This is a genomic window from Stutzerimonas stutzeri, from assembly GCF_024448695.1.
Classification (GTDB): Bacteria; Pseudomonadota; Gammaproteobacteria; order Pseudomonadales; family Pseudomonadaceae; genus Stutzerimonas; species Stutzerimonas stutzeri_T.
The window spans coordinates 167885-256171 of sequence record NZ_JAMOHY010000003.1 but is presented as its reverse complement, the minus strand read 5'-3'; the positions used below and the strand labels follow the sequence as shown (position 1 = coordinate 256171).

Below are 88287 nucleotides of genomic sequence, written 5' to 3'. Positions count from 1 at the left end.
CTAGCCCGGCGTTTTCTTAGGGGTTACCGCTCAGTCTTCCCGTGGCGCGTAGGCAAACACGTCGGCACGCATCTGGTGTGGGTCCATGCCTGCCTCCACCAGCGCATCCAGAGTGCCGTAGACCATCGCAGGAGAGCCGCTGGCGTATACGTGTAGCGGCTTCAAATCGGCAAAGTCCTCACGAACGGCCTCGTGCAGCATGCCGCAGCGCCCTTCCCAGCCGCACACCTCACTGACCACACGGTGCAGGTACAGGTTGGGCATGCCCAACCATTCATCCCAGTGCGGCAACTGATAGAAATCTTCCGGGTGACGTACGCCCCAGTACAGATGCACCGGATGTGAGAAGCCGGCAGATCGGCAATATTCGATCAGGCTATGCATTTGCGCCATGCCGGTGCCCGCCGCGATTAGCACCAACGGGCCGTCTGGCAGTTCGGCGAGATGGGTATCACCGAACGGCAACTGGACGCGGGCAAAGCCCTGCTGCCGAATGAAGGACAGCAGTTCGATGGCCGACGCCTCGCGTGCCAGTACGTGCAGCTCCAGCTCACGCCCACAATCCGGTGCCGAAGCCAGGGAGAAGGCCGACCATTCGCCATCCCCACGCTGCAATAACAGATATTGCCCAGCGTGATAGCGCGGCTGCCGTCCTGCCGGCAGCCGCAGGACCAGACGCACCACGTCACCACCCAGTTCCTGATAGTCCGCCAGCTGACAACTCAGCTCCCGCACCGGCAACTGGCCGGGCGACAGCACGCCATCCCAGAGCACTACACAGTCGCTCAGCGGCTCGGCCACACAGGCCAGCAGCTCGCCATGGTCGCGGATTTCCCCGCCCTGTCTGACGCTGCCTTCCACCAGCAGCGCCGCGCAGATGTGGCAATTGCCATTGCGACAGCTCTTCGGGCATTCATAGCCAAGGCGCTGCGCTGCATCGAGGATGCATTCGCCCGGCCGGACATCGAGCACGGTGCCGGCGGGCTGCAAGGTAACTTTCATATGCACGTCATCATTGAACGGGACAAGCCCGCCAAGGCTCCGGGCAGGCTCAGGCCCACCTCTTCAGTTATGTCAGTCGATACCCAGTTGCGACCAGAGTTCATCGACCCTTTGCTTTACCGCCGGGTCCTGAACAATGGCCCGACCCCATTCGCGGCTGGTCTCACCCGGCCACTTATGGGTCGCATCCAGGCCCATCTTCGAACCCAGACCGGAAATCGGCGAGGCGAAGTCCAGGTAGTCGATCGGTGTATTGTCGATCAGCACCGTGTCGCGCTTGGGATCCATGCGCGTGGTGATGGCCCAGATCACGTCGTTCCAGTCACGGGCGTTGATGTCGTCGTCGGTGACGATGACGAACTTGGTGTACATGAACTGGCGCAGGAAGCTCCATACACCCAGCATCACCCGCTTGGCATGACCCGGGTACTGCTTCTTGATGGTCACCACCGCCATGCGGTAGGAGCAGCCCTCGGGCGGCAGGTAGAAGTCGACGATCTCCGGAAACTGCTTTTGCAGGATCGGCACGAAGACCTCATTGAGCGCCACACCCAAGATTGCCGGCTCATCCGGTGGACGTCCGGTGTATGTGCTGTGGTAGATGGCATCGCGACGCATGGTGATGCGCTCGACGGTAAACACCGGAAAGCTGTCCACCTCGTTGTAGTAACCGGTGTGGTCGCCATAGGGACCTTCGTCCGCCATCTCGCCGGGATGGATATGCCCTTCGAGGATGATTTCTGCGCCGGCCGGCACCTGCAGGTCACTACCGCGGCACTTCACCAGCTCGGTGCGGCTACCGCGCAACAGGCCGGCGAAGGCGTACTCGGACAGCGAATCGGGCACTGGCGTGACCGCGCCGAGAATGGTCGCCGGGTCCGCGCCGAGCGCCACCGCCACCGGATAGGGCCGGTCCGGGTACTTCTCGCACCATTCGCGATAGTCCAGCGCGCCGCCACGGTGGCTGAGCCAGCGCATGATCACCTTGTTGCGGCCAATCACCTGCTGGCGATAAATGCCGAGGTTCTGCCGCTCCTTGTTAGGGCCCTTGGTGATGGTCAGCCCCCAGGTGATCAGCGGTGCGGCATCACCTGGCCAGCAGGTCTGCACCGGCAGCTTCGACAGATCAACGTCATCGCCCTCAATCACCACTTCCTGGCAGGCCGCATCCTTGAGCACCTTGGGCGCCATACTGATGACCTTGCGAAAGATCGGCAGCTTGTTCCAGGCGTCTTTCAGCCCCTTCGGCGGCTCCGGCTCCTTGAGATAGGCCAGCAGCTTGCCGATCTCGCGCAACTCGCTCACCGACTCGGCACCCATACCCAGCGCCACGCGCTCGGGTGTGCCAAACAGATTGCCCAGCACCGGCATGTCGAAGCCGGTTGGTTTTTCAAACAGCAGCGCCGGCCCCTGCTTGCGCAGGGTACGGTCGCAGATCTCGGTCATTTCCAGCACAGGGGAAACCGGCGTTTGGATGCGCTTGAGTTCGCCGCGCGTCTCCAGACCGCGAATAAAATCGCGCAGGTCGCGATACTGCATGTTCGTGCCTCGTGTTGGGCGAACCGGAATAGGGGGACAAAGTTTAGCGCTGAAGTCAGGCTTTCAGAAGGCTTGAAACAATAGTCTCAGCACACGCCACCTTACGTAACGCCTAAAGCACAAGTCGATTGCCCTCTGCGCCCCAACACCCCAGCGCCTGACAAGCAGGTTGCCGGGACCGCAGAACCTATAGCCCTCCGCCGACTCCTTTGAATTTCTCCACGAATGTAGCGACTTTCTGGAAGACGCTGTGCTTCTTGGTCAGATATTGCGGATTTAACGGGCTCATCTTAGGCAGGATGGCGTTCAGCTCGGTTCCGGCATCGCTGGCATACTCTCGCTTCAACGAGATGGTGATATAGCGCCTGGCAGCTTCCGCATTCAGGCTCTCAGCATTAATCAACTCCTCGGCCTCTTGCTGCTGCACGACTTGGGCATACGCATAGAAAGCTTCAATCACACTGGCCGCATCATCAATCTGATCAAGGTCGGTTTGATTGATAAAGTCGACCACCAGACTTTCTTTAGCGCGGTTACCCAAGCTGGCGCGAATTATCCGGCGCATTTCCTCGACCAACTCAGCTTTGCTCTTGGTTTTCTTGTTGTGCTCGAAGAGCAGCTCCAGGATGTAATCCAGATTGATCTCCTGGGATTTGAGCAGATCCACCTCAAAGACCACGTCATCCCAATCGATGGTGGATTGTTCTTTTTCTGCGCCCGTTTTTTCCCGGCGCAACCAATCGCGTACATCGTTATAGGTCGAGCGGTAATCCTGGATTTTCCGCTCCGCCGGCATCTTGATCGTTTGCAGGGCGGCGAGGTCTTCATCATTTAAATAATGCTGGGCCTTGAACGCTTCAACCGCAGCCGAATCGTTCATGTCCACGCTTTGCAAAGCCTTCAGACTGGCGAATTCATCGTAGTTTTGCAGCACGTTCTCCACACGCAGATACTCGCCAAACAGCTTGGCAAAGGCCTTTTTGTCAGACTCTTTTTCAATCGCCGCAGGGTTGGGGAAACGCTGCTCCAGCTCGGTAACGACCTCAACGAAACCACGCCGCGCCTCACCCGTTAGCACATCGGTAAAGCCCTCCATGTACTCCTTGTAACTCTTCTCCAGCACCACGTTTCGGGTATTGCTGTTGCCGAACAAGGTGATGGCATCGATGGTCGCCTGTTCCAGATCGCGGAAGGTCACGATGTTGCCGAAGGTCTTGGTCGCGTCAAAAATCCGGTTGGTACGCGAATAGGCCTGTATCAGGCCGTGGTAACGCAGATTCTTGTCGACGAACAGCGTGTTGAGCGTAGGGACATCGAAGCCGGTGAGGAACATGCCCACCACGATCAACAGGTCGATTTCTCTGGCTTTGACTTGCTTGGCCAGGTCGCGGTAATAGTTCTGAAAGCCATTGCTGTCCACGCTGAAGTTGGTTTTGAACAGCGCGTTGTAGTCTTCAATGGCCGAGTTCAAGAACTCTTTGGCGGTACCGTGTAGGGGTGAAACATCGAAGCTTTCGTCCTCGATCTCGCCAATCGAATCCTGCTCTTCGTTGGCCGCAAACGAAAAGATAGTGGCCACCCGCAGCGGCTTGTCACTGCCCTTCTGCTGTACCCTGAACGACTCGTAGTACAGCTTGGCGGCGTCCACGCTGCTGACCGCGAACATGGCGTTAAAGCCCTTGTTGCCCGCTTGCAGGCGATGGGTTTTTTGCCGGAAGGTGTTGAGGATGTACTGCGTGATCTCGCGGATACGCTCAGGGTGCAGCAAGGCCTGCCTGTTTTCCGCTGCGCTCAGTTTTGCTTCATCCTGCTCGGTTTCAAGGGCCTTGAACTGCGGCCGCACATCGTTGTAATCGACCTTGAACTTGAGCACCTTCTCATCGCGAATCGCATCGGTGATCACATACGAGTGCAATTCACGGCCAAACACGCTGGCAGTGTCTTCTGCGCCTGAAGCGTTAAGACCTGCAAAGATAGGCGTGCCGGTAAAGCCAAACTGATAGAACTTCTTGAATTTCCTCTTCAGGTTTTTCTGCGCTTCACCGAACTGACTGCGGTGGCACTCATCGAAAATAAACACCACCTGCTTGCCGTAGATGGGCAGGTCAGGCTCGCTCTTCATCAGGTTATTGAGCTTCTGGATGGTAGTGACGACGATCTTGTTGTCGTCCTTGTCCAGGTTACGCTTAAGGCCCGCCGTGCTGTCCGAACCGTTCACGCTTTCCGGCGAGAAGCGCTGGTATTCCTTCATGGTTTGGTAATCCAGATCCTTGCGGTCCACCACAAAGAACACCTTGTCGATAAACGGCAACTCAGTGGCCAGGCGAGCCGCCTTGAAGCTGGTCAGCGTCTTGCCGGAGCCGGTGGTGTGCCAGATAAAGCCGCCGCCTTCGCGCTTGCTCCAGTTTTTGGCCTGATGCGCGCAGTTGATCGTCCACAGAATGCGTTCCGTGGCGGCAATCTGGTACGGACGCATTACCAGCAGCGTATTGCTGACATCAAACACCGAGTAGCGCAGCAACACCTTCAGCAAGGTGTCTCTCTGGAAAAAGGTGGCGGTAAAGTCTTTCAGGTCCTTGATCAGGCTGTTATCCGCCTTCGCCCAGTTCATGGTGAAGTCGAAGCTGTTCTTGTTGCGCTGGGCCGTGTTGGCAAAGTAACGGCTGTCTGTGCCATTGGAGATCACGAACAATTGCAGGTATTTGAACAAGGAATACGCGCTATTGAAGCTTTCCTTGCTGTAGCGGTGCACCTGATTAAAGGCCTCGCGAATCGCCACGCCCCGCTTCTTCAACTCCACCTGCACAAGCGGCAAGCCATTGACCAGAATCGTCACGTCATAGCGATTGGCGTGGCTGCCCTTTTGCTCAAACTGCTTGATCACCTGCACCTTGTTGCGCAGGATGTTTTTCTTGTCCAGCAGGTAGATGTTCTGGATACGGCCATCGTCAAAGACGAAGTCGTGAATATAGTCGTCGTGGATCTTACGGGTTTTCTCGACAATGCCATCGCTGGGCTTGTCCAGCCAGGTCTCGACAAAGCGCAGCCACTCGCCATCGGCAAACTGCACATTATTGAGCGTTTGCAACTGCACACGCACATTGGCCAGCAAGGCTTCGGGCGTATTCAGGCCGGCAGGGTATTCATAGCCCTGATTGACCAGATCCTGAATAAACTCACTCTCCAAATCGCCTTCGCTCTGGTAGCTCTCGGCCACTTGCCAGTCCTTTGTGTACTGCTCCAGAACGATGAAGTTTTTCGATTCGGCAATGGTCGTGTAGTCACTCATTCTTGCGCGTCCCTTTTCTGCAACAGCTTTTTCACCTCGCGGTCGAAATCGGATTCGATGCGCTGCTGCTTGTTGAACTTTTCATATTCGGCAACGGCTTTCTGTTCCGCCTGCTGGCGCGACACGGTGCCGTAGCCTTCCAGAATTCGGTACTCATTAAACGCAAGAAACTTGTTCACGCTTTCAGCAAAGCTTTCCATCGTGAACGTATTCTGCCGCTCGATGATGCCTTCGATATAGTCAAAAAATGCTGATACAGCGCGTTCCAGCTTTTTGATATCTGCCTCGCTCAAGTAATTTTTCGCCACGATGGCATCCGACTTCAGCACGCGGCCATCTGGCGCATTCTTGTAGGTGCTCATGCCCATCAAGGGTTTGTTTGCGTCGGCATGCAAGGCAATGATTTCTGCCGCCGTATGGCCGGTAATGGCAAAGTGAAACTTGTCTTGCACATGGGCATAGAACAACCGGGTGGTTTCAGATTTGGGGGCGTAATCGATGCTGCACTCGGCAAAAATATCGGTGATTTGCTGATAGATGCGCCGCTCGCTGGCGCGAATGGAGCGCACGCGCTCCAGCAATTCACGGAAATAGTCTTTGCCAAAGTAACGGCCATTTTTCAGCCGCTCATCATCCATGGCAAAGCCCTTGATGATGTATTCCTTGATCAAGGCCGTCGCCCAGATACGGAATTGCGTCGCCTGTGCCGAATTGACCCGGTAGCCCACCGAAATCACCGCATCCAGATTGTAGTACTTCACCTGCTGGGTTTGGGTCAGGCCTGCCACTGCGCCATGTTCAGTGGTTGTTTCCAAAATGGAAACAACCACTTCTTCCACCAGCTCGCCGCTATCAAAAATATTCTTCAGATGCTTGGAAATGGCAGGCACGCCCACACAAAACAGCTCGGCCATGCGCTTCTGCGTCAGCCAAATATTCTCATTGCTGAGCAACACCTCCACTTTGATCGCACCATTGGGCGCGGTGTAGAGCAGAAACTCAGTGGTTTGATCGCGCAGTGTGATGTTGTTCTTGGCCATGTTTTTCCTCATGGATCATGCCGCTAGGGCAGTTGTCCCACAGGCTGTGGGACAACTTCATTCACCGCCAGCACGCCAAGGGTTTGGCGAGGCTTGATGTGCTGTTTGATAACTGCCAGCGCCTGGCAGCAATCGCTGGGGTGATCCTCACCAAGGCAAACCGCTACCCGCCAAAAAATATGCTCATCAACCGTTTTCTTTCTGCTGCCAGTAACCATAGGTATTCAGCTTTTCAAGCAATAGACCAACCATCTCTTTTTCGGGCGGTGTCGGCTCAGCGATCTCTTCGTTGGACAAGGTGTTGTGGGGATAAAAATTCATAACCCGACTGGCGTAAGCCTTCTTATCCTCTGGCAACAATTCAGACCATCGCCGATACCCGAGGAAATTGGCGGTCTTTTCATACAGGTTACGCAGTAGAGCAAAATGGTAGCGCTGTACACTATTGGTAGCGACTGCTTGCTCGATAAGCGATTTAATATGCAGATGGTAAGAAAAGCTCTTGTTCGAGTCGCCTTCCTTTTCCTCATGCACATAGGTGCCATCGTCCAAACGGCTGAGAATATAACCGCTCTTGGCGCCTACTTCGTTATAAAGCACGTTATAAAAAAGCGCGCTGTGCGTGGACACAATGAATTTTACGCCTGACTCGCTCGACTTTATCAACTGGCCCAAATTTACCGCTAGCTGAATCAGGTGATCCTCATCCAAAGAGCTGACTGGATCGTCAATGAATACATATTCCAACTGATTGAATTGGTCAGTTTCACGATCAGTCGGCTCAGCGACATTGAGCACGCCAATTACCTGTTCAAGTAGCGTATAGAAAATACTCCAGATAAAATTGCTTTCTTCGCCCTTGGATATTTTCAAATTGCCCGAACGTTCATCATCATTTCCACGTTCGAGAGAAAAAGTGACCTCGGAAAAGGCTTTGAGATTGACCTCGCCTGTCTGCTCGTCTTTTTGCTCTGCATTGAACCGTGGCGTGAGCTTGTCGTTGGTATAACGCTGAAAGGTAGTGATGACATTCTGATCTTGCCCTTGATCCATCAATATCCAATCCGTAAAGGTATTAGGTTGGATTTTCAGCCTGGGTTCGGCGTCGCCGCTAAGGTCGTTATCCCAATAGAACAAGTCTTCAGTGAAAGCGCTGTAATAGAGAATTTTGTTACGCGACAGCCCTGGTTGATCCGCCATATCGCCATCTTCATTAGCATCCACTTTTGGGGCGATGAGTTGCTTGAACTCTCGTGACAGGCGCGTTTTGCCCGTGCCGTTGAAGGCGTAGATCAACTGCACCTTCTTCTTGATGCCTTTTATTTCTTCGGCTATTTCCTTTAGCGTTTTACCCATATTACGGCGCTACCTCTTCAGGCCTGGGGAAACTTAACAGCAAGTCGCGGTAGTGCGCGTATTGTTGCTGGCGTAACTTAATTTCGCGCGGCAAGCCTTCGCTGATGGAATTGGTAAGCGTGTCGAATTTATCGAGAATCGAAACGATACGAGCCTGTTCGGCAAGAGATTTATCAGGATCACCTGGATAAGGAACAGGGATTTTAATCTTTGAAAACCCATTAATCAGCAATGTATTAACCTTGGTTCTGGCTATATATTTTGCCTTCTCGGCGACGAACGATGTCGCCTGCATACAATAGGAAATAAACTTCGGATTCATTGAATGCCGAAAAGCATAGCAATGGTCGTGAATAGCGACCTTTTCATCGCCGAGCCATGCCACTGCCTTACCAACATCTTCAACCGTCTCACCCACGTCGGTTATCACTACATCGCCTGGTTCTGCATAGCGAAGTGACCCAGCCATATCGCTTCTGACCTGTGACAAAGCTTGCGTCGTAAAAACGCCGTAACGCGTGTATATCTCACCGTAATGGATAACGCTGATTCCGTCTTCCACATAGTCAGCCTTGGTAAAACGCTTGCCACGAATAAATGCACCAACTTCGCTCAGCGCCTTCCACTCCACATTACCTTCTTTAAAGCTCAATAACTGGTCGCGGTAGTAGTTGTATTGTTTTTTGCGCGCGGTCAGCTCGGCGGTCAGCTCGGCGGTCAGCTCGGTGAAGCGATCTAGTATGCGAACGATTTCAGCTTGGATTTCAAGCGATTTCTTAGGGTTTTCTGGGCAAGGGATGGGAATTTTTTTGCATGTGTAGCTACCGATCCACTGGCGCTTATGGTCGCCATCAACCAATTCGCTTGGCAATGTGCTCAACCAATAATAAATATATTTAATTAGTGCCTTATTTTCGTCACTTGACGTAATCATCTTCATGGCCGATGACTTAGCCTTGAAGTCAAAATCCACCCACTTATTAGCGGTAGTAAAATCATCAAAGATGATTACAGGATTTTCAGAAGCTTTATAGATACCGTGAACCTCGTCCGTATAGCCAAGAACAAAGGTTTTCCCAGCGGGAAGAACGGGAGTTTCAAATTCATCACTGTAGTTTTTTGCTGCCACTAGATATTTGGTTGGCTGTTCGTATTTCGTTACGACTCCAAGTGGCAGCCACTCCACCGCAACCCCATCCAGCAGCTTTTCCAAAAAGCTCATGCCCCCAACTCCTCACCCTCGATCTCCGCGACGATCACATCAATGTCTTTGCGTAGCTGGTCGATCCTGGCAACCGTGGTTTTCAGGTCGGCATTGAGCTGGGCAATATTCACAACATCGCGGGTGTCCTTGGCATCGATATAGCTGCTGACCGACAGGTTGTAGTCGTTGGCAGCCACCTTATCCAGAGGGACGGACCGGGCAAAGTGCTCCACGTTCGCCTTGCTGTCGAACACCTGCATGATGCGTTCGATATGCGTGTCTTCCAGCAAGTTGTTGTTGGTGCCTTTTTTGAACAGACCGCTGGCGTCGATAAATTGGGTGGTGGTGTCGGTCTTGTGCTTGGACAGCACCAGAATATTCACGGCGATGGTGGTGCCGTAGAACAGGTTGGAGGCGAGCGAAATCACGCTTTCCACGTAGTTGTTGTCAACCAAGTATTGGCGGATCTTCTGCTCGGCACCGCTGCGGTAAAAAATGCCGGGGAAGCAAACAATGGCAGCGCGGCCTTTGGCTGAGAGGTAACTGAGCGCGTGCAGCACAAAGGCAAAGTCGGCCTTGGATTTAGGTGCCAGCACGCCGGCCGGGGCAAAGCGGTCGTCGCTGATAAGAGTAGGGTCGTCTGCCCCCTTCCACTTCACCGAGTACGGCGGGTTGGAGACGATGGCATCGAAGGGTTTATCGTCGCCAAAGTGTGGCTCGGTGAGGGTGTCACCGAGCTGGATATTGAATTTGTCGTAGTTGACGTTGTGCAGAAACATGTTCATGCGCGCCAGGTTATAGGTGGTGTGGTTGAGTTCCTGACCGAAAAAACCGTCTTCGATGATATGAGCATCAAAATGCTTTTTGGCTTGCAGCAACAGCGAGCCCGAGCCGCACGCGGGGTCGTAGATCTTGTTGACCTTGGTTTGCTTGTGCATGGCGAGCTGGGCAATCAGCTTGGAGACATGCTGCGGGGTGAAGAACTCCCCGCCCGATTTGCCGGCGTTGGCGGCGTAGTTGGAGATGAGAAATTCGTAAGCATCACCAAACAAGTCGATATGGCTTTCGTCAAAGGTGCCAAAATCCAGTCCGGCTACGCCTTTAAGCACTTTCGCCAGTCGTTCGTTTTTGTCTTTGACCGTGTTGCCCAGACGGTTGCTGGTGGTGTCGAAGTCGGCGAACAAGCCCCTGATATCACGCTCGGAGGGGTAGCCGCTGGCAGATGCTTCGATGTCTTTGAAGATAGTGTTCAGGTCGGTGTTCAGGCTGGCGTTGCTGTAGGCATTGGCCGCCACATTGGCGAATAGCTGGCTGGGGTAGATGAAGTAGCCCTTGGTCCTTATGGCATCGTCCTTGACTGCTGCGAGACTCTTGTCACCATCATCCATGGCGGCGTAATCGACTGACTCATCACCGCCGGTCATGTAATCAGCGAAATTCTCGCTGATAAAGCGGTAGAACAAGGTGCCTAGCACGTATTGCTTAAAGTCCCAGCCGTCGACTGCGCCACGCACATCGTTGGCGATTTTCCAGATTTGGTTTCGCAGTGCGTCACTTTGTTGGGCGCTGGTCATGCTGTGGTTCCTACTTCAATACGGTTTGCTGGGTCACGCCATCGCGAATAAGCGTGACACGGATAATCTTGGGTGTTTAGTGGGTGGTTGCCGGCATGCCTTGGCCCCTCCAGTGTGCGGGCTGTCGCGCTAATCGCATCATGGCCATCGATGATATGCACTCGACAGCGTTTTCGATAAGCAGGGCAGTAAGACTGCGCGCTGCCTAGCCTATAGGGGCCGTTTGAATCGCCCGAAGTCTACCAGTCCGGCCCTCGCCCTCGGCAGGGGCTTTCTAGCTTCCACTACGCGCAGAAACGACGAGGCCGGGTTTCCCCGGCCTCGTGGCAAGACGCAATGCCTTACTTTCGCTTCATGGACATGAAGAATTCTTCGTTGGTCTTGGTGTCCTTGAGCTTGTCGAGCAGGAACTCGATGGCCGCACTTTCATCCATCGGGTGCAGCAGCTTGCGCAGAATCCAGATGCGCTGCAGCTCTTCCTCGCTGGTCAGCAACTCCTCGCGGCGAGTGCCGGACTTGTTGATGTTGATGGCCGGGAACACGCGCTTCTCGGCGATGCGGCGATCCAGATGCAGCTCGAGGTTACCGGTGCCCTTGAATTCCTCGTAGATCACCTCGTCCATCTTCGAGCCGGTTTCTACCAGCGCCGTGGCGATGATGGTCAGCGAACCGCCTTCCTCGATATTGCGCGCAGCACCGAAGAAACGCTTGGGCTTTTCCAGGGCATGGGCGTCGACACCACCGGTAAGCACCTTGCCGGAGCTCGGGATCACGGTGTTGTAGGCACGCGCCAGGCGCGTGATTGAGTCCAGCAGGATGACCACATCCTTCTTGTGCTCGACCAGGCGCTTGGCCTTCTCGATCACCATTTCGGCAACCTGCACGTGGCGGGTCGGCGGCTCGTCGAAGGTGGAGGCAACCACTTCGCCGCGCACGGTGCGCTGCATCTCGGTCACTTCTTCCGGGCGCTCGTCGATCAGCAGGACGATCAGGTGGCACTCGGGATTGTTGCGGGTAATGTTGCTGGCGATGTTCTGCAGCATGATCGTCTTGCCCGCTTTCGGCGGTGCAACGATCAGGCCGCGCTGGCCCTTGCCGATCGGGGCGCAGAGATCGATCACGCGACCAGTGAGGTCTTCAGTGGAACCGTTGCCGGCCTCCATCTTCAGGCGCTGATTGGCGAACAGTGGCGTGAGGTTCTCGAAGAGAATCTTGTTCTTCGCGTTCTCCGGTCGATCGTAGTTGATCGAGTCGACCTTGAGCAGGGCGAAATAGCGCTCACCTTCCTTCGGCGGGCGGATCTTGCCAATGATGGTGTCGCCGGTACGCAGATTGAAGCGACGAATCTGGCTGGGCGAAACGTAGATGTCGTCCGGACCGGCCAGATAGGAAGAATCCGCGGAGCGCAGAAAGCCGAAACCGTCCTGGAGGATCTCCAGCACGCCATCACCGGATATCTCCTCGCCGCTTTTCGCGTGTTTCTTGAGCAGGGAAAAAATCACGTCCTGCTTGCGCGAACGGGCCATGTTGTCGATGCCCATCTGTTCGGCCATTTCCAGCAGATCGGTGATGGACTTTTGCTTGAGTTCGGTCAGATTCATAGGAAGAGATCAGGAAGGATATAGAAAGCGATTAGCTTGAGAAGCCGCGCAGCAGAATACGAACGGGTTCGTTGTGCGATGTGGGCTGAAGTGCGTCGGCGACGAATGCAGAAGGCGACGAAAGAAGCGTCGCGAGGCCGAATTTAGCACCGCTCAGGCGAGGCGTCCACCCTGTAGCAGCAAAAAGCCCCCGCATTTGCAGGGGCCTTGGCGGAGCGAGACTCAGATGTTGCTGTCGAGGAACGCTGCCAGCTGGGACTTGGAAAGCGCCCCCACCTTGGTGGCTTCGACGTTGCCGTTCTTGAACAGCATCAGGGTCGGGATACCACGCACGCCATACTTGGGCGGTGTTTCCTGGTTCTCGTCAATGTTCAGCTTGCATACCTTGAGCTTGCCTTCGTACTCCTTGGCAATCTCGTCGAGTACCGGCGCGATCATCTTGCACGGACCACACCACTCCGCCCAGTAATCGACCAGCACAGGACCGTCCGCCTGGAGCACATCCTGCTCGAAGCTGCTGTCGCTGACATTGTTGATGTGCTCGCTCATGGAATGTCTCCAGGGTGAAAACCGAAAGTGACGCCATGATAGCCCGGCTTGATAAGGACCGAAAGTCGCAGTCCATCGCCCAGGCTTTCGCCGCATGGCGGCCCAGCAGACCAATCCACAGGCTGCAACAGGGAATATTGCAGGGTGTTGCGCGTTGGCGTAAGCCGATGATCGTGTCAGGATGTCACGATTTTCACAGAGATCAGCCCATGCGCCAATCAGCCGCCGAACCCTTTCCACTGATCGCCGGCCTCGACCTGGGGTCGAACAGCTTCCACATGGTGCTGGCACGCATCAGCAACGGTGAAGTGCGCATCCTCGAACGGCTCGGGGAAAAGGTCCAGCTGGCCGCCGGCATCAACGAGCAGCGCATGCTCGACGAGGACGCCATGGAGCGCGGCCTCGACTGCCTGCGCCGCTTCGCCCAGCTGGTCAATCACCTGCCTCAGGGCGCGGTGCGCGTGGTCGGCACCAACGCCCTGCGCGAAGCCCGCAACCGGGCTTTGTTCATTCGCCAGGCGGAAGCCATCATCAATCATCAGGTGGAAGTCATTTCCGGTCGCGAGGAAGCACGCCTGATCTACTTGGGCGTCGCCCACACCTTCCCCAGCGCAACCGGTAAGCGGCTGGTAGTGGATATCGGCGGGGGCAGTACCGAATTCATCATTGGTGAAGGCTTCGATTCACAGCTGCGCGAAAGCCTGCAGATGGGCTGCGTGAGTTATACCCAGCGTTATTTCCGTGACGGCAAGATCACCCCGGCACGTTACGCCCAGGCTTACACGGCGGCACGCCTGGAACTGATGAGTATCGAACATGGCCTGCGCCGGCTCGGCTGGCAGGACGCAGTCGGCGCATCCGGCACCATCCGTGCGGTCGGCCTGGGCATCAAGGGCGCCGGCCTGGGCAATGGCGAAGTCACGCGCGAGGGCATCGGCTGGCTCAAGCGCAAGCTGTTCAAACTAGGGGACGTGGAAAAGATCGATGTTGAAGGCGTCAAGCCGGATCGGCGTGGCGTCTTCCCCGCTGGCCTTGCGATCCTCGAAGCCCTCTTCGATGCCCTGGAACTGAACTGCATGGCCCATTCCGAAGGCGCCCTGCGCGAAGGCGTGCTCTACGACCTGATTGGCCGTCATCACCATGAAGACATCCGCGACCGCACCCTGAGCTTCCTCATGGAGCGCTATCACGTGGATACCGAGCAGGCCGCGCGCGTCGAGCGCAAGGCGTTGGAAGCCTTCGATCAGGTTTCCAGCGACTGGAACCTGAATGAGGAATGGCATCGCGAGCTACTGGCCTGGGCCGCTCGTGTACACGAGGTGGGCCTGGACATTGCCCACTACCACTACCACAAGCACGGCGCGTACCTGATCGAGCACTCCGACCTGCCGGGCTTTTCACGCCAGGATCAGCTCATGCTGGCCTTGCTGGTGCGCGGCCATCGCCGCAACATCCCGCAGGACAAGTTCAGCGAAACCGGTGCCGACGCCGATACCCTGGTACGCCTGTGCATCCTCTTGCGCTTCGCCATCCTGTTCCACCATATCCGCTGCCACACCGCTTCCGAAGTGCTGCTCAAGCCGGCTGAGCGCAGCCTGGAGCTGGTCTTCCCTGATGGCTGGCTGGACGACAACCCGCTAACCCGCGCCGACTTCGAAGCCGAAGCCGCCTGGCTGACACGGGTCGGTTACGAACTGCGGATGAAATAGGGTTGCAGTTGGCGCGGCGCTGGAAAACCAGCGCCGCATCAGAACATCTCAGCGCCCGCCAGCCAGCGGGCCGGCCAGCCGCTCCAGCAGGGTGCTCTGCACGTTGCGTGAGAGCTGGTTGCCGCTGGGGGTGTTGCGTATGTAGCTGCCGTCGGGCTGTAGCAGCCAGCTCAGCGTGTTGTCGGTGATGAAGGCATCCAGTTCTTTCTTCACCCGCATCACCAGCTTCTTCCCTTCCACGGGGAAGCAGGTCTCGACACGCCGGTCGAGATTGCGCTCCATCCAGTCGGCGCTGGACAGGTAGAGCTTCTCGTCGCCGCCGTTGAAGAAATAGAACACCCGGCTGTGTTCGAGGAAGCGGCCAATGATCGAGCGCACCTGAATATTGTGCGAGACCCCGGCAATACCCGGACGCAGACAGCACATGCCGCGCACGATCAGGTCGATACGCACCCCCGTCTGACTGGCCTTGTACAGCGCCCTGATCATCTTCGGGTCGGTCAGCGAATTGACCTTGAGCATGATGTGCGCGGGTTTGCCTTCAGCCGCATTCTGGGTTTCCTGAGCGATCAGGTCGAGCAGCGTCTTTTTCAGGGTAAAGGGCGCATGCAGGAGCTTCTTCATGCGCATGGTCTTGCCCATGCCGATCAACTGGCTGAACAGCTTGGACACGTCTTCGCAGAGCGCTTCATCCGAGGTCAGCAAGCTGTAGTCGGTGTACAGCCGCGCATTGCCGGCGTGGTAGTTGCCGGTACCCAGGTGCGCATAGCGGCGCAGTTCGCCGTTCTCGCGACGCAGGATAAGCATCATCTTGGCGTGGGTCTTGTAGCCCACCACGCCATAGATAACCACCGCGCCTGCCTGCTGCAGACGTCCGGCCAGTTGCAGGTTGGATTCCTCGTCGAAGCGTGCGCGCAGCTCGATCACCGCAGTGACTTCCTTGCCATTGCGCGCCGCCTCGACCAGGGCATCGACGATTTCAGAGTTGGCCCCGGAGCGGTACAGCGTTTGTTTGACCGCCAGCACGCTGGGGTCCTTGGCGGCTTCGCGCAGAAGATCGACCACCGGGGTGAAGGACTCATAAGGGTGCAGCAGCAGAATGTCCTGCTTGCCGACCACGTTGAAGATGTTCTCGCTGTTCTGCAGCATCTTCGGAATCGCCGGGGTGAACGGCGTGTATTGCAGCTCCGGATGGCTGTCCAGGCCAGTGACGCTGAACAGCCGGGTCAGGTTGACCGGACCATTGACACGGTAGAGCTCGCTCTCGCTCAGGCCGAACTGTTTGAGCAGAAACTCGGCCAGGTGCGCCGGGCAAGTATCGACCACCTCAAGGCGTACCGCATCGCCATAACGCCGTGACATCAGCTCACCACGCAATGCGCGGGCCAGGTCCTCGACATCCTCGGTATCCACCGAGAGGTCGGCGTTGCGGGTCAGGCGGAACTGGTAACAACCCTTGACCTTCATGCCGTGAAACAGGTCATCGGCGTGGGCGTGAATCATTGATGAGAGGAATACATGGTTGGCGCCCGGCCCGCCGACTTCCTCGGGCACACGGATGATACGCGGCAGCAGCCGTGGCGCCGGAATGATCGCCAGCCCGGAGTCGCGGCCAAAGGCATCGATACCTTCCAGCTCGACGATGAAGTTGAGGCTCTTGTTCACCAGAAGCGGGAACGGGTGGGTCGGATCAAGGCCGATGGGGGTGATGATCGGCGCGATTTCCTCGCGAAAATAGCGTCGCACCCAGGTTTTGATCTTGGCCGTCCAATGCCGACGCCGGATAAAGCGCACCTGCTGCTTGGCCAGCTCGGGCAGCAGTATCTCGTTGAGGATGCTGTACTGGCGGTCGACCTGCACGTGCACCAGCTCGGAAATGCGCGCCAGCGCCTGGTGCGGCTGCAACCCATCGGCACCCGCCTGCTCACGGGCATAGGTGACCTGTTTCTTCAGGCCGGCAACACGGATTTCGAAGAACTCGTCGAGGTTGCTGGAAAAGATCAGCAGAAACTTCAGCCGCTCCAGCAGCGGACAGGACTCGTCCAGCGCCTGTTCCAGCACGCGAATATTGAACTGCAGCTGCGACAGCTCGCGGTGGATATACAGGCTGCTGTCGTCCAGGTTCGGCAGCGGAATCACCACTGCTGGGGCTTCTGCTGACTGCACCTCGGGCACCGCCTGCTCCAGCACTTCGCTGCTGACGATTTCCTGCAGGCCCTGTTCGCTGAGTTCTTGACTGTTCATCGCTCTGCCTCGTGAGGGCTCACTGCCCCCGTTTCAACTGTTGTGCCGCCTGCTTGGCGAAGTAGGTGAGAATGCCATCGGCCCCGGCGCGCTTGAAGCCGACCAAAGATTCAAGAATCACCGCTTCGCTCAGCCAGCCGTTCTGGATCGCCGCCATATGCATGGCGTACTCACCACTGACCTGATAGACGAACGTTGGCGCCTTGAAGGCATCTTTGACTCGCCAGACGATGTCCAGGTAAGCCTGGCCCGGCTTGACCATCACCATGTCAGCGCCCTCGGCCAGATCGGCTGCGACTTCGTGCAGCGCCTCGTCACCGTTGGCCGGGTCCATCTGGTAGGTGTTCTTGCTGCCCTTGCCCAGGTTCGCCGCCGAGCCCACGGCATCACGGAACGGCCCGTAGTAAGCGCTGGCGTACTTGGCCGAGTAGGCCATGATGCGCACGTTGTGGTGTTCGGCCACTTCCAACGCCTCGCGAATCGCCTGGATACGACCATCCATCATGTCCGACGGCGCAACCACCTGAGCGCCTGCTTCTGCATGGGACAGTGCCTGACGAACCAGCGCGTCGACCGTGACATCGTTCTGCACGTAGCCGTTTTCATCAAGGATGCCGTCCTGACCGTGAGTGGTGAACGGATCGAGTGCGACGTCGGTGATGATCCCCAATTCGGGGAATCGCGCACGCAGCGCGCGAGTGGCGCGCTGGGCGATGCCGTCGGGGTTCCAGGCTTCGGCAGCGTCGAGGGATTTTTTCTCCAGCGGTGTCACCGGAAACAGCGCCAGTGCCGGAATGCCCAGTGCAACCAGTTCCTCCGCTTCCTCAAGCAACAGATCAATGGACAGACGCTCCACGCCCGGCATGGAGGGCACCTGCTCACGGCGGTTTTCTCCATCGAGCACGAACACCGGCAGGATCAGGTCATCGACCGTCAGCACATTCTCGCGCACCAGACGGCGGGAGAAATCATCACGGCGATTACGACGCAGACGAGTGGCGGGGAACAGCCGGCTGGCGGGAACGAGACTCACGATGGACTCCTGGCCCGCAGAACGGGCGAACATGACAGTTATAGGCCGCCCGCATGACGAGATCATGACAACCTCCGGGCACGACACCAAAGCCCGGCCATTGTCGCCAGCCATGCCACCGACTGCCAGTGCTTTGAGCATTTGCAGGGTGCAATGAACGCGCGCACCCGCGGCCTATCCAAGACTACGAGAGCGGGATTTACCTTGATCCGCCCCAGGCAGTAGCATCGAACACATTCTGCAGCGCCCCATCAGGCCGTTGGAACGTAGGCGAGGCAGGCAAGACAAGGCAAAAGCAGACGAGAAACGTAGCGCAGCGGAGTAACAACCGCAGGGTGAGCACAGCGAATCACACGGAGTTTAGGTGTTCTAAATGAGCAGTACTCACTTCGTTCACCCTTCGGGCCGCGCTGAAGCGCGTTAGCCGCAAGCTACTTTCCGAGCCTGTTTTTAACGCAGTATTGCCAACGCAGGTAGTTTTCAACGGCCTGATACCGGGCGCTTGAACTTGACCAGGAGTACCACCATGAACAAGAAAGTCGCCGTGATTCTTTCCGGCTGTGGCGTCTACGACGGCTCGGAAATCTACGAGAGCGTGATTACCCTGCTGCGGCTGGACCAGCGTGGCGCCAAGGTGCAGTGCTTCGCACCGAACATTGCTCAGCTGCACGTGATCAATCACCTCACCGGCGAGGAAATGCCCGAGTCACGCAACGTGCTGACAGAGTCGGCGCGCCTGGCCCGTGGCGAGATCAAGGACCTGCGCGAGCTGGATGCCGAGCAGTTCGACGCACTGATCATGCCCGGCGGTTTCGGCGCGGCGAAGAACCTGTCCGATTTCGCCAGCCAGGGAGCCGACTGCAAGGTCCTGCCGGATGTGCTTTCCGCCGCTCAGGCTTTTGCCCAGGCCGGCAAACCCGTCGGCATGATGTGTATCGCACCGACCATGGCCGCGCAGATCTTTGGCCCCGGCGTGGTCTGCACGTTGGGCCATGATGATGATCCGGCAGCCGCTGCAGCACGCAGCATGGGAGCTGAGCATCAGCCCTGCGAGGTCAGCGAGATCACCGAGGACACCAAGCACAAACTCGTCACCACACCCGCCTACATGCTGGCGCAATCGATCAGCGAAGCGGCCTCGGGCATCTACAAGCTGGTGGATCGGGTGCTCGAACTGACGGTCAGCAAGCACTGAAGTACGGTCGTTGGGTCGGTAAAGCGTACCCAACCTACGCCGCCGCTTTTCGCACCGTCGCCAAAAACGCCGCAGCTGCAGCGAACATCGTCGCGAAGCTGCGGTTGACCACACGTTGCTGGCGTGGCGTGCGCAGCAGGCGCAGGACTTTCGCGGCCAGGCCGGTATAGCCGGCCATCACCACCAGATCGACGGCCACCATGGTCGCCGCCATCTCGACATACTGCAGAACCAGCGCCCGCTGCGGATCGAGAAACTGCGGCAGCACCGCCAGGATGAAGACGATGGCCTTGGGGTTGCTGGCATTGATCAGAAAACCCCGGAATACCAGCGCCAGGGGACGTCCGATGGGCCGCGGCATGGCCGAGTCGTCCAGCGCTTCGGGAATCGCCTGCCATTGCTTGAAGGCGAGCCAGAGCAGATAGGCAACGCCGAACCACTTGATCAGACTGAATGCCAGCGACGAGGTCGCCAGCACCGCACCCACGCCCGCCGCCACCACGGCAATCTGCAGCACCAGCGCCAGCTGCAGGCCGATGGCGTTCCAGTAACCGCGCCAGAAGCCATAGCGCAACCCGCAGGACATCGATGCAATGGCGCCAGCGCCCGGCGACAGGCTGATCACCCAACAGGCGACGAAGAAGGCAAGCCAGGTTTCAAGCGACATTCATCCACCTCCTGCCGGCAAGCGTCTTGCCGGCCTGTGTCAATCGGGCATGCCCTTGCCCAGCTTCACCGGCTCCTTGAGCGGACGCTTCATGGCCTTGCGCATGCGAATATTCAACGCCTCGACGCCCAGCGAGAAGGCCATGGCGAAGTAGACGTAGCCCTTGGGCACGTGAACGTCGAAGGCTTCGGCCACCAGCAGGGTGCCGACTACGATCAGGAACGACAGCGCCAGAATCTTCAGGGTCGGATGCTTGTCGATGAACTCGCTGATGGTGCCGGCCGCCAGCATCATCACCACAACCGCGATGATGATCGCCGCTACCATCACCGGCACGTTATCCACCAGACCAACCGCGGTGATGACCGAGTCCAGCGAGAAGATGATATCGATGACGGCGATCTGCAGGATGATGCTGACGAAACCGGCCTTCACCGCCCCGCCGGCAGCTGATTGCTCTTCCTCTTCGCCTTCCACGCTGTGCCAGATTTCCATGGTGCTCTTGAACAGCAGGAACAGCCCGCCAAAGAACAAGATCAGGTCTCGACCGGAGACACCTTCACCCAAGACGGTAAACAGATCATTGGTCAGGCGCATGACCCAGGTGATCGAAAGCAGCAGCAGGATGCGCGTGCCCATGGCCAGCGCCAAGCCGAAGAACCGCGCCTTGGGCTGCTGTTCCCTGGGCAGTCGGCTGACCAGAATGGAGATGAAGATGATGTTGTCGATGCCCAGGACGATTTCCAGAGCGGTCAGGGTCAGGAACGCGACCCAGATTTCAGGGCTACTTAACCATTCCATTAACGGTTACTCGAGTGATATCTGTTTGATGGTCTGAATGTCGGTCCCGCGCCAGCGACGCACGACCTTCTGGAAGAACAGGCTGTTAGGCACCTGCACGGTCGCGCCGGTTCCGTCTTCAGCCACCTCTTCGAGGGTAGTGTAGAGCAGGTTGATGTCGGTGACGCGGCCCTTGACGATGGGCTTTTCAAAGCTCTCGACCAACTCCACCAGGTCGCCGATGCGAAAGGGGCCGACGGTCATGATCAGTACGGCGCAGAGCAGGTTCGACAGCACACTCCAAATGGCGAAGAAGGCGATTGCCGCCACCGCGACAAAGCCGGAGAAAGCCGTCCAGAGCACGGTCGCTGAAACGCCGAAACGCTCCAGCACCATGATCAGCGCACCGCCGATGATGAACCAGCGAACGCCGCCACGCAGCGGCAGCAGCAGCTCGGGAGGCAGCGGATAGCGATTGCCGAGACGCGTCAGGCCACGGACCACCAGACGCTGCAGAACATAGGCAATCAGTAGGATCAGTATGATCTGCAGGCCAAGCAGCAGCTGGTCGCCCCACTCCTGGACAAGCATCAGCCATTGTTCGTTCATGTGCTGGCCTCGAGCTGGCCCTGCAAGTTTTCCAGCGCCTCAAGCGCCTCCATCCAGGATTCTTCCAGCGTGTTTTCGCGTGCCTTCAGCTCTGCCTGGCTGGCCAGCAGGTCACGCAGCTCATCCTTGCGCGCCGCTTCGTAAATCGCGGCATCGGCGAGACGCGCCTCGACAAGCGCAAGTTTTTCATGCACGCCGGCCAGATCCTTCTCATGCTTTTCCGCCTGCCGTTTCAGGGGCGCCAGTTGCTGGCGCAACGCTGCAGCCGCCTGACGCTGCGTGCGTTTGTCGGTTTTATCGCCTGCCGGATCAGTCGCAGCGACCGGTTGCTGACGCACACGGTAGTCGGCCAGCCAACGGGCATAGTCTTCAAGGTCGCCTTCGAACTCGACGACCCGCCCCTCCGCCACCAGCAGAAATTCATCCGTGGTGCTTTTGAGCAGGTGCCGGTCGTGAGACACCACCAGTACGGCACCCTCGAAATCCTGCAAGGCCAGCGTCAGCGCCAGGCGCATTTCCAGATCCAGGTGGTTGGTCGGCTCATCCAGCAGCAACAAATTGGGCTTGCCCCAGGCGATCAGCGCCAGCGCCAGACGTGCCTTCTCACCACCGGAAAAATTCAGCACCGGCTCGTCACAGCGATTGCCGCGAAAATCGAACCCACCGAGAAAGTCGCGCAGGACCTGCTCTCGCTCACCCGGCGCAATGCGCTGCAGGTGCAGCAGCGGGCTCGCTTTGGCATCCAGAGCATCCAGCTGGTGCTGGGCAAAATAGCCGATGACCAGATTCTCGCCACGTTGCAGCCGTCCACCCAGAGGCTGCAGCTCGTTGGCAAGCGTCTTGATCAGCGTCGACTTGCCCGCACCATTGGGGCCGAGCAGGCCGATGCGCGCGCCAGGCACCAGCTGCAGCTTGACCTTCTCCAGTACTCTTTTTTCAGGGTAGCCGAGCGTTGCCTCGCTCATATCCAGCAAGGGACTGGAGACCTTGTCCGCTTCGCGGAAGACAAAATCAAACGGCGAATCGATATGCGCCGGCGCCAGCTCCTCAAGCTTTTCCAGCGCCTTGATCCGGCTCTGTGCCTGGCGTGCCTTGCTCGCCTTGGCCTTGAAGCGGCGGATGAAATCCTCCATGTGCTCGCGCTGCGCCTGCTGCTTTTCGAAAGCCTGCTGCTGTTGCGCCAGCCGCTCGGCACGGGCCCGCTCGAAGGCCGAATAGCCGCCGCGATAGAGGGTCAGCTTGCGCTGATCGACATGCACCACGTTGCCGACCACCTCGTCGAGGAAGTCGCGGTCATGGGAAATCAGCATCAGGGTGCCGGGATAGCTCTTCAGCCAGGCCTCCAGCCAGAGAATCGCATCGAGATCCAGGTGGTTGGTCGGCTCATCAAGCAACAGCAGGTCGGAGGGGCACATCAGCGCCTGCGCCAGGTTCAGGCGCATGCGCCAGCCGCCAGAAAAACTGCTCACTGGCAGCAGCATCTGCTCGTTGGCAAAACCAAGCCCGGCAAGGAGTTTGCGCGCACGTGCATCGGCACTGTAACCGTCGGCGTTGTCCAGCTCGGTATGCAGCCGCGCCAGTGCGCTGCCGTCATGGGCAGCTTCGGCGACCACCAGCTCGGCCTGAATTCGCCGCAGCGGCACATCGCCATCGAGCACATAGTCCACGGCCAGGCGGTCGAGCGTATCGACCTCTTGCCGCATATGGGCAATGCGCCAGTCCGGGGGCAACTGGCAGTCGCCACCATCGGGGGTGAATTCACCGCGCAGCAGAGCAAACAGGCTGGACTTTCCGGCGCCATTGGCACCGACCAGCCCGACTTTCTGGCCGGGATGCAGGGTCAGCTCGGCGCCTTCCAGCAAACGCTGGGGCCCACGCTGTAGAGTCAGGTTCTGAAGTCGGATCATAATGGCGGCGGAGTTTATCAGTTCGCCTGGAATCCATCCGCGCGGCCAGGAAAAAAATCACGACCCATGCCCCATGACGATCTGCGCCGTTTCGCCCTGACCTGCTATGCACAACCCGGCGTGGAAAGCGCCTGCCTTGAGCTGCAGGCAGCGGGTGCGGATGTCTGCCTGATGCTCGCGGGCGCATGGCTGGAGCTGCGCACCGTCGCCTGCACGCCAGAGCGCCTGCAGCAATTGAGACGTGTCAGTCATGACTGGCAGACCCAGGTGGTCACGCCACTACGCAGCCTGCGTCAGGCCTGGCGCAAGCAAGCGGCGACGGATAGCGCATTGGGCGCTCTACGTGATGAGGTGAAGCGACTGGAACTGGACGCCGAATATATTCTGCTCGAACGGCTGCAACAGGCAGCGCAACAATGGCCGGCGGGGCAGGAATCAGTCGACTGGCTGAGCGCGCTGTGCAGCGCGCTCACTGGCGATACGCGCGCGCCGCAGGAAAAACTGCGGCGCGCGGCAATGGTTTTGGCGAGAAGCCTAAACAGCTGATGTCAGGAGTCAGTCGCCGTTGCGGCAGCCGGCTTGCGGGTGGCAGGTTTCTTCACCGCTGCGGGCTTGGCGGCGGGCTTAGGCGCAGTCGCGGGCTTGGCGCGGCTGGCGGCTGGACGGACAGCAGGTGCCCTGGTAGCCACTGCCTTGCCTTCGGGGGACTGAGCAGCTGTAGCCGGCTTTGGGGCTGCAGCGGTCTTGACTGCAGGCTTGACCGCGCGAGCCCGCGCAGGCGCTTTCGTTGATGCAGAAACCTTGTCACGGGTAGCCAGTGCCTGCGCTGCAGCCTGTCCGACCTTGGTAACACCCTGCGCCAGGGTAAGGCTCTTTTCAGCATCACGCTTGAGATCGGCCAGATAACTCAGGGTCTCGCTTTGGCGTGCCTGCAGCAGCGCCAGCATGTCGTCGAGCTCAGCCAGCTTCGAACGAGCCTTGGCCTGTGCCTTGGACTTGCCTGCGTTACCGGCCTCGTCGAGCCTGGCCCTCGCCTTGACCAGCTTTTCCTGAGTCTTGCCACGCTGCTTTTCGAGCTTGGCAAGCAGCTGCTCCGGCTCTTTCTGCGCGTCGGCGCAGGCTTTCTGCAAATGCTCCACCAGACTGTGTGAAAGCTGCTCAAGCAGATGCAACGGGGTGGTAACCGACTTTTTCTTCGCGGGCATGAAGACGCCTCCTGGCGATATGGGTGCGGCCATATTAGACGGACTGCCGCATTCAGCAAACACCGGCACCGCCTGCATGGCGTCTAGCCGGCATGCGACTAGACCGTAGCGGCAGCCTGCTTGTGCGCCATATGCAGGACCTCGATCAGGCAGTCCTCAAGCTCGAATCGCTCATGCAGCAGCTGTCCGAGGCATTTCAGCTCTTCATGCAGGCCGGGGCTGTCCAGGCAATCACCCTTGTCGCAGCGATCATTGAATGCCACGGCAACATCGGTAATGGCTTCGATGCGCGGGTATATCTGGCGAGCCAGTTCAAGGCCACGCGCGTCTCCGAAGGCCTCGGCCTCCTGGAGCAGTTGTTCGTATATCTCGAAATGCCCTGCTGACACATAGTCCAGCAGAATCTGGCAGAAGCGCTGCAAAGCCGGTCGGCTCAGCGCAGCCTCGCCGCCATTCAGTCCGTCAAATACCTTGATCAGTTCATGGCGTTCCTGCAGCCAGCGGTCGATCAGCAGGTGCACACCTCCCCAGCGTTCCTGGGCGTTCCGACAGCTCTCGAGCATGATGACCTCACTTCCCTAATCGATGTTGTCTGTTGCGCCTTCCGAGACTTTTTTGTCTGGGGATATCGGCCTTGGGTGAGTGGCAACGCAATGACGAAATCCAACGCTGCCCGAGCAGACTAAGCCCCGGCGATCGAAGCTTCAAGCCGTGCGAATCATTTGTTCGACACCCGCCCAAAACCCGCAAAACGCGCTGATCCGATATCGGACACCCAAGCGCAGCGATCATTCAATCGCGCCGCAGCATCTGCCAGAAACAGAACAGCGACATGCCGACAAACGACAACAGGGTCCATTCGGGAATACTCATGCCAAGCAAGGTCCAGCTGACCTCGGCACACTCGGCCGTACCATGCAGCACCAGCCGGGCAATCTCCTGGAACGGCAATGCATCCATCATGTATTCGAGGCTGGGCAGGCAACTGGGCAGTTGGTCGGCAGGCACGCTTTGCAGCCAGATTTGCCGAATGGCCGTCGCACCGCCCGCCAGCGCAAACAAAAGGGCCAGAACCGAATAACCACGACGACCGGCCTTGCGCGGCCCGTGTAGCGCGGCCACCAGGCAAACCAGGCCGAAGCCGATCACGCAGATACGCTGAACGATGCACAGCGGGCACGGCGCCAGCCCGACCACATGTTCCAGGTAGAGTGCGGCGACCATCATCAGCACGCAGCCGATGAACGCCAGTAGAAAGAGAGAACGAGGGCTGGCCAGGTTCATGGAGGCTCCGCAGGCAGGAAAAGCTCGCTACGGTATTAGCCTGCGCGGCAAGCTGCAAGCCTGACAGCAGGCGCCCGCAAGCGCCTGCGCCCATTGCTAACTGTTGCCGATCACCTGCAATCGGCTGTCGCCCGAACTGTCTACCAGCCCAAGCCCTTCCTGAAACAGTCGATTGCTGCGCTCCTTGTCACCCAGCCGCGCCAGCAGCCGTGCCAATTCGGCACAGGTTTGCGGACGGTGCTCCAGTCGCAGACTGGCTTCGAAATAGTCGCGTGCCTTGCCCCAAAGTTCGTTGCGCAGGCTCAGCCGGGCCAGCGCCAGCAGCAACTCGGCATTGCCCGGGTGATCCTTCAGCCAGCCTTCGGCATGACTCAGCTGACGCGCCGGCTCGCGCCCCTGCACACGCCCATAGCGCTCGACCAGGCGATCATCGAACTGGCGCTTGAGCGCTGCGTACAGGACGTCCTCCGCCTTGGCTTCGTCCCCAAGGCGTGCGAGACCGTCGGCATAGGCGCGCACCAGCGCCGGCTCGTTGCGCAAGCTGCTCGGCGCATTCTGCCAGCGCTGTCCGAGCGCCTGCCGCGCCTCTTCAGCAGTTGCTTCGGGGAGTTGGCCAGCTTGTTCGATGGCCGCCGTCCAGGCCAGCAATTCAAGCTCGCTCAGCCGTGCCGGTGGCAGTACACGATGCTTGCGCAGCTCAGGAAGCAGGCGGCACAGGGCAGGCCAGTCCTGCAGCTGCACATAGAGCTGTTGCAGCAATGTCAGCACATAGTGATGGCGCGGATGCTGGTCATGCAGCCCGTTCAGCGTTTCTCGCGCCTCGGCATACTGACCTCTGGCGATCTGTAACTGCGCCTGGGTCAGGCCGATGGCCAGACCAGCTTGCGGCTCACGCTCACGCGCACGCTGCAGTAGCTCGTCGCTCTGTTCATGTTCGCCCAGCTCATTGGCTGCACGGGCAGCGCCCAGATAATGCACCAGAGGCTGGCGGTCATGCTCGGCGGCAACTCGCAGGTGGACAAGCGCGTTGCTCCACTGCCCTTCAGCCAGCTCACGCAATCCGCTGCGCGATGCTTTGGCAATGCGCCGCTCGCGGTGACGACGCGACCAGGGATTGACCAGTGCGCCAGACAGCTGCAGCACGCCAAGGACCCAGCGCACCAGCACAGTCAGCAGCCAGAGGCAGAGCATCAGCCCGAGCAAAACCCAGAGACTCGACTCATAGCGAAAGCGGTCGTAACTGATCAGGACATAACCTGCGTCCTTGGAGATGGCCCAGCCAACAGCACCAACAATGGCCAGCAGAACGATGAGGAAAATGGCCAGCCGCTTCATGTGCGCACATCCTCTTCACTCGCCTGTTCAGCCTCGCCAGCAGGCTCTTCGTCCACCTCGACCGGCTCGCCGCTCTTGCCGGTCTGACGTTTTTGCACATAGGCCTGCAGGGTCTGCAGTGCAGGAGCAAGATCCGGCAGGGTGACCGAGACCTGGCGTCCGGAAAGTGCCGCGATACGATCCCGCAGCCCGCGACTCTGACCGTTGTCTTCGTTGAAATGATCTTCGATCAGGCGGACAGCCTGCGCCAGGGACTGCCGATAAACTTCGGCGTTGCCGTTGAGTACGGCCCATTGCGCCTGCTCGATGGCCAGCGAAAGGGCCAGCCGTACCTGTGCCAGACTTTGCCCGGCCAACAGCGGCTTGACGTCAGTGCCCGCATTGAAATCGATCCGTACATAACGGGTCATTTCGTCCAGCCACTGCCGCCAGCGACTGCCGCCCTGGCTCTCGGGCTGGGCCTGGCCAAGCTCGAACTCGGGTGCCAGGGTGCTCAGCTGGTTGGCCTGGCCACCCAGCGCGCCCAGTTGCAGAAACAGACCCGTTCGGTCCAGCTCCGGCAGGCTGCGCAAGGCCTCCAGGCCCTCCAGCAGCTTCTGTCTTGCGGCGTAGGCACCCGGATCATCCTGCCGACGCAGGATCAGGTCCGCCTCTTCGACCAGCGAAACGGCACTGTTCACGTCCTGCATGGCTGACAGACGCAGCATTGCCATGCGCAGCAGGTGTTCGGCCTCGGCCAGCTGCCATTGCTCACGGCTGGCGCCCAGCACCTGTTCGACACGCCCGGAAAGCCGCTGCTGGTCGCTCTGCAGTTCCGCCAGCAAACGTCGCTGCTCGCCCAGCTGCTCCGCAGTCGGCAATTGTTCCAGTCGTGTCAGGCGCGTGGCCAGTTGCTGACTGCGCTCGTTCAACTGGGCTGCCTGCTGACCTGTAGCCTGCAGAGCTTCGATCTGTTGCTGCTCCTGACCGGTCAGTTGCTGTACTTGCCAGACGCTGTAACCGCCAGCCGCCAGACCGGCCAGGCCAACCAGCAGGGCCAGACCGACCAAGGCGCCGCGACCACTCTTCTGCGTGGTGGCAGCCGCTTTGTTCGGCGGGTTTTCCCTGACGGGGATGGCGGGCTCCTGGTCCGAGGATTGCCGAGGTGTCTTATCGGAATCTACTTCGCTCACATTTCCATCCTTTGCATCGTTAAGCAGGCTCGGGAGTTTCCCGCAATGCCGCCAGCAACGCCGCGATTCCGGCACCGCGGCAGTCCACTATTCTTTTGGCGCCCAGTGCTGCAGCCATTTGCGCAACGCGGGGACTGGGTACGAACAAGGGTAGCTCACAAAGTTCGGGCCAGTCGGAAGCCGCCAGACCATGCAATGACTCCAGCCCCTGCCCGCTGCTGACCAGCAGGGCATTGAGGCGCTGCGCACGCAGGGTTTCAATCAGCGTTCCGGGTGGATACTCGGGCAGATAGCGGCGATAGAGTTCCAGCTTGTCTACCTGAACGCCTCGACTACACAGGGTATCGGCCAGATGCTCGCGCCCGCCTTGCCCCCTCAGAATCAGCACCCTGGGGTCCGTCGCGGCACCCAGTACCTCATTGAAACGCGGCAAGGCCAGCAGCGCTTCGCTATCGTCGCCGCGGAGCGGCCAGCTTGCATCCAGACCGAAGTCTTCCAGCAGCGCACCCGTGGCGCCGCCGACACTGAACCAGACCTGTCCATGCGGCGGCTGTGGCCAGTAGCGATCCAGCAGCTCGAGCCCCAGCCTGGCCGCCGGCTTGCTCACTACCACGACCGCGCAGTAGCGATCGAGTTCGAGCATGGTCGCGCGCTGCTCGGGCGTTTCCGGTAGTGGTTCGATGGCGAGCAGCGGCAGACTGCTGCTCTGGATGCCTTCTGCCGACAGTGCAGCCGACAGTGCGATGCACTCCTCGGTCGGGCGCGTCAGCAGCAGACGCCAACTGCTCACGCCTTGCCGGCCTCGCCGTAAATATCCTGAAGAATTTTTCCGGCGCCCTGCGCCAGCAGTTCTTCAGCGACCCGTACCCCGAGCGCTTCGGCTTCCGTGGCTGGCGCCCGGCCTTCGGACCGCAGCAGCACTTCGCCATCCGGCTGACCGACCAGACCGCGCAACCAGAGCTGATCGTCTTCAAGCACGGCATAACACGCGATGGGCACCTGGCAGCCGCCATTCAGATGACGGTTCAGCGCACGTTCGGCGGTCACGCGCAGCGCGGTTTCAGGATGATTCAGGCACTCCAGCAACTGATGCAGTTCGCCGTCGCCGGTACGGCATTCGATACCGACCGCGCCCTGGCCGCCTGCCGGCAGGCTGTCCTCGACACTGATGCTGGAGCGGATGCGCTCACCAAAGCCGAGGCGGATAAGCCCGGCGGCGGCGAGAATGATGGCGTCGTACTCACCGGCATCCAGCTTGGCCAGGCGGGTATTGACGTTGCCGCGCAGAAACTGGATTTTCAGGTCTGGACGCCGTGCCAACAGCTGGGCCTGACGGCGCAGGCTCGACGTGCCGACCACCGCGCCCGCCGGCAGTGCAGCGAAGTCATCAAAATGGTTGGAAACAAAGGCATCGCGCGGATCTTCCCGCTCGCAGATGCAGTACAGGCCGAGCCCCTCGGGGAACTCCATCGGTACGTCCTTCATCGAGTGCACGGCAATGTCCGCCTCGTTCTCCAGCAGGGCGGTTTCCAGCTCCTTGACGAACAGACCCTTGCCGCCGATTTTCGCCAGCGGCGCGTCAAGCAGCTTATCGCCCCGGCTGACCATGGGCACCAGGCTGACGCTCACATGGGGATGTGCGGCTTCAAGGCGCGCCTTGACGTATTCGGCCTGCCACAGGGCCAGGGCACTCTTGCGGGTAGCGATGCGAATTTCGCGAGACATGGACAATTCCAGAACAATGAATTGCCGGCGATGATAACAGGCCCGATCCTGTCACTGGGTTGGCAGGAATCAAGGAAGCGGTTCAAGCAATGAGCTGTGGCTATAGCGTGCTCATCAATTTACGCACACCTGCAACATGCCGTCGGCTGACGGTCAGCGGCTCGCCTTCGAGCCCCTTGAGAAACAGCTGAAAATGGCCCAGCGGGGTGCGCTGCAGGCGCTCGATGCGGTCACGGTAGACCAGCGCGTTGCGATGGACACGCACGAAACGCTCGCCAAACTCGTCTTCCAGCGCTTTCAGCGGTTCATCCAGCAGCACCTCTCCGTTTTCGTGCCGCAAGGTGACGTACTTGTGATCAGCTATGAAGTAAATCACCTGGGCCAGCGGAATCAGCTCGATGCCCTTGCGCGTGCGCGCACTGATATGGCTGCGTGGCCCGTTGCCGGCAATCGCCGCGGGTCGGGTGAGTGCCGCGAGCTGGACGCGGTTCGGACGCTCGGCCTTTTGCAGCGCTTCGGCCAGATGCTCCGGACGTACCGGCTTGACCAGATAGCCAACCGCACTGACCTGGAATGCCTCAACAGCAAATTCGTCATGGGCGGTGCAGAAAATCACCGCAGGAGGCGCATCGCGTTCGCACAGCTTGGCGGCCACCTGCAGCCCGTCGAGGCCCGGCATGCGGATATCCAGCAGGACGATATCAGGCCGCAATTCCTCGATCAGGGTGAGGGCCTCTTCGCCATTGCTGGCGGAAGGTTCCAGGACACGATAGCCGTCAAGTTCACCTACCAGGCGGCCGAGGCGCTCGCGGGCCAGAGGTTCGTCATCGACAATCAGCACATTCATATGGATCAGGCTTCCTGCTTTTGTGTCGCACATGGATAGCGTAGACAAGTGTAGTAACGGGCGTTACGCCGCTCCACGCTGAGACTCGCCGCAGGACCGAAAAGTGCCGTTAGTCGAGCGTCTATATTGTGCAGCGCCTGCCGGGTGCCTCGGGACGGCTGCGCTTGAGCGGTCTCGTCGAAGGGGTTGCTGACCTGCAAGTGAAATACGCCATCGGCATAATAGGCCGCCACACCGACCGTGCCGCCCTCGATGCGCGGCTGGATTCCATGTATCAGCGCATTTTCCAGCAACGGCTGCAGGGTCAGTTGTGGAATGGGCAGATCTTCAGGAACGCCGTCCACCTGCCACTCCACCTGCAGCCGGTCACCGAGACGATAGTGTTCGATGGACAGATAGCGCCGCGACAGCTCCAGCTCTTCGCGCCAGGGCACCAGCGTACCGGGGCGGGCCAGGCTGGCGCGAAACAGATCGGCCAGGTCCAGCACGGCCTGTTCGGCCTGCGGCGGATCGGTCGCGATCAGGCTGGCAATGCTGTTCAGGCTGTTGAACAGGAAGTGCGGCCGAATGCGCGCCTGCAGCGACTCGATGCGCGCACGCAGCTCGGCCTGTTCCTGACGCCTCCACTGGCTTTGCAGGTAGAAATAACGCAGCAGAAGGCCTGACATGATCAGGCTGATCAGCGCATGACGCAGGTAGAGGTTTACTTCACCCTCACGCGACAGCGGCCCGCCCAACTGATAGATGTCCGCCACGGCTGTGCACGCCAGCGTCAGGCCCACCACCAACGCACAACAGACGAGCCCGGCCAACCACGGCGACAACCTGGCCAGCAGCGGTCGCAGCCGGCAGGTCAGCCCGACCGACAGCAGCATGACCCATTGCACGAACAGTGACGCCAGCGCCAGCCGCACCCAATCGAAGCCCGGCTGCATCGGCTGGGCCAGCACCAGCACCAGTACGAGCAGCTCGGCCAGCAGTACCAGGCCAAGCAGCGCCTCGGGCTGGCACAGCTCGGGCACGAAGAAATCATCCGTCGGGGGCGCGGTTTTTTGCGGGATTGTCTGCATGGCAGCAGTGTCGGCGTGCCTCGGCATGACCGCAAGGAGCTGCTGCACGGAGTTGCAGGCAAAGTTCGGAAATGCTGTCCAGCGCACTGTTCGCCATGCCTCCGAGACGACGGCCAACCCTGTTATCATCCGCGCCTTTACAGTTCCCGATTTCAGCGAGCGCATTCATGAGCACCGACAAGACCAACCAGTCCTGGGGCGGCCGTTTCAGCGAGCCCGTCGACGCCTTCGTCGCCCGATTCACCGCCTCCGTCGAGTTCGACAAGCGCCTCTACCGCCACGACATCATGGGCTCCATCGCCCACGCCACCATGCTGGAAAAGGCCGGCGTGCTGACCGATGCCGAACGCGACGAGATCATCGCCAATCTGAAAGACATACAGAGCGAGATTGAAGCCGGCACCTTCGAATGGCGCGTCGATCTGGAAGACGTGCACATGAACATCGAGGCGCGCCTGACCGACCGCATCGGCGTCACCGGAAAGAAGCTGCACACCGGCCGCTCGCGCAACGACCAGGTCGCCACCGACATCCGCCTGTGGCTGCGTGACGAAATCGACCTGATCCTCGGCGAAATCACCCGCCTTCAAGAAGGCCTGCTGGGCCTGGCGGAAGCCGAAGCGGGCACCATCATGCCCGGCTTCACCCACCTGCAGACCGCGCAACCAGTGACTTTCGGCCACCATTTGCTGGCCTGGTTCGAGATGCTGTCGCGCGATTACGAGCGTCTGGTCGACTGCCGCAAGCGCACCAACCGCATGCCCTTGGGCAGCGCCGCGCTGGCCGGCACCACCTACCCGATCCAGCGCGAGATCACCTGCGAGCTGCTGGGCTTCGAGGCCATCTCCGGCAACTCGCTGGACGGCGTCTCGGACCGCGACTTCGCCATCGAATTCTGCGCCGCCGCCTCGGTCGCCATGATGCACCTGTCGCGCTTCTCCGAAGAGCTGGTGCTCTGGACCAGCGCGCAGTTCCAGTTCATCGACCTGCCCGACCGCTTCTGCACCGGCTCCTCGATCATGCCGCAGAAGAAGAACCCGGACGTGCCGGAGCTGGTGCGTGGCAAGACCGGTCGCGTGTTCGGCGCACTGGCCGGCCTGCTGGTGCTGATGAAGGGCCAGCCGCTGGCGTATAACAAGGACAACCAGGAAGACAAGGAGCCGCTGTTCGACGCCGCCGACACCCTGCGCGACAGCCTGCGTGCCTTCGCCGACATGGTTCCGGCGATCAAGCCCCGACGCGAAATCATGCGTGAAGCGGCCCTGCGCGGCTTCTCCACCGCCACGGATCTTGCCGACTACCTCGTACGCAAGGGTCTGCCGTTCCGTGACTGCCACGAGATCGTCGGCCATGCCGTGAAGTACGGCGTGCAGACCGGCAAGGACCTGGCCGAGATGAGCCTCGACGAGCTGCGCCAGTTCAGCGACCAGATCGACGACGACGTGTTCGCCGTGCTGACGCTGGAAGGCTCGGTCAACGCCCGTGACCATATCGGCGGCACCGCACCGAATCAGGTACGCACCGCCGTGCAGCGCGGCAGGGACCTGCTCGCCAGCCGCTGACCCACGCCCGTAGCGGGCGCCTGCCCGCTCCGAACCGGAGGCGCCCATGCACCCGCGCAAACCGCGCCTTCCTTTCGCCAACGCCTGGTTCTTCCCTGCCGCCGCGCTGTATGCGGCCCTGCTGCTGCCGGTCTCGGTACTGACAATCCTCGGCCTGATCCCTGCCCTGCCGGGGCTGGCCACGCCCGCCGGACATGCTCAGGAAATGCTCTTCGGCTTCGCCCTGGCGGTGATTGCCGGCTACCTGCTCGGCCCGCAACCCTTGCGGGTGACACTTGCGCTGCTGGCCTGCTGGCTGCTGGCGCGGTTCGGCTCGCTGTTCTGGCCCGGCTCCTGGCTGGCGCTCGGCGCTACGCTGCTGTTCGCCAGCGGGCTCGCCTGGAAGGTGCTGCCGCGCTTTATCGGTGCCGCTAAAAAGTGGCGCAACCAGTCCGTCGCGCCGGTGGTCGGCGGGCTTGCCCTGCTCAGTGCCGTCACCGCCAGCGGCCTCGATCAGGGCCTGGTTCGTCTGTTGCAGCACGAGGCGCTGCTGCTGCTCGCCGCCCTGCTGTTCTTCATGGGCGGGCGCATCATCGCACCGGCACTCGCCGGCCATGCGCAAAATGAAGGGCGACGGCTGGACGCTCGCGTACAGCCGCACCTGGAAGGCGCAGTGCTGATCCTGCTCGCTTTCGCGCTGCTGCTCGCGCCCATGCCCTGGATACTGCTCCAACGCCTGGCCGGAGCCACTCTGATTGCCGCCAGCGTGCTTACCGCCATCCGCCTGCTGCGCTGGCAGCCCTGGCATTGCCGGACACGGATGGACCTGCTGGTGCTGCTGCTCGGCTATGCCTGGCTTGCCCTCGGCCTGCTGCTGCTCGGTCTGAGCGCGATCATCCCGACGCTCCCCGCGACCGCCACCCTGCACGCCCTGAGCGTCGGTGCGCTGGGCAGCCTGACCTTTGGCGTGATGGCGCGCACGCGACTGGTCCAACGCTTTCGTGATCCTGCCGCGCGGCGCTGGATTCATCCGCTGGCGTTGCTGATAAGCCTGGCGGCACTGGCGCGTATCGCCCCGGCACTGCTGGGCTGGCAACACACGGGCTGGCTGCTGCTCGCCGCCGGCTGCTGGACGCTGGCCTATCTGGCATTGGCCTTGCTGCTCTGGCAGTGCCGCGATGCTCATCCCGACAAAGGTCGCCATTTACCGGTGGAACGCTGAGCCCGCGACCGGAACTCCGCGGCGGCAGACATGACCTACAAGCATCGGCTGGCAAAAAGTCGCAGCCCTTGACCTTACCGGGACCGGCATGACTGACCTTCGTACACTGCTGCTGAACCAGGACACTCAGGGCGGCGAGCTTTTCGAGTCACCCAGGGAACGCCTGATGTTCTACCGCTCGGAAATTCACTTCGAATCCTCATTGCTGGCAGAACGAACCAGTGCCTATTTGTCCTCGCAGTCCTTCCTGATGATCGCGTTCGCCTCGACGATGGCCAACAGCAATCCAGACTGGGGGAACCTGTTTCGCCTGGTGGTTCCGGCAGTACTGGCATTGCTGGGCCTGATTACATCCCTGCATGCGATGCCAGGTATCAAATCCAATTTCGAGGTCATCGAGCGCTGGCACCAGAAGCAGGCCGAACTGCTGCAACGCGAGGGCCGCGTCGGCATACTGCCAAACAACGAGTCGGCACTGTTCGGCGAAGGCGACAGCCCCGCAGGCGGCAGGCGCTACAAGCGCACTTTGTTGTTCTCGCTGCGTACACCACTCATCTTCTCGCTGGTATGGTCGGTATTCGGCATGCTGTGTCTGGCGCTGAGCTTCATCGACTAAAACACCGCGCGAGCTGCCGGACACCATCAGCGGAGGGACGTTGCCATGCCGAAATCAGACCGCCCACGTTTTCGCGTCGATGCCGATCGCCAGAGCGGCAGCCGCCGGGTACGCTACATCGAAACCAGCCGCCCGGATGACGGTGGCTGCACCCTTTGCCAGTTGGACGAAGAAAATCCACTGCCACCCGAGAACCGCGCCATGTCCGAACCGCACGACGACGAAGCCTTCGCCGAATCCACCCTGATACAGGCCATCGAAAACCAGCTGGAAGCCGGCGAGCCGGCGGCGACCCAGGCCACGCTGAACAAGCTGACGCTGGTTGGTTACGAACGCGATGAGAGCCTGCACATGATGGCGCTGGTGCTGGCGCAGGAAATTCGCCAGATGCTCGACGAAGATCGAGCGTTCGACACCGAGGCCTACGAAACCATGCTGCGCAACCTGCCTGAGCTACCGGAATAGCCTGAGGTTTCACCAGCCTGCAAGACATGGATCAAGCCAGGGATGCGTTCTCCCATTACACTCAGCACACGGGGCGCCAGCGCCCACCATCCGAGGAACGAGCATGTCGTATACCCCCGAGCAAATCGCCGAACTGGACGTACTGTGCCAGTTCAACCTGGAAAACCTTCAGGAAGGCCTCAAGGTTCATCACAACGCCAGCCCATCCACCATCGCCGCCTTCGAGCGCCTGCACCAGAAGGGGTTGACCAGCCAGCCAGACGGCGGCTATCTCACCAGCCTTGGCCGCGATGCGGCGGAGCAGGCACAGACACTGCTGACCATCCTCACAGAGACCGCTGAGGCCTGAGTCGATTCGTAGTGGTGCGACACTATCACGAGAGCCGCTGACACCCTCTGAGCGCCAGTCGTCGCCGCCTGCTCAAGCCCGGCGTTGACTGGCCGATGATGGGTGCAGGCAGGCCATTGAAACTGCGTCAGCCAAGTGAGTTGCCGAGCCTGTTTTGAGGCTCTGTGACCAGCCCAGAGAGTTTTCAACAGCCTGCCAGCCCCGCGATCTGTACGAAAATATCCATGACCCGCATTCATGAAATCCGCCCCGTTCTCGAAGACGGCATCGACCGCAAGGTGCTGGCGTCGCTGCGCACGCGCTTTCTGACGATCAACAAAGGGCGCCTGGAGCGGGCACTGGAAACGCTGTCGCCACGCCAACAGCCGGTGCTCAAACTGTTGCCGCTGCTGTTTCACGTCAACCATCCGATCCTTCCGGGCTATGTTTCCGCCACCGTGCCAGCCGGCCTGGCCGAGTTCGAGCCGGACGCCGAGATACTGGCCGAGGCGCAGCGCCTGAGCCGATCGTTCTCCCACAAGCCCCAGCGTGGAAAACCCTCCCAGCCGATTCAGGGCCTGTTCCTCATGGGCAGCCTGGGGACCATCGCCCAGGAAGAGCAGAGTGATGTGGATGTCTGGGTTTGCCACGACCCGCAACTGTCGCCGCAGCAGCTCGGCGAGCTGCGCAAGAAATGCGACATGCTGCAGGCCTGGGCAGCAAGCCTGGGCAGCGAGGCACATTTCTTTCTGGTCAACCCGGAACGTTTTGTCCAGGGCCAGCGCGAAACCAGGCTGACCTCCGAAGATTGCGGCACCACCCAGCATTATCTGCTCCTGGATGAGTTCTACCGCACGGCCATCTGGCTCGGCGGCCGCACGCCGCTCTGGTGGATGGTCCCCGACTACGAAGAACATCGCTACGGCGAGTACGTCAGTGCCTTGCTCAGCAAGCGTTTCGTGCGCAGCGAAGAAGTGCTGGACCTGGGCAACCTCGGCAGCATTCCGGCAGGCGAATACCTCGGCGCAGGCCTGTGGCAGCTGTACAAGGCGCTTGAAGCCCCCTACAAGTCACTGTTCAAGCTGCTGCTGATCGAGGTCTACGCCAGCGAGCACCCGCAACTGCGCTGCCTCAGTCTGGATTTCAAGCGCGCCGTCTATGGCGGGCATATGGATCTGAACGAGCTCGACCCCTACATCGCCGCCTACCGCCGGATCGAGGGCTATCTTGCCGAGCGCGACGACCATGAGCGCCTGGCGCTGCTGCGCCGCTGCCTGTATCTGAAGGTCAACAAGCCCCTGAGCCGGCCCCCGACCCGGCACAAGAAAAGCTGGCAGCGCTGCCTGCTCGAACGCCTGAGCCGCGACTGGGGCTGGGACGAGCGCCAGTTCATCCAGCTTGATCGGCGCGGGCGCTGGAAAACCCGGCAGGTCGAACAGGAGCGACGGGCGCTGGTCAACGAACTGACCTATGCCTACCGCTTTCTCAGCGAATTCGCCCGTCGCCAGCAAATTACCAGCAGCATCGACGAGCGTGACCTGGGCGTGATCGGCAGACGCCTGCAAGCGGCCATCGAGCGCAAGGCCGGCAAGATCGAGGCGATCAACCTGGGCATTTCGCCGGACATGGCCGAGGACCAGCTCACACTGGTACAGAGTTACGACGCCGCTGGCGATCTGTCCTGGGCGCTCTACGAGGGCAGCCTGCATGCCAGGGAAATCGCCAACTTCTCACCCTTGAAACGCACCCGTGAGCTGATCCCCCTGCTGGGCTGGTGCCATCTCAACGGCATCATCGGCAGCGCCACCCATATCGCCCTCCATCCGGGTGACAGCGGCATGACCGAAGCTGAGCTGTTCGCACTGCTGAGCGGCCTGCGCCAGACGATTGCGATGCCGCCGCCCGTCGTCAGCGAAGAGACACTGCTCACCGCAGCCGTACCGACTCAGGTGCTGATGCTGATCAACGCCGGCTTCGATCCGTTCAAGCCTGAACAGGCGCCGGCATCGAGAGGCACAAGCCTGCCTGGCTATGACACGCCGCGGGAAAACCTGGTGCTGAGCATCGACCAGCTCACGCTCAACAGCTGGAACGAACTGATCGTCAGCCGCTACACCGGCCCGCTGGCGCTGGCCAGCTGCCTGAGCAGCTATCTCGCCAGCCTGTCGAGCGGCAACCGTCCAGGGCTACAGGTTCGCTGCTTTACCCCGCAAACCGGACCGGCCATTGCGCGGCGGGTGGAAGACATCATCCGCGACGGCCAACAGGCGCTTGGTGAGAATGGCGACAACCGCTACCTGCTGCAGATCAGGCAGCAGTTCCACGTATTCGAACTGCTGTCGGAGCAGATCAGCCATACCCAGCTCAACGACCATGGCGCGCTGCTCGAGTATCTGGGTGAGGCCCATCACCGCCACCGCCCACTGCATCTGGATCGTAACCTGCTGGCCGGCCATGATCTGCCCCTGATACTGGCGCAGGGCAAGGAGGATTGCCTGCAGATCTTCTACCGCATCGAGGGTGATCAGGCCGAACTGAGCGTACTGGACGAATTCAACGCCCTGTGGCGCCAGCGCTTGCCTTATCGCGACGAGCAAAGCCTGCTGACTCCGCTACGGCGATTCCTGCAATCCCTGGAACACCGCCGCAGCGCACAGGAGGCGCTGGATGAAACAGGTATCGCCAGCATGGAGATCCTGTTCTATCGGATCATGCCGGCCCTTGGCGAGCGTCCGGCCTGGGTGGAACGCCGCAATCCGCCGCGCATCGAGGTCAATGCACCCCTGCATGACGTGCAGGCAATCATCGAACCCGGTGAACGGAGTCGCTCGCAGGTCACCCTGTATTGCAACCAGCAGGAATTTTCCAGCCTGGAATACGGCAGCGGCCTGTTCGCTGCCGTAGCCCGTTACATTCTGGCTCAGCGCCGACTGGGCGAGCGCTATCCCTGCTACATCACCGACCTGGATCTTTCCGCACTGCATGGCAGCGGGCGCTCACAGACCGTGCAATACCTGCGCTACAAGGCCCATCTGGAAGCGGCTCTCAATCAGGCCACCAGCCAGATATGAGAAAAATTGCCTTTGGATAATCGAAGAACAATGCATTGACGAGGTGGTGAAGTCGGGAACCCGCACAGAAAGCCCATCCGCGGTTTCCGAGCACTTCTCTACGTCTCAAGCCTACTGTTTGACAGGGCATCGCGCCACGATGCCCCTTGCACAGCGCTGGCCAGAGTCAGGCCAGCGAACAGCGGTTTACAGATTGAAATCGCCCGCAGCTTCTGGCTGATATTCCACTTCCAGCAGGGTCAGCTTGAGCACCTTGCCGCTGGGTGTCGGCCAGTCGATATGCTGGCCGACAGTCATGCCCAGCAGCGCAGTGCCGACCGGTGCGAGCACCGATACGGTGCCGTCCTTGCCAGCATCCTGGGGGAAGACCAGCGTCAGGTGGTAATCCTTGCCGCCGCTTTCCTCACGGCAGTGGACACGCGAGTTCATCGAGACGACACCGGCTGGCAGCTCGCTGCGCTCGACCACTTGGGCACGGGACAACTCCTGCTCAAGCGCCTCGGCGGCCGGACCGTAATCATCCAGGCTATCGAGCAGCCGCTCCAGCCGCTGAAGATCGGGTTTGGTGATTATGATTGACGGTGCAGTGGTCATGGGTCCTGGTCAGCTCCAGCAAAAAGTCTAAAGGGGAAAAAGCAAAAACCCCGCCCTAAGGCGGGGTTTTTAAACCTGAACAGACCCTATCACAGCCTATTAAATAAGCAAGTGGGTCGGCTCGCGGCGCCAGCGCAGAAGCTTCAGAGATCCTCGAACTCAAGCGCCTCGCCGCCCTGCTCCAGTACCACCCGGGTCAGCAGCTCGCCCAGACGCTCATCGTTGGCGTCGCAGATCCACAACGCAGCGGCATCATCATAGTCGAAATGGAAACCACCCGAGCGGGCGGCAACCCAGAGTTGGCGCAGTGAGGGCTGGCGACTGAAGATCAGCTGGCTGCCGCTTTCAAAACGCACGGTCAGCACGCCTCCCGAATTCTCCAGATCGACATCCATACCGCTGTGGTCGAACACATCCTCGATTTCTTCCTGCACCGCATCGACAAGGTCATGGAAGCGCGCTTCGCTAAGGCTCATGGGTCGTTTTCCTGCTGAATAAATGGCGGTCCTAAGCCGCGATACGCCGGCGAGCTTATCAGGCCTGCTGCGCGACTGCCCGCTCACATAGGCAATCCACCGAGCGCTGGGTATACTCGCCGCATTCGTTTTTTCAAGGATTTCTTCCCATGAAGCGTCTGCTGCTTCCTCTTGTCGCCCTTGCCATGCTGGGCTCCGTGCTCGCCGGCTGCGGGCAGAAAGGCCCGCTGTATCTGCCGGATGACGAAGCCACCGTCAAAGAACGCTCCAAAGACCGATTCGAACTGTAAGGAGGCATCACCATGGAGGCCTTCTCGTACCGCGACGGTCAACTCTTCGCGGAGGGCGTGGCACTGCCTGCTCTCGCGCAGCGCTTCGGCACCCCTACCTACGTCTATTCCCGCGCGCATATCGAGGCGCAGTACCGGGCCTATGCCGATGCCCTCGCGGGCATGCCGCATCTGGTCTGCTTCGCAGTGAAAGCCAACTCCAACCTCGGCGTGCTCAACGTACTGGCGCGCCTGGGTGCCGGCTTTGACATCGTTTCGCGCGGCGAACTTGAGCGCGTCCTGGCGGCTGGTGGCAAACCGGAGCGCATCGTCTTCTCCGGCGTCGGCAAGACCCGTGACGACATGCGCCGCGCGCTGGAAGTCGGCGTGCACTGCTTCAACGTCGAGTCCACCGATGAGCTCGAGCGCCTGCAGCAGGTCGCCGCCGAGCTCGATCTCGTCGCGCCTGTATCGCTGCGGGTCAACCCGGACGTCGACGCCGGTACCCATCCGTACATTTCCACCGGGCTCAAGGAAAACAAGTTCGGCATCGCCATCGCAGATGCCGAGGCCGTCTATGCCCGCGCCAATGAGCTGAGCAACCTGGAAGTGGTCGGCGTCGATTGCCATATCGGCTCGCAGCTCACCACCCTGCCGCCCTTCCTCGATGCACTGGACCGGCTGCTGGGCCTGATCGATCGCCTTGCCGAGCGTGGCATCCATATTCGCCACCTGGATCTGGGCGGCGGCCTCGGCGTGCGCTACCGCGACGAGCAGCCACCGCTGGCCGGCGACTACATCAAGGCCGTGCGCCAGCGCGTAGAAGGCCGCGAGCTGGCACTGGTATTCGAGCCGGGTCGCTCCATCGTGGCCAACGCCGGCGTGCTGCTGACACGCGTGGAATACCTCAAGCACACCGAACACAAGGATTTCGCCATCGTCGATGCGGCGATGAACGACCTGATCCGCCCGGCGCTGTACCAGGCCTGGATGGACGTGGTGCCGGTGCAGCCACGCGAAGGCAAGAGCCGTCCGTACGACATCGTCGGGCCGATCTGCGAAACCGGGGATTTCCTCGCCAAGGACCGCGAGCTGGCCCTGGCCGAAGGCGATCTGCTGGCCGTGCGCTCAGCTGGCGCCTATGGCTTTGTCATGAGTTCCAACTACAACACCCGCGGCCGTGCCGCCGAGGTGCTGGTGGACGGTGATCAGGCTTTTGAAGTGCGCCGCCGCGAAAGCGTGCAGGAGCTCTATGCTGGCGAAAGCCTGCTGCCCGCCTGAGGCCGACACGATGCTTTTGCGCTTCACCAAGATGCACGGGCTGGGCAATGACTTCATGGTCATCGACCTGATCAGCCAGCACGCGCACATTCAGCCCAAGCATGCCCGGCAATGGGGTGACCGGCACACTGGCGTGGGCTTCGACCAGCTGCTGTTGGTCGAGCCACCGCACAACCCCGATGTCGACTTCCGCTACCGCATCTTCAATGCCGACGGCTCGGAAGTGGAGCAATGCGGCAACGGCGCGCGCTGTTTCGCCCGCTTCGTGCTGGACAAGCGGCTGACGGCCAAGCGCCGGATACGCGTCGAGACGAAGGCCGGCATCATCGAGCTGAACCTGCGTGCCGACGGCCAGATCAGTGTCGACATGGGGCCGCCGCGACTGGTCCCAGGTGAGATTCCGTTTCAGGCCGATACAGAGGCGCACAGCTACCCGCTGAACGTCGATGGCGAGCAACTGGAAATCGCTGCGATTTCCATGGGCAATCCTCACGCTGTACTGCGCGTGAGCGATATCGACAACGCACCGGTACATGCGCTGGGGCCGAAGATCGAGCACCATCCGCGCTTTCCGCAGCGGGTCAACGCCGGCTTCCTGCAGGTCGTCGACCGCCAGCATGCCCGACTGCGCGTCTGGGAACGCGGCGCGGGCGAAACCCAGGCCTGCGGTACCGGCGCCTGCGCCGCGGCCGTCGCCGCGATTCGCCAGGGCTGGATGGATTCACCCGTGCAGATCGATCTTCCCGGTGGCCGTTTGTCCATCGAATGGGCAGGTTCCGGACAGCCCGTTATCATGACCGGCCCCGCCGTACGCGTTTTTGAAGGACAGGTTCGCCTATGACCGAGCAGAACCAGAACAAGCCGCCGCTGCCCGATGCCGAAGCCGTCGCAGCCTATTTGAGCGCTCATCCGGAGTTCTTCGTCGATCACGACGAGCTGATTCCCGAGCTGCGCATTCCGCATCTGCCGGGAGGCGCCGTCTCCCTGGTGGAGCGCCAGGTGAAGCTGCTGCGCGAGCGCAACATCGAGATGCGCCATCGTCTGTCGCAACTGATGGACGTGGCACGCGACAACGACCGGCTGTTCGACAAGACCCGTCGCCTGGTGCTCGACCTGCTCGACGCTGGCAGCCTGGAAGATGTCATCGGCGCGGTGGACGAAAGTCTGCGCCATGAGTTCCAGGTGCCTTTCGTCAGCCTGATCCTGTTCAGTGAAACTCCGCTGTCGGTTGGCCGCAGCGTCAGTCAGGCTGAAGCGCAACAGGCCATTGGCGGCCTGCTGGCCGGCGGCAAGACGATCTGCGGCGTACTGCGCCCGCATGAACTGGCTTTTCTCTTCGGTGAAGAAGCCAGCAAGGAGATCGGTTCCGCGGCAGTGGTCACGCTCAATCAGCAGCAGGGCATTCTGGCCATCGGTAGCCGCGACCCGCAGCATTACAAGAGCTCGCTCGGCACCCTGTTTCTGGGGTATATCGCAGAGATACTGACCCGCGTTCTGCCCCGTTTCTCCTCACCACTGCGGTCGGTACGCTAGAACGGCTGCAAGCAAACGTAGGGCGGGGTGTCGTTTTTTACATTCACCACGACCCTGCCCGCCGGGTCGGTGAAGCATGACCCGACCTACGGAAGCCCGATGCAAACCGACCTCGACGCCTATTTCCAGCATCTGCGCAGCGAACGTCAAGTATCACCGCACACGCTGGACGGCTACCGCCGCGATCTGCTCAAGGTGGTCGACTACTGCGAGCGGCAGCAAGTGCAGCAGTGGACCGAACTCAAGCCCCACCATGTCCGCCAGTTGATTGCCGATCAGCATCGACAGGGGCTGTCCAGCCGCAGCCTGGCGCGGCTGTTGTCATCGCTGCGCGGGCTGTTTCGCTATCTGAATCAGGAAGGTCGCTGCAGCCACGACCCGGCAGCGGGTATCTCCGCGCCGAAGGGCGAAAGGCGTCTACCCCGGCTGCTGGATACCGACCGGGCGATGCAGTTGCTCGATGGCGGCATCGAAGACGACTTCATCGGCCATCGTGACCAAGCCATGCTGGAACTGTTTTATTCCTCAGGCTTGCGCCTGTCGGAACTGGTCGGCCTGAACCTTGATCAGCTCGACCTGCCGGCGGGCCTGGTGCAAGTTCACGGCAAGGGCAACAAGGCGCGTGTGCTGCCCGTAGGACGCAAGGCGCGTGAGGCGCTGCAGGTCTGGTTGCCGCTGCGCGCCCTGAGCAATCCTGTCGATGGTGCCGTGTTCGTCAGCCAGCAGGGTCGCCGCCTTGGCGCGCGTGCAGTGCAGTTGCGGGTGCGTCAGGCCGGTGTGCGCGAGCTGGGCCAGCACCTGCATCCGCACATGCTCAGGCACAGTTTCGCCAGCCATATGCTGGAATCCTCACAAGACCTACGCTCGGTGCAGGATCTGCTCGGACATGCCGATATCGGTACGACACAGATCTACACCCACCTGGATTTTCAGCACCTGGCCAAGGTCTACGATCAGGCGCACCCCCGCGCCAAGCGCAAGCAGGACAGTGAACCATGAGCATCCGGCTGATCACCTTCGATCTGGACGACACACTCTGGGACGTGCGCCCCGTACTGCACAGCGCCGAACTCACTCTGCGCGAGTGGCTGGCCCGGCACACACCCGAACTCAACGATTATTCCATCGAGGCGCTGAGCGCCATCCGCCACACATTGCTGGACGCGCAGCCGGAATTGCGCCACCGCATCAGCGAGCTGCGCCGGCGCGTGCTCTGCAACGCTCTGGAAGGCGCCGGCTATCCGCACGGCGAAGCGCGCGAGCTTGCCGAGCAGGCCTTTGAGGTGTTTCTCGAAGCACGGCATGCAGTGCAGCTGTTTCCCGAGGTGCATCCGACTCTGGAGCAGCTGGCCAACCATTACACCCTCGGCGTACTGACCAACGGTAACGCCGACGTGCGCCGCCTGGGGCTGGCCGATTATTTCGATTTTACGCTCTGCGCCGAGGAGCTGGGCGTCGGCAAACCCGATCCGCGCCCCTTCTGCGAAGCGCTCAAACGGGCCGGCGTCGCAGCCGAACATGCCGTGCATATCGGCGATCACCCGAGCGACGACATCGGCGGCGCACAACGGGCCGGCATGCGCGCGATCTGGTTCAATCCCGGCGGCGGACCGTGGCAGCAGGCTGGCGGACAACCGGATGCAGTCATCACCAATCTGGCGGAACTGCCGGCGCTGCTCGACAACTGGCGCAAGCCGTAAGGCCGAATTCATTCGGACTTTGCGCCCTTGTCCACCGGGTGAGACAAGACGGGAGCAACCGGCTAATCGCACACGAAAAAGCCCAGCAACTGATTGAAGCTGGGCTCCATGGGATGAAGCCTGGAGCGCTACTGGCGAAGCGTCCAGTTGCCCCGCCCGTCATCCGCGTTTCACCGCTCCGATCAGATAGGCCGGCTGCCGTACTTGCTGTCCGGCTTCTTCGGAGGGTCGGCTACCACATTGGGCTCGACCTCCTGCACCCGACCACCACGCGCCAGGTATTCTTCCATGGCCCGCGCCAGCTCATCGCGTTCGCGCTGTTTGGCTTCCAGACTGGGCAATTCCTCGGGGTCTGCTGCCTTGGCCTTGGCCTTTTTCGGCGTTGGCGTGGCGCGCTCGCTGTCGGTGCCTTCGTGGTCGTCGCTGTCGTCACCGTCTTCGGCTGCGCCCAGCTCTTCTCCGTCATCCTCCTCGCCCACGTCCAGATCGTCTTGTTCTAATTCTTCTTCGCTCATGTTCCAACCTCATGCCTAGCCAGCGATAAGTTATAGCCCAGCGATGCGCGCCCTTGGCCACCGCAAGAAAAAATTCAACTCGCCATCCCGTGCAACGTTGCGATCACCTGCCGCGGGCCGCCCTGGTCCCGGTGCTCACCGAGATAGATGCCCTGCCAGGTGCCCAGCGCCAATCTTCCTTGTGCCACCGGCACACTCAACTGGCAGCCCAGCAGGCTGGCCTTGAAGTGTGCAGGCAAATCGTCCGGCCCTTCGTAATCATGCTCGTAACCACCCGTCCCCTGCGGCACCAGCTGATTGAAGAAGCGCTCGAAATCACGCGGGACTGCAGCGTCGGCATTCTCGTTGACGGTCAACGAAGCCGAGGTGTGCCGCAGCCACAGGTGTAACAGACCAACCCGGCATTGCTGCAGTTCCGGCAGCGCCGCGAGCAGCTCATCGGTGATCAGATGAAAGCCCCGTGGTCGCGAGCGCAACGTGATGGTCGTCTGTTGCCACATGTCGAAAGCGCCCTTGCAACTGAACGCGCGCATTCTAGCGCGGCGCCAGAAAAAACAAAGGGCGCCGAAAGGCGCCCTTGTCGGTGACTCGAGAATCACTTCTTGTTAGTGAACTCCGGGTAGGCTTCAAGACCGCACTCGACGATATCCACGCCCTCGTATTCTTCTTCTGCGCTAACCCGCAGCCCCATGACGGCCTTGATGATGCTCCAGACAATCAGGCTGGCGATGAACACCCAGGCAAAGATGCAGGCCACGCCCAGCAGCTGCGCCGCGAAACTGGCATCGGCATTGGTCGCCGGAACGATCAGGACACCCCAGATACCGGCCACCCCGTGCACCGAAATGGCACCGACAGGGTCATCAAGCTTGAGCTTGTCCATGCCGAGGATGCTGAACACCACCAGCACGCCACCCACGCCACCGATCAGCACGGCCTGCAGCGCCGTCGGGGTCAGGGGCTCAGCGGTGATGGCCACCAGGCCGGCCAGGGCGCCGTTGAGAATCATGGTCAGGTCGGACTTGCCGAACAGCAGACGCGAGGTGATCAGCGCCGCAACCAGGCCACCGGCAGCCGCCATGTTGGTGTTGGTAAAGACCTGGGCGACGGCGTTGGCGTCCTCGATGGTGCTCATGCGCAGCTGCGAGCCACCGTTGAAGCCGAACCAGCCCATCCACAAGATGAAAGTACCGAGGGTCGCCAGCGGCATGTTGGCACCGGGGATGGCGTTGATCTGGCCATTCGGACCGTACTTGCCCTTGCGTGCGCCAAGCAGCAGGACACCGGCCAAAGCAGCGGTAGCGCCGGCCATGTGCACGATGCCTGAGCCTGCGAAATCGAGGAAGCCTGCAGCATCAAGGAAGCCGCCGCCCCATTTCCAGAAGCCCTGAACCGGATAGATGAAGCCGGTCATCACCACCGCGAAGGCGATAAAGGCCCAGAGCTTCATGCGTTCGGCCACCGCGCCGGAGACTACCGACATGCAGGTCGCGGCGAACACGATCTGGAAGAAGAAGTCGGCACGTGCGGAGTAGTAAGGTGCATCCTCACCGCCAGCGGCCACGACATCCACCGCATGCTCGTCGCCGATCAGAAAGCCCAGGCTCGGCAGGATGCCTCCCTCGGGGCTCGAGTACATGATGTAGTAGCCGATCAGCAGATACATGATCGACGCCACCGAATACAGCACGATGTTCTTGGTGAGAATTTCAGCGGTGTTCTTCGCCCGTACCAGGCCGGATTCGAGCATGGCAAAACCAGCCGCCATCCACATCACCAGGGCGCCGCATATCACGAAGTAGAAAGTATCGAGTCCATACTGGACGGGTATCAAAGCTGTGCTGTCCATGTGTCACCTCTTGCTGTCGCGCATCTCGCGCCGTTCGGTCGCCGCTCAGCCGCTTTCTGCGGCAAGCCGGCCCCAGACCCCGGTGCTGACTCCGGGGGTTCGTACTCTTGAAAATCGGATTTGCTGCGCTCGCCAGTGCGCCTGGCGTAGCTGCGCTACGTCGAACCGCGGATGGGAATGCCGGCGCGAATGAAGGAAAAGAGGACATCAGCCAGGCGGCTGCGGCAACCGGCAGAGGCACCTACGCCATCTGAGGCGACCGTGCAGAGGGCGCTCGTCAGGCCGGGGATGGCCACGAACGGCAGCGGACCGATGGCCGAGTGCATCCGTGGCATGTCGCCTGAGTCGAGCGTTGTCTCCTGCGTCAGGCGCGAGCCTGGGGTTTGCAGGGACAAAAGGGCTCCTAGCCCTGCGATCTTTCGCAGAGTCATAGTGTTCACTCCTGGGGCGTGGGGTTCGGTGGGCTTGGCTCAGATCGCGTCGGTATCGGTCTCGCCGGTACGGATGCGGATGGCCTGCTCCAGGTTGACGACGAATATCTTGCCGTCACCAATCTTGCCGGTGTTGGCAGCCTTGGTAATTGCCTCGATGACTCGGTCGAGCTGATCGTCGGCAATCGCCACATCGATCTTCACCTTAGGCAGAAAATCGACAACATATTCCGCACCGCGATACAGCTCGGTGTGTCCCTTTTGCCGACCGAAGCCTTTGACTTCGGTAACAGTGATGCCCTGTACGCCGATTTCCGACAGCGACTCGCGGACATCGTCCAGCTTGAACGGCTTGATGATGGCAGTGACTAGTTTCATGAAAACTTCTCCCGTTTAGGTGGACTTGCCCCAGAAGTACGAACCCGAGGACAAGTCTAAGCTCAGTGTCTGGCTCTTGTAACGCGCCGCTGTAATCCGGCAACGTCCCGACACTTTTCGCCGCTCTGGCAAAACATCCCGAATCACCTGTGCACCATCCCGTTGATGCGTGCGCCACAACAAGCCAAGCAGAATCAATGCCAACTCCTCGAAAGCCCTATTGCTCGGGCCTCAAGGCTGAATGAATGCCTGCCAAGCGCACCCGTGCACCAGATCGAACCGCGTGCACGCAGCCGTGCCCGCTAATCGTGCATGACCGCAAAAAGCAGCTACGGGCGGGCGTGTTACACTGCCTGCCGCTCAGAAACAGGTGATGCCATGTTCCCGCCCAAAACTCTTCTCGACGCCATCGGCTCCCAGGCCTCGCGCCTGCTCAATGGCGCAACGCCCTTGCCGAACGCTGAAATCGAAGCCCGCTTCAAGGCCATCCTGCAGGGTGCCCTGAGCAAGCTCGACGTGGTCAGCCGCGATGAATTTGATGGCCAGATGCTGGTTCTGGCACGCACGCGCGCGCGCCTCGAAGCACTTGAGGCCAAGGTTGCCGAACTGGAAGAAAAACTTACGCCGCCTACCGCCGGGTAGTTGCAGCGGCGACACGATCAAGGAGTGATCGAATGTCCCTGGCCATCGTCCACAGCCGCGCCCAGGTGGGTGTGGAAGCACCATCCGTTACGCTCGAGGCGCATCTTGCCAACGGCCTGCCTTCGTTGACCCTGGTCGGCCTGCCGGAAACAGCCGTGAAGGAAAGCAAGGACCGCGTGCGCAGTGCCATCCTGACCTCCGGCTTCGACTTTCCCGCGCGACGCATCACCCTCAACCTCGCCCCTGCCGACCTGCCCAAGGACGGTGGTCGTTTCGACCTATCCATCGCTCTGGGCATTCTTGCTGCCAGCGCACAAATCCCGGCTAACGGCCTGGACGGCATCGAATGCCTGGGTGAGCTGGCGCTTTCTGGTGCATTGCGCCCGGTACAAGGCGTGCTGCCTGCCGCTCTCGCAGCACGCGCAGCGGGTCGGGCCCTGTTGGTACCACGGGCCAATGCCGAAGAAGCCAGCCTCGCTTCGGGGCTTACGGTCTACGCGGCAGAGCATCTGCTGGAAGTCGCCGCACATTTCAGTGGCCAGACGCCCATCGCTGCCTATCAGGCCCAGGGGCTGCTGCGACAGATACTGCCATATCCCGATCTTGCCGATGTCCAGGGGCAGCTGTCCGCCAAGCGTGGCCTGTTGATCGCCGCAGCAGGCGCTCACAACCTGCTGTTCAGTGGCCCACCCGGTACCGGCAAGACGCTGCTGGCCAGTCGCCTGCCCGGCCTGCTGCCACCGCTGGAGGAGCAGGAAGCGCTGGAAGTGGCGGCCATCCAGTCGGTAGCCAGCCAGTCACCGCTCGAACACTGGCCACAACGACCTTTTCGCCAGCCCCATCACAGTGCATCCGGGCCGGCGCTGGTGGGTGGCGGCAGCCGCCCACAACCGGGCGAGATTACCCTTGCGCATCAGGGCGTACTGTTTCTCGATGAACTGCCGGAGTTCGACCGCAAGGTACTCGAGGTCCTGCGCGAACCGCTGGAAAGCGGCCATATCGTGATCGCCCGCGCCCGCGACCGGGTGCGCTTTCCGGCACGTTTCCAACTGGTAGCGGCAATGAACCCTTGCCCTTGCGGCTACCTTGGCGACCCCAGCGGTCGCGGTCGCTGTCGCTGCACGCCAGACCAGATCCAGCGCTACCGCGGCAAGCTCTCCGGGCCCCTGCTCGACCGCATCGACCTGCACCTGACCGTGGCCCGTGAAGCCACCTCGCTCAACGCCACGCCGCCAACGAGCGAAAGCAGCGCAACGGTCGCGGCCGTCGTGGCGCGCGCCAGGCGCATTCAGCAGGATCGCCAGGGCTGCGCCAATGCCTTCCTCGATCTGGCCGGGCTGCGACTTCATTGCGTACTGGACGGCGAAGACCAGCAATGGCTGGAGCGCGCCTGCGAACGTCTGGGGCTGTCCTTGCGAGCCGCGCACCGAATCCTCAAGGTTTCGCGCACGCTGGCCGACCTCGAGGCAACCGCCGCCATCGGCCGCCAGCATCTGGCGGAAGCGCTGCAGTACCGACCGGGAAGCCAGGCCGGCTGAGCCAGGAGAAGGCACGATTCAGAGCGGCGGCCAAGGAACGTCTACGCTGTGGATAGGTAGCCTGAGCCCTTCGATGCGGCCCCTGCGCCTCAGTGATGTTAAATTGCGCCCCTTCGCCACAGGCGGCCACTCCCCTCAGTCATACAAGGAGCGCAGCATGGAGGCCAAAAAGTCTTCCCCCACCACCATCAATCCACCCGTCTTTTTCGGCTCGGCGATCATCATTCTGGCCTTGGTGATCTACAGCGTCGCCTTCTCCGATCACGCACAAACACTGTTCGGTCAAGTTCAGGCGTGGATCATCGCCAACCTCAGTTGGCTCTATATTCTGGCGGTCGCGATCATCCTGCTGATGGTGGTGCTGCTTGCCTTCAGCCGTTACGGCGACATCAAGCTCGGGCCCGATCACAGCCAGCCCGATTACAGCAGCCTGAGCTGGTTCGCCATGCTGTTTTCCGCGGGCATGGGTATCGGCCTGATGTTCTTCGGTGTCGCCGAGCCGGTGATGCACTTCCTTTCACCGCCGGTTGGTGAAGGCGGTACGGTGACTGCTGCGCGCGACGCCATGCGGATCACCTTCTTCCACTGGGGCCTGCATGCTTGGGCGATCTACGCCATCGTCGCGATGATCCTCGCGTACTTCAGCTACCGACACGGCCTGCCGCTGACCCTGCGCTCGGCGCTGTATCCGCTGATCGGCGAACGCATCTACGGTCCCATCGGCCATGCCGTGGACATCTTTGCCATCATCGGCACGGTACTGGGCGTCGCCACCTCGCTGGGGCTGGGCGTCACCCAGATCAATACCGGCCTGAATCACCTTTACGGCCTGCCAATCTCGGTACCGGTGCAGATCGGCCTGATCATCGCCACCACGGTGCTGGCGACCATTTCGGTAGTCACCGGACTGGACAAGGGCGTGCGCCGGCTTTCGGAGTTGAACCTGACCCTCGCCGCGCTGCTGATGCTGCTGGTGCTGATCGCCGGCCCCACGGTGTTCATCCTGCAGACCTTCGTGCAGAACACTGGCAACTACTTCTCGCAGATCGTCACCGCCACCTTCAACCTCTACGCCTACGAGCCGAACGACTGGATTGGCGGCTGGACACTGTTCTACTGGGGTTGGTGGCTGGCCTGGTCGCCCTTCGTCGGGCTGTTCATCGCGCGCATTTCCCGGGGCCGCACGATCCGCGAATTCGTCACTGGCGTGCTACTGGTACCAACCGCCTTCACCCTGCTGTGGATGACCGTGTTCGGAGACACTGCGATTCACATGATCCTCTGGGAACACGTGACCAGCCTTGGCGAAGCGATCGAGCGCGACAGCTCCCTTGCCCTGTTCGCCTTCCTCGAACACTTCCCCTTCTCCTCGCTGCTGTCGCTGGTGGCCATCATCATGGTGGTGGTGTTCTTTGTCACCTCGGCCGACTCCGGCGCGCTGGTGGTCGACATGCTGGCCTCCGGCGGGCAGTCGGGTACGCCTGTCTGGCAGCGCGTGTTCTGGGCCGGCTCCATGGGCGCAGTGGCCATCGCCCTGCTGCTGGCGGACGGCCTGACTGCCCTGCAGACGGCCACCATTGCAAGCGCCCTGCCATTCACCATTGCGCTGCTCCTGTCGATGTGGGGCCTGCTCAAGGCCTTGCGCCTGGACGCTACCAAGCAGGGATTGCGCTATCAGGCGATTACCACTTCACCGACCACCCGTCGGGCCGATAATGACTGGCAACGCCGCCTGCGCAACCTGATGATGTTCCCGCGCCGCGCCCATGTGGCGCGCTTCATCACCGACGTGGTCCGCCCGGCCTGCGAAGAAGTAGCCGTGGAAATGCGCAAGCAGGGCTACGACGTAACGGTTAGCGAAGGCGAGGATCGCCGTACCCGTATCGAGATCGTTCACGAAGGCGAGCCCGACTTCATCTACGAAGTACGCCCGCGCGCCTATGCGATGCCCAGCTTCGTACCCGGCAGCGAAGAGGACGAGCCCGGCGAGCGCAAATACTTCCGCGCCGAAGTTCATCTCAAGGAAGGCGGCCAGGACTACGACGTGATGGGCTGGAGCCGCGAAGGTGTGATCGGAGACATTCTCGATCAGTACGAGAAACACATGCATTACCTGCACATGGTGAGGTAAGGCCAGGCGTAGGGTGGATCACGCCTCACCGATCCACCGGCTGCGTGGTGGTGGACGTAAAAAGCGACGTCCACCCTACGGGCTCCGCCGTGCGCCTCGGCCGTCCCATCCTGCTAAACTCCCGCCCCGCCCTCAGACACGCCAAACGACCATGTCCCGACTCAATCCCCGGCAGCAGGAAGCCGTGAACTACGTCGGCGGCCCCATGCTGGTGCTCGCCGGCGCCGGTTCCGGCAAGACCAGCGTGATCACCCGCAAGATCGCCTACCTGATCCAGCAGTGCGGCATCCGTGCGCAGTACATCGTCGCGGTGACCTTCACCAACAAGGCCGCGCGCGAGATGAAAGAGCGCGTCAGCAGCCTGCTGCGCGGCGGCGAAGGACGCGGGCTGACGGTGTCGACCTTCCACAATCTGGGCCTGAACATCATCCGCAAGGAATACGCCCGGCTCGGCTACAAACCCGGTTTCTCGATCTTCGACGAAGGCGATATCAAGACCCTGCTCACCGACATCATGCAGAAGGAATATGCCGGCGATGACGGGGTCGATGAGATCAAGCACTACATCGGCAGCTGGAAGAACGACCTGATCACGCCCGAAGAGGCGCTGGCCAGCTCGCGCAACCCCAAGGAGCAGACCGCCGCCATCGTCTACACCCACTACCAGCGCACGCTCAAGGCTTACAACGCGGTGGATTTCGACGACCTGATCATGCAGCCGGTGAAGCTGTTCCAGGACCACCCCGAAGTGTTGGAGAAGTGGCGCAACAAGGTCCGCTACATGCTGGTGGACGAATACCAGGACACCAATGCCAGCCAGTACCTGTTGGTGAAATTGCTGGTGCAGGAGCGCGCGCACTTCACCGTGGTGGGCGACGATGACCAGTCGATCTACGCCTGGCGCGGTGCGCGGCCGGAAAACCTCATGCAGCTGAAGGACGATTTTCCCTCGCTGAAGGTGGTGATGCTAGAGCAGAACTATCGCTCCACCAGCCGCATCTTGAAGTGCGCCAACGTGCTGATTTCCAACAACCCGCACGCCTTCGAGAAGCAGCTGTGGTCGGAAATGGGGCACGGCGACCCGATCCGCGTGATCCGCTGCCGCAATGAGGAAGCCGAGGCCGAGCGCGTGGCGATGGAAATCCTCACCCTCCATCTCAAGACCGAGCGGCCCTACAGCGATTTCGCCATCCTCTACCGGGGCAACTACCAGGCCAAGCTGATCGAGCTGAAGCTGCAGCATCACCAGATTCCCTATCGCCTGTCCGGTGGCACCAGCTTCTTCGGGCGCCAGGAAGTGAAGGACCTGATGAGCTACTTCCGCCTGCTGGTCAACCCGGACGACGACAACGCCTTCCTGCGGGTGATCAACGTGCCGCGCCGTGAAATCGGTTCGACCACGCTGGAAAAGCTCGGCAACTACGCCACCACACGCAAGATATCGATGTACAACGCCTGCGATGAAATCGGCCTCGGCGAGCTGATGGACAGCCGCTTCACTGATCGTCTGTCACGCTTCAAGCGCTACATGGACAACCTGCGCCAGCAATGCGCGCAGAACGACCCCATCGCCGCGTTGCGCAGCATGGTCATGGACATCGACTACGAGACCTGGGTGCGCCAGCAGACCTCCAGCGACAAGGCCGCTGATTTCCGCATGGGCAACGTCTGGTTCCTCATCGACGCGCTGAAGAACACCCTCGAGCGCGACGAAGAAGGCGGCATGACCATCGAGGAAGCCATCGCCAAGCTGGTACTGCGCGACATGCTCGAACGCCAGCAGGAAGAGGAAGACGGCGCCGAAGGCGTGCAGATGATGACGCTGCATGCCTCCAAGGGACTGGAGTTTCCTTATGTATTCATCCTCGGCATGGAGGAGGAAATCCTCCCACACCGCTCCAGCATCGAGGCCGACACCATCGAGGAAGAACGCCGCCTGGCCTACGTCGGCATCACCCGCGCCCGGCAGAACCTGGCCATGACCTTTGCCGCCAAGCGCAAGCAGTACGGCGAAATCATCGAATGCATGCCCAGCCGCTTCCTCGACGAGTTGCCTCAGGAAGACCTGGAGTGGGAAGGCCAGGAGGATGCACCGGTGGAGGTCAAAGCCGCACGCGGCAACGATGCCCTGGCGGCAATGCGGGCGATGTTGAAGCGCTGAAGACAGCGGAAAACTTCAAGCAGGCGTAGGGTGGATCACGCTTCATCGATCCACCGGGTGGCGATCCATCGAGCGGAACCACGGTGGATGTGAAAAGCGACATCCACCCTACGATCAGCTACCCACCGATGATCCCCTCCAGCTCTTTCGCCGCCGCACGCAGGCGCGGCACGAACTCCAGCAGCTGCGCCATGGAACAGCGAATCACCGGAGCATGGCTGAACAGGCAGGCGCTCAGTTCGCCACGCGCATCGCGGACCGGTACGGCGCAGGCGACCATGCCGTCGATAAACTCTTCCGAGTCGGTCGCCAGATCTTCTTCGCGAATACGCGCCAGGTCGTCACGCAGGGCGCTGAGATCGGTGAGGGTATTGCGCGCCAGTTGCCGGATCGGCAGGCGCGGCAGCACCCGCTCCAACTGCTCGGGTGCCAGCGAGGCGAGGTAGAGTTTGCCACTGGCGGTGCACCAGAGCGGCGTATGGCTGCCAATCGGCAGATTGATCTGTAACGGCCAGTTGGTTTGCACACGGTCGAAATAGAGCATGTCCAGCCCATCCGGCACGGACAGCCCGCAGGTTTCACCGATTTCTTCCGACAACTGTCGCAGAATCGCCTGGCGCAGCGCCTTGTGCCGGCCACAGTTGAGGATATTCACCGCCATGGCGTGCAGCCGCTCGCCCGGCAACAGTCCACCGCGCAGACCGAATTGCAGAAAGCCTTCTTTCTCCAGCGTCTGCACCAGCCGGTGGGCGCTGGCCTTGGGGATATTCAGCTTCTCTGCCAGAGCCGTGGGATTGAGCGGCTCTTTCGCAGCGGCCACAGCCTCGATGATCTCCAGCACACGAGTGATGGAAGAGCCTTTCTCACGGGGTGTACTGCGCATGAATCGGGTCCGGTTGCGATTGGGGATGAAAGGAGCCGCCCCGAAGGGCGGCCAAGCTTACTCAATTCACCGCTGATGCGAGATGAAAGTCATCGCTACTTCATCGTCGGCATGGCGAAGTCGGCTCCGGCGCGAATGCCGGTGGGCCAGCGGCGGGTGACGGTCTTCATCCGGGTGAAGAAACGCACGCCATCGGGGCCGTGCATGTTCAGCGGGCCGAAGATCGAGCGCTTCCAGCCGCCAAAGCAATGGAACGCCATCGGCACCGGGATCGGCACGTTGACGCCGACCATGCCGACCTGGACGTTCTCCTCGAACTGCCGCGCGGTGTCACCGTCGCGGGTGAAGATCGAAGTGCCGTTGCCATATTCGTGGTCATTGACCAGTTTCAGCGCCGCGTCGAACGAATCAACCCGCACCACCACCAGTACCGGGCCGAAGATTTCTTCCTGATAGATGCGCATGTCCGGCGTGACGTTATCGAACAGCGTCGGGCCGAGATAAAACCCGTTCTCATGGCCCTCGACCTTGATCCCGCGGCCGTCGCAGACCAGCGTTGCGCTCTCTTCCACGCCCAGATCGATATAGCCGCTGACCTTCTGCTGGTGCTCGCGGGTCACCAGCGGGCCCATGTGCGGCTCGGGTTCGACGCCAAGGCCTGGGCCGGTGCGCATCTGGCCGATTTCATCCTTGAGCATGCCGACCAGCTTGTCCGCCACCTCATCCCCGACGCACACCGCCACGGAGATCGCCATGCAGCGCTCGCCAGCGGAGCCGTAGGCCGCGCCCATCAGCGAGCTGACCACCTGCTGCGGATCGGCGTCGGGCATCACCACCATGTGGTTCTTCGCACCGCCCAGCGCCTGGCAGCGCTTGCCGTGAGCCGAGGCGGTCTTGTAGATGTACTCGGCAATCGGCGTCGAGCCGACGAAACTTACCGACTGCACGCGCTCGTCGGTCAGCAGCACGTCCACCGCTTCCTTGTCGCCGTTGACGATGTTCAGCACCCCGGCCGGCAGCCCGGCTTCGGCCAACAGCTCGCCGAGCAGCATGGTCGCGCTGGGGTCCTTCTCCGAGGGCTTGAGGACGAAGGTATTCCCGCAGGCGATGGCCACCGGCAGCATCCACAGCGGCACCATGGCCGGGAAGTTGAACGGCGTGATGCCGACGCAGACGCCCAGCGGCTGCATCAGCGAGTTGGAGTCGATGTCGCGACCAACATTGGAGGAGAACTCGCCCTTGAGCAGGTGCGGGATGCCGCAGGCAAACTCGACCACTTCCAGCCCGCGGGTGACTTCACCCTGGGCGTCGGAGAAGACCTTGCCGTGCTCACTGGTGATCAGCCGGGCGACGTCGTCGCGGCGACGTTCGAGCAGCTCCTTGAAGCGGAACATCACCCGCGCGCGCACCAGCGGTGGCGTCTTCGACCAGCCTTCGAAGGCGGCTTGGGCGGCGGCGATGGCCTCGCGGGTTTCATCCGCCGAGGACAGCGAGACATACAGGCGCGGCTCGCCAGTGGCCGGGTTGAATACCGTCGCGTGGCGTTCGGAACGGCCAGCGACGGCCTCGTTGTTGATCAGGTTGCCGAGGGTCTGCATGGGGTCACTCCTGGTTCCAGACGGTTTCGTAGAGGTCGATGATTTCCGCTTCCGTGGGCACGCGCGGGTTGTTGCCCGGCGAACCCGAGGCCAGCGCCTGGCGGGCCATGGTTTCGCGCAATTCGAAGAAGCGTTCGCGGGTGATGCCGAACTGCGCGGGGCTCGGGACCTGCAGCTCCCTGTTCAGCGCGTGCAGCTCGGTCAACAGCTTGTCATTGGCCACGTCGGCGCTGTCAGTCTGCGCGGCGACACCCATGGCGCGCGCGCAATCGGCATAACGTTCGGGTGCAGCGGGGATCGAAAAGGCGGTAATCACCGGCAGCAGCATGGCGTTGGACAACCCGTGCGGCACATGGAAAAAGGCGCCGATGGGGCGGCTCATGCCGTGCACCAGCGCCACCGAGGCGTTGGAGAAGGCAATCCCGGCCAGGGTCGCACCAAGCATCATCGCTTCCCGGGCCTGGCGATTGCCCGGTTCGTGATAGGCGGCGCGAAGGTTGGGCGCCAACAAGCGCATGGCTTCAAGGGCTTGCGAGTCGCTGTAGAGGCTGGCCTTGCGGCTGACATAGGCCTCGATGGCGTGGGTCAGCGCATCGATGCCGGTGTCGGCGGTGACCCGCGGCGGCAGCGAGAGGGTCAGTTCGTAGTCGATCAGCGCGGCGACCGGCATGAAACCGAGCCCCGCACAGAGCATTTTCTCGTCGCTGGTCTCGTCGGTGATGATGGTGAAACGCGTGGCTTCCGAGCCGGTGCCGGCGGTGGTGGGAATGGCGATCAGCGGCAAACCGGCTTCGCTGACATCACGGGGAAAGCGGTAGTCGCGCATCTCGCCGCCGAACTTGCCGAGAATGCCAATGGCCTTGGCCGAATCGATGGGGCTGCCGCCACCCAGGGCAACGATGGAATCGAAGTCGCCCTGGCGGACCATCTCGACGCCCGCGCGAATCGACGCGGCGGTGGGCTCGGGTTCGGTATCGGCAAAGCACTGGCTGGCAATACCGTCTCGCTCCAGCTGCTCGGACAGCCGCGCCACATAGCCCAGCTCGACCATCATTCGATCGGTAACGATCAGCGGGCGGCTGCAGCCAAGACTGCGCAGCACGCCGGCGAGCTGCTGGCTGGCGCCGGCGCCTACTTCCATCAGGCGCGGCAGAACAATGCGATGACTCATGCAATCTCTCCAAAAACGGGCCGCCTGACGAATCGACAGCTTCTTGTTTTGAGACTTTATATCTCACTATCGGTTTAGAGAGTAGGAACAGCCACAAACCTCGTCAAGGAAAAACGAGACCTTTTGTCTCATTAATGAAGAATGGAAGACCAGCCATCGCTGGTCAGCGCCTATCCGCCGGTTACGCTCAATCAGTCGCCCGCAGATCGCTCCAGCTCAGCAGCACATCAAGCATGCGGTTGGAAAAAGCCCACTCATTGTCGTACCAGGCCAGCACCTTGATCAGATCGCCCTGCACCCGGGTGTGACTGAGATCGGCAATACACGAGGCCGGATAACCATTGAAGTCGCTCGATACCAGCGGTCGGTCATTGCACTCCATTACACCCAGCGGCATCTTGCGCGCCCCTTCAACCAGTATCTGATTGACTGCCTCGACACTGGCTGGCGGACGCTCTGCGGTAAAGGTCAGATCCACCAGTGAGACATTCGGCGTCGGCACCCGCACCGACAGGCCATCCAGCCTTCCCGCCAGTTCCGGCAGTACCAGACCGATGGCCTTGGCCGCGCCAGTGGTCGAGGGAATCATCGACAGCGCCGCAGCGCGAGCGCGGTAGAGATCCTTGTGCGCCTTGTCCAGCAGGTTCTGGTCGTTGGTGTAGGCGTGCACGGTATTGAGCAACCCCTGGCGAATGCCGACCGACTCATGCAGCACCTTGGCCAGCGGTGCCAGACAGTTGGTGGTGCAGGAGGCGTTGGAGACCACCCGCTGACTGCCCAGCAGCTCATGGTTGACGCCGTAGACCACGGTCAGATCGGCACCATCCAGCGGATGTGAGGCGAACACCCGACCGGCGCCGGCCTGCAGGTGCTGCTCGGCCAGCGCACGGGTCTTGAACTTGCCCGAGCACTCCAGCACCACGTCGACGCCGAGCTGTTTCCAGGGTAGCTGCGAAGGATCACGCTCCTGCAGCAGCCGGATCGACTGGCCGCGAATCTGCAGCATGTCCTCGTGCAGATCAACCTGGCCGTGAAAGCGTCCGAAGGTGCTGTCGAAGCGGGTCAGGTGAGCCATGGCGCCCTGGTCACTGAGATCGTTGATCGCCTCGATACGAATCTGGTTCTCCAGATTGCGCTCGAACAGGGCACGCAATACGGCTCGGCCGATACGGCCATAACCATTGATGGCGATACGTAACATGACGGTCTCCTGGGGTTGCTGATGCTTGGTGGGGATTCGGTACAGGTAATGGTGTGACAGCTCGATGCGTTGAGTGATACCTGAATCAAGCCAAAAGACCAATAGCCCGGCCAGAGTATCCGCACCGCCTGTCGTGCAGGTCGCCGGAGCGAAGGCTGCGCTTGGATCATCGGACCGAATTGAGCGAGAATGCGCGGCTTTTCCAGGCTGCGGAAAGCGGTGGCGAGAAAGGCGGGATCGAAACGAGCCGGCGCGCGCCATCAGGGTGCAGCGTCCAGCCGGTTTCAGACCCGCCCATCGTCAGCGGTACCGGGCCGTCCAGCTTGAGGTAGCGCGTTTGTGGAACAGCTGAAACAGAAGATCCGTAATGAAGGCACTGTCCTCTCCGACCGGGTACTCAAGGTCGACACTTTTCTGAACCATCAGATCGACCCCGTACTGATGCAGCAGATTGGCCGTGAGTTTGCCCGGCTGTTCCGTGACGAGGGCATCACCCGGATCGTGACCATTGAGGCCTCGGGAATCGCTCCGGCAATCATGGCTGGTCTGGAACTTGGCGTGCCGGTGATCTTCGCGCGCAAGCATCAGTCGCTGACACTCACCGAGAACCTGCTCACCGCGTCAGTGTATTCCTTCACCAAGCAGGTCGAGAGCACCATCGCGATCTCCACCCGGCATCTGTCGCCCAGCGACCGTGTACTGATCATCGACGACTTCCTGGCCAACGGCAAAGCCGCCAAGGGGCTGATTTCGATCATTCAGCAAGCTGGCGCAAGCATCGCCGGACTGGGCATCGTCATCGAAAAGTCCTTCCAGGCCGGACGCCAGGAGCTCGAAGATGCCGGCTTTCGTGTCGAATCATTGGCCCGCATCGCCGAACTCAGGGACGGCGAAGTCATCTTTATCGACTGACAGTCGCGCAGACTGCCGTGCAGACTGCCGTGCAGAAACGACAAAGCCGCCCGAAGGCGGCTTTGTCATTTCAACACCTGACTTACAGGCCGGACATGTGCTGGATCGCAGCCTTGAGCTCATCGTCCGAGCAATCGCCGCAGGTGCCTTTCGGCGGCATGGCGTTGATGCCGCTGATGGCGTTCTTCAGCAGGCCGTCCAGACCGCCGGAAGCATCAGCCTTGGCAGTCCAGGCTGCCGAATCGCCGGTTTTCGGCGCATTAAGCAGGCCCGTCGAGTGGCAAGCCGTACAGAACTTGCCATAGACATCTGCACCGCTGCGGGCAGCGCCGCCAGCGGCAACAGCAGCACCGGCACCCGCCGCTGCGCACTCTTCGCCTTGAATACAGACTTCACCCACCGGCTTGAGACGCTCGGCGATGGCTTCATCGGTCGCAGCCTGAGCGCTCATTGCCCACAGGGCCAATACGGCAGTCTGTGCTACCAGGATCTTCTTAATCAGCTTCACCTTACACCCTCATAGTGGCTAGACACGCCCGCGGCCACGGTTACGCAGGCGGGCCGTAGTATAGCGGCAAGCCGTGCCTGCCGAAACACCGACTATGGCACTAGCATCCGCAGCGACCCTGTGTCGCATTCCAACCATCCTGCACCGGCACCTGGTGGAGACGGACGCATGGGCGGTACAACAGCGTTTCCTCAGAAATTGGCCGGTGTCGTGGCGCTGATCAGCCGGGCCGGTTCATCGAACGGATTGCGGAAACGGTGCGGCTTGCTGCTGTCGAAGTAGTAGCTGTCGCCAGCTGCCAGCACATGGATCTGACCGCTCACCGTCAGCTCCAGACGCCCTGCGACCAGCATGCCGGCCTCCTCGCCCTGATGCGCAAGCATCTCCTCACCCGTGTCGCTACCCGGCGGATAGGTCTCGTCAAGAAAGGCGATGGCCCGGCTCGGGTGCGCCTTGCCCACCAGTTTCATACTGACGGCGCCGTCGGAAATATCAATCAGCTCGCCGGCCCGGTAGACCACCTGGGTATCGCTGTCCTGCTCGAAATCCGGTGAGAAGAACTCCACTAGCGACATGGGAATGCCGCCCAGCACCTTCTTCAGCGAACTGATCGAGGGGCTCACGCTATTCTTCTCGATCATGGAAATGGTGCTGTTGGTGACCCCTGCGCGCTTGGCGAGTTCGCGCTGGGACAGCCCCTTGAGCTTGCGGATGGTTTGCAGTCGAACGCCGACGTCCAATACGGGAGCCCCTCAAATCGAGCACGATAAGTAGCCGCTATGATGGCGAGGGCGTTCAGTATTTTCAACACGCCGGGCCATATATGGGTCGCCCGGCCTGGGAGGGTTAGATGTCAGGCCCCGAAAGGTCTGGCAGTGCGGCGACCACGGTAATCTCCACACGCACCTGCGGCGCATACATCAGCGCCTGAACAGTGGTGCGGGCCGGCGCGGTGCCCGACGGCAGCCAGTCGTCCCAGACCTCGTTCATCCCGCCATAATCGGCGGCATCACGCAAATGGATCAGCGCCGAAAGCAGGCGTGACCTGTCAGTGCCGGCCTCGACCAGCAGCCGGTCGATATTGGCCAGCGTTTCGCGCGTCTGCTGGCGGATATCACCCGCGAGATCATCGGCCAACTGACCGGACAGATAAACGGTGCTGCGGTTGATCACCACGTCGCTGTAACGGACCTCGGTATGCAAACGCTTGATAGGCATTGCCTTCTCCTGGAAACGAATGGCGCCGGGCCGCCTTTCGAGCAACCCGACGCCTGCAAAAAATCAGATCAGGGAGTTCAACTTGCCCTTCTGCACCTCGACGGTCGCACCGGAGCGGCTGCGTATCCAGCTGTAAGCGATCGCGAGGATCAGCGCGAAGCCGACATAGCCCAGCAGCGGATAGACGGTCCCGACCAGCTTGCTGAAGCCACCCATGCTCAGCCCCAGGCCGATGCACACGGACACTGTACTAAAGGCCTTGAAGCGTTTCGACTCCGGCTTGGCAAAGCGCGCGCTGAAAGCGAAGAACATGCCCACCGCGGTGCTGTAGACCATGCAGATCAACGCCACCGACATCACCACAGAGAGCAGCGGCGAGATCCGCGTCGCCAGCGCCAGTGTCGGCATTTCGACGCCTTGCAACTGGTTGACGTTGGCAAACAGGCCGATGTTAAGCAGCAGAATCAGCACACCCAGGCCGAGGCCACCGAACACGCCGCCCAGTGCCGCCGCCTTGGGCTGCTTGGTCAGGCCACCGATCACTGCCAGCATCGGGAAGCCTACGGCGATGTTGAACGAGGCGTACAGCAGCGCGCCGACGAACCAGTTGGCGCTGACCGTTTCGTTGTTTTCGCGAGCGACCGCATCGAGGACCTCAACTGGCGCGTTGTAGCTGAAGATCGAGTAGGTGGTAATAATCACCACCATGGCCAGCAGGAAGGGCATGACCATGCTGATCAGGTCGATGATGCGCCTGACGTTCAGGCACAGGGTAGCGATCACCAGCACCGTCATCAGCACGCCGCCGAACAGCGGCGGCAGGCCGTACTGCTGGGCAAAGATCGAGCCGCAGCCGGCCAGCATCACCACGCCTACGCCATAAAGGAAGAACGACAGCACCAGATCAACCACCAGGCCGATACGGGCACCGAACAGGCTGTAGAGAACTTCCTTGTGCGAGTTCGATTGCATCTTCGAACTCATCCGGGCGATCTGCATGCCGAGAAAGGCGAACAGCAGGCCGCTGACCAACGTACCGGCAATGCCGATCAGCCCGTAGCCGGTAAAGAACTGAAGCACTTCCTGACCAGAAGCGAAGCCGCCCCCGATAACCACGGACATATACGCAAGCGCAATCTGGATCGATTGTTTGTTCATTACATTCATCTCGTTCTTAGATTTGTAGGTACGAGGAATGACTGCAGATTCAGCACATTCCGGTAAAGCAGCTACCCCCATGCCGAGGGCAATGAGCAACTCCGGCTCGCTGAATTTTCCTTATTTTATTTCGGACAAATGCACGCAACGCAGGCGCCTGCCCGAATGGCAACTTCATGGGGTCAAAGAGGACGATCAGTGAGCGGACGCAGGCTGGCCGTGGCCATGTGCCTCGCTGCTGCTGTCGTAGCGGGAAATATCCAGGCCCAGGGCGCTGATCTGCGGACGCTTCTTGGCGATCAGATCGGCAAGCAAGCTACCGGAGCCACAGGCCATGGTCCAACCGAGGGTGCCGTGGCCGGTGTTGAGGAACAGGTTGCGGTAGCGGGTGGCGCCGATGATCGGTGTACCGTCCGGCGTGGCTGGCCGCAGACCGGTCCAGAACTCGGCCCCCACCGGATCACCGCCCTGCGGATAGAGGTCGCTGACGACCATCTCCAGCGTTTCACGGCGTCGCGGATTGAGCGACAGGTCATGTCCGGCGACCTCGGCCATGCCACCGACACGGATGCGGTTGTCAAAGCGGGTGATGGCCACCTTGTAGGTTTCGTCGAGAATCGTCGAGCTGGGTGCCATCGCCGCATCGACGATCGGCACGGTCAGCGAATAGCCTTTCAGCGGATAAACCGGCGCCTTGATGCCCAGCGGCTTGAGCAACTCTGGTGAATAGCTGCCAAGCGCCAGCACGTATTGATCGGCGCGCTCCAGTTGCCCGTCGATCCACACCCCGGCGATACGCTCGCCGTCGCTTTCCAAGCGTTCGATGTTCTGTCCGAAACGGAATTCGACGCCCAGTTCGCGGGCCATTTCCGCCAGACGACTGGTGAACAGGAAGCAGTCGCCGGTCTGGTCGTTGGGCAGGTGCAGAGCGCCGGCCAGCTTGTGCTTCACGCCAGCCAGGGCCGGTTCGACCCGGGCGATGCCCTCGCGATCAAGCAACTCGAACGGCACACCGGAGGCTTGCAGTACGGCCATGTCCTTGGCGGCGGCATCCACCTGCGCCTGGGTACGGAACAGTTGCGTGGTACCGAGCTGGCGGCCCTCGTAGCTGATACCGGTTTCCGCGCGCAACTCGTCGAGGCAATCGCGGCTGTACTCGGACAGGCGCACCATGCGCTCCTTGTTCACCGCATAACGGTTGGCGGGCAGTTGCGCAGCATCTGTGCCATCCACAGGTACTGATCAATATTGCCGGTGAGCTTGATGGCCAGCGGTGCGTGGCGCTGTAGCAGCCACTTCATCGCCTTCAGCGGAATGCCGGGCGCCGCCCAGGGCGATGCGTAGCCCGGAGACACCTGACCGGCGTTGGCGAAGCTGGTTTCCATGGCCACGGCAGGCTGGCGATCGACCACCACCACCTCGAAGCCGGCCCGGGCCAGATAATAAGCACTGACGGTGCCAATCACACCACTGCCCAGGATCAGAACTCGCATGACTCTTTGACCTCCACCGGTACGCCCGGATGTATTCGTTGTTGTTGAGCCGAGTGTAGGTCGCTGGCGCTAGCGATAAACCCTGTTTATCCAGCTATGCTTGGCGGAAATTCTCGGCAGAACCGGTATTTCCCGAGGTATATCCGCCATGGCCATCCCGCAAAAAACCCGTCGTGACCTCGACCGCATCGACCGCAGCATCCTGCGGATCCTGCAACAGGACGGGCGAATTTCCTTCACAGAGCTGGGCGAACGGGTCAACCTGTCGACCACGCCATGCACCGAGCGGGTTCGCCGCCTGGAGCGCGACGGCGTCATCCTCGGCTATCACGCGCGACTCAACCCACAGATGCTTCGCGCGAGCCTGTTGGTGTTCGTGGAAATCAGCCTGAACAACAAATCCGGCGACGCCTTCGACGATTTCCGGCGGGCGGTACTCAAACTGCCGCATGTGCTGGAATGCCACCTGGTGTCCGGTGACTTCGACTATCTGGTGAAGGCGCGCATCTCGGAAATGGCTTCGTATCGCAAGTTGCTCGGCGACATCCTGCTCAAGCTGCCGCATGTGCGTGAGTCAAAGAGCTATATCGTCATGGAGGAGGTGAAGGAATCATTGACGCTACCGGTACCGGAATAGCCGCGAAGCTGGCGACGAGCCGTGTGGGCCGCGCCGGATCGCCTCCCCCCTTTGCTCGCTGACAAGCGCCCATCTACCCTGTTGCCTCGCCCTTCATTCGGAGCACTCCATGCGCGCCTGCAACGCCGCCTTCCATGACGAAGACCACCCAGCCTCCTATTACGCAGCCAGCGCCAATCGACCACTCGATCTGCCTCGCCTGGAAGGCGAGCAGGCTGCCGATATCTGCATCATCGGCGGTGGCTTCACCGGACTCAACACGGCCATCGAACTGGCCGAACAGGGCTTCTCGGTGGTGCTGCTCGAAGCGCACCGGATTGGCTGGGGTGCCAGCGGACGCAACGGTGGCCAACTGATCCGAGGCGTGGGGCACGACGTCGAGCAGTTCGCTGCGGTGATCGGTGAAGACGGTGTCGATGCGCTCAAGCGCATGGGCTTCGAGGCCGTCGATATCGTCCGCGAGCGAATCGCTCGCCACGCCATCGACTGCGATCTCACCTGGGGTTACTGCGATCTGGCCACCAAAGCGCGTCATCTGGAAAATTTCGAGCGCGATTACGCCGATCTTCAGCGCCTTGGCTACCCGCATCCGCTGCGCCGACTCGACCAGGCAGGCCTGGGCGAGGTGATTGGCTCGGAACGTTATCTGGGTGGCCTGCTGGACATGGGTTCGGGTCACCTGCACCCGCTCAATCTGGCGCTGGGCGAAGCCGAGGCGGCGCGGACGCTGGGTGTGCGGCTATTCGAGCACTCCCGCGCCGAGCGTATCGACTACGGTGCCGAGATACGCATACACACGGCTACCGGCACGGTACGTGCCAAACAGCTGGTGCTGGCCTGCAACGCCTACCTGGGGCAGTTGCATCCGCAGCTGGCCGGCAAGGTATTGCCCGCCGGCAGCTACATCATCGCCACCGAGCCCCTGCCCGAAGCACGCTGCCGGGAACTGCTGCCGCAAAACAGCGCCGTCTGCGATCAGCGTGTAGCCCTGGACTATTTCCGCCTTTCTGCAGACGGTCGGTTGCTGTTCGGCGGTGCCTGCCATTACTCGGGCCGCGATCCGCGCGACATTGCCGCCTACATGCAGCCGAAGATGCTCGATGTGTTCCCGCAGCTGCGTGGTATCGGCATCGACTATCAATGGGGCGGGATGATCGGTATCGGCGCCAACCGCCTGCCGCAGATCGGTCGCCTGCCCGAACAGCCCAACGTCTATTACGCTCAGGCTTACGCCGGCCATGGCCTGAACGCCACGCATCTGGCCGGTCGCCTGCTCGGTGAAGCCATCAGCGGCCAGCTCGAAGGGCGTTTCGACCTGTTCGCCCGCGTACCGCATCCGACCTTCCCCGGCGGCCGCCTGCTGCGCTCGCCGTTACTGGCGCTGGGCATGCTCTGGCATCGGCTCAGGGACCTGTTCTGAATTCCGCCGTCTCGCTGGCGTCCAAGCATGCAGGAAACAACACAACAGAAAGGAGTTAGCGTGCGCCTGCATCTGCTGCTGGCGATACTGTTCCTGACCGGCTGTGCCGGACAGATCGCCCCACTTGCTCCAACCTACGCACTGTCCAACCAGACTGCCGAGCTGACACAACGGGTTGAGGCCATCGCCGCCAGCCAGCCTGCGGGGCATTCGGGCTTTCGCCTGCTGTCCTCCAGCACCGAAGCTTTCGCCGCGCGGATGAAGATGATTCGCCATGCCGAAGTCAGCCTCGACGTGCAGTACTACATTGTCCACGACGGCCTCAGCACCCGGGCACTGGTCGGTGAACTCCTGCATGCCGCCGACCGCGGCGTACGCGTGCGCGTATTGCTGGACGACACCACCAGCGATGGCAATGACTACCAGATCGCCACCCTGGCTGCGCATCCGAACATCGTCATCCACGTCTTCAATCCGCTGCATATGGGCCGCAGCAATTTCGTCACCCGCTCCCTGGGCCGCCTGCTGCACCTGTCCCGCCAGCATCGGCGCATGCACAACAAGCTGATAGTGGCCGATAGCAGCCTGGCGATTGTCGGCGGACGCAATCTGGGCGACGAGTATTTCGAGATCGACAAGGGCCTGAACTTCACGGATCTGGATCTGCTCAGTGCCGGCCCGGTCGCCAGACAACTGGCGAGCAGTTTCGACCAGTACTGGAACCACCCGCTCAGCGTGCCCATCCAGCAGTTTCTCCGCAGCCCGCCCACAACCGCCGAGCTGAGCGAGGCCCGTCAGCAGATCGCCCTCTACCTGCAGACCGAACGCCTGAAAGGTACGCCACGCTACCAGCGCCTGATGAGCGACCTGCAGGAGCCACAGCTGGCGCAATGGCTCGATGAGCTGATCTGGGCCCCTGGCGCGGCGCTTTGGGACCACCCCGAGAAGATCAATGCAGCGGGAATTCCCGACGCTCACCTGCTGCTGACCACCCAGTTGCAACCCAGTCTGGATTCGGTGAGCACGGAAATGACTCTGATCTCGGCCTATTTCGTGCCGACCGCAGACGGCGTCACCTACCTCAGCCGGCACGCCGAACAGGGGGTGACCATCCGCATCCTCACCAACTCCCTGGAAGCCACCGACGTACCTGTCGTACATGGTGGCTATGCACCCTACCGCGCCCAGCTACTGGAAGCCGGCGTGCAGTTGTTCGAACTGCGCCGTCAGCCGGACCAGGACACCTCCATCAATCTGTTCGGCGAATCCGAATCCAGCCTGCACAGCAAGGCAGTCGTGATCGACCAACGTGAAGTTTTCCTCGGCTCGCTGAACCTCGACCCGCGCTCGGTGCTGTGGAATACCGAGGTCGGCGTGCTGATCGACAGCCCCGAACTGGCCAGCGAAGTTCACCGGCTGACGCTCGAAGGGACCTCACCGGCGCTGAGCTATGAGGTTCGTCTGATTGATCACCAAGGCGAAAGACGCATGGTCTGGATCGCTGAAGACGAGGGCCGGCAACAGGTCCTCACTCGCGAGCCCGGCGGCACCTGGCGACGCATCAATGCCTGGCTGAGCAGGGTGATCGGCCTGGAGCGCATGCTCTAGCACGCACCCATCAGGGTGCCACAGCCAGCCTTCACGACATTTCGGCCAATTTTGCGCCTCAACATGACGTTCCCGCTTAAATCACTCCCTGGTGTGACACCAGAGTGCCAGTTGCCCGACTAGGCTAGCGCGCTGAGGCCGCAGAGACGGCACCTGCCTAATAACAATAAAAAAGGAGCACAACATGCACCCACGTAGATGGATATGGCTGGTTGTTCTGTTGATTGGCTGGCTGCCGAGCCTGCTCAATCCCGTCCATGCTCAAACCTTCACGGCTCTGGAAAGCATGCAGGTCCATGCCAATCGGGCGACCAGCAGCCTGCTGCTCTATCGCGGCGAGGGCTTCCAGCAGGCTCATCTGAAACGGCTGGAGAGCGATCTGTCCGCGTTGAACACCGCCCTGGGAAACCATCCCGGCACGAACGACGAGCTGCGCGCGCTGCATCAGATCCTGCAGGACACGCTGCGCGAAGGCGCCGGATTCGGCCGTGAGGAGGAGGACGTGCCCTGGGGCTGGACACTCCAGATGAGCAAGGCGCTACGCGACTTCCTGAGTGCCGTGCGCAACCAGCAGGGCGCCGATGCCCAGGCCGAACTGCCCGCCAAGGTGGAATACCTGACGGTGCAGTACCTGAGTCGTGCCTATATCGGCTCCTTCGAGATCGCTCGCGAGCAGCCGGAAACCTATCTGGGGCAGGACGAACGCCGGCTGGTGCCCTCCATCGACGAGCAGTTGGCCGTACTGGACGGCAAGGCCAACCCCGCCGTGGCCAGGCTGAAAACCCGCTGGAGCTTTCTCAAGACCGCGCTCGCCGACATGAACAGCGGCAGCAACAGCTTCAATACCGCCTCGGGACGCGCGTTCGCACCGATCATGGTTGACCGTCACGCGCGCAGCCTCAGCGACCAGTGGATGACGCTCACCCACTGAGGCGCTGCGGCTGCCTCGCTCCAGGCCCTACGGCTCTGGGCGATACCCCAGACGCAAGCCGCCCCAGTGACGGCCGCGCACCATGATCGGCACTGACAGATCGTGCATCAGTTCGCCGGTATCGCGGCTGTAGGTCTGTAGCAGCACCTTGCGCTGATGGCTGCCGCAACGCCCGCCGGTACGGTCATTGAACAGGCGCTTGCTGCGGCTCCTGACCCTGTCCACCACCGGATCACCTACCGGCGGCTGACTGAACGCCCGGTTGTGGGTCGGCACATAGCCATCCGGCGTAATGGCGATGGCATACACCAGCGCATCGTTACGGTCGAGCAGCGGCTCCTGGATTGCCGGCAGCACTTCATCGGCATAGCGATCGAACCGGGTGTGGTAACGCGTCGGATCGGTACCCGGCTGCGCCTTGTAATCACGGTCGAAGAGATCCTCGACGCTCAGCCGCCCGGCCTCGAGGTCCGCCTCGAAGCGCGCACTGATGGTCGCCGCTCCTTCGCGCGCCAGATCGAAGATGCGCTGGTGATAGTCATCCAGCTGCACTTCGGCCAGCTGTTCGCTGACCGCCTCGGCTTGGCCAACCAGCTTTTCCGCCGACTGTTCCAGCTGGCTGGTCTGTTTCTCGCTGTCGAGCGCATCGGCACGTAGCTGATCCACGGCGGTAAACAGGTGCGCAAGCCGCTCATGGTTGCTGCTGGTCCCGGCGGTGATTTCGGCCACCTGGGCTTCAACGCTGGCGGCCAGCTGGGCGATATCCGTCAGTTGCACGCCCGTGCCGGCCACCTGTGCAGCGGCCCCATCGAGCTCGCTGGCCTGTTTCTGGATATGGCTGACCACCGCCTCGCTCTGGGCGCGGATATCACCGACCATCCGCCCGACTTCTTCGGTAGCGCTACTGGTGCGCCCGGCCAGGTTGCGCACCTCGTCGGCCACCACCGCGAAGCCACGACCGGTCTCGCCCGCACGCGCGGCCTCGATGGCGGCATTGAGTGCGAGCAGGTTGGTCTGACTGGCGATGGACTGGATCACCTCGGTGATCTGTCTGATTTCTTCGGTGCGCGTCGAAAGCCCGTCGAGCAGCTCGCGACTGGCCTCGGTCTGCGCACTGAGTCGCTGCATGCGTTCGATGGCCTGCTGCAGCTCGTTGCGCCCGGTGTCACTGCTGCGCCGTACGGCTTCGGCGGCCTCCAGTGCCTGCTGGGCACGGGCGGCGCTGTCCTGTTCGGTAACGGTCATCGCCTCGGCGCCATTGGCGATCTCGCTGATCGCTGCCAGCTGGGAGTGCAGGCGTGCGGCCAGTTGCTCGGCACTGAAGGACACCTGGGCCGCCGACAAGGCGTTGTGGCAGGTATGCCGCGAGAGGTTCTTGCTCAGCTCGGCAAAATCCTGGCTCTCGGTGGCGGCCTGCCCTTCGCCGGTCGGGGCACGCCAGGGCACAAACCACGGCCAGAGGCCGAGCAGCAACAGCAAAGGGGCCAGCAGCTGGAGCGGCAGCTCCCTCCAGCCATGAAGGATCAGCAACCCCAGCAATGTCGTTGCATGCAACAGGCAGGCCTTGGGGTGAAGGCGTAAGGCAGGGCTCATGAACGGCCTCTTTTTCTGTTTGGTGTCATTCCTTGTACTCACCTCCGTCGTCAATCGGCAATCGTCCCTTGGTCGCAAATGGCCAGTATAAAACTGGCTTTTCCGCCCCAGCCTTACATCCAGCCGTATTCGGCCATCGACAGTGGCTCGCCATCACCCACGATGAAATGATCAAGCACCCGCACATCGATCAACGCCAGCGCATCCGTCAACTTGCGCGTCAGCTGCCGGTCGGCCTGACTCGGCTCGGCCACGCCCGAGGGATGATTGTGGGTGAGAATCACCGCTGCCGCGTTCTGCGCAAGCGCGCGCTTGACCACTTGCCTTGGGTAAACGCTGGCACCGTCGACAGTGCCGTGAAAAAGCACCTCAAATGCCAGTACCCGGTGCTTGGAGTCGAGAAACAGGCAGGCAAAAAGCTCATGCGGTTCGTGGCGCAGGCGCGCCTTGAGGTAATCACGCACCGCCTGCGGGCTCTCCAGTGCCGAGTCGCGGCGGATGCGCTCGGCCAGATGCCGCCTGGCCATCTCCAGCACCGCCTGCAGCTGGGCAAACTTGGCAGGGCCAAGACCCAGATGGCTACTGAACTGCTCCAGATCGCTTTCCAGCAGCGCGCGCAGGCTGCCGAACTCATTGAGCAGATAGCGCGCCAGATCCACCGCACTCTTGCCGGCTACGCCGGTACGCAAAAAGATCGCCAGCAACTCCGCATCGGACAAGGCCGTCGCGCCTTGTTGCAGAAGCTTTTCCCGTGGTCGTTCCGCCGCTGGCCAGTCACGAATACTCATGTCACCTCCCTGTCGAGTGAACGCCTACTCCCCTGTGGGCGCTGTGATATCGTATCGACCTTTTATCGGCTGTATCCGACCCTTGTCGGAACCAGTTCACAGCGTAATAAGGCAGGTCTATGCAGCGGCTTTATCGTAAACGCATCGTCCTCGGTGTAGGTGGCGGCATTGCCGCCTACAAGAGTGCAGAGCTGGTACGCCGGCTCCGTGATCAGGGCGCTGAAGTCCGGGTAGTGATGACCAGTGGTGGCCGCGAATTCATCACCCCTCTGACCCTGCAGGCGCTTTCCGGGCACCCGGTGCATCTCGATCTGCTTGACCCGGCTGCCGAGGCTGCCATGGGCCATATCGAATTGGCTCGCTGGGCCGATCTGGTGCTGATCGCGCCGGCCACCGCCGACCTCATGGCCCGTTTGGCCCAGGGCGTGGCCAATGACCTGCTGACTACCCTGGTGCTGGCCACCAACGCGCCGGTCGCCCTGGCGCCGGCGATGAATCAGGCCATGTGGGCCGACCCGGCCACCCAGGCCAACCGCCAGTTACTGGAACAACGCGGCATTCGCCTGTTCGGACCCGGCTCGGGCAGCCAGGCCTGCGGCGACGTCGGCATGGGGCGCATGCTCGAAGCCGAGGAACTGGCCCAGGCTGCTGCCGACTGTTTCGAGAATGGCCTGCTCACCGGCGTGCACCTGCTGATCACCGCCGGCCCGACCCAGGAAAACATCGATCCGGTGCGCTATATCACCAATCACAGCTCCGGCAAGATGGGCTTCGCCCTGGCCGAAGCCGCTGCCGAGGCCGGGGCGCGGGTCACGCTGGTGGCTGGCCCGGTATTCCTGCCAACGCCCGACCGCGTGCAACGCATCGATGTGGTCAGCGCCCGCGACATGCTGGCCGCCTGCGAGGCAGCGATGCCCTGCGACCTGTTCATTGCCGCCGCAGCCGTAGCTGATTACCGACCGGAAGTGGTCGCGCCGCACAAATTGAAGAAAGACCCCGCCAGCGGCGAGGGCATGCTCCTGCAGATGGTGCGCAATCCCGATATCCTCGCCACCCTGGCCGGACGCGAAGACCGACCGTTCAGCGTCGGCTTTGCCGCCGAAACCGAGAACCTGCTGGAGTACGCCACGCGCAAATTGCGCGACAAGAATCTCGACCTGATCGTCGCCAATGATGTCGCCAACCCCGGCATCGGTTTCAACAGCGAAGAAAATGCCGTCACCATCATCGACCGCCAGCAGCACGAAACCCGCTTCAGCCAGGCCAGCAAGGGGCATATCGCCCGTCAGCTGATCGCCTTTATCGCCGACCGTTTTCAGCAGGCCTGACCACCATGCACAAGCTTCAAGCAAAAATTCTCGACCCGCGTCTCGGCCAGGATTTCCCACTGCCCGAATACGCCACCAGCGGCTCCGCCGGCCTCGACCTGCGCGCAATGCTACAGGCCGATACGACCCTGGAGCCGGGCCAGACCCTGCTGATTCCCACCGGGCTGTCGATCCATATTGCCGACCCCGGCCTGGCAGCACTGGTGCTGCCGCGCTCAGGACTGGGCCACAAGCACGGCATCGTGCTGGGCAACCTGGTCGGCCTGATCGATTCGGACTACCAGGGCGAACTGATGGTGTCCTGCTGGAACCGCGGCCAGAGCGCCTTCAGCATCGCCATCGGCGAGCGCATTGCCCAGCTGGTGCTGGTTCCGGTGATTCAGGCACAGTTCGAGCTGGTCACGGAATTCGACAGCACCGACCGCGGCGCCGGCGGCTTCGGTCACTCCGGTAGCCACTGAGCAGCCCCGCTTTCAGGACGACCCGAGGAGCCCCATGAAACTCTTCAAGCGCACCGCCAAGGACACCGGCGTACTCAATCCCGCCGAAACCACTTCGTCACCCGCCCGCCGACCGCTGGGCCTCGGCGCCCTGACGCCCGGCCTGCTGGCCGGCCTGATCGGGTTCGCGGTGGCCACAGCTTTGTTGTGGCTTGCCTATCAATCCGCACAGCAGCAACAAGCTGCGCAACTGGCGCAGGCCTGGGGCCAGAGCCAGGCGTCAGCCCTTGCACAGGCCTTGCGTCACCTTGCCAATGACACCCGCAGCATCGCAAGCGACCCGCAATTGCTCGAAGCCCTGCTCAGCGGGCAACCCGAGCGTGTGCGCGCCGCCGAGCAGGCGCTGATCCGGCATGAGGGCGTCGTCGACGTCCATCTCAGCCGACGCGGTCAGGCGCGGCAGAATTCCGAACGACCCGGCCCACTCAATTTTGCCGCGCTGGATATCCTGCAACGCGCCGAAAGCGGTCCGCCACCCGCCCCCGAAGCCTTTCGCGTGGGCAATCGCTGGCTGGTCTACAGTGCCGTAGCGCTGCATTCAGATCCTCAACAACCGGCCCAGGGCACGCTCTTGCGGGTGATCAGCCTTGATCGCCTGCTGGCCACACTGCCGAGCCTGCCAGCCGAAGCGGGGCAGTTGCGTCTGGTGCAACAGTTCCCCAACGCACCCGCGCAACTGCTGACACAGCGCGGCGGCGCCGGGCTGGATGATCAGGCCATCACCCTGCAAAGCGGCAACCCCAACTGGACGCTCAGTTTTCTGCCGGCGGGGCAGCCAGGCGTCATGTCACTCTCCCCCGCGCTGCTGCTGGGTGCTGTGCTGGCGGCACTTTGCGGGCTGCTGCTGGGCCTGCAGCTGGTACTGGGCGCGCAGCAGCGCCGCCTGCGTGAAGATGTCACGCACCTGGGGCAGATGCTGCAGGAACTCTCCAATGGCAAGACCATCAAAACTCCGACCTTGAGCCTGCCGGCGCTTGATGCGCTGGCCAGGAATCTGGCCCGCCTGTCACAGCGCGGCACGGCAATGGCCACACCCAAAGCCAGCGTCGCAGCGCAGCCCGCCGCGCGCCAGACCCCATCCACCGAGTACGTCGATCCCTTGTTTCAAAACACCGATATTCTCGACATTGACATTCTCGACGAGGACCAGGATTGGTTGGGCCTCGATACGAAGGAGCGAGAAACCGCAATGAACGCCCCAAAAGCCCCGAAACTACCCGCCAGCATTTTTCGCGCCTACGACATTCGCGGTGTGGTCGGCGACAGCCTGACCACGGAAACCGCGTACTGGGTCGGTCGCGCCGTCGGCTCCGAAAGCCTCGCCAAGGGCGAGCCGAATGTATCGGTAGGCCGCGATGGCCGACTCTCCGGCCCCGAGCTGGTCGAGCACCTGATTCAGGGCCTGGTGGACAGCGGCTGCAGCGTCAGCGACGTCGGCATGGTGCCGACTCCGGTGCTCTATTACGCCGCCAACGTGCTGGCCGGCAAATCAGGTGTAATGCTCACCGGCAGCCACAACCCGCCGGACTACAACGGCTTCAAGATCGTGATTGCTGGCGACACCCTGGCCAACGAGCAGATCCAGGCGCTGCGCCTGCGCATCGAGAACAACGACCTGGCCGAAGGTGTCGGCCAGGCCGAGCAGATCGACGTGCTGGACCGCTATTTCAAGCGCATCCGCGAGGACATCGCGCTGGCCAAGCCGATGAAGGTGGTGGTCGACTGCGGCAACGGTGTCGCCGGCGTGATCGCCCCGCAACTGATCGAAGCCCTGGGCTGCAAGGTCATACCGCTGTTCTGCGATGTCGACGGCAACTTCCCCAATCATCATCCGGACCCGGGCAAGCTGGAAAATCTCGAGGACCTGATTGCCAAGGTCAAGTCCGAGAACGCCGACCTGGGTCTGGCCTTCGATGGCGACGGTGACCGCGTCGGTGTGGTGACCAACACCGGCACCGTGATCTACCCCGACCGCCTGTTGATGCTCTTCGCCAAGGATGTGGTTTCACGCAACCCCGGTGCCGACATCATCTTCGACGTCAAATGCACGCGCCGTCTGACACCCCTGATCAGCGGCTATGGCGGTCGCCCGGTAATGTGGAAGACCGGGCACTCGCTGATCAAGAAGAAAATGAAGGAGACCGGCGCCCTGCTGGCCGGCGAGATGAGCGGCCATATCTTCTTCAAGGAGCGCTGGTACGGCTTCGATGACGGCATCTACAGCGCCGCGCGGCTGCTGGAGATCCTCAGCCAGGACAAGCGCACGGCCGAGCAGGTATTCGCCGCCTTCCCCAACGACCTGTCGACGCCGGAAATCAACATCGCCGTTACCGAAGAGAGCAAGTTCACCATCATCGAGACCTTGCAGCGCGACGCACAGTGGGGCGAAGCCAGCGTCACCACGCTCGATGGCCTGCGGGTCGATTATCCGAAAGGCTGGGGCCTGGTGCGCGCCTCCAACACCACACCGGTGCTGGTGCTACGCTTCGAGGCCGAAAGCGAGGGCGAGCTCAAGCGCATACAGGACGTCTTCCGCGCTCAGCTTTATACTGTCGCGCCTGATCTCAAACTGCCGTTCTGACTTGCGGAGCCCTGCATGACCCTCAGCCGTGAAGCTGCCACCCAATTCGCCCAGGTTCTCTCCGAAGCGTTGCCCTACATCCGCCGCTTCGTCGGCAAGACGCTGGTCATCAAGTACGGCGGCAATGCGATGGAAAGCGAGGAGCTGAAAACCGGCTTCGCCCGCGACATCGTGCTGATGAAGGCCGTGGGCATCAACCCGGTGGTCGTGCATGGCGGCGGGCCACAGATTGGCGATCTGCTCAAGCGTCTGAACATCGAAAGCCATTTCATCGACGGCATGCGCGTGACCGACAGCCAGACCATGGACGTGGTGGAAATGGTGCTTGGCGGACAGGTCAACAAGAGCATTGTCAGCCTGATCAACCAGCACGGCGGCAGCGCCATCGGCCTGACCGGCAAGGACGCCGGCCTGATCCGTGCGAAGAAGCTCAAGGCCAGCCGCAAGACGCCAGAAATGACCCAGCCGGAAATCATCGATATCGGCCATGTCGGTGAAGTCACCGGCATCAACACCGAGTTGCTGGACATGCTGGTGCATGGCAACTTCATTCCGGTCATCGCCCCCATCGGGGTCGGCCCCAATGGCGAGTCCTACAACATCAACGCCGACCTTGTCGCGGGCAAGGTCGCCGAGGCGCTGAAGGCCGAAAAGCTGATGCTGCTGACCAATATCGCCGGCCTGATGGACAAGCAGGGCCAGGTCCTGACCGGCCTGTCCACCACCCAGGTCGACGAGCTGATCGCCGACGGCACCATCTACGGCGGCATGCTGCCAAAGATCCGCTGCGCCCTTGAAGCCGTGCAGGGCGGCGTGCACAGCGCCCACATCATCGACGGTCGGGTACCCAACGCCGTGCTGCTGGAAATCTTCACCGACATCGGTGTCGGCACCCTGATTACCAACAACCAGCGCTGATTTCGCAGCCTTCGCACAAAGACAAAAGGAGAGCCAAGGCTCTCCTTTTGTCGTTATCGCGCCCGAAAACTGTTTCACCGCACACGGATATAGCAAGGCTTCCAGCATCCCCGGATAGATCGGTCCAGAGCGGTCCCACGGAATATGTAAAGCCGAGAACCACCCTTGTGGATCGCCGAAGGGGGCAGCTTCCAGCCTGATCGCTCTCGGACTGCCGCTACAGCTGAATCCAGGTCGCCTTCAATTCGGTGTACTTGTCGAAGGCATGCAGCGACTTGTCGCGACCGTTGCCGGACTGCTTGAAGCCACCAAAGGGAGCAGTCATGTCGCCACCGTCGTACTGGTTGACCCACACGCTGCCGGCACGCAGCGCCCGTGCGGTGCGATGGGCCTTGGAGAGGTCGGCAGTCCACACCGCCGCAGCCAGGCCGTAGGGCGTGTCGTTGGCAATCGCAATCGCTTCTTCGGCGGTATCGAAGGTGATCACCGACAGCACCGGGCCGAAGATTTCTTCCTGGGCGATCTTCATCGCGTTGCTGACACCATCGAAGATAGTCGGCTCGACGTACAGCCCGCCGGTTTCCTCCAGCGTGCGCCGGCCACCGATCAGCACCTGAGCGCCCTCGTTGCGACCAGCGTCGATGTAACCGAGCACGGTATTCAGCTGCTGATTGTCCACCAGCGCGCCGACATTGGTCGCAGGGTCCAGTGGATTGCCTGGGCGCCAGCCCTTGAGCGCCTCGACCACCATCGGCAGAAAGCGCTCCTTGACCGAACGCTCTACCAGCAGCCGCGAGCCGGCCGTGCACACCTCGCCCTGATTGAAGGCGATAGCGCCGGCAGCCGCTTCGGCAGCGGCCTGCAGGTCCGGCGCATCGGCAAAGACGATGTTCGGGCTCTTGCCACCGGCTTCCAGCCAGACGCGCTTCATGTTCGATTCGCCGGCATGGATCATCAGCTGCTTGGCGACTCGCGTGGAGCCGGTGAAGACCAGGGTATCGACATCCATGTGCAGCGCCAGCGCCTTGCCGACGGTATGGCCGTAGCCCGGCAGCACGTTGAGCACGCCGGCCGGGATACCGGCCTCGATCGCCAGCTGCGCCATGCGAATGGCACTCAGCGGCGACTTCTCGGAGGGCTTGAGCACCACCGAGTTGCCGGTGGCCAAGGCCGGGCCGAGCTTCCAGCAGGCCATCATCAGCGGGAAATTCCAGGGCACGATGGCCGCCACCACGCCGACCGGCTCGCGGGTCACCAAGCCCAGCTGGTCATGGGGCGTGGCCGCCACCTCGTCGTAGATCTTGTCGATGGCCTCGCCGGACCAGCGCAACGCTCGCGCCGCGCCCGGGATGTCCACCGCCAGCGAGTCACCGATCGGTTTGCCCATGTCGAGGGTTTCCAGCAATGCCAGCTCTTCGGCATGAGCTTCCAGCAGATCGGCGAAACGGATCATCACCGCCTTGCGCTTGGCCGGCGCCTGCCGTGACCAGACACCGGACTCGAAGGCCGTTCGTGCACTGAGCACCGCCCGCTCGGCATCGGCAGCGTCGCAGCTGGCCACCTGCGCCAGCACCCGGCCATCGATGGGGCTGATGCAGTCGAACGTAGCCCCGGCTAGGGAGGCGCTGCATTCACCCTGAATAAAGGCCCGCCCCTCGATATGCAGGTCGCGTGCGCGCTGTTGCCAGTCGGCGAGAGTCAGGGTGGTCATGGTGCGTCCTCGGTAATAGTCGAACAATGAGAAAGGCACCCTAAACCAGCGGCGCCGGGGCTATCAATATTTTTTACGCGAACAGGTTTTACCGCCTTGTTTTGTGCGTTTTATTAAACATAGACTCGCCTATCCGCTGTGCGGTCGGCAGTTTGTACGCATCAGCATAGCCCCACACGCTGCATGACCGGAGCTACCATGGCCAACGATCCGCACTCCAGCGCAACCGCTGAACATTTCTGGATGCCCTTCACCGCCAACCGCCAGTTCAAGGCGAACCCGCGCCTGCTGGAAAAGGCCGAAGGGATGTACTACACCGACACCGCTGGCCGCCAGGTGATCGACGGCACCGCCGGCCTCTGGTGCTGCAACGCCGGCCATGGCCGCCGGGAAGTCACCGAGGCGGTCAGCCGGCAGATCGCCCACATGGATTTCGCGCCGACCTTCCAGATGGGTCACCCTTTGCCCTTTGAACTGGCCGAGCGCCTGGCGCAGATCGCACCGCCGGGCCTGAATAGGGTGTTCTTCACCAATTCCGGCTCCGAATCAGCCGATACCGCTCTGAAAGTCGCCCTCGCCTACCAGCGAGCCATTGGCCAGGGCAGCCGTACCCGCCTGATCGGTCGCGAGCTGGCTTACCACGGTGTCGGGTTCGGCGGCATCTCGGTCGGCGGCATGGGCAACAACCGCAAGGCGTTCGGCAGCGCGCTGCTGCCGGGCGTGGATCACCTGCCGCATACCCTCGACCTCAAGCGCAATGCTTTCAGCCGCGGGCTGCCAGCGCACGGTGTGGAACTGGCCGATGAACTGGAGCGGCTGGTGACGCTGCATGGCGCGGACAACATTGCCGCAGTGATCGTCGAGCCCATGTCCGGCTCAGCTGGCGTGATACTGCCGCCGCAGGGCTATCTGCAGCGTCTGCGGGAGATCACCGCGAAACACGGCATCCTGCTGATTTTCGACGAGGTGATCACCGGCTTCGGACGCGTCGGCGAGGCGTTTGCCGCGCAGCGCTGGGGCGTCACGCCGGACATCCTCACCTGTGCCAAGGGCCTGACCAACGGCGCTATTCCCATGGGCGCGGTGATGGTGTCCGAGCAGATCCACGAAGCGTTCATGCGCGGCCCGGAAAGCACCATCGAGTTCTTCCACGGCTACACCTACTCAGGTCATCCGGTGGCCTGCGCTGCAGCCCTGGCCACACTGGAAATCTACCAGCGGGAGAATCTGTTCCAGAAGGCCATCGAACTCGAACGCTACTGGCAGGACGCCCTGTTCAGCCTGCAGGACCTGCCGAACGTCATCGACATCCGCACTGTCGGTCTGGTCGCCGGCATCCAGTTCGCCGCCCATGCCGATGGCATCGGCAAGCGCGGCTACGAAGTGTTTCGCCAGAGTTTCGAGGATGGCCTGCTGGTACGTGCCAGCGGCGATACCCTAGCCCTGTCGCCGGCACTGATCGCCGAGAAGACACACATCGACGCCATCATCGAACGCTTCGCCGGGGCCATTCGCAAGGCAAGCTGAGAAAGCCCGACACCAGAACGAAAAAACCCGCCGATTGGCGGGTTTTTTCTTCAAGGGCCGATCAATTACTTGATCTTGGCTTCCTTGTACATCACGTGCTTGCGCACGACCGGATCGTACTTCTTGATTTCGATCTTGTCGGGCGTAGTGCGCTTGTTCTTGTCGGTGGTGTAGAAGTGGCCGGTACCGGCGCTGGACACCAAACGGATCAGGTCACGCATGATAGTTCTCCTTAAACCTTTTCGCCGCGGGCGCGCAGCTCGGACAGAACGACGTCAATGCCGCGCTTGTCGATGATGCGCATGCCTTTGGCAGTCAGGCGCAGACGGACGAAGCGGTTCTCAGACTCGACCCAGAAGCGGTGATGCTGCAGGTTCGGCAGGAAACGACGACGGGTTTTGTTGTTTGCGTGGGAAACGTTGTTTCCAGTTACCGGACCCTTACCGGTAACTTGACAGACTCTCGACATGGCTCAGCCCTCTAAAACCACATGCCCAACCCGGCATGGGTTGGCCGCTTGAATTCACTTGTCTTTTGGCGCTCAGCGCCACGTTTCATTGGGGTCTTACCGGCTACGCTACAAACGAACAAAGCGTGCCCCTAGAAAAGAGCGCTGCTTTATATCAGAAAGCCCCCCATGCAACAAGCAAGAGTTGAAAATTCAACTGCTTGTCGTAGCGACTGAACAGGCCCTGACGCTGTCCCAGGCAATCTGCGCCAGCAGGTCGCGATACTCGGCCAGCGCTCGCTTGCTACGCCCGGCGAGCCAGTTGCGCGCCATGTCCTGGGTCGGGCCGATGACCACCGAGACGAAACATTCACCGGGAATCACCTTGAACGCGCCGGCCTCACGGTGCCGCCGCAGGATCGCCGCAATGTGACTACCGTGCGCCTGGTTGAACTCGCGCAGCTGCTCACCTCTCTCGCCGGCTTCCACCCGCCCCCGGTTGTGCAGGATGAAGCGCGCCCAGTCCGGATTGGCCACGACCCAATCGACATAACAGGTGACGAACAGTTTCACGCAGGCTTCAGCGTCCAGCGTGTCCACCAGTCCGTTTTCCAGCAGCGCCGCGTACTCGCCGACACCTTCCAGGTAGAGTGCAGCGATGATCCGCTCACGGTTGCCGAAGTGGTGGTAGAGGCTGCCGGTACTGGCGCCCGAACGATCCCGGATCATCTCGATGGTGGTGGCATCAACGCCATGCTCGGTGAAGCAGGCAAGCGCTGCCTGAAGAATTTCCTGTTTGCGTGACGAGCGCGCCATCAAGCCTCCGACGAACTAGAATATTTTTCTAGAATTTTATTCTGACGTTCGTATACTCCCTCATCCAACCCATCCGGGAAAGTGCGGAGAACAAGAAAATGGCAACCCTACAGCCCGAACTGCGCTGGATCGACAACGGCAACGGTCAGCAGTTGGCCAGCCAGTGGTACACGCCGGCGGAGCAACCGCGCGGCGCCGTGCTGATCGCGCCGGCAATCGGCGTCAAGCAACGCTTCTACACGGACTTCGCCACCTGGCTGGCCACCCAGGGTTATCTGGCGGTGACCTTTGACTATGCCGGCATCGGCCAGTCACGCCGCAGCTCCCTGCGCACGCTGAAGGTCGACATTCTCGACTGGGCCAGACACGACTGCAGCGCCATGCTCGACCGGCTCGACAATGCGGCGCAGGAAACGCCGCTGTACTGGATCGGCCACAGCCTGGGTGCGCAGGTGCTGCCGATGGTCCGGGGAAACGAGCGCCTGACACGCATCATCACCATCGCCGCCGGCAGCGGTTACTGGCGCGAGAACAGTCCGCAGATCCGCAAGCAGGCCTGGCTGCTCTGGCACGGCCTGGCGCCGACGCTTACCGCCGTCGCCGGTTACTTTCCCGGCGAGCGCCTCGGCGCGGTAGGCGACCTGCCAGCCGGGGTGATCCGCCAGTGGCGGCGCTGGTGTCTGCACCCTGAGTACCTGATCGGTGTTGAAGGCGAGCCGGTACAACGGGCTTTCGACGCGGTGAGAACACCGCTGGTTTCGCTCTCCTTCAGCGACGATGAAATGATGTCGGCCCGCAATACCGAGTCGCTGCATGGTTTCTACAGGTTCGCGCCCAAGACCATGCACCGCCTCGCCCCAAAAGAGATCGGCGTGGAGCGCATCGGCCACTTCGGATTCTTCCGCAAGCACTTGCAGAACCCTCTGTGGGAACCCCATTTGCTGCCAGAACTGCGGCTGGAACGACCGGCACCTGAGCGCGCATAAACAGGCGGATCAACGCAGCCCGCGCGGCGAAAAGACTTCCGCCCTACGGATCAAGGCTCAGCCGCGCGGCGCGGCGGTCAAGAGCTGCGGATCAATGCGCAGCAGACGTACGGAACGCGCATCGACCAGGCTGGCAGGAGAGACCTCAGCCGGCAGCGTGAGCAGCAGGCCGGTCAGGTTCAGCACCAGCGCTTCGCGTGTGAACACTTCGGAGCCCAGGCCGTAATAGCCGGCAATTGCCTGGCGCAACCCCAACGGCAAGCGCCACTGGATACGCAGCGACGAACCAAAGCCCGCCGCGCGCTCGCGCAACAGCAACGGCAGGTCCTCATCCTGCAGCTCGCCACCAGCCTCAAGCCAGCTCTGCAGACTGCGCAGCAGCGCCAGCTCGCCGAGGTTATGCAACAGCCCGGCGGTGTAGCAAAGATTGATATCCAGCTTGAGCCGGCGCGCCAACCAGCCGGCGAGTTTGGCCACACGCAGGGCTTGCTCGCTGATGCCGAGGGCCAGTTGCGCCAGACGCGGATCGGCCAGTTGCGCGTTACGCTGCACAGTCATTTCCAGCACCAGATCGAGCGTGCGCCTGACACCCAGCCGCGGCAGCGCCTGGGCCAGCGTCTGGCTGGCAGTACCCTGATGCTGACCAGCGCTGTTGGCCACACTGATCAGCCGCGCGGTGATTTGCGGGTCGCGGGAAAACTGCTCCTCCAACATACCCAGATTCCTGTCGGCGGCATTCAGGCATTCGCTGATCGCCACCTGCACCGACTCCAGCAAGGGCGCCCCAGGATTGCTCTTGCGCATGCGCTCAAGAAAGGTGGCCAGCGTATCGGTCGGAGGCGCATGCGCAGAACGGCCTCCTGCCGACTGCGGCAATAGCTTGTCCAACCGCTGGCGCAGGTCGTCGAGATCACAAGGCTTGCCGAGGTACGCCGCAAGCCCGAGCGGTAATGCCGCGCGGACGCTGGCCCTGTCCATGCGCTCGCTGATCAGAATGCACGCCAGCCGCTGCGTCGGAACCCGGCAACGCAGCTCACGCAGCAAGGCGCGCCCATCGAGGCCATCCAGCTCGCCATCGACGATCAGCAACCTGGGCAGTTCGCGCTTGCATGCGGCAAGGGCCGCATAACCGTCATGGGCCTGGACGACGCGCAAGCCCGGGCGCAGGCTACCGATCAGCTGCTCGAGCTGTTCGGCACGCCAAGGCTCGCTGAAGGCGATCAAGACAAATGAGGCATTGGCCAGAGTGGGCACAGCGTTCCAGATAAAAGCGCAACGTAGCGCCTTATTCTGGGCTTCGAATGACAAAAGAGCCAGCCTCGGTCAGGGCCGGCTCCTCACGCAACGGACCGCTACAGACCCAGGCAGATGTACTTGATTTCCAGATAATCCTCGATGCCGTATTTGGAACCTTCACGCCCGAGACCAGAAGACTTCACCCCGCCGAAGGGTGCAACCTCGGTGGAAATCATCCCGGTGTTGACGCCCACCATGCCTGATTCCAGCGCCTCGGCCACGCGGAACACCCGGCCCAGGTCGCGGGCGTAGAAATACGCCGCCAGCCCGAACTCGGTGTCGTTGGCCAGAGCAATGGCTTCGGCCTCGTCCTTGAAGCGGAACAGCGGCGCCAGCGGGCCGAAGGTTTCCTCCTTCGCCACCTTGGCCGTGTGCGGCACGTTGATCATCAGGGTCGGCTCGAAGTAGCTGCCGCCGAGGCTGTGCGCCTTACCGCCGGTGACCACCTGGGCGCCCTGGGCCACGGCGTCCTCGATATGCTCACGGACCTTGGCAGCAGCCTTGTCATCGATCAGCGGTCCCACATCGACGCCGTCATCGAGACCATTGCCGATCTTCAGCTTCTCCACCGCAGCCTGGAATTTCTGCGCGAAGGCGTCGTACACGCCGTCCTGCACATAGATGCGGTTGACGCAGACGCAAGTCTGCCCGGCGTTGCGGTACTTGGATTGCATGGCACCCTTGACCGCCTCATCCAGGTCGGCATCGTCGAACACCAGGAACGGCGCATTGCCGCCCAGTTCCAGCGAGACCTTCTTGATGCCCGACGCACACTGCGCCATCAGCTTGGCGCCGACTTCGGTGGAGCCGGTGAAGGTGATCTTGCGCACGATGGGGTTGGCGGTCAGCTCATTGCCGATGTCGCCAGCAGAGCCGGTGACCACGCTGAACACGCCCTTGGGGATGCCGGCGCGCTCGGCCAGCTCGGCCAGGGCCAGCGCGGAGAACGGCGTCTGGCTGGCCGGCTTGACCACCATGGTGCAGCCCGCCGCCAGCGCCGGGCCGGCCTTGCGGGTGATCATCGCCGCCGGGAAATTCCAGGGTGTGATCGCCGCTGTCACGCCGATCGGCTGCTTGATGACGATGATGCGCTTGTCCTTCTGGTGCCCCGGGATGGTGTCGCCGTAGATGCGCTTGGCTTCTTCGGCGAACCACTCGATAAAGGAGGCGGCGTAGGCGATTTCGCCACGGGATTCAGCCAGTGGCTTGCCCTGCTCCAGGGTCATCAGCCGGGCCAGGTCTTCCTGATTTTCAAGGATCAGCTCGTACCAGCGGCGCAGCGTCTGCGAGCGCTCCTTGGCAGTCAGCTCGCGCCAGGCCGGCAGCGCGCGCTCGGCGGCCTCGATGGCGCGGCGGGTTTCGGTAGCACCCATCTTCGGCACCGTCCCGAGAATCTCGTTGCTGGCCGGGTTGTTCACCTTGTGCGTCTCGCCGCCGTCGGCGTCGAGCCAGGCGCCATCGATATAAGCCTGCTGGCGGAACAGGGAAGGATCTTTCAGTTGCATGGTGCTCTCCTGAAGGCTTGCGCTGCCCGCGACAGGCGGCCTGCGTCAGTGAATGTCTGCGGTGTCCATCAGAGACTGCCAGGCAAGGCCCGGTTCAACCGCATGCAGATGCCAACCATCCTATTGCCGCCATTGGCAGCCGGGCAAGCTCATGCCGCCAGACATTGTCGGGGCATAGATCGTCCTGATGGGCATTCTGTTAAGCCTTGTTACGCGTCACCATCGGTGAGTACCGGGCAGGGTATAGTTTCGCGCGGCAGGATAGAGCCTGCCGTCTCTGTTTAATGGATTGTTGAGGAATTACCGTGAAAGCACTGTTGATGGGCGCCATGGCGACCGCCCTGCTGGCAAGCACTGCCGCGCACGCGCAAATGAAACCCGAGGACATGGTCGAAGCCCGCAAGGCCGGCTACCAGTTCATGGCCTGGAACATGGGCAAGATCAAGGCACAGGTCATCGACGGCAAGGAGCCTTTTGATCAGGCCAAGGTCGCTGCCGCCGCCAACGCCATCGCCGCCATCGCCAACTCCGGCATGGGCGCGCTGTACAGCCCGGAAACCACCACCGATCAGCTGGGCAGTGACACCCGCCTGAAGCCCGACTTCTTCCAGAACCTGGAAAAGGCCGGCCAGATCGGTCGCGACTTCACCCTGGCCGCCAACCAGCTCGCCAGCGTCGCCGCCGAAGGCGACCAGGCCGCGATCAAAAAAGCCTTCGGTGATGTTGGCGGCTCCTGCAAGTCCTGCCACGACAACTTCCGCGCCGAGTAATCAGCCGACCATGCATGCCGGCCGGCCTGCGCCGCCCGGCTTCGGCTACCAGTCCAGCGTGGGCGCCGCAGCCGCGGGCGGCGGCGCCACCCAACCGGCGGCTGATTGCACCCCCCAAACCGTCCCGACCGCCAGCAGCACAATCAGCACCGCCGCCAACAGCGAACCGCCTCGCGCATCCCGCTGAGCCGGATACTCACGCCTTGCGCGCCCCTTGATCATCGCGCCAACCAGCGGCTTGCGCCGGACCAGCGTATACCAGGCAATCGCCGCCAGATGCAGGCCGATAAAGCCCACCAGCAGCCACTTCGCCTGTCGATGCAAACCCGTCAGCCAGCTGCCGGTATCACTGGAGACCAGTGCATAAAGCGGCCCCTTGAAGGCGATATCATCGGTTGCCATCAAACCACTGATCACCTGAAAACCCACCAGCCCCAGCATGGCGAGCACCGACAGCGCGCCCAGCGGGTTATGTCCCGCCTCCTGCCAGTTGCCCTGCAGATAGCTTTTCACCCCGAACGCCGCACCCAGAATGCGCGACCAGCGCGCATAGGTGGAGCCGACAAAACCCCATAGCAGACGGAACACCAGCAAACCCAGCACCAGCAGCCCCAGCCGACCGTGCCAGATCATCAGACCACCGCCCAGCCAGCCGGTAGTGATGGCCGCAACCACCGCAACGGCAAAGGTCCAGTGGAAAATGCGCAGCGGCGCGTCCCAGAGCTTGATATGGCTCGACATCCCTTACCCCCGATAACGTCCCGACTTCGGCCAAAGGCCTTCCTGGCGACCAAGGTTAACAGCCGGACCCGCGCTTGGCAGCCGCCACAAGCCCATTCCAGAGCCTTTACAGGCTCCTCGCCAGCGCTATTGCAGCTTCCTGTGGAGCAAATCCAAACCCCCTCGCCAGCATGGACGCCCCCGGTGGACATGCGTATGATTGCGCCCCGCAACGCACCAGTAGCTCAGCTGGATAGAGTACTGCCCTCCGAAGGCAGGGGTCGTGGGTTCGAATCCCGCCTGGTGCGCCATACAAAAAAAGGCCTCTGGAGAAATCCAGAGGCCTTTTGTTTTTGAAATGTCGTTTATCAATGGTGCGCAAGGGCTGGGCTTGCTCCGTCCTCGCTTTAGCAGATGAAATCAGCGGCGCATACGCTCGTTCATCTGCAACTGGCGGAAATCCTCGTAGGTGCATGTGCGCGGCTCGCTGCCGGTAAGGTCATAGCAACGCTGTCCATAACCCATCGGCCAATAAGCGATGCCCACCGGCGGCCAGAAGATCGAGGCGACTCGAAAGCGGCTGCGCAGTTTACCGCTGTTGACCGTCTCTGACTGCTGATCCACCAGGCGATAAGGAATACCGCCGGTCGCACCCCACGAAAACGGACGGCTGCGCACGAGCCCCTCATCGAAGCTGGCGGGTCTCTCGTTGACCACCAGCCGGGTGTCGTCTGGCAATTTGAACCAGGCGCCAGTCGAGCAGCCAGCCACCAACAAAGTGAGAGGGAGCAGCAGAGTCAAGCGGGCTTTCATATGAGGTCCTTCTGAGAATGAATGAAGATTAATAGCGAAAGATTGCGATCGAGTAGCCGCGGAAATGGGTGAGTTTGACGGACTTGAGGCGCATGGGGGATTTTCTTATCTATAGCTGACCAGCGAAGGCTCTTTGGCTCAAACAGCCGGCTAACTCATCTTGCGCCCCAAGCGCCACAAGAAGGCGCTCTTTATACGCCTGAATAGTTCTATAGCGCTCAAGAAAAGCTATTTGCAGGTCATGGGGTGGCAAAGCCACTGGGGTCTTCGCAATCAACCCAACATTCAATGTAGGCTGCGCTACGGCGCGAGTTTCCCGCACGAAATAACCTTGAACCACCGGATTCTGGAGGTAGCGATAAACATACTCGCGGTTTACGCCTTCACGAATAGGTATACGCGTAACTGCCCGCGCAATATTCCATCCAATCATTGCATCGCTGACCCAGCCGACACGACCAATAGTGCCTACGCACGCGATTAGAATTTCATTTCCTTTAAGCTTTGATTTTCTATGCTTCGAATCAATGCTCGCCGAGACTCGCCTGAGCTGGTTGACGTTAGGAGTAACA

The 88287-nt window shown here is 61.4% G+C and carries 81 protein-coding genes, 1 tRNA gene and 1 pseudogene (1 of these 83 running past the window's edge); 32 read left to right on the top strand and 51 right to left on the bottom strand.

Going from position 1 to position 88287, the window contains the following annotated elements:
- Window positions 1-30: 30 nt before the first annotated feature.
- The 9 genes from NAV32_RS05185 to trxA all read right to left on the bottom strand — a co-directional run bounded on the left by NAV32_RS05185 (window position 31) and on the right by trxA (window position 13154).
- Window positions 31-1002 (bottom strand): CDP-6-deoxy-delta-3,4-glucoseen reductase, encoded by a 972-nt coding sequence (locus NAV32_RS05185; RefSeq protein ID WP_256051721.1) that lies wholly within the window; start codon window positions 1000-1002, stop codon window positions 31-33.
- Window positions 1003-1074: 72 nt separating this feature from the next.
- Window positions 1075-2541: a 4-hydroxy-3-polyprenylbenzoate decarboxylase gene (gene ubiD, locus NAV32_RS05180; protein WP_256051720.1), complete on the bottom strand. Its 1467-nt coding sequence runs from the start codon at window positions 2539-2541 to the stop codon at window positions 1075-1077.
- A 187-nt stretch (window positions 2542-2728) separates the two neighbouring features.
- A complete protein-coding gene (locus NAV32_RS05175) occupies window positions 2729-5830 on the bottom strand; it encodes a type I restriction endonuclease subunit R (RefSeq protein ID WP_256051719.1) in 3102 nt (1033 codons plus the stop codon).
- Window positions 5827-6870, bottom strand: coding sequence for a virulence RhuM family protein (locus tag NAV32_RS05170; RefSeq protein WP_256051718.1), 1044 nt, complete (start codon window positions 6868-6870; stop codon window positions 5827-5829). Before NAV32_RS05170 ends, NAV32_RS05175 begins: the two co-directional genes overlap by 4 nt.
- A gap of 186 nt (window positions 6871-7056) precedes the next feature.
- On the bottom strand, window positions 7057-8226 hold the full coding sequence (locus tag NAV32_RS05165; RefSeq protein ID WP_256051717.1) for an anticodon nuclease: 1170 nt from the start codon (window positions 8224-8226) through the stop codon (window positions 7057-7059).
- A 1-nt stretch (window position 8227) separates the two neighbouring features.
- The gene (locus NAV32_RS05160) at window positions 8228-9448 is read right to left on the bottom strand and encodes a restriction endonuclease subunit S (RefSeq protein WP_256051716.1); all 1221 of its coding nucleotides are present in this window, start codon (window positions 9446-9448) and stop codon (window positions 8228-8230) included.
- A complete protein-coding gene (locus NAV32_RS05155) occupies window positions 9445-11004 on the bottom strand; it encodes a type I restriction-modification system subunit M (protein WP_256051715.1) in 1560 nt (519 codons plus the stop codon). The genes NAV32_RS05160 and NAV32_RS05155 overlap by 4 nt, the downstream gene beginning before the upstream one ends.
- A 341-nt stretch (window positions 11005-11345) precedes the next feature.
- Window positions 11346-12605: a transcription termination factor Rho gene (gene rho / locus NAV32_RS05150; protein WP_256051714.1), complete on the bottom strand. Its 1260-nt coding sequence runs from the start codon at window positions 12603-12605 to the stop codon at window positions 11346-11348.
- Between the two features lie 222 nt (window positions 12606-12827).
- Window positions 12828-13154 carry a thioredoxin TrxA gene (gene trxA, locus NAV32_RS05145; protein WP_181082836.1) on the bottom strand — a complete coding sequence of 109 codons (327 nt, stop codon included), beginning with the start codon at window positions 13152-13154 and terminating at the stop codon, window positions 12828-12830.
- A 209-nt stretch (window positions 13155-13363) separates the two neighbouring features.
- On the opposite strand from trxA, the gene ppx reads away from it, so the two are divergent.
- Window positions 13364-14863 carry an exopolyphosphatase gene (gene ppx / locus NAV32_RS05140; protein WP_256051713.1) on the top strand — a complete coding sequence of 500 codons (1500 nt, stop codon included), beginning with the start codon at window positions 13364-13366 and terminating at the stop codon, window positions 14861-14863.
- A gap of 48 nt (window positions 14864-14911) precedes the next feature.
- On the opposite strand, the gene ppk1 is transcribed toward ppx, so the two are convergent.
- Both ppk1 and hemB read right to left on the bottom strand, forming a co-directional pair.
- Window positions 14912-17107 (bottom strand): polyphosphate kinase 1, encoded by a 2196-nt coding sequence (gene ppk1 / locus NAV32_RS05135; RefSeq protein ID WP_256051712.1) that lies wholly within the window; start codon window positions 17105-17107, stop codon window positions 14912-14914.
- Window positions 17108-17126: 19 nt separating this feature from the next.
- Entirely contained in the window at window positions 17127-18140 is a 1014-nt protein-coding gene (gene hemB / locus NAV32_RS05130) for a porphobilinogen synthase (protein WP_256051711.1), read from the bottom strand.
- A gap of 526 nt (window positions 18141-18666) precedes the next feature.
- Here hemB and elbB point away from each other — a divergent pair.
- Entirely contained in the window at window positions 18667-19335 is a 669-nt protein-coding gene (gene elbB, locus NAV32_RS05125) for an isoprenoid biosynthesis glyoxalase ElbB (RefSeq protein WP_256051710.1), read from the top strand.
- Window positions 19336-19369: 34 nt separating this feature from the next.
- Here the strand turns inward: elbB and NAV32_RS05120 are convergent, their stop codons facing one another.
- Genes NAV32_RS05120 through NAV32_RS05105 form a run of 4 tightly spaced genes read right to left on the bottom strand, consistent with a single transcriptional unit; the run spans window position 19370 to window position 23298 of the window.
- The gene (locus tag NAV32_RS05120) at window positions 19370-20002 is read right to left on the bottom strand and encodes a LysE family transporter (protein ID WP_256051709.1); all 633 of its coding nucleotides are present in this window, start codon (window positions 20000-20002) and stop codon (window positions 19370-19372) included.
- Window positions 20003-20041: 39 nt separating this feature from the next.
- Window positions 20042-20803 carry a TerC family protein gene (locus NAV32_RS05115; RefSeq protein ID WP_256051708.1) on the bottom strand — a complete coding sequence of 254 codons (762 nt, stop codon included), beginning with the start codon at window positions 20801-20803 and terminating at the stop codon, window positions 20042-20044.
- Between the two features lie 6 nt (window positions 20804-20809).
- Window positions 20810-21391, bottom strand: a complete 582-nt coding sequence (locus NAV32_RS05110) for a mechanosensitive ion channel domain-containing protein (protein ID WP_256051707.1) — start codon at window positions 21389-21391, stop codon at window positions 20810-20812.
- Window positions 21388-23298: an ATP-binding cassette domain-containing protein gene (locus NAV32_RS05105; RefSeq protein WP_256051706.1), complete on the bottom strand. Its 1911-nt coding sequence runs from the start codon at window positions 23296-23298 to the stop codon at window positions 21388-21390. The genes NAV32_RS05110 and NAV32_RS05105 overlap by 4 nt, the downstream gene beginning before the upstream one ends.
- A 66-nt stretch (window positions 23299-23364) precedes the next feature.
- Between NAV32_RS05105 and NAV32_RS05100 the strand changes: the two genes are divergently transcribed.
- The gene (locus NAV32_RS05100; protein WP_256051705.1) at window positions 23365-23844 is read left to right on the top strand and encodes a TIGR02444 family protein; all 480 of its coding nucleotides are present in this window, start codon (window positions 23365-23367) and stop codon (window positions 23842-23844) included.
- A gap of 2 nt (window positions 23845-23846) precedes the next feature.
- On the opposite strand, the gene NAV32_RS05095 is transcribed toward NAV32_RS05100, so the two are convergent.
- The 9 genes from NAV32_RS05095 to NAV32_RS05055 all read right to left on the bottom strand — a co-directional run bounded on the left by NAV32_RS05095 (window position 23847) and on the right by NAV32_RS05055 (window position 31936).
- Window positions 23847-24503 (bottom strand): AlgP family protein, encoded by a 657-nt coding sequence (locus NAV32_RS05095; protein ID WP_256051704.1) that lies wholly within the window; start codon window positions 24501-24503, stop codon window positions 23847-23849.
- 98 nt (window positions 24504-24601) lie between these two features.
- The gene (gene rsd, locus NAV32_RS05090; protein WP_256051703.1) at window positions 24602-25066 is read right to left on the bottom strand and encodes a sigma D regulator; all 465 of its coding nucleotides are present in this window, start codon (window positions 25064-25066) and stop codon (window positions 24602-24604) included.
- Window positions 25067-25295: 229 nt separating this feature from the next.
- Window positions 25296-25787, bottom strand: a complete 492-nt coding sequence (locus tag NAV32_RS05085) for a disulfide bond formation protein B (RefSeq protein WP_256051702.1) — start codon at window positions 25785-25787, stop codon at window positions 25296-25298.
- A 96-nt stretch (window positions 25788-25883) separates the two neighbouring features.
- Complete coding sequence (locus tag NAV32_RS05080; RefSeq protein ID WP_256051701.1) at window positions 25884-27122, bottom strand: heme biosynthesis HemY N-terminal domain-containing protein; 1239 nt, start codon at window positions 27120-27122, stop codon at window positions 25884-25886.
- Window positions 27119-28294: a uroporphyrinogen-III C-methyltransferase gene (locus tag NAV32_RS05075; protein WP_423836414.1), complete on the bottom strand. Its 1176-nt coding sequence runs from the start codon at window positions 28292-28294 to the stop codon at window positions 27119-27121. The genes NAV32_RS05080 and NAV32_RS05075 overlap by 4 nt, the downstream gene beginning before the upstream one ends.
- Window positions 28295-28313: 19 nt before the next feature.
- On the bottom strand, window positions 28314-29084 hold the full coding sequence (locus tag NAV32_RS05070; protein WP_256051700.1) for a uroporphyrinogen-III synthase: 771 nt from the start codon (window positions 29082-29084) through the stop codon (window positions 28314-28316).
- On the bottom strand, window positions 29081-30019 hold the full coding sequence (gene hemC / locus NAV32_RS05065; protein WP_256051699.1) for a hydroxymethylbilane synthase: 939 nt from the start codon (window positions 30017-30019) through the stop codon (window positions 29081-29083). The genes NAV32_RS05070 and hemC overlap by 4 nt, the downstream gene beginning before the upstream one ends.
- Before the next feature lie 100 nt (window positions 30020-30119).
- Window positions 30120-30866 (bottom strand): LytR/AlgR family response regulator transcription factor, encoded by a 747-nt coding sequence (locus NAV32_RS05060; RefSeq protein ID WP_256051698.1) that lies wholly within the window; start codon window positions 30864-30866, stop codon window positions 30120-30122.
- A gap of 5 nt (window positions 30867-30871) precedes the next feature.
- On the bottom strand, window positions 30872-31936 hold the full coding sequence (locus NAV32_RS05055; protein ID WP_256051735.1) for a sensor histidine kinase: 1065 nt from the start codon (window positions 31934-31936) through the stop codon (window positions 30872-30874).
- A gap of 167 nt (window positions 31937-32103) precedes the next feature.
- Here NAV32_RS05055 and argH point away from each other — a divergent pair, with 167 nt between their 5' ends.
- The 6 genes from argH (at window position 32104) to NAV32_RS05025 (ending at window position 39179) form a co-directional block, all read left to right on the top strand.
- The gene (gene argH / locus NAV32_RS05050) at window positions 32104-33498 is read left to right on the top strand and encodes an argininosuccinate lyase (RefSeq protein WP_256051697.1); all 1395 of its coding nucleotides are present in this window, start codon (window positions 32104-32106) and stop codon (window positions 33496-33498) included.
- A 46-nt stretch (window positions 33499-33544) separates the two neighbouring features.
- Complete coding sequence (locus NAV32_RS05045) at window positions 33545-34699, top strand: NnrS family protein (RefSeq protein ID WP_256051696.1); 1155 nt, start codon at window positions 33545-33547, stop codon at window positions 34697-34699.
- 88 nt (window positions 34700-34787) lie between these two features.
- On the top strand, window positions 34788-35315 hold the full coding sequence (locus tag NAV32_RS05040) for a hypothetical protein (RefSeq protein ID WP_256051695.1): 528 nt from the start codon (window positions 34788-34790) through the stop codon (window positions 35313-35315).
- A gap of 45 nt (window positions 35316-35360) precedes the next feature.
- Window positions 35361-35780 carry a hypothetical protein gene (locus NAV32_RS05035; RefSeq protein WP_256051694.1) on the top strand — a complete coding sequence of 140 codons (420 nt, stop codon included), beginning with the start codon at window positions 35361-35363 and terminating at the stop codon, window positions 35778-35780.
- 103 nt (window positions 35781-35883) lie between these two features.
- Window positions 35884-36129, top strand: a complete 246-nt coding sequence (locus tag NAV32_RS05030; protein WP_256051693.1) for a TIGR02647 family protein — start codon at window positions 35884-35886, stop codon at window positions 36127-36129.
- 224 nt (window positions 36130-36353) lie between these two features.
- Window positions 36354-39179, top strand: coding sequence for a class I adenylate cyclase (locus NAV32_RS05025; RefSeq protein WP_256051692.1), 2826 nt, complete (start codon window positions 36354-36356; stop codon window positions 39177-39179).
- A 186-nt stretch (window positions 39180-39365) separates the two neighbouring features.
- On the opposite strand, the gene rnk is transcribed toward NAV32_RS05025, so the two are convergent.
- Both rnk and cyaY read right to left on the bottom strand, forming a co-directional pair.
- On the bottom strand, window positions 39366-39773 hold the full coding sequence (gene rnk, locus NAV32_RS05020) for a nucleoside diphosphate kinase regulator (RefSeq protein WP_256051691.1): 408 nt from the start codon (window positions 39771-39773) through the stop codon (window positions 39366-39368).
- Window positions 39774-39916: 143 nt separating this feature from the next.
- On the bottom strand, window positions 39917-40249 hold the full coding sequence (cyaY, locus tag NAV32_RS05015; protein WP_256051690.1) for an iron donor protein CyaY: 333 nt from the start codon (window positions 40247-40249) through the stop codon (window positions 39917-39919).
- Window positions 40250-40398: 149 nt separating this feature from the next.
- Between cyaY and lptM the strand changes: the two genes are divergently transcribed.
- From lptM to NAV32_RS04985, 6 genes are all read left to right on the top strand, one after another.
- On the top strand, window positions 40399-40539 hold the full coding sequence (gene lptM / locus NAV32_RS05010) for an LPS translocon maturation chaperone LptM (RefSeq protein WP_256051689.1): 141 nt from the start codon (window positions 40399-40401) through the stop codon (window positions 40537-40539).
- A 12-nt stretch (window positions 40540-40551) separates the two neighbouring features.
- Window positions 40552-41799 (top strand): diaminopimelate decarboxylase, encoded by a 1248-nt coding sequence (gene lysA / locus NAV32_RS05005; protein ID WP_256051688.1) that lies wholly within the window; start codon window positions 40552-40554, stop codon window positions 41797-41799.
- 10 nt (window positions 41800-41809) lie between these two features.
- The gene (dapF, locus tag NAV32_RS05000) at window positions 41810-42640 is read left to right on the top strand and encodes a diaminopimelate epimerase (RefSeq protein WP_256051734.1); all 831 of its coding nucleotides are present in this window, start codon (window positions 41810-41812) and stop codon (window positions 42638-42640) included.
- A complete protein-coding gene (locus tag NAV32_RS04995) occupies window positions 42637-43332 on the top strand; it encodes a DUF484 family protein (protein WP_256051687.1) in 696 nt (231 codons plus the stop codon). Before dapF ends, NAV32_RS04995 begins: the two co-directional genes overlap by 4 nt.
- 99 nt (window positions 43333-43431) lie before the next feature.
- On the top strand, window positions 43432-44331 hold the full coding sequence (gene xerC, locus NAV32_RS04990) for a tyrosine recombinase XerC (protein WP_256051686.1): 900 nt from the start codon (window positions 43432-43434) through the stop codon (window positions 44329-44331).
- On the top strand, window positions 44328-45032 hold the full coding sequence (locus NAV32_RS04985; RefSeq protein WP_256051685.1) for an HAD family hydrolase: 705 nt from the start codon (window positions 44328-44330) through the stop codon (window positions 45030-45032). Before xerC ends, NAV32_RS04985 begins: the two co-directional genes overlap by 4 nt.
- A gap of 182 nt (window positions 45033-45214) precedes the next feature.
- On the opposite strand, the gene sutA is transcribed toward NAV32_RS04985, so the two are convergent.
- From sutA to glnK, 5 genes are all read right to left on the bottom strand, one after another.
- Window positions 45215-45547 carry a transcriptional regulator SutA gene (gene sutA, locus NAV32_RS04980; protein WP_256051684.1) on the bottom strand — a complete coding sequence of 111 codons (333 nt, stop codon included), beginning with the start codon at window positions 45545-45547 and terminating at the stop codon, window positions 45215-45217.
- Between the two features lie 74 nt (window positions 45548-45621).
- A complete protein-coding gene (locus NAV32_RS04975; RefSeq protein ID WP_256051733.1) occupies window positions 45622-46047 on the bottom strand; it encodes a secondary thiamine-phosphate synthase enzyme YjbQ in 426 nt (141 codons plus the stop codon).
- Window positions 46048-46142: 95 nt separating this feature from the next.
- Window positions 46143-47396, bottom strand: a complete 1254-nt coding sequence (locus NAV32_RS04970) for an ammonium transporter (protein ID WP_256051683.1) — start codon at window positions 47394-47396, stop codon at window positions 46143-46145.
- Window positions 47397-47551: 155 nt separating this feature from the next.
- The gene (locus tag NAV32_RS04965) at window positions 47552-47791 is read right to left on the bottom strand and encodes a hypothetical protein (RefSeq protein ID WP_256051682.1); all 240 of its coding nucleotides are present in this window, start codon (window positions 47789-47791) and stop codon (window positions 47552-47554) included.
- 75 nt (window positions 47792-47866) lie between these two features.
- Window positions 47867-48205, bottom strand: coding sequence for a P-II family nitrogen regulator (gene glnK, locus NAV32_RS04960; RefSeq protein ID WP_003096476.1), 339 nt, complete (start codon window positions 48203-48205; stop codon window positions 47867-47869).
- A gap of 378 nt (window positions 48206-48583) precedes the next feature.
- Here glnK and NAV32_RS04955 point away from each other — a divergent pair, with 378 nt between their 5' ends.
- The 4 genes from NAV32_RS04955 to rep all read left to right on the top strand — a co-directional run bounded on the left by NAV32_RS04955 (window position 48584) and on the right by rep (window position 54677).
- A complete protein-coding gene (locus NAV32_RS04955) occupies window positions 48584-48847 on the top strand; it encodes an accessory factor UbiK family protein (RefSeq protein ID WP_256051681.1) in 264 nt (87 codons plus the stop codon).
- A gap of 32 nt (window positions 48848-48879) precedes the next feature.
- Window positions 48880-50385: a YifB family Mg chelatase-like AAA ATPase gene (locus NAV32_RS04950; protein ID WP_256051680.1), complete on the top strand. Its 1506-nt coding sequence runs from the start codon at window positions 48880-48882 to the stop codon at window positions 50383-50385.
- 157 nt (window positions 50386-50542) lie between these two features.
- Window positions 50543-52516, top strand: a complete 1974-nt coding sequence (gene betT, locus NAV32_RS04945) for a choline BCCT transporter BetT (RefSeq protein ID WP_256051679.1) — start codon at window positions 50543-50545, stop codon at window positions 52514-52516.
- Between the two features lie 151 nt (window positions 52517-52667).
- A complete protein-coding gene (gene rep / locus NAV32_RS04940) occupies window positions 52668-54677 on the top strand; it encodes a DNA helicase Rep (RefSeq protein WP_256051678.1) in 2010 nt (669 codons plus the stop codon).
- Window positions 54678-54795: 118 nt separating this feature from the next.
- Here rep and NAV32_RS04935 read toward each other — a convergent pair whose 3' ends face one another.
- The 4 genes from NAV32_RS04935 to gap form a co-directional block, all read right to left on the bottom strand.
- Entirely contained in the window at window positions 54796-55560 is a 765-nt protein-coding gene (locus NAV32_RS04935) for an IclR family transcriptional regulator (RefSeq protein ID WP_256051677.1), read from the bottom strand.
- A 95-nt stretch (window positions 55561-55655) separates the two neighbouring features.
- Window positions 55656-57158: a CoA-acylating methylmalonate-semialdehyde dehydrogenase gene (locus tag NAV32_RS04930; protein WP_256051676.1), complete on the bottom strand. Its 1503-nt coding sequence runs from the start codon at window positions 57156-57158 to the stop codon at window positions 55656-55658.
- A 4-nt stretch (window positions 57159-57162) separates the two neighbouring features.
- Window positions 57163-58329 (bottom strand): iron-containing alcohol dehydrogenase, encoded by a 1167-nt coding sequence (locus NAV32_RS04925; RefSeq protein ID WP_256051675.1) that lies wholly within the window; start codon window positions 58327-58329, stop codon window positions 57163-57165.
- A gap of 187 nt (window positions 58330-58516) precedes the next feature.
- A complete protein-coding gene (gap, locus tag NAV32_RS04920) occupies window positions 58517-59530 on the bottom strand; it encodes a type I glyceraldehyde-3-phosphate dehydrogenase (protein WP_256051674.1) in 1014 nt (337 codons plus the stop codon).
- Window positions 59531-59869: 339 nt separating this feature from the next.
- Between gap and xpt the strand changes: the two genes are divergently transcribed.
- Window positions 59870-60442, top strand: coding sequence for a xanthine phosphoribosyltransferase (gene xpt / locus NAV32_RS04915; protein WP_256051673.1), 573 nt, complete (start codon window positions 59870-59872; stop codon window positions 60440-60442).
- An 82-nt stretch (window positions 60443-60524) separates the two neighbouring features.
- Here xpt and NAV32_RS04910 read toward each other — a convergent pair whose 3' ends face one another.
- The 5 genes and pseudogenes from NAV32_RS04910 to dadA all read right to left on the bottom strand — a co-directional run bounded on the left by NAV32_RS04910 (window position 60525) and on the right by dadA (window position 64819).
- Window positions 60525-60950 (bottom strand): c-type cytochrome, encoded by a 426-nt coding sequence (locus NAV32_RS04910; protein WP_256051672.1) that lies wholly within the window; start codon window positions 60948-60950, stop codon window positions 60525-60527.
- 191 nt (window positions 60951-61141) lie between these two features.
- Entirely contained in the window at window positions 61142-61690 is a 549-nt protein-coding gene (locus tag NAV32_RS04905; protein ID WP_256051671.1) for a cupin domain-containing protein, read from the bottom strand.
- Between the two features lie 106 nt (window positions 61691-61796).
- Window positions 61797-62168, bottom strand: a complete 372-nt coding sequence (locus tag NAV32_RS04900) for a RidA family protein (protein ID WP_256051670.1) — start codon at window positions 62166-62168, stop codon at window positions 61797-61799.
- A 63-nt stretch (window positions 62169-62231) separates the two neighbouring features.
- Window positions 62232-63326 (bottom strand): YkvI family membrane protein, encoded by a 1095-nt coding sequence (locus NAV32_RS04895; RefSeq protein WP_256051669.1) that lies wholly within the window; start codon window positions 63324-63326, stop codon window positions 62232-62234.
- A gap of 195 nt (window positions 63327-63521) precedes the next feature.
- Window positions 63522-64819 (bottom strand): annotated as a pseudogene (gene dadA / locus NAV32_RS04890) (D-amino acid dehydrogenase).
- Between the two features lie 148 nt (window positions 64820-64967).
- Between dadA and NAV32_RS04885 the strand changes: the two are divergent.
- From NAV32_RS04885 to NAV32_RS04870, 4 genes are all read left to right on the top strand, one after another.
- Complete coding sequence (locus tag NAV32_RS04885; protein ID WP_256051668.1) at window positions 64968-65456, top strand: Lrp/AsnC ligand binding domain-containing protein; 489 nt, start codon at window positions 64968-64970, stop codon at window positions 65454-65456.
- 109 nt (window positions 65457-65565) lie between these two features.
- Window positions 65566-66876: an NAD(P)/FAD-dependent oxidoreductase gene (locus NAV32_RS04880; RefSeq protein ID WP_256051667.1), complete on the top strand. Its 1311-nt coding sequence runs from the start codon at window positions 65566-65568 to the stop codon at window positions 66874-66876.
- Between the two features lie 60 nt (window positions 66877-66936).
- A complete protein-coding gene (locus NAV32_RS04875) occupies window positions 66937-68484 on the top strand; it encodes a phospholipase D family protein (protein ID WP_256051666.1) in 1548 nt (515 codons plus the stop codon).
- A 184-nt stretch (window positions 68485-68668) separates the two neighbouring features.
- On the top strand, window positions 68669-69415 hold the full coding sequence (locus NAV32_RS04870; protein ID WP_256051665.1) for a hypothetical protein: 747 nt from the start codon (window positions 68669-68671) through the stop codon (window positions 69413-69415).
- A 27-nt stretch (window positions 69416-69442) separates the two neighbouring features.
- On the opposite strand, the gene NAV32_RS04865 is transcribed toward NAV32_RS04870, so the two are convergent.
- Window positions 69443-71008, bottom strand: coding sequence for a methyl-accepting chemotaxis protein (locus NAV32_RS04865; protein WP_256051664.1), 1566 nt, complete (start codon window positions 71006-71008; stop codon window positions 69443-69445).
- A 113-nt stretch (window positions 71009-71121) separates the two neighbouring features.
- The gene (gene radC, locus NAV32_RS04860) at window positions 71122-71796 is read right to left on the bottom strand and encodes a RadC family protein (protein WP_256051663.1); all 675 of its coding nucleotides are present in this window, start codon (window positions 71794-71796) and stop codon (window positions 71122-71124) included.
- 119 nt (window positions 71797-71915) lie between these two features.
- Between radC and coaBC the strand changes: the two genes are divergently transcribed.
- From coaBC to argB, 4 genes are all read left to right on the top strand, one after another.
- Entirely contained in the window at window positions 71916-73124 is a 1209-nt protein-coding gene (gene coaBC, locus NAV32_RS04855) for a bifunctional phosphopantothenoylcysteine decarboxylase/phosphopantothenate--cysteine ligase CoaBC (protein WP_256051662.1), read from the top strand.
- A gap of 5 nt (window positions 73125-73129) precedes the next feature.
- The gene (dut, locus tag NAV32_RS04850; RefSeq protein WP_256051661.1) at window positions 73130-73585 is read left to right on the top strand and encodes a dUTP diphosphatase; all 456 of its coding nucleotides are present in this window, start codon (window positions 73130-73132) and stop codon (window positions 73583-73585) included.
- Between the two features lie 1228 nt (window positions 73586-74813).
- Window positions 74814-76205 carry a phosphomannomutase/phosphoglucomutase gene (algC, locus tag NAV32_RS04845; RefSeq protein ID WP_256051732.1) on the top strand — a complete coding sequence of 464 codons (1392 nt, stop codon included), beginning with the start codon at window positions 74814-74816 and terminating at the stop codon, window positions 76203-76205.
- A 15-nt stretch (window positions 76206-76220) separates the two neighbouring features.
- Window positions 76221-77123 (top strand): acetylglutamate kinase, encoded by a 903-nt coding sequence (gene argB, locus NAV32_RS04840; protein WP_256051660.1) that lies wholly within the window; start codon window positions 76221-76223, stop codon window positions 77121-77123.
- A gap of 217 nt (window positions 77124-77340) precedes the next feature.
- Here argB and NAV32_RS04835 read toward each other — a convergent pair whose 3' ends face one another.
- Window positions 77341-78834, bottom strand: coding sequence for an aldehyde dehydrogenase (locus NAV32_RS04835; protein WP_256051659.1), 1494 nt, complete (start codon window positions 78832-78834; stop codon window positions 77341-77343).
- A 198-nt stretch (window positions 78835-79032) separates the two neighbouring features.
- Between NAV32_RS04835 and NAV32_RS04830 the strand changes: the two genes are divergently transcribed.
- Window positions 79033-80361, top strand: coding sequence for an aspartate aminotransferase family protein (locus NAV32_RS04830; protein ID WP_272890147.1), 1329 nt, complete (start codon window positions 79033-79035; stop codon window positions 80359-80361).
- A 65-nt stretch (window positions 80362-80426) separates the two neighbouring features.
- Here the strand turns inward: NAV32_RS04830 and rpmG are convergent, their stop codons facing one another.
- The 3 genes from rpmG to NAV32_RS04815 all read right to left on the bottom strand — a co-directional run bounded on the left by rpmG (window position 80427) and on the right by NAV32_RS04815 (window position 81625).
- Window positions 80427-80582, bottom strand: coding sequence for a 50S ribosomal protein L33 (gene rpmG / locus NAV32_RS04825; RefSeq protein WP_045423166.1), 156 nt, complete (start codon window positions 80580-80582; stop codon window positions 80427-80429).
- Window positions 80583-80593: 11 nt separating this feature from the next.
- Window positions 80594-80830, bottom strand: a complete 237-nt coding sequence (gene rpmB / locus NAV32_RS04820) for a 50S ribosomal protein L28 (protein ID WP_102820383.1) — start codon at window positions 80828-80830, stop codon at window positions 80594-80596.
- Between the two features lie 192 nt (window positions 80831-81022).
- A complete protein-coding gene (locus NAV32_RS04815) occupies window positions 81023-81625 on the bottom strand; it encodes a TetR/AcrR family transcriptional regulator (RefSeq protein ID WP_256051657.1) in 603 nt (200 codons plus the stop codon).
- 98 nt (window positions 81626-81723) lie between these two features.
- Between NAV32_RS04815 and NAV32_RS04810 the strand changes: the two genes are divergently transcribed.
- On the top strand, window positions 81724-82611 hold the full coding sequence (locus NAV32_RS04810; RefSeq protein WP_256051656.1) for an alpha/beta fold hydrolase: 888 nt from the start codon (window positions 81724-81726) through the stop codon (window positions 82609-82611).
- 57 nt (window positions 82612-82668) lie between these two features.
- Here NAV32_RS04810 and NAV32_RS04805 read toward each other — a convergent pair whose 3' ends face one another.
- Both NAV32_RS04805 and gabD read right to left on the bottom strand, forming a co-directional pair.
- On the bottom strand, window positions 82669-83865 hold the full coding sequence (locus NAV32_RS04805; RefSeq protein WP_256051655.1) for an HDOD domain-containing protein: 1197 nt from the start codon (window positions 83863-83865) through the stop codon (window positions 82669-82671).
- A 98-nt stretch (window positions 83866-83963) separates the two neighbouring features.
- Entirely contained in the window at window positions 83964-85412 is a 1449-nt protein-coding gene (gabD, locus tag NAV32_RS04800) for an NADP-dependent succinate-semialdehyde dehydrogenase (RefSeq protein WP_256051654.1), read from the bottom strand.
- A gap of 317 nt (window positions 85413-85729) precedes the next feature.
- Here gabD and NAV32_RS04795 point away from each other — a divergent pair, with 317 nt between their 5' ends.
- Window positions 85730-86182, top strand: a complete 453-nt coding sequence (locus tag NAV32_RS04795) for a c-type cytochrome (protein WP_256051731.1) — start codon at window positions 85730-85732, stop codon at window positions 86180-86182.
- 45 nt (window positions 86183-86227) lie between these two features.
- On the opposite strand, the gene NAV32_RS04790 is transcribed toward NAV32_RS04795, so the two are convergent.
- Window positions 86228-86923 carry a cytochrome b/b6 domain-containing protein gene (locus tag NAV32_RS04790; RefSeq protein ID WP_256051653.1) on the bottom strand — a complete coding sequence of 232 codons (696 nt, stop codon included), beginning with the start codon at window positions 86921-86923 and terminating at the stop codon, window positions 86228-86230.
- Window positions 86924-87136: 213 nt separating this feature from the next.
- Between NAV32_RS04790 and NAV32_RS04785 the strand changes: the two genes are divergently transcribed.
- Window positions 87137-87213, top strand: a tRNA-Arg gene (locus tag NAV32_RS04785).
- A 109-nt stretch (window positions 87214-87322) separates the two neighbouring features.
- Here NAV32_RS04785 and NAV32_RS04780 read toward each other — a convergent pair.
- Window positions 87323-87715: a hypothetical protein gene (locus NAV32_RS04780; protein ID WP_256051652.1), complete on the bottom strand. Its 393-nt coding sequence runs from the start codon at window positions 87713-87715 to the stop codon at window positions 87323-87325.
- Between the two features lie 109 nt (window positions 87716-87824).
- On the bottom strand, window positions 87825-88287 hold the 3' portion of the coding sequence (locus NAV32_RS04775) for a restriction endonuclease subunit S (RefSeq protein WP_256051651.1). It continues 689 nt past the right edge of the window; only the last 463 of its 1152 coding nucleotides appear in the window; the start codon falls outside the window, past its right edge; its stop codon occupies window positions 87825-87827.

Bases quoted from the DNA above. Each gene is read 5' to 3' on its own strand.
- NAV32_RS05185 (WP_256051721.1), bottom strand. From the start codon at position 1,002: ATGAAAGTTACCTTGCAGCCCGCCGGCACCGTGCTCGATGTCCGGCCG.
- ubiD (WP_256051720.1), bottom strand. From the start codon at position 2,541: ATGCAGTATCGCGACCTGCGCGATTTTATTCGCGGTCTGGAGACGCGC.
- NAV32_RS05175 (WP_256051719.1), bottom strand. From the start codon at position 5,830: ATGAGTGACTACACGACCATTGCCGAATCGAAAAACTTCATCGTTCTG.
- NAV32_RS05170 (WP_256051718.1), bottom strand. From the start codon at position 6,870: ATGGCCAAGAACAACATCACACTGCGCGATCAAACCACTGAGTTTCTG.
- NAV32_RS05165 (WP_256051717.1), bottom strand. From the start codon at position 8,226: ATGGGTAAAACGCTAAAGGAAATAGCCGAAGAAATAAAAGGCATCAAG.
- NAV32_RS05160 (WP_256051716.1), bottom strand. From the start codon at position 9,448: ATGAGCTTTTTGGAAAAGCTGCTGGATGGGGTTGCGGTGGAGTGGCTG.
- NAV32_RS05155 (WP_256051715.1), bottom strand. From the start codon at position 11,004: ATGACCAGCGCCCAACAAAGTGACGCACTGCGAAACCAAATCTGGAAA.
- rho (WP_256051714.1), bottom strand. From the start codon at position 12,605: ATGAATCTGACCGAACTCAAGCAAAAGTCCATCACCGATCTGCTGGAA.
- trxA (WP_181082836.1), bottom strand. From the start codon at position 13,154: ATGAGCGAGCACATCAACAATGTCAGCGACAGCAGCTTCGAGCAGGAT.
- ppx (WP_256051713.1), top strand. From the start codon at position 13,364: ATGCGCCAATCAGCCGCCGAACCCTTTCCACTGATCGCCGGCCTCGAC.
- ppk1 (WP_256051712.1), bottom strand. From the start codon at position 17,107: ATGAACAGTCAAGAACTCAGCGAACAGGGCCTGCAGGAAATCGTCAGC.
- elbB (WP_256051710.1), top strand. From the start codon at position 18,667: ATGAACAAGAAAGTCGCCGTGATTCTTTCCGGCTGTGGCGTCTACGAC.
- NAV32_RS05120 (WP_256051709.1), bottom strand. From the start codon at position 20,002: ATGTCGCTTGAAACCTGGCTTGCCTTCTTCGTCGCCTGTTGGGTGATC.
- NAV32_RS05115 (WP_256051708.1), bottom strand. From the start codon at position 20,803: ATGGAATGGTTAAGTAGCCCTGAAATCTGGGTCGCGTTCCTGACCCTG.
- NAV32_RS05110 (WP_256051707.1), bottom strand. From the start codon at position 21,391: ATGAACGAACAATGGCTGATGCTTGTCCAGGAGTGGGGCGACCAGCTG.
- NAV32_RS05105 (WP_256051706.1), bottom strand. From the start codon at position 23,298: ATGATCCGACTTCAGAACCTGACTCTACAGCGTGGGCCCCAGCGTTTG.
- NAV32_RS05100 (WP_256051705.1), top strand. From the start codon at position 23,365: ATGCCCCATGACGATCTGCGCCGTTTCGCCCTGACCTGCTATGCACAA.
- NAV32_RS05095 (WP_256051704.1), bottom strand. From the start codon at position 24,503: ATGCCCGCGAAGAAAAAGTCGGTTACCACCCCGTTGCATCTGCTTGAG.
- rsd (WP_256051703.1), bottom strand. From the start codon at position 25,066: ATGCTCGAGAGCTGTCGGAACGCCCAGGAACGCTGGGGAGGTGTGCAC.
- NAV32_RS05085 (WP_256051702.1), bottom strand. From the start codon at position 25,787: ATGAACCTGGCCAGCCCTCGTTCTCTCTTTCTACTGGCGTTCATCGGC.
- NAV32_RS05080 (WP_256051701.1), bottom strand. From the start codon at position 27,122: ATGAAGCGGCTGGCCATTTTCCTCATCGTTCTGCTGGCCATTGTTGGT.
- hemC (WP_256051699.1), bottom strand. From the start codon at position 30,019: ATGTCTCGCGAAATTCGCATCGCTACCCGCAAGAGTGCCCTGGCCCTG.
- NAV32_RS05060 (WP_256051698.1), bottom strand. From the start codon at position 30,866: ATGAATGTGCTGATTGTCGATGACGAACCTCTGGCCCGCGAGCGCCTC.
- NAV32_RS05055 (WP_256051735.1), bottom strand. From the start codon at position 31,936: ATGCAGACAATCCCGCAAAAAACCGCGCCCCCGACGGATGATTTCTTC.
- argH (WP_256051697.1), top strand. From the start codon at position 32,104: ATGAGCACCGACAAGACCAACCAGTCCTGGGGCGGCCGTTTCAGCGAG.
- NAV32_RS05045 (WP_256051696.1), top strand. From the start codon at position 33,545: ATGCACCCGCGCAAACCGCGCCTTCCTTTCGCCAACGCCTGGTTCTTC.
- NAV32_RS05040 (WP_256051695.1), top strand. From the start codon at position 34,788: ATGACTGACCTTCGTACACTGCTGCTGAACCAGGACACTCAGGGCGGC.
- NAV32_RS05035 (WP_256051694.1), top strand. From the start codon at position 35,361: ATGCCGAAATCAGACCGCCCACGTTTTCGCGTCGATGCCGATCGCCAG.
- NAV32_RS05030 (WP_256051693.1), top strand. From the start codon at position 35,884: ATGTCGTATACCCCCGAGCAAATCGCCGAACTGGACGTACTGTGCCAG.
- NAV32_RS05025 (WP_256051692.1), top strand. From the start codon at position 36,354: ATGACCCGCATTCATGAAATCCGCCCCGTTCTCGAAGACGGCATCGAC.
- rnk (WP_256051691.1), bottom strand. From the start codon at position 39,773: ATGACCACTGCACCGTCAATCATAATCACCAAACCCGATCTTCAGCGG.
- cyaY (WP_256051690.1), bottom strand. From the start codon at position 40,249: ATGAGCCTTAGCGAAGCGCGCTTCCATGACCTTGTCGATGCGGTGCAG.
- lptM (WP_256051689.1), top strand. From the start codon at position 40,399: ATGAAGCGTCTGCTGCTTCCTCTTGTCGCCCTTGCCATGCTGGGCTCC.
- lysA (WP_256051688.1), top strand. From the start codon at position 40,552: ATGGAGGCCTTCTCGTACCGCGACGGTCAACTCTTCGCGGAGGGCGTG.
- dapF (WP_256051734.1), top strand. From the start codon at position 41,810: ATGCTTTTGCGCTTCACCAAGATGCACGGGCTGGGCAATGACTTCATG.
- NAV32_RS04995 (WP_256051687.1), top strand. From the start codon at position 42,637: ATGACCGAGCAGAACCAGAACAAGCCGCCGCTGCCCGATGCCGAAGCC.
- xerC (WP_256051686.1), top strand. From the start codon at position 43,432: ATGCAAACCGACCTCGACGCCTATTTCCAGCATCTGCGCAGCGAACGT.
- NAV32_RS04985 (WP_256051685.1), top strand. From the start codon at position 44,328: ATGAGCATCCGGCTGATCACCTTCGATCTGGACGACACACTCTGGGAC.
- sutA (WP_256051684.1), bottom strand. From the start codon at position 45,547: ATGAGCGAAGAAGAATTAGAACAAGACGATCTGGACGTGGGCGAGGAG.
- NAV32_RS04975 (WP_256051733.1), bottom strand. From the start codon at position 46,047: ATGTGGCAACAGACGACCATCACGTTGCGCTCGCGACCACGGGGCTTT.
- NAV32_RS04970 (WP_256051683.1), bottom strand. From the start codon at position 47,396: ATGGACAGCACAGCTTTGATACCCGTCCAGTATGGACTCGATACTTTC.
- glnK (WP_003096476.1), bottom strand. From the start codon at position 48,205: ATGAAACTAGTCACTGCCATCATCAAGCCGTTCAAGCTGGACGATGTC.
- NAV32_RS04955 (WP_256051681.1), top strand. From the start codon at position 48,584: ATGTTCCCGCCCAAAACTCTTCTCGACGCCATCGGCTCCCAGGCCTCG.
- NAV32_RS04950 (WP_256051680.1), top strand. From the start codon at position 48,880: ATGTCCCTGGCCATCGTCCACAGCCGCGCCCAGGTGGGTGTGGAAGCA.
- betT (WP_256051679.1), top strand. From the start codon at position 50,543: ATGGAGGCCAAAAAGTCTTCCCCCACCACCATCAATCCACCCGTCTTT.
- rep (WP_256051678.1), top strand. From the start codon at position 52,668: ATGTCCCGACTCAATCCCCGGCAGCAGGAAGCCGTGAACTACGTCGGC.
- NAV32_RS04935 (WP_256051677.1), bottom strand. From the start codon at position 55,560: ATGCGCAGTACACCCCGTGAGAAAGGCTCTTCCATCACTCGTGTGCTG.
- NAV32_RS04930 (WP_256051676.1), bottom strand. From the start codon at position 57,158: ATGCAGACCCTCGGCAACCTGATCAACAACGAGGCCGTCGCTGGCCGT.
- NAV32_RS04925 (WP_256051675.1), bottom strand. From the start codon at position 58,329: ATGAGTCATCGCATTGTTCTGCCGCGCCTGATGGAAGTAGGCGCCGGC.
- gap (WP_256051674.1), bottom strand. From the start codon at position 59,530: ATGTTACGTATCGCCATCAATGGTTATGGCCGTATCGGCCGAGCCGTA.
- NAV32_RS04900 (WP_256051670.1), bottom strand. From the start codon at position 62,168: ATGCCTATCAAGCGTTTGCATACCGAGGTCCGTTACAGCGACGTGGTG.
- NAV32_RS04895 (WP_256051669.1), bottom strand. From the start codon at position 63,326: ATGAACAAACAATCGATCCAGATTGCGCTTGCGTATATGTCCGTGGTT.
- NAV32_RS04885 (WP_256051668.1), top strand. From the start codon at position 64,968: ATGGCCATCCCGCAAAAAACCCGTCGTGACCTCGACCGCATCGACCGC.
- NAV32_RS04880 (WP_256051667.1), top strand. From the start codon at position 65,566: ATGCGCGCCTGCAACGCCGCCTTCCATGACGAAGACCACCCAGCCTCC.
- NAV32_RS04870 (WP_256051665.1), top strand. From the start codon at position 68,669: ATGCACCCACGTAGATGGATATGGCTGGTTGTTCTGTTGATTGGCTGG.
- NAV32_RS04865 (WP_256051664.1), bottom strand. From the start codon at position 71,008: ATGAGCCCTGCCTTACGCCTTCACCCCAAGGCCTGCCTGTTGCATGCA.
- radC (WP_256051663.1), bottom strand. From the start codon at position 71,796: ATGAGTATTCGTGACTGGCCAGCGGCGGAACGACCACGGGAAAAGCTT.
- coaBC (WP_256051662.1), top strand. From the start codon at position 71,916: ATGCAGCGGCTTTATCGTAAACGCATCGTCCTCGGTGTAGGTGGCGGC.
- dut (WP_256051661.1), top strand. From the start codon at position 73,130: ATGCACAAGCTTCAAGCAAAAATTCTCGACCCGCGTCTCGGCCAGGAT.
- algC (WP_256051732.1), top strand. From the start codon at position 74,814: ATGAACGCCCCAAAAGCCCCGAAACTACCCGCCAGCATTTTTCGCGCC.
- argB (WP_256051660.1), top strand. From the start codon at position 76,221: ATGACCCTCAGCCGTGAAGCTGCCACCCAATTCGCCCAGGTTCTCTCC.
- NAV32_RS04835 (WP_256051659.1), bottom strand. From the start codon at position 78,834: ATGACCACCCTGACTCTCGCCGACTGGCAACAGCGCGCACGCGACCTG.
- NAV32_RS04830 (WP_272890147.1), top strand. From the start codon at position 79,033: ATGGCCAACGATCCGCACTCCAGCGCAACCGCTGAACATTTCTGGATG.
- rpmG (WP_045423166.1), bottom strand. From the start codon at position 80,582: ATGCGTGACCTGATCCGTTTGGTGTCCAGCGCCGGTACCGGCCACTTC.
- rpmB (WP_102820383.1), bottom strand. From the start codon at position 80,830: ATGTCGAGAGTCTGTCAAGTTACCGGTAAGGGTCCGGTAACTGGAAAC.
- NAV32_RS04815 (WP_256051657.1), bottom strand. From the start codon at position 81,625: ATGGCGCGCTCGTCACGCAAACAGGAAATTCTTCAGGCAGCGCTTGCC.
- NAV32_RS04810 (WP_256051656.1), top strand. From the start codon at position 81,724: ATGGCAACCCTACAGCCCGAACTGCGCTGGATCGACAACGGCAACGGT.
- gabD (WP_256051654.1), bottom strand. From the start codon at position 85,412: ATGCAACTGAAAGATCCTTCCCTGTTCCGCCAGCAGGCTTATATCGAT.
- NAV32_RS04790 (WP_256051653.1), bottom strand. From the start codon at position 86,923: ATGTCGAGCCATATCAAGCTCTGGGACGCGCCGCTGCGCATTTTCCAC.
- NAV32_RS04780 (WP_256051652.1), bottom strand. From the start codon at position 87,715: ATGAAAGCCCGCTTGACTCTGCTGCTCCCTCTCACTTTGTTGGTGGCT.